Origin of the sequence: Delftia sp. UME58, from assembly GCF_014170385.1 — a bacterium.
Classification (GTDB): Bacteria; Pseudomonadota; Gammaproteobacteria; order Burkholderiales; family Burkholderiaceae_C; genus Comamonas; species Comamonas acidovorans.
In genome coordinates, this window is record NZ_LZZV01000054.1 from 1 (window position 1) to 106,013 (window position 106,013).

Consider the following 106,013-nt stretch of genomic DNA (forward strand, 5'->3'; position numbering starts at 1 on the left):
CATCGTCGTGCTCGATGCCCTGCCTTTGACGGCCAACGGCAAGGTGGACCGCAGGGCGCTGCCCGAGCCGGAGATGGCGAGTGCGCAGGAATACGAGGCGCCGCAAGGCGAGCTGGAGGAGACGCTGGCGAAGATCTGGGCCGAGGTGCTGGGCGTGGAGCGCGTGGGCCGGCAGGACGGCTTCTTCGAGCTGGGCGGGCATTCGCTGCTGGCCCTGGGCCTGCTGGAGCGCGTGCGCGCCCAGGGCCTGTGCGTGCAGGTGCGCACGCTGTTCCAGCATCCGAGGCTGGCGGAGTTTGCGCAGGCGGTGGAGCAGGGTCAGGGCCAGACCAATGGCGAGATCGACGTGCCGCCCAACCTGATCCCCGAAGGCTGCGCGGAGATCACACCGCAGATGCTGACCCTGGTGGAGCTGGATGCCCGGGAGATTGCGCGCATCACGGCCGGGGTGCCCGGCGGTGCAGCCAACATCCAGGACATCTACCCGCTGGCACCGCTGCAGGAGGGCATGCTGTTCCACCACATGCTGGACACGCAGCACGATGCCTACGTGACCTCGCACGAGCTGCTGTTCGACAGCCGCGAGCGGCTGGAGCACTTTGCGGCCAGCTTCAATACCGTGATTGCGCGGCACGACATTCTGCGCACGGCGGTGCTGTGGGAGGGGTTGCGCGAGCCGGTGCAGGTGGTATGGCGGCAAGCGGTGCTGCAGCTGCGGTGGCTGGAGGGCGTGCATGCGCTGCCCCAGGCGCATCGCATCGATGTGCGCCAGGCGCCCATGATCGACGGCTTTGCTGCACCCGACGGGCAGCGCTGGCGGCTGCGCCTGTACACCCACCACATGGTGGACGACAACACCACGCTGAAGCTGGCTGTCAGGGAGATAGGGCTGGTGCAGCAGGGCCTGCAGGCCCAGCTGCCCGAGCCGGTGGCGTTCAGGCGCTTTGTGGCGCAGGCGCGGCTGGGAGGCAGCAGGGCCGGGCACGAGGCGTTCTTCAGGCAGATGCTGGCAGATGTGCAGGAGCCGACGGCGCCGTACGGGTTGCTGGATGTGCGCGGGGATGGCTCCGAAGTGCAGGAGGCGCGGTTGGAGCTGGATGCGGGGCTTGCGCGGCGCATCCGGGAGCAGGCGCGCAGCCATGGGGTGAGCGCGGCGGCGCTGTTCCATCTGGCCTGGGCGCTGGTGGTGGGCAGGACCACGGGGCGGGAGGATGTGGTGTTCGGCACGGTGCTGTTCGGGCGCATGCAGGGGCAGCGGGATGCGGGCCGGGCGCTGGGGATGTTCATCAACACCTTGCCGATCCGCATCCGGCTGGGTGTGCAGGGGGTGGTGCAGGCCTTGAGGCAGGCGCATGCGGCGCTGACGCAGTTGCTGGAGCACGAGCATGCCAGCCTGTCGCTGGCCCAGCGCTGCAGCGGGCTGGAGGCGGGGGTGCCGCTGTTCACGGCCCTGCTCAACTACAGGCATGGTGCCTCTGCATCCGATGACACGGCCAAGTCCTGGGAAGGCATGGAAATTCTGGGCACGCGGGAGCGTACCAACTATCCGTTCGGTCTCTATGTGAATGACAGGGACGGTGGCTTCGAGCTGGTGGCACATATTGCGCAGCAGGTAGGAGCGCAGCGCGTAGCGGATGCCGTGAGGCAGACCCTAGAAAGCCTGGTCCAGGCGCTGGCCGCAAGGCCATCGATGGCCGCCGTGGACATGGCGGTGTTGGATGGCCGGGAGCTAGCGTCCTTGCGGCAAAGGGGCACCTTTCTCAAGGCGGGGCAGCATGCGCAGCCGCTCCATCGCCTTGTGGCGCAGCAGGCCGGCAGCCATCCTGGTGCCATTGCCTTGCGCTGCGGGGCGCATACGCTGACCTATGCCGAACTCGACGCCCGGGCCAACCGCCTGGCCCACCGCCTGATCGCCCTGGGCGTGCGCCCGGAGACGCGCGTGGGCATTGCCATGCAGCGTTCGCTGGAGATGGTGGTGGGCCTGCTGGCCATTCTCAAGGCCGGCGGCGCCTATGTGCCGCTGGACCCGGACTACCCTGCCGATCGCCTGGCGCACATGGTCGCTGACAGCGGGATCGGCTTGGTGCTAACGCAGGCGGCAGTGCGTGAGCGCATTCCCGGTGCTGCTGCGCTGCAGGTGCTGGAGATCGACACGCTGGACCTGTCGGGCGAGCCGGGCACCGACCCGCAGGTCGAGGTGAGCCCGGACAGCCTGGCCTATGTGATCTACACCTCGGGCTCCACGGGCCGCCCCAAGGGCGCGCAGCTGAGCCACCGCAACGTGGCGCGTCTGCTCGATGCCACCGATGCCTGGTTCGGCTTCGGCCCTGGCGATACCTGGACGCTGTTCCACTCCTACGCCTTCGACTTCTCGGTCTGGGAGATCTTTGGCGCGCTGTGCACGGGCGGGCGGCTGGTGGTGGTGCCGTACTGGGTCAGCCGCTCGCCCCAGGACTTCCTGGCCTTGCTGCGTGCCGAGCGCGTAACGGTTCTCAATCAGACACCTTCGGCCTTCGGGCAACTGGTGCATGCGGTGGAGCAGGACGAGGAGGGTGGTTCCGGCCTGTCGCTGCGCCAGGTGGTCTTCGGCGGCGAGGCGCTGGAGCCCGAGAGCCTGAGGCCGTGGTTCGACCGCTTTGGCGACCAGGGCCCCAGGCTCATCAACATGTACGGCATCACCGAGACCACGGTGCATGTGACGTACCGGCAGATCACCAAGGCGGATTTGGACGGTGGCCGCAGCCCGGTGGGCGTGGCGATTCCGGACCTGGGCCTGTACGTGCTCGATGGCAGCCTGAACCTGCTGCCGCAGGGCGTGGCCGGGGAGCTGTTCGTGGCGGGCGAGGGGCTGGCACGTGGCTATCTCAACCGTGCAGGACTCAGTGCCGAGCGCTTCATCGCCAATCCGTTCAGCGAAGCAGGCGAGCGCCTGTACCGCACAGGCGACCTGGTGCGCTGGAGCGCCCAGGGCGAGCTTGAATACCTGGGCCGGGCGGACCAGCAGGTCAAGATCCGGGGCTTTCGCATCGAGCTGGGCGAGGTGCAGTCGCAGCTGCTGGCCCAGCCCGAGGTGCGCGAGGCGGCAGTGCTGGCCAGGCAAGGTCCGGGCGGGTCAAGGCTGGTGGCCTATGTGTCGCTGCATAGCGCTGTCGAAGACAGCGTGCTCAGGCAGCGCCTGGGCCAGGTGCTGCCCGAGTACATGGTGCCCTCGGTCATCGTCGTGCTCGATGCCCTGCCTTTGACGGCCAACGGCAAGGTGGACCGCAGGGCGCTGCCCGAGCCGGAGATGGCGAGTGCGCAGGAATACGAGGCGCCGCAAGGCGAGCTGGAGGAGACGCTGGCGAAGATCTGGGCCGAGGTGCTGGGCGTGGAGCGCGTGGGCCGGCAGGACGGCTTCTTCGAGCTGGGCGGAGATTCCATCCTCGCGCTGAAGCTGGTGGAGCGGGCCCGCAAGGCGGCGCTGCGTCTACTGCCCAGGCAGGTCTTCGAGCAACAGTCGCTGGCTGCCATGGCCCGGGTCGCGCAGCCTGCCTGCGAGGGGGGCGATGGCGTGCCGGCCATTCCCAGGCTGGCCCCCGCACTGCATGCACAACCGCTGCAGCCTTCGTACGCCCAACTGCGCCAATGGTTTCTATGGCAACTGGATCCCACCAGCTCGGCTTACCACATTGCAGGAGCATTGCGCCTGTTCGGCGCACTGGAGATGGATGCGGTGTGCACATGCTTCACGCAGTTGCTGCAGCGCCATGAGGCATTGCGAACGGTGTTCCCTCTGTCGAGCAGCGGGCAGCCGCAGCAGGTGGTTCTAGAGCACATGGCACTTGATATTGCTTTGCAGGACTTGCAGGGGCCGAATGCACAGGCCCGGCTTGATGAAACCATCCGACATGTCAGCGCCACGCCTTTCGATCTGGCCCAGGGGCCGTTGCTGCGCGTGGCCGTGCTGCGGCTGGCCGAGGCGGAGCATGTGCTTGTCGTCGCCATGCACCACATCGTGTCCGATGGCTGGTCGCTGGACGTGATCATCCGTGAGTTTGTTGCGCTGTACCGTGCCCACGTGCTGGGGCTGCCTTGCAGCTTGCCCGAACTGCCGGTTCGATATGCCGACTACGCAGCCTGGCAACGGTCATGGATGAACTCCGCAGAGAAGGTGCGGCAACTCGCCTACTGGACGCAGCAACTGGGCGACGAGCACCCCATCCTCGAATTGCCGCTGGACCATGCGCGGCAGGTCGGCGCGCAGTACCGCCTGGAAAACCATGGGCTCGAACTGGAGCCGGCTCTGGCACAGCGACTGAAGACCGTCGCGCACCAGCGGGGCGCCACACTGTTCATGCTGCTGCTTGCAGGCCTGCAGGTACAACTGAGCCGCTATGGAGGGCAGTCCGATATACGTGTGGGAGTGCCCATCGCCAACCGGCACCGGCGTGGGACGGGCAGCACGGTAGGCATGTTCGTCAACACGCAGGTGCTGCGCTCGCACATCGACGGACATGCGAGTCTGGAGCAGATCATCGCCCAGGTCCGGCAGGCGGTGCTGGAGGCGCAGTCCCACCAGGACCTGCCCTTCGACCAACTGGTGGAGGCGCTGCAACCCGAGAGAAACATGGGTATCAACCCCCTGTTCCAGGTCATGCACAACCACCAGCGCGTGGACACTCGCCCGCTGGAACAGTTGCCGGGTCTCAGCCTGCAGGAGATGCGCATTGGCGGCAGAACGGCCCAGCTCGAACTGACGCTCAACACCACGGAATGCGCCGATGGCCGCATCCTGGTGAACTGGGCCTATGCCGGGGAGCTGTTCGACGCACAGACGATCAAGCGCATGGCAGGGCACTATCTGGTCATCCTGCAAGCCATGGCACAGAGGCCGCAGCAGGCCGTCAGGGGCCTGGAGCTGGTGGATGCCACCGAGCGCACGTCTCTGCACGAATGGGGCGTCAACGATCAGGGGGCACCGTATGCGGAGCCGGTGCACCGCATTTTCGAGCAAAGAGTGCGTGAGAACCCCGGGGCGACTGCCCTGGTTTTCGAGAAGCAGGCACTGAGCTATGCCGAACTCAATGCGCGGGCGAATCGCCTGGCACACCGCCTCATTGCCCTGGGCGTGGGGCCAGAGGCGCGCGTGGGCGTCGCCGCGCACCGATCGGTGGAAATGGTGGTTGCACTGCTGGCGGTGCTGAAGGCCGGCGGCGCCTATGTGCCGCTGGATCCCGAGTATCCCGACGACCGCCTGGCCTGGATTGCCGAGGACAGCCGCATGCAACTGCTGCTCACGCAAGGCAATCTTGGCAAATGCATTCCCGGCACGGAGCGGCTGCATCGACTGGAGCTTGACCTCTTGGACTTGGACAGCGGACCGGACCAGGACCCGGCTGTACCGGTGCATGGCGAGAACCTGGCCTATGTGATCTATACGTCAGGCTCCACCGGGCGGCCCAAGGGCGCGGCCAACCGGCATTCCTCTCTGGCCAGTTGCATGCGCTGGATGCAGCGCACCTATGTCATCAGCGGCGCCGATGCCGTGCTCCACAAGGCACCTTTCGGTTTCGACGTATCGGTGTGGGAGATTTTCTGGCCGCTGACGGCGGGCTCACGCCTGGTGGTCTCCCGGCCTGGCGATCACCGCGATCCCGAGAGAATCATCGCGCTGATTCTTCAGCACGGGATCACCACGCTGAACTTCGTTCCATCGATGCTGCAGGCCTTCCTGGCCCATGAGGGGATCGATGAGCGGGCACGCCTGCGCCATGTCATCTGCGGCGGCGAAGCCATGCCTGCGGATACGCAGCGCGAGGCCCTGAGGAGGCTGCCGGGCGTAAGTCTGCAGAACCTCTACGGTCCCACGGAGACCACCATCCACGTCACGCGCTGGACCTGCCGAGATGAGGGCGATGCCATCGTTCCCAATGTTCCCATCGGCCGGCCCATCGACGGGGTCCGGACCTATGTGCTGGATGCCGACCTGAACCTTGTAGCGCCGGGTGTCGCCGGTGAGCTGTACCTGGGAGGGGGCGGACTGGGTCGAGGCTATGTCAACCGTGCAGGCCTGACATCGGAACGGTTTGTCGCCAACCCCGTGGATGGAGGTGGGACGCTGCTCTACCGCACCGGCGATCTGGTCCGATGGAATCCAGAGGCACAGATCGAGTACCTGGGCCGCATTGACCATCAGGTCAAGATCCGGGGCCTGCGTATCGAGCTGGGGGAGATCGAGGCACGGCTGTTGGCGCAGCCCGAGGTTCGTGAGGCGGTGGTGGTGGCCTGCGAAGGACCCAACGGCCCGTTGCTGGCCGGCTACGTTGCGATGCGGAAGGCCGTGGAGCCCGTCGATCTGCGGCAGCGCCTGGCGCGGGATCTGCCCGACTACATGGTGCCCACCGGCATCGTCGTGCTGGAAGCCCTGCCGCTGAATGCCAATGGCAAGGTGGACAGAAAGGCATTGCCGGCCTTCGTCCCAGCGTCTGCAGCCGGCTACGAGCCACCCCAGGGAGAGACCGAGGCCTTGCTGGCCAGCCTCTGGTCCGAGCTGCTGGGGGTGCCGCGCGTGGGCCGCAACGACCACTTCTTCGAGCTGGGCGGCAACTCCATGGCCGTGATCCGGCTGCAACTGCGCGTGCACCAGGCCTGTGGTGCCAGCGTCGGCCTGAGGACCTATTTCGAAAAGCCCGTGCTCGGCCACCTGGCGGCGCACATCGATGACTACATCCGTGGGTCGCAAGCCGGCAAGGCCGCCGATCTCGACCTGATCGGCTCCATTCTGGACAAGGTAGAGGGATAAATGAAGAACACCTATCGCAGTTACGCGGAGCGCTTTGCGCTGCTTGCCGAAGACAAGAAGAGCCAGGTACTCAGGATGCTCCAGGAGCAGGGCATCGACTTTTCCATGCTGGACATCGTTCCCAGAGACCCGCGCCGGGGGACGCCGCCATCGTTTGCACAGACCCGGCAGTGGTTCCTGTGGGAGTTCGACCGCGCCAGCACGGCCTACCACGTGCCGGGAGCCCTGCGGATACGGGGCCGGCTGGACCTTGATGCGCTGCGTCTCAGCCTGGACTGCCTGGTCGCGCGGCATGAGTCGCTGCGGGCCGTCTTCAGCATCGATGCACGAGGACAGGTCGGGCAAAGGATTCAGGAGCCCATGGCCTTGCAGGTGCCGCTGTTCGATCTTTCGGCACTGGCGCCAGCGGCGCAGGAATCGGCGCTCAGGAGCGAAACACTGAAGCTCAGTGAAGCTGCTTTCGACCTCTCGCAGGGACCGCTGCTGCGGGCGGGCGTCATCAGGCTGCAGAGCCAGGAGCAGGGCCAGGGCGAAGAGCATGTTTTCGTGCTCGCCATGCACCACATTGCCTCCGATGCCTGGTCGATGGACATCATCCTGCAGGAGTTCGGCCAGCACTATATGGCCTTGATGCAGAGCGGCCAGCCGGCCAGCCTGGATCCCTTGCCCATCCAGTACGCCGACTACGCCGCATGGCAAAAGGACTGGCTCAACTGCGGCGAGAGGGAACGCCAGCTCGACTACTGGACGCGGCAGCTGGGCGGAGAACAGCCGGTGCTGCAGTTGCCGACAGACCATGCGCGCCGTGCTGATGGCCGCTACCAGGCGTTCACCCATACGGTGCAATTGCCGGCCGATCTGGCAACGCGGCTGCGCAAGAGCGCACGGGCCCAGGACGCCACGCTGTTCATGGTCCTGCTGGCGGCATTCCAACTGTTGCTCAGCCGGTACACCGGACAGCAGGATATCCGGGTGGGCGTGCCCATGGCCAACCGGCGCAGGCTGGAGACCCAGGGCGTGGTCGGTTTCTTCGTCAATACCCAGGTGCTGCGCAGCCAGATCGACGAACGGCAAAGCTTGGCCGTGCTGCTGGCCCAGGTGAGAAGCCGTGCGCTGGAGGCCCAGGATCACCAGGATCTTCCCTTCGAGCAACTGGTCGAGGCCCTGAAGCCCGACAGGAGCCTCGGCGCAAGCCCGCTGTTTCAGGTCATGTACAACCACCTCCAGTCCGGTGTGCGGGCCACCGGGCTGCAACTGCCGGGACTGCACGTGCAGCCCTATGCACTGGGCGACATGGAGGCGAAATACGAACTGATGCTCAGCACCAGCGAAGATGCCGCCGGGCAGATCAGCGCGAGCCTGCAGTACGCGGGCGGGCTTTTCGATGCGCACACCATCGAGGCAATGGCAGAGCACTATCTGTCACTTCTGGGCGCTTTGGCTGACCATCCGGAACTGCGCATGTGCGAACTGGAGTTTCCGGACTCCCCCGAGCGGCATGTCTTGCTGGCAAGAGGTCTTGCACAGGTGTCTGCAGATGAGCTCCAGCCCCTGCACCAGCGGATGCAGCATTGGGCCCGGCGCTGCCCTGATGCCCCGGCGCTGGCATTCGGGCAGCAATCCCTGACCTATGCCGAACTCGACGCCCGGGCCAACCGCCTGGCCCACCGCCTGATCGCCCTGGGCGTGCGCCCGGAGACGCGTGTGGGCATTGCCATGCAGCGTTCGGTGGAGATGGTGGTGGGCCTGCTGGCCATCCTCAAGGCCGGCGGCGCCTATGTGCCGCTGGACCCGGACTACCCTGCCGATCGCCTGGCGCACATGGTCGCTGACAGCGGGATCGGCTTGGTGCTAACGCAGGCGGCAGTGCGTGAGCGTATTCCCGGTGCTGCTGCGCTGCAGGTGCTGGAGATCGACACGCTGGACCTGTCGGGCGAGCCGGACACCGACCCGCAGGTCGAGGTGAGCCCGGACAGCCTGGCCTATGTGATCTACACCTCGGGCTCCACGGGCCGCCCCAAGGGCGCGCAGCTGAGCCACCGCAACGTGGCGCGTCTGCTCGATGCCACCGATGCCTGGTTCGGCTTCGGCCCTGGCGATACCTGGACGCTGTTCCACTCCTACGCCTTCGACTTCTCGGTCTGGGAGATCTTTGGCGCGCTGTGCACGGGCGGGCGGCTGGTGGTGGTGCCGTACTGGGTCAGCCGCTCGCCCCAGGACTTCCTGGCCTTGCTGCGTGCCGAGCGCGTAACGGTTCTCAATCAGACACCTTCGGCCTTCGGGCAACTGGTGCATGCGGTGGAGCAGGACGAGGAGGGTGGTTCCGGCCTGTCGCTGCGCCAGGTGGTCTTCGGCGGCGAGGCGCTGGAGCCCGAGAGCCTGAGGCCGTGGTTCGACCGCTTTGGCGACCAGGGCCCCAGGCTCATCAACATGTACGGCATCACCGAGACCACGGTGCATGTGACGTACCGGCAGATCACCAAGGCGGATTTGGACGGTGGCCGCAGCCCGGTGGGCGTGGCGATTCCGGACCTGGGCCTGTACGTGCTCGATGGCAGCCTGAACCTGCTGCCGCAGGGCGTGGCCGGGGAGCTGTTCGTGGCAGGCGAGGGGCTGGCACGTGGCTATCTCAACCGTGCAGGACTCAGTGCCGAGCGCTTCATTGCCAATCCGTTCAGCGAAGCGGGCGAGCGCCTGTACCGCACAGGCGACCTGGTGCGCTGGAGCGCCCAGGGCGAACTCGAATACCTGGGCCGGGCGGACCAGCAGGTCAAGATCCGGGGCTTTCGCATCGAGCTGGGCGAGGTGCAGTCGCAGCTGTTGGCCCAGCCCGAGGTGCGCGAGGCGGTGGTGCTGGCCAGGCAAGGTCCGGGCGGGTCAAGGCTGGTGGCCTATGTGTCGCTGCATAGCGCTGTCGAAGACAGCGTGCTCAGGCAGCGCCTGGGCCAGGTGCTGCCCGAGTACATGGTGCCCTCGGTCATCGTCGTGCTCGATGCCCTGCCTTTGACGGCCAACGGCAAGGTGGACCGCAGGGCGCTGCCCGAGCCGGAGATGGCGAGTGCGCAGGAATACGAGGCGCCGCAAGGCGAGCTGGAGGAGACGCTGGCGAAGATCTGGGCCGAGGTGCTGGGCGTGGAGCGCGTGGGCCGGCAGGACGGCTTCTTCGAGCTGGGCGGGCATTCGCTGCTGGCCCTGGGCCTGCTGGAGCGCGTGCGCGCCCAGGGCCTGTGCGTGCAGGTGCGCACGCTGTTCCAGCATCCGAGGCTGGCGGAGTTTGCGCAGGCGGTGGAGCAGGGTCAGGGCCAGACCAATGGCGAGATCGACGTGCCGCCCAACCTGATCCCCGAAGGCTGCGCGGAGATCACACCGCAGATGCTGACCCTGGTGGAGCTGGATGCCCGGGAGATTGCGCGCATCACGGCCGGGGTGCCCGGCGGTGCAGCCAACATCCAGGACATCTACCCGCTGGCACCGCTGCAGGAGGGCATGCTGTTCCACCACATGCTGGACACGCAGCACGATGCCTACGTGACCTCGCACGAGCTGCTGTTCGACAGCCGCGAGCGGCTGGAGCACTTTGCGGCCAGCTTCAATACCGTGATTGCGCGGCACGACATTCTGCGCACGGCGGTGCTGTGGGAGGGGTTGCGCGAGCCGGTGCAGGTGGTATGGCGGCAAGCGGTGCTGCAGCTGCGGTGGCTGGAGGGCGTGCATGCGCTGCCCCAGGCGCATCGCATCGATGTGCGCCAGGCGCCCATGATCGACGGCTTTGCTGCACCCGACGGGCAGCGCTGGCGGCTGCGCCTGTACACCCACCACATGGTGGACGACAACACCACGCTGAAGCTGGCTGTCAGGGAGATAGGGCTGGTGCAGCAGGGCCTGCAGGCCCAGCTGCCCGAGCCGGTGGCGTTCAGGCGCTTTGTGGCGCAGGCGCGGCTGGGAGGCAGCAGGGCCGGGCACGAGGCGTTCTTCAGGCAGATGCTGGCAGATGTGCAGGAGCCGACGGCGCCGTACGGGTTGCTGGATGTGCGCGGGGATGGCTCCGAAGTGCAGGAGGCGCGGTTGGAGCTGGATGCGGGGCTTGCGCGGCGCATCCGGGAGCAGGCGCGCAGCCATGGGGTGAGCGCGGCGGCGCTGTTCCATCTGGCCTGGGCGCTGGTGGTGGGCAGGACCACGGGGCGGGAGGATGTGGTGTTCGGCACGGTGCTGTTCGGGCGCATGCAGGGGCAGCGGGATGCGGGTCGGGCGCTGGGGATGTTCATCAACACCTTGCCGATCCGCATCCGGCTGGGTGTGCAGGGGGTGGTGCAGGCCTTGAGGCAGGCGCATGCGGCGCTGACGCAGTTGCTGGAGCACGAGCATGCCAGTCTGTCGCTGGCCCAGCGTTGCAGCGGGCTGGAGGCGGGGGTGCCGCTGTTCACGGCCCTGCTCAACTACCGGCACGGTGCCGGGCAGTCCGAAGATGTTCAAACCGAAGCGCTGCAGTGGGAGGGGGTTGAAATGGTGGGTGGGGTAGAGCGCACCAACTATCCCTTCGGCCTGTTCGTGAATGACATGGGTAGCGATTTTTCGCTGGTGGTCCAGGTGGCGCAGGGCATTGATGCGTCTACCGTCGGTGGCTATGTGATCGAGGCCGTAGAAGGCTTGGCCCAGGCTCTGGGGGCGCCCTCGCCCGGGCGGCTGTCGGAGATCGGTGTGCTGCAGGGGCAAGAGCGTGCGCGTTTGCTGGAGTGGAGCGTGGATGAGCATGCCCACCCGTGGCAGGTTCCCGTGCACCGCCTGTTCGAGCAACGAGTACACGAACGCCCCGAGGCGCCTGCCCTGTCGTTCGGGCAGCGGACGCTGAGCTATGGGGAACTCAATGTCCTTGCCAACCGCCTGGCCCATCGCCTGATCGCCCTGGGCGTGCGCCCCGAGACGCGCGTGGGCATTGCAGCGCAGCGCTCGCTGGAGATGGTGGTCGGCCTGCTGGCCATTCTCAAGGCCGGTGGCGCCTATGTGCCGCTGGATCCGGACTATCCGGCGGATCGGCTGGCGCACATGGTTGAAGACAGCGGCCTTGGCTTGGTGCTGGTGCAGGACGCGCTGCGCATGGGCCTGCCCGATCTGCAGGGCCTGCCGGTGGTGGATCTCGATCTGCGGGACGTGGACAGCGAACCGGCCCACGACCCGGAAGTCGAGCTGCATGGCGAGAACCTGGCCTATGTCATCTTCACCTCGGGCTCGACCGGGAGGCCCAAGGGTGCCGCCAACCGCCACGGTGCGCTGCACAACCGACTGGCCTGGATGCAGCAGGCCTATGCGCTGACGGCGACGGACGCGGTGCTGCAGAAGACTCCTTTCAGCTTCGACGTGTCGGTATGGGAGTTCTTCTGGCCGCTGATGACAGGAGCCAGGCTGGTGGTGGCAGGCCCCGGCGACCACCGCGATCCGGCCCGGCTGGTATCGCTGATCCGGCAGCATGGCATCACCACCCTCCACTTTGTACCTTCGATGCTCCAGGCCTTTCTCGGTTACGAGGGTATCGAGGCCTGCACCAGCCTGGTGCGCATCGTATGCAGCGGCGAAGCGCTGCATGCCGATGCGCAGGCCCAGGTCCGCCGGCGGCTGCCGGGCGCCGTGCTCCATAACCTGTATGGCCCCACGGAGGCGGCCATCGACGTGACGCACTGGACCTGCCGCGACGATGGGCGGGCCAGTGTGCCGATTGGCCGTCCCATCAGTGGCCTGCGCACGTATGTGCTGGACGCCCGGCTGAATCTGACGGTGCCGGGCGTGCCGGGCGAGCTGTATCTGGGGGGGCCGGGCCTGGCCCGCGGCTACCAGCGACGCGCGGGGCTGAGCGCGGACCGATTTGTCGCGGACCCGCTTGACGATGCCGGTGGCAGGCTTTACCGCACGGGTGATCTGGTGCGTTGGTGTGCCGACGGGCAGTTGGAGTACCTGGGCCGCATCGACCACCAGGTCAAGATCCGTGGCCTGCGCATCGAACTGGGCGAGGTGGAAGCGCAATTGCTTTTGCAACCGCAGGTGCGCGAAGCCGTTGTCATGGCGCGGCAGGGGGCAGGGGGCACCCGCCTGGTGGCCTATGTGACGCCCGCGTCGGCAGGGTCGCAGGCCGCCATCGACACCGATGTGCTGCGGGCCCAGTTGGGCCGGGTCCTGCCCGACTACATGGTGCCCAGTGCCGTCATGGTGCTGGACTCCCTGCCTTTGAATACCAATGGCAAGGTGGACAGAAAGGCGTTGCCTGAGGTGCAGGCGCCTGCCGCCAGCGCATGCGAGGCGCCGCTGCCGGGCGTGGAGACGCTGCTGGCGGCGGTCTGGTCGCAGGTGCTGAAGGTGCCGTCCTTGGGCCGGCATGACAACTTCTTCGCGCTGGGTGGTGATTCCATCCTCAGCCTTCAGATAGTCACGCGGCTGCAGCAGCGCGGCTGGCACATCACGCCCCGGCAGATGTTCGAATGCCAGACCATTGCCGCGCTGGGCGCTGTGGCCGAGGAGGCCGACGCAGGGGCATCGCAGGACCGCGCGCCACGACGCCGGTCGGGCCTGAGCGACTACCCGGAGGCAGACCCTGCGTGGTTCCCGATGCTGGACGTGGACAACATCGAAGACATCTATCCCCTTGCCCCCACGCAGGCTGGCATGCTGTTGCATGCCATCGAGGCTCCGGGCTCGGGCTTGTACGTCAACCAGCTGAATCTGGAGGTCGGCAATCTGGATGCGGCTCGGCTGGCACGGGCCTGGCAGATCATGGTCGAGCGCCACGAGATGCTGCGTACCGGATTCCTCTGGCATGGCGCCATGGTGCGCCCGCTGCAGGTCGTGCTTCGCAGGGTGCAGGCGCAGGTGTCGCTGCTTGACTGGTCCGGCGTGGAGGCCGAGGAGGCCGAGCGCCGCGCGTCCTTGCTGGCGCAGCAACTGCTCGTTCGAGACATCGACTGGTTGAAGCCGCCGCTGTCACAGGTCACCGTGATCGATCTTGGAGCCGACCATCCGCGCTACAGGCACCGTCTGATCTGGACGCATCACCACGTGCTTTCGGATGGATGGTCCGATTCGCGCCTCATGGGCGAATGGCTGCGCGCCTATGCCGACGAGCCTTTGCCGGCAAGGCCAGAGCCCTATGGTGACTACATCGATTGGCTGCAACGCCAGGACGTGCCGCAGGCCGAGCAATTTTGGCGTGGCGAACTGGCCGGCTGCGATGGCCCCTGCCTGCTGGCGCAAGCCACGGCAAACCGCCATCACGGCCAGGGTTTCGGCAAGCTGTATACGAAGCTGGACCGCCACGAGACAGGCCTGCTCCAGGCATTCGCACAGCGCGAGCATGTCACGCTCAACACCCTGGTGCAGGCCGCCTGGGCTTTGCTGCTGCAGCAGCACACGGGCAAGGCGCGCGTGCTGTTCGGCTCCACGGTGGCCGGCCGTCCCGCACAGATTCCGGGTGTGGAGGAGATGATGGGTTTGTTCATCAATACCATCCCGGTTCCCGTCGCTGCCCCGGGCGGGCAAAGCGTGGGCGACTATCTGCGTGAGGTGCAGCAGACCAATATGCGAGTGCGCGAATACGAGCATGTGGCGCTCGCCGATATCCAGCGCTGGAGCGGGTCGGCCGGGCGGCCGCTGTTCGACAGCATCATCGTTTTCGAGAATCTTCCCATGGACGAGACGTTGCGCAGCCTCGAGCGCTTCGGCCTGCAGTTCGGACCCATGCAGGGCGGTGGCCTGACCGGGTATGCCATGGACCTGCAGGTTGTCGTGGGCGACTGCCTGGAAATCGAATACTGCTACGACCGTCGCGAATTCGACGAAGACCAGGTCGCCGCGCTGCGCTCGCAGATGGAGCATGTGATGCGGCGCATGGCCTGCGATGCGGGCTGTGCGGTGGGTGAGCTGGGGTGGCTCGACGATTGTGCGCGTGCCGACCTGGTGGCCCTGGGGCGCAATGGCGCGCCTGCGCGCGCCGGCCATGGCGCCGTACACCATCTCATTGAACGGCAGGCTGCCCAGCGCGGCGATGCCATCGCCTTGCTGATGGGCGACGAAGAACTGAGCTACGCCCAGCTCAATGCCAGGGCCAACCGGCTGGCGCATTGCCTGCGCGACCGGGGCGTGGGGCCTGACGTGCTGGTGGGGGTGGCGCTGCAGCGTTCGCTGGACAGCATCATCAGCCTGCTGGCCGTGCTCAAGGCCGGCGGTGCCTATCTGCCCATCGACTCCGGCTATCCGGCCGAGCGCCTGAAATACATGATCGAGGACAGCGGCATTGCCTTGCTGCTGGCCCACCGAACTGTGGCGGCCCGGCTGCCGGACTGTGAAGGGGTCGAGGTGCTGGAACTGGAGGCGATCGATCTGCCCGGTGACCAGGAGAGCGCATGCAACCTGCAGGTGGCGCTGCAGGCCGACCATCTGGCCTACGTCATCTACACATCGGGATCGACCGGGCGGCCCAAAGGCGTCACTGTGGCCCATGGTCCCCTGGCCATGCATTGTCTTGCGACAGCAGAAATCTATGGCATCGGACCTCAGTCACGTGAGCTGCACTTCATGTCTTTCTCGTTCGATGGAGCGCATGAGCGCTGGCTTGCACCCCTGTGCGTGGGAGCCGGGTTGGCCTTGCGCGAAGAGGAGCTTTGGACGGCAGAGCAGGCCTACGAGGCCCTGCGCCGCTATGGCGTGACGAATGCCGCCTTCCCCCCGGCCTACCTGGGACAGATCGCCGATTGGGCGCATCAGCGCGAGGATGTCCCGCCTGTGGAGCTGTATGTCTTCGGTGGCGAGGCAATGCCCAAGATGGCCTATGAAAAGGTCAGAAACAGCCTGCGGCCGCGCTTGCTCATCAACGGCTACGGTCCTACGGAGACCGTGGTGACGCCGCTGATCTGGAAGACCACGGCCGACCGCAGCTTCGATTGCGCCTATGCACCCATTGGCCGACCCGTGGGCGAGCGCAGCGCCTATGTGCTGGATGCCGGACTGCAGCTGGTACCACGGGGCATGGTGGGGGAACTGTATATCGGCGGCTACGGTCTGGCGCGCGGTTACCTGGGGCGCAGTGCGTTGACGGCTGAACGCTTCGTTGCCAGCCCCTTTGACATGGACGGTGGACGCCTGTATCGCACCGGCGACCTGGTGCGCTGGATGGAGGACGGCAATATCGAGTACATCGGGCGCGCCGACCACCAGGTCAAGGTTCGCGGATTTCGTATTGAGCTGGGCGAGGTCGAGGCCCGCGTGCGTGAAGTCGAGGGGGTGGCCGACGCTGCCGTGGTCGCCCACCAGGGCGCCACGGGCATGCAACTGATCGCCTATGCCGTTCCGCGGGAAGGGCTGTCCGCCGAGGTCCTGGTGGCTCGCATACAGCAGCAACTGCCACAGCGCTTGCCGGAGTACATGCTGCCCTCGCGTGTCCTGGGCCTGGCTTCCTTGCCTCGGCTTATCAGCGGCAAACTGGATCGTGCCGCGCTGCCGGCTCCCGTTGCCGAGGCGCAAAGCACATTCAAGGCACCCGTCAGCCATGCACAGGCCGAAATGGCCAGGATCTGGCAGCAGGTGCTTGGCGTGGAGCAGGTGGGCATCCACGACAACTTCTTCGAGCTGGGCGGTGATTCCATCATGAGCCTGCAGGTGATCTCGCGCGTGAAGAACGCCAGGCTTGGATTCACCCTCCGCCTGCGGGACCTGATGCGCCACCAGACCGTCGAGGCGCTGGTCACCGCCTGTGCGGAGCAACCCGGCGCTGCGCAGCCAGTGCAGGTCGAGGCGGCGGCACAGGGTGCAGTTCCGCTGGGGCCCATACAGCAGTGGTTCTTCTGTGAAGACATCCCGTCGCGCCACCATTTCAACCAGTCGGTACTGCTGCGTGCGACACGGCCGCTGCATGGCCGCCACCTGGATGAAGCCGTCCGCCTGCTGCAGGCCCGGCATGAGGCTTTCCGTATCCGCTTCCACCGGGACGAGGCCGGGGTCTGGTCGCAAGCCTATGCGCCGGCGAACGGCGCCGCCGCATTTCGCACGCTGGAGAAAGTGGCGGTTGACGATATCTCCCGCGCCTGCGAATCCGTGCAGGGCAGCCTGGACCTGGAGAACGGGCCCTTGTGGCGCGTGGCGCACCTGCGCATTGCCGATGGCAGCGAGAGATTGCTGATCGTGGTCCACCACCTCATCGTGGACGGCGTTTCATGGCGCGTGCTCCTGGAGGACCTGCAAGGTCTGTACCAGCAACTCTGTGATGGTGCGGTGCTGCAGGAAGTTGCTGGGTCCGCGCCCTACCAGGCCTGGACGCAGCACCTGCACGATCCCGCCACGATGCGGCAGCGCATGTCCGAACTTCCCTTCTGGCTGGACCAGCTCGAAGGTGCCCGTGACCTGCCGCGTGACAATGTCCAGGCCAGGGCCGTTGTCAAGGACAGGGCCGTCGCATCCCTGCAGCTGGACGAGGTGCAGACCCATGCGCTGCTGCGCGAGGCGCCTGCGGCACTGGGCGTTTCCACAGAGGACCTGCTGCTGGCTGCCCTGGTGCGCGCCACTGCCCAATGGACGGGGCAGGATGCTTTGCTGCTCACCCTTGAAGGCCACGGCCGCGAGGCCGACGATGCGGGAATTGACCTGAGCCGTACTGTGGGCTGGTTCACCAGCGCCTATCCTGTGCGCCTGAGCGGAGGGCTGCTGGCAGCGCGGCAGACCTTGCGGCAGGTCAGGGCCCGCCTGCAGGCAGTACCGGGCAAGGGCATAGGCTTTGGGGCCTTGCGCTATCTGCACCCTGATGAAAAGGTGCGCGGCGCGCTTGCCTCCGTGCAGCCACGGATCACCTTCAACTACCTGGGCCAGTTCGACCAGACCTTCGATGGCGAGGCCAGTTTCGTGCCCGCCAGCGAATCTCCCGGGGCCGAACGCCATCCCGAGGCGCCGCTTGCGAACTGGCTGGAGATCATTGGTCGCACCTATGGCTCAAGACTGTCCATGGGGTGGAACTACAGCGCTGCCATGTTCGAGAGAAGCACCATGGAACAGCTTGTGCGCGCTTACCACGCGGAGTTGGTGGCACTGCTGTCGCAAGCCGCGACAGAGGCGAAGGAGTGCCTTGTGGTCGAAGCCGGCAGCGCGTGACGGCTGCAGCGGTGCTGGATAGGCTTGCACCGCCTCAACCGACTGGCGAAGGCCGCATTCCAATGAAAAAGAGCGCCACGGCGCTCTTTTTTGCTGGAGGAGATGAGAGGGCCGGTGCCGCCTGTCGCCCTCATCCACTCACCAACGGTAGGTGGCCGTGGCAATGGCCTTGCGTGGTTCGCCATAGAAGCAGCCCGTAGTGCAGCTGCCGACATAGGTCTTGTCAAAGAGATTCGTGACGTTCAGTGCCAGGCGCCAGGGGCCCGTGGTGTAGCTGACCATGGCGTCGAACAGCGTGAAGGACGGCACATCGAAATTGCCCGCATTGGGCTTGGTCTCGCCCTGGTAGCGCATGCCGGCGCCCACCTTGAGGTTGGGCATTCCGAAACGGCCAAAGTTGTAGTCACCCCAAATGGAGAACTGGTGGTAGGGAATGCCGGGTGACCGCATGCCGACCTGGGACGGCTGCAGAGGGCTGGCCTGCGTCGTGCGTGCATCGGTATAGGCATAGGCCGCGATCAGGTTTGCGTTGCGGCCCACGCTGGTACGGGCCTCCAGCTCGAAGCCTCTGGAGCGCACTTCGCCGATCTGGGCCGAATAGGTGGGATCAACGGGATCGGTCACCGAAACGTTCTGCCGGGTCAGCTGGTACAGCGATGCGGAAATCAGCGTGCTCGAACCCGGAGGCTGGTAGCGGGTGCCGATTTCGTACTGCGTGCCCGTCGAGGGGTCGAATCGCGATCCCAGGCGGTCCCGACCCGAAGTGGGCTCGAAGGACTGACTGAAACTCAGGAAGGGGGCCAGGCCGTTGTCCGCCAAGTACACCAAGCCTGCGCGGCCCGTGAACGCCTTGTTCTTCTCGTTGTCTATGGATTTTTCGCCTGTGAACAGGTTGCTCTGGTTGTCCCGCGCGTAGTCGTAGCGGCCACCGACCAGGGCCACCCACTTGTCGGCGATCTTCATCTGATCCTGGACATACAGGCCCACCTGTCGCGTGTCGGCGTTGTAGGACCACCAGTTGTCACGCGTCGGCTCGCCCAGGGCGCCCCCATAGATCGGGTTGTAGTAGTCGATGTTGCCGGCCGTCCTGTCGTAGCGCTCGGACTGGTTCTTGGGCCGGGTGTAGTCGAACCCAACCAGCACCGTGTGCTCGATGTTGCCGTGCTTGGCCTGGTATTGCAGCGAGGTATCGGCGACCAGCGAGGAGGATCGCTCCCAGCGCAGCGTGCCGCCGCGAAAGGCGGACGTGCGCTGGTCCGCGGCGAGTCCGGAGACCCAGACCTGTGGGAAGTCGCTGTTGGCATGGAAGTAGCGCAGGCTGTTGCGCAACTTGAGCTTGTCGTTGAACGCATGCTCGAACAGGTAGCCGATCGAATAGCGCTCCACATCAAATTTGCTGTAGCCGGGCTCGCCGGTGAAGCGATTGCGCGGGATCTTTCCGTAGATGGTGGGGAAAATGGTGCCCTGCGCAGGCAGCCAGTAAACGTAGTTGGTCTTGTCCTTCTGGTAGTCGGCCAGCAGCGTCAACGATGTCGATGCGTTGGGCTGCCACTTCAGTGCCGGGGCAATGAAGGTACGGTCATCGCGCACATGGTCGACGAAGGTGTTGCTGTCGCGTTGCAGGAAGGTCATCCGGTAGGACCAGTCGCCATCCTTGTCCAGTGGCCCGCCGAAGTCCCCGGAGATCTGCTTTCGGCCGAAGCTGCCCAGCTCGAGGTTGAGTTCGTGTAGAGGGGTTGACGTGGGCCGCTTGCTGACCATGTTGATGATGCCGCCCGGGCCGGCAGAGCCGTACAGCACCGAAGCCGCGCCCTTGAGCACCTCGATGCGTTCCAGGCCGTAGATTTCCTGCTTTCCGTTGAAGGCGTTGACCGTGTACTTCGTTCCGTCGCGATAGACGCTGCCCGTGGCGGCCTGCGCCTGAAAGCCGCGTATGTAGATGGTGTCCTGCACCCGCGACAGGCCTTCGAAGCGGCTGACGCCAGCCACATAGCCAAGCGCATCCTGGATGCTCTGCGACTTCATCGTGTCGATCTCTTCGGCACCCACAACGGAGATGGACTGGGGCGTCTCGATGAGAGGCGTATCAGTCTTGGTGCCCGTCGCGCTGCGGCTGGCGACATAGCCCTGTATGGGGCCGGTGGCGGATTCGCGCAAGGCGTCTTCCCGTACCAGCACGGTGGGAAGTGTCGCGCCCTGGGCGGAGGGGGACGGGCTGCGGCGTATGGAGAATCCGCCGCTGGCCGTGCGCACCGCTTCCAGGGAGGTGTCCGACAGCATCTGGTGCAGGGCCTGCTCCGGAGTCAGCCTCGCTGTCACGGCACGTGATTGCAGGCCGCTCAACAGTTCGCCGGAGGCAAAGACGGGCAAGCCTGTCTGGCGTGAAAGCTCGTTGAGTGCACCTGCCAGCGGCTGGGCCGGCACGTCGATGTCAAAGACCTGGGCTGTCGCTTGTGCCTGTGGCTGGGCGCTGGCGAGGGGACTATGAAGCATCAGGGTGGAGCCGAAGGCCGTGGCAAGGGCGGTACTGAGCAGATGGTGACGAGGCAGAGAACGCATGATTGGGAGGTTCCGGGTGCATTGAATGAGAGCTATTCCTGACGAGGCGCGGACTCCCGTTCTGTCCCGGTCACCACACGCCGCACTGCCAAGACGTATGGGCCACGAAAATGGAGACAGTCTGTTGCAAGAATGAAGAAAATTCGGGCCCACCGGAAGCCGCTGCGCTTGCCTCTGCCCGCAGGGGGCTCAGAGCATCTGCAGCAGCACGCCGCCACCGGCCTGCGGCAGCACCTTGAGCGGCAGGATGGACGGCAGCACGGCCAGCAGGCCGGCCGAGTCATTGGCGCGAAAGCGCCCGGTCAGGCGCAGCGCGGCCACACGCGCATCGGCAGCTTCGATGGGCTGGGTGCGGTAGGCGTTGACCGTGGCCAGGGCCTCGGCCAGCGGGGTGTTCTCGAAGACCAGCCAGCCCTCGCGCCAGGCTGACAGGGCCGAGGCATCGGCCTGGCGCACGGCCTCGGGCTGGCCGTTGCGGATGTCCAGGATCTGGCCGGGCAGCAGGTCCAGCGCAGCTGCCGATTCGGCCGCCGGATCCTGCGCATTGCGGCCCAGAACGCGGACCCTGACATGGCCGTGTTCCACGCCCACGGTGACGGGGCCGCCGCGGTCGCGCACGGTGAAGACCGTGCCCACGACCTCGATGCGGGCCTCGCGCGTAATGACCTCGAACGGGCGGTGGGGGTCCGAGGCCACCTCGAACCGTACTTCCCCTTGCGACATGGACACGCTGCGGCGCTGGCGGTAGAGCGTCACGGCAATGGCGCTCCGGGGCGCCAGCTCGACGCGGCTGGCCTGCAGCGGGGGCTTGCCGTCGGCCAGCGTGACCTTGAGCATCTGCGCGTTGCGCGTGGCATAGGCCGAGGTGTGGATGGGCTGCTGCCAGTACCAGTAGGCACCCCGGCCCGCCAGCGCGCCCGTGCCCAGCAGCCCGGCAAAGGACAGCAGCAGCTTGCGGCGCTGCACGGTCTTGGTGGAGCGCGAGGCGGTGTTGGCCAGCAGGGCGGTTTCCTGGAACTGCTCGCGCAGGCCGCCGGACATGCCGCCCAGCAGGTTCCAGCGCAGGTGGGCCTCGCGCGCGGCGGCATCGTGCCGGGCTGATTTCCCGCGCCATTCGCCCAGGGTCAGGCGGGCCTGGTCGGCCACCGGGTCGGGAGCGATTTCGCTTTGAACGATCAGCGTCAGCGCATGCTCGACCATGCGCTCGCTAGGTGCACTTGCCATGGAAAGGGGAGGGGTCAGGATGCGTCGTCGGTCAGTGTACTGTGGTCGAAATCCATGGCGCTGCCCAGCGCATGGTCCTCGATCAGTTCGGAGCGCAGCTGGGCCAGCACGCGCGAGCAGTCCAGCGTGGCGCGCACCATGTGCTTGGCCACGGCCATCTCGGTGATGTTGAGCTGCTCGGAAATTTCTGCACGCGTGTAGCCGTGGGCACGAAAGAGGATGAAGACTTCGCGCCGGCGCGGGGGTAGTCCCTCCAGAGCCTCGACGACGCGCTTCAGGATCTGGCGCTGGGCAGCCAGGGTTTCGCTGGAGGGTACGCTGTGCTGCACCGCCATTTGCTGGCGCGTCCAGTCCTGGGCGGTCTTGCGCTTGCGCGCATCGTCTATGCACAGATTGCGTGCCACGCGAAACAGCAGGGCGCGCGGGGATTCGATGCCGGCGTCGGGCAGGGTTTCGGCCTTCTTGCCGCTGCGCAGGCCCAGGGCGTGCACATAGACCCGCTCGAAGCTCGATTGCGCGATGTCGGCTGCATAGTGCGGATCCCTGAGATCGCGCGTGAGCTGGCGGCGCAGATCGCCATAGTGAGCCACGAGTTCCTGGATCAGGTCACGCATCCGGATACCTGCCTTTCCGCAAGGGCGATGGGTTGGAACCCCTGGGTCCGTACAGAGAAGGGCCTGCCGGATGCTGCAACCCCGGCCAGGGCCGGGGCGGTGCAGCAGCGGGCATGGGATTCAGCGGCGCAGGCGATTCGAATTCAAATGCAAATGGTTTGCATTCAAATTATGGCATGGGAGATCTCTGCGCCATCATGCCGCCCTGCGATCTTTCAATCCTGCAGCGCCAGCTGTTCTGTGCGCGCAACATCGGGTCTTTGGGCTTGTGCTGCCAGCAGGGCTTCGCCGATTTCTCCGGTGCGCACCGAGGTGACGGACAGCAGGGTGTCGCTGAGGCCGTGCGAGTCCTCACAGGCGCCCTGCAGGAAGATGGCAGGGCGAAAGTCCGGCGTGGTGTGCACCTGGTAGTCGCGGCTCACGGAAAAGTCTCCCAGGTACGGAGCCAGCGGCTCCAGCAGGGTCTTGTGGTGCTCGCGCGCATAGCCGGTGGCCAGCACCACCACGTCGTAGCGCGATGCATGGTCGATGCCGCTGTTGAGGTCGCGCAGCCCCAGGTGGATGCCGTCGCCGGCCGCCCGCACGTCGTGCACTTCATGGCGGCGCAGGAAGCGGTGGCGCGTGTCGCCGACGACTTTCTGCTCGTAGAACACCTTGAAGATGCTCTCGATCAGCTCCAGGTCGGGGCAGGCGTAGTTGGTGTGCCAGAACTCGCGCAGCAGGGCGCCGCGCTCGTCGTGCGGGCGGCTGTAGACATGGTCCACGAAGTCGGGGTTGAAGATTTCGTTGACGAAGGGGCTGTCATCGGACGGGCGGATGGAGCGGGCGCGCATGACCAGGTCGATCTCGGCCGTGGCGTAGCGGCCGTGCAGGTCCATGAAGATTTCCGCTGCGCTTTGGCCCGCACCGACCACGGCGATGCGCAGCGGCCTGGCATGCTCGGCAATGCTGCGCAGATAGGCGCTGGAGTGGAAGACGCGCGCATCGCCGCGCAGGGACTTGAACTGCTCGGGAATGCTGGGCGTGCCGCCAATGCTCATGACCAGGCTCTGGCCCAGGCGCTCATGCATGTTGCCGGCCGCATCGCGCGAGCGCACGCGCAGCAGCTCGACCTTGCCATCGCGTTTTTCGGGCAGCACCTCGATGACTTCCTGGCCGTAGACGCAGCGGTCCTCGAACTTGGCGGCGGCCCAGGCCAGGTAGTCGTTGAACTCGTGGCGGCTGGGGAAGAAGGTCTTGAGGTTGATGAAGTCCTGCAGCCGGCCCTTCTCGTGCAGGTAGTTGATGAAGGTGAAGCGGCTGGTGGGATTGCGCAGCGTGGCCAGGTCCTTGAGGAAGGACACCTGCATGTGGGCCTGCTCCAGCAGCATGTCCCGGTGCCAGGCGAAGCGCGGCTGCTTTTCGATGAAGACGGGGTGCATGGCCCGCGCGGTGGTTTCGCGCTCCTTGAGGGCGATGGCCAGGGCAATGTTGGAGGGGCCGAAGCCGATGCCGATCAGCGGGTGGGTTTGCATGGAAGGTCCTTTCATTGGGTCGATGCGTCCAGTGCGTCCGGCGCGACTGCGTCGGTCTGCGGTATCCACAAGGCGTCTGCGAAAAAGCGTTCCCTGAGCAGGACTCCCAGCACGGCGCGCTTGTGCGGGAAGTCGAATTCCTTGACCAGCGCATAGCCGCAGCGCGGCAGGCTGTTGCGCATCTTGCGGTTGTCGGCGCGCGGCTCCACGACGATGCGCTGGGTGCGGCAGTCGTCCAGAAAGAGGTAGTGCGACAGCGAGGGCAGCCAGGCCGTCAGGTAGGGCCGGCCGCGATAGGGCGCCTCGCCCACCAGCGCGTGCCAGCCCCGGTCGTGGTCGCCAGCGTCATAAAAGGGGGCGATGCGGTCTTCCTTGGCCCAATAGGCCTCGAAGTAGCCAAAGGGCTGGCCGTCAAAACAGCCGATGAGTCCGGTCACATGCGGGTCGGCGGCAAGGCGCTGCAGGTAGTTGCGGTGGTGGGCAAGGTTGCCGCCTTCCTCCCAGAAATGCGCGACGACCGGGTCGTTCATCCAGCGGTGGATGAGGGGCAGGTCGGCCTCGGGCTCCACGGTGCGAAAGCTCAGAGTGCGGCCCAGCCAGGGGATGAAGCGGCGGTAGACCTCGCCGCGCGGCTTGTGCAGGCGCACGGGGTGGCGGCGACCTTCGCTGATCGTGTAGTGCAGCGCATAGGGTGGGCGCGGGCGGGGCAGCCACAGGGGCTGCTGCCACAGCACGCTTCTTGCCACGCGCGGGGCCTGGCCCGGCTGCAGGCTGACAAGGCTGTCGCGCAGGCCGGGCGGCAGCCGGGGCAGGGACAGCTCGATGGCTTGCGCATCGGGATGCAGGCCAAAGCCGGCCTGCAGCGCGGCGAGCAGTTCATCCGCTTCGGGCATGCCCGAGCAGGGGCCCAGCCATTGCAGCTGCATCAGGCCTGGCGCGGCCGTGGGCGACAGGTTCCAGAGACTGGGCCTGCCGGGCCTGCCGGCATCCACGGCCTGCGAACGTTCCAGGCGCAGCCGTTGTCCTTCGCTGAAGACGGTGATCGTCTCGGCGCCCGCATGGGCGAGGTAGCTGGCGCCGCAGGCGTCTGGTGGCGATGGAGCGGTGGCTTCGGCTGGACGCACGTGGACTCTTTCAGATGGGGCGCCCCGCACGCGGCGCATGGGGAAGGGCACGGACTCGAACAAGGACACAAAGAGGGAGACAAAGCGGCCTCATGACCGGGATGACGCGCAGACGCGGCAAATGTTCACGCCAGGGCCGGGCTGCGGGTGGCCTGGAAGGCACGGGCCAGCGCCTTGCAGAGCCGGCCGCGCAGCACCTCGGCCTCTTCGGTGATGGCGCACAGCCGCGCAAAGTCGTGGACCATGCCGGCGTAGATCTGCAGGTCCATCTCGACGCCGGCGGCCTGCAGCCGTTCGGCATAGCGCCTGCCTTCGTCGATCAGCGGGTCGTACTCGGCCAGCACCATCAGCGTGGGGGCCAGCCGGCCCAGGTCGGATGCCTGCAGGGGGGCAAAGCGCCAGTCCTGCCGGTCCGCATCGCTGCGCAGGTATTGGCCGAACATCCAGGCCAGGGTGTCACCTTCCAGCAGATGGCCGGTGGCCAGGCGCGCATGCGAGTCACTGTCCTGCCGTGCTGCCGTGCAGGGGTAGAGCAGCAACTGCAGCAAGGGCTGGGGCATGCCCGCGTCGCGCGCGGCGATGCACAGGGCCGTGGCCAGCGTGCCCCCGACGCTATCGCCGCCAATGGCCAGCCGCTGCGCGTCCAGGCCATGGCGGCGGCCGTGCTCCAGCAGCCATGCCAGGGCGTCCTCTGCGTCGAGGAAGGCTGTGGGAAAGCGGTGCTCTGGCGCCAGCCGGTAGTCGATGGCCAGCACGCTGCAGGGCGTGCCCAGCGCCAGGCTGCGGCACAGGCTGTCATGCGAGTCGAGCCCGCCCAGCACATAGCCGCCGCCGTGAAAGAACAGCAGGCAGGGCGCGGGTGTGCCCGGCGGCCCGCCCCGGTAGAGCCGGGCGCGGATGCGTGCGCCGTCGCGCGTGGGCAGATCCAGGTCTTCCATGGGCAGGTCATCGCCCGGCAGGTCCAGCGCCAGCGTGGCGTGGTCGTAGGCGGTGCGCGCCTGCACGGCCGTCATCTGGCTCATGCGCGGCCGCCGGGACGCCTGGGCGTTGGCGAGTTCGAGAAAGTCTTGCAGATCGGGGTGGAGAGCCATGGCGTCCTTGAAAGGCAATGGGCAGAAGTGCGGCACGGAAAAGACCGGCGGGCAAAAGGCGCAGGCATGACGCCATGCATCAGCCTTTCATCGAGATGACGCGTGGCGCGCGGATTTGTTCATGGCCGGGGGGTGAACATTTCCGGCGCCCGTACGTCTTGCAGGAAGGAGATGCGGTGCGCAATGCAGCGCCTCCACGCACGCCGGGGCAGGCCGGCATCAAGAGTTCACGCGCTCCAAGGTGCGCAAGAGGAATCCCGTTATGCAAAAAGCCAGCCAACCGCCTTCCGAGGTATTGCGCCTGCTCCAACCGTTCCTGCCATGGATCGCCCTGTCCGTGATGGCGGGCATCTGCGCCGGCGGTGCCACGGTGGCGCTGCTGGCCACCATCAACCAGGTACTCAATCGACCGGGCGGACTGGCGGGTGGCCTGTTGCTGATCTTTGTGGGCCTTTGCGTGACCGCGCTGGTGGGCCGTGCAATCTCAGATGTCTCCACCAACCTGGTGGGGCAGCGTCTGGTCGCCCAGGTGCGCAAGAGCCTGGCCGAGAAGATTCTGGCTGCGCCCATCGACGCCCTGGAGCGCTACCGCACGCATCGCCTCATGCCCGTGCTCACGCAGGATGTGGACATGATCAGTGACGTGGCCTTCGTGCTGGCCTCAGCCCTGATCGCCGTCGCCATTGCGCTGGGCTGCCTGGCCTATCTGGCTCTTTTGTCGCCGCTGCTGTTCGGCATGCTGGTGGTAGCCCTGTCGATCGGAGTCACCATCCAGGTGGCGGCCCAATCGCGCGGCGTAGCGGGTTTCTGGAAGGCCCGTGACCAGGAGGAGACGCTGCACAAGGCCTATCGCAGCATCAGCGAAGGTGCCAAGGAACTGCGCATGCACCGCTCCCGCCGCAGCCGGATTTTTCGCGAGCAGATCGAGCGTACGGTGAATGTGATCCAGAGTGTGAACCACCGCGCCATCAATACCTATGTCATGGCGACTGCTTTCGGCTCGGCGCTGTTCTTTCTGTTGATTGCATTGATCCTGGGTTGGGCCTCCATCCGCACGATGGAGCCCGTGGTGCTCAGCGGCTTCGTGCTGGTGCTGCTGTTCCTCAAGGGGCCCATGGACCAGATCGCGGGTGCCTTGCCGAACGTGGGCCGTGCCAAAGTGGCGCTGCAGCGCATAGCCGACCTGTCGGCGCGCTTTGCCAGCCCCGAGCCGCACCTGCATCTGGACAGCCCGCCCGGCGAGGTCCGCCTGGACCGCGACCTGGAGCTGCGCGGCGTGCGCTATGCCTTCGATGCGCCCGAAGGCGGCAAGGCCTTCGAGATCGGCCCCATCGACCTGAAGCTGGACAAGGGGGAGCTGGTCTTTGTGGTGGGCGACAACGGCTCGGGCAAGACCACGCTGATCAAGCTGCTGTTGGGCCTGTACGCGCCGCAGCAGGGCGAGATCCTGCACGACGGCCAGCCCGTCACGGCGCAGACGCGCGACGACTACCGCCAGCTGTTCACCACGGTGTTCTCGGACTTCTACCTGTTCGAGGACCTGGTGGCTGGCGGCGAAGAGGGCCAGGCCGCCGCGCTGCCCGAGGCCGCGCTGCCCTACCTGCAGCGGCTGGAGATCGCCCACAAGGTCAGCGTGCGCAACGGCAGCTTCAGCACCATCGACCTGTCCACCGGCCAGCGCAAGCGGCTGGCCCTGGTCCATGCCTATCTGGAGGGCCGGCCCGTGCTGGTGTTCGACGAATGGGCGGCCGACCAGGACCCGAGCTTCCGCCACCTGTTCTACACGGAGCTGCTGCCCGAGCTGCGCGCCAAGGGCCATCTGCTGGTGGTGATCTCCCACGACGACCGTTACTTCCACCTGGCGGACCGCATCGTGCGCATGGAGGCCGGCCGCATCGTGCCGCCGCACGAGGGCCAGGAAGATCAAGACCGCCAGGAACACAAAGAGCCCACGGCGGCCCGCCCAACCCGCGACGGCGCGCTGGCCGCCACCTGATTCACGCTGAACTCACGAACATGGCAAAGACAAAACTCGTCTACATCTGGTCCTTGAGAAATGCGGCCGCCGACCGGGCCGGCCAGCACATCGCCTACAAGGGCGCAACGCGCTACATGAAGTCGCCACTGGAATACCTGGGCGAGTTGCTGGACAGCAGCCCGCTGGGCGATATCTACAGCCTGGAAGCCGTGATCCACGACGATGACGAGGCCTCATCGCGCGACCGGGAGAAGATCGGCGACTACGGCTTCAGCTACCAGCCGGGCGGGCGCTGGTTCTATCCGCCGGACCTGCGCATCCAGGGGCGCAGGGTCAATGACCTGCTCATGGCCGTGCCGTCCTCCTACCGGCGCCTGCCGCTGAACGATCCGCAGCGCGCCGTGGGCAAACAGATGTTCGAGGCGCAGCTGCAGGACAGGCTGGTGCAACTGGGTGCCGAGCTGGTGGTGCTGGACGGCCTGCTCGTCATCCTGGATCGGCTGGTGCGGCCCGGCGCCCTGTTTCATCGCAGGATCGCCAACATCCATCCCGGCATCACGCGGCTGGAGTCACCGTACGAACGCCGGGGCGCCTGCGCCACGCTGGATGCGCTGCATGGCGCACAGGGCCGCAGGATCGTGGACTGGAACACCATGGAACAGCGCCCGGTCCAGCCCCTGTTCAAGACCGGCGCATCCTTTCACTACGTGGACAACGGCATAGACTCCGGCGAAGTCATCGCCGACGTGCTGGGCACCGACATCGACCCCGCTGACACCATCCTCGAACTGCGCTGGAACAACTTCCAGCACAGCCTGTTCCCTGCATTGCGCAAGGGGCTGGAGATGATGGCCAGAGCGCCTGCAGACACGCCTGCAGACACCACGGTGTGACAACGCGCGGATCTCAAAAACCGGCACGGCCCGAAGCGAGGGACACCGAGCAAGGGCCTATGCCGGCCGCGCCGCCCCGCCCCGCCGCGAGGGTGTCGTCCCCCTCCCTCGCGAAGCGAGTAGAGAGGGGGAAGCGGCGCAGCTGCTCAGGGGGTGCTTCACCTCGGTGCCAGGCGGATCGCCCCATCGAGCCGGATCACCTCGCCATTGAGCATGTCGTTGTCCAGGATGTGGCGCACCAGCTTGGCATAGTCCTGGGGCGTGCCCAGGCGGCTGGGGAAGGGCACGCCTGCGGCCAGCGCGTCCTGCACTTCCTGCGGCATGCCGAACAGCATGGGCGTGCCGAAGATGCCGGGAGCAATCGTCATGTTGCGGATGCCGTTGCGCGCCAGGTCGCGCGCAATGGGCAGCGTCATGCCGACCACGCCGCCCTTGGACGCCGCATAGGCTGCCTGGCCGATCTGGCCGTCGTAGGCCGCCACGCTGGCCGTGGAGATCAGCACGCCGCGCTCGCCCGTGCTCTCGGGCTCGTTGGCCGACATGGCGGTGGCGGCCAGGCGGATCATGTTGAAGCTGCCGATCAGGTTGACCGTGATGGTCTTGGAGAACAGCGCCAGGTTGTGCGCGCCGTTCTTGCCCACGGTCTTCTCGGCGGGTGCAATGCCCGCGCAGTTGACCAGGCCCGCCAGCTTGCCCAGGCTCACGGCCTTGTCCACCACGGCCTGGCCATCGGCTTCCTGGCTCACGTCGCATTTGACGAAGACGCCACCGATCTCGCGCGCCACGGCCTCGCCCTTGTCCGCCTGCATGTCGGCAATCACCACCTTGCCGCCCTCGGCCGCCAGCATGCGCGCCGTGCCTTCGCCCAGCCCGGAGGCGCCGCCCGTGACGATGAATACCCGGTCCTTGATCTGCATGGAATGTCTCCTTGGTTATCTGACGTTGACGTAAACGTAACTCTCAAATTATGCATGCAGCCCCGGCCGCAGCCATGTCGCGCCCAAGAAAAAGCCCGGCAGTGCCGGGCTGGTGATGGGCGCGATGGGGATTACTGGAACCCGGCACGGTCCAGCATTTGCTGGACCTTGGTCATGTTCTTGCCGACAGCCGTGATCGGGATGGTCTCGCTCTTGAAGGGCTTGCCGCCGGTCATTTCCTTGAGTGCGGGGTTGTCCAGTTCCACGCCCTTGGCTGCGGGCCACTCGTTGTTGCCGTTGGCAAAGTAGTTCTGGGCCGCGGGGCTGGCCAGGTACTCCAGGAACTTGACGGCGTTGTCCTTGTTCTTGGCGTGGCGAGCCACGGCACCGCCCGCGATGTTCAGGTGCGTGCCCCAGCTGGACTGGTTGGGAAAGACCACGCCGATCTTGCCGACCACGGCCTGGTCCTCAGGCTTGCCCGAGCGCATCATGCGCGCGAGGTAGTAGCTGTTGGTCACGCCGATGGTGCATTCGCCCGAAGCCACGGCCTTGATCTGGTCAGTGTCGCCACCCTTGGGCGGGCGGGCCAGGTTGGCCTTCATGCCCTGGATCCAGCCTTCGGCCTTCTGGTCGCCCATGTGCTCGACCACGGTGCCGAACAGGCTCAGGTTGTAGGGGTGAGAGCCAGAGCGGATGCACAGCTGGCCCTTGAACTTGGGGTCGGCCAGCGATTCGTAGTTCTGCACGTCGGCAGGCTGGACCTTGGCCTTGTTGTAGACGATGACGCGGGCACGCGTGGACAGGCCGAACCAGCTGATGCCGTCCGCCGTGGGCTGGGCGCGCAGGTTGGCGGGAATGGCGTCTTCCAGCAGCTTGGAGTGGATGGGCTGGAACAGGCCATCGACCTCGCCGCGGTACAGGCGTGCGGCATCGACCAGCAGGATCACGTCGGCCGGCGAGGCCTGGCCCTCGGCCTTCAGGCGCGCAATGATGCCGGCGTCATCGCCGTCCACGCGGTTGATCTTGATGCCGGTGGCCTTGGTGAAGCCGTTGTACAGCTCCTCGTCCGTGGAGTAATGGCGCGCGGAGTAGAGGTTGACGACCTGGGAGTCGGCAATGGCTGTGCCGGCAGCCACCAGGGCGCAAGCGGCAAACAGGGCTTTCAGGGATTTCGACATGAAGACAGGCCTCTCTTTGTTGGCAAAGCGCGATGATAGGTCAAACGCGAATTGTTCTTAATAAAGGGTGGGGCCTGTCTAAGGGCTTGTATGAGGCGCTCCCTGGTGGGCCGCGAGCCAAGGCGCGCGAAAAAGCGCACGAAAAAAAACCCAGTCCAAAGACTGGGTTTGAAAGGATCCAGAAACGGGGGTTTCAAGAGGATCCAAGGAGACAACTGGTCAGGTCTTTCGACCCGGGATGCGTGCAATTATGCGGGTAATCACTGATTCTTGCACGCAGCCCTGTTGTAAGACGGCGTGATCAACGCTTGCGGGTCTGGGCCGACTGGACGGCTTCGTTGGCGGTGTTGGTCACGGCCGTGAAGTTGGCTTCCGCCAGGTCCGAAGCCTGCTTGACGGCCTTTTGCACCGACTCGAAGGCATTGTTGGCAGCCGACACGGCGCTCTTCATCACGGCCACGGCGGTTTCGGAGCCGGCGGGTGCGTTCTTGGCGGTGGTATCCACCAGGGCGCTGAAGTTCTTTTGCAGGTCGGAAGCCTGGCTTTCGAAGGTCTTGGCCAGCTCGGCGCCGGTGCCGCTGGCGATGTCGTACAGGTGACGGCTGTAGGCAGCGGTCTTCTCGGCCAGGGGCTGGAACAGGTTGGCCTGCAGCGACAGCAGTTCCTGTGCGTCCTTGACGCTCAGGACAGCCTGGGTGTGCTGGGCGGCTTCGGTCAGTGCGGCGCGCGAGGCGGTCACATTCAGTTCCACCAGCTTTTCAACGCCTTCGAAGGCCTTGCTCGTCAGGCCGAACAGGGTTTCCAGGTTGGCTTTTTGTGCGCTCAGGATTTGGTCAGGGGTCAAGCTCATGTCAGTCTCCAGAAAAACGGACCACAGGGTCTCGGGTTACGGGGAATCGCCTGCGCTGACTTGACCGAAGTGTCATGTTGCAGTGCAGCATGGGTCTTATTGTAGGGATTGCAAAAAAGGAATCAAGTACCTGATGCTGCGGTGCAGCAAAAAAATTCGGAAAGCTGTGGGTTTTTTGTAAGTCTTTGATTTTGAATTGGTTTTATGTCGGTTTGACGACATTTTTCAGTTGGCATGCTTACTCGCTTGGCGAGTGATTGGCAGCAGTGCGCGTCGTGATGGCGACAGTGGCCGGGGACAGGGCGCATTCGGCCGGCGGCACAATGGCCGCCATGAATGAATCGCCCCCGAGCCGCCCCGCGCCGCAGCCCCGTTCGGCCTATGCGGCATTCCGACGCATCAGCACGCGCTGGTCGGACAACGATGTCTACGGGCACGTCAACAACGTCGTCTACTACAGCTGGTTCGATACGGCGGTGAATGCCCATCTGATAGAGCAGGGCGCGCTGGACATTCATGCGGGCGAGACGATAGGACTGGTCATAGAGACCCAATGCAATTACTTCGCCCCGCTGGCCTTTCCGCAGGAGGTGGAGGCCGGCATCCGCGTGGCCCGCATCGGCGGCTCCAGCGTGCGCTACGAGGTGGGGCTGTTTGCGCAGGGCGAGCCGCTGTCGGCCGCAGCCGGGCATTTCGTGCATGTCTATGTGGACCGGCAGACGCGCCGGCCTGCCCAGATTCCGCAGGCGCTGCGCCGGGTGCTGGAGCCGCTGCTGCGCGGTTGATGGCGTGCGGGGCGCATGCAAGGCGCCCGCTCGCATCGCGGCGGCGTGTGGATGGCCTACACTCGAAAGCTGTCTGCCATCTGACCGCTTGGGCGCTTACCGCCCGGCTCTGTCCATGATCATCACCAGCCTGCTCGATACCGACCTGTACAAATTCACGATGATGCAGGTGGTGCTGCACCAGTTTCCCGGGGCACAGGTCGAGTACCGTTTCAAGTGCCGCAATCCCGGCGTGCAGCTTGCGCCCTATGTGAACGAGATTCGGGCCGAGATCCGCTCGCTGTGCAGCCTGCGGTTCCAGGATGCAGAGCTGGCCTACCTGAGCTCGCTGCGCTTCATCAAGAGCGATTTCGTCGATTTCCTGAGCCTGTTCCACCTCAACGAGAAGTGCGTCACGGTGCAGGCGCTGCCCAGCGGCGAGATCGACATCACCATCCGCGGGCCCTGGCTGCACACCATCTTGTTCGAGATTCCCGTGCTGGCCATCGTCAACGAGGTGTACTTCCGCAACACCCAGCCGGTGCCCGATTTTCCCGAGGGCCGGCGCCGGCTGGATGCCAAGATCGCGCTGCTGCAGCAGCCGGGCCTGGAGCAGCTCAAGATTGCCGACTACGGCACGCGCCGCCGTTTTTCGCGGGCCTGGCATGAAGAGGTGCTGCGCGTGCTGTGCGCACGCCTGGGCCGGCCCGGCGCATCCGCGGAGTCCGAGGGACAGTTCGCGGGCACCAGCAACGTGCTGTATGCCATGAAGCTGGGCGTGCGGCCCCTGGGCACGCTGGCCCATGAATACCTGCAGGCCTGCCAGTCGCTGGGCCCGCGCCTGCGCGACAGCCAGATCTTCGGCTTCGAGTCCTGGGCGCGCGAGTACCGCGGCGACCTGGGCATTGCGCTGTCGGATGTCTACGGCATGTCGGCGTTCCTGCGCGATTTCGACCTGTACTTCTGCAAGCTCTTCGATGGCGCGCGCCATGACAGCGGCGATCCGTTCGAGTGGGGTGAGCGGCTGCTGGCCCACTACCGCGCCAACCGCATCGACCCGCTGACCAAGACGCTGATCTTCAGCGACGGCCTGACGGTGCCGCGCACCATCGAGCTGTTCCAGCGCTTCCACGGGCGCTGCCAGCTGGCCTTTGGCATCGGCACCAACCTGACCAATGACCTGGGCGACGCGCCCGACCATGTGCCGCTGCAGATCGTCATCAAGATGACGCGCTGCAACGGCCAGCCCGTGGCCAAGCTCTCGGACACGCCGGGCAAGAGCATGTGCGATGACGAAAAGTACCTGGCCTATCTGCGCCAGGTGTTCGAGATCGCGGCGCCTGCGGCACAGACTTGATCGCTGCACGGCCCGCTGCCAGGAGGGGACAGTGAATACAGAACAAAGAGGAGACGGGACCATGAAGGCCTTGCGTGGATTGTTGGTGCTTCTTGTCGCCTGCGTGCCCTCCTGGGCCCTGGCGGCCGAAATCGATGGCGGCCAGCTGTCGGTGCTCTGGGGCGTGCCCTTTGCGGGCATGCTGCTGTCGATTGCCCTGGTGCCGCTGGCGGCGCCCCATTTCTGGCACCGGCATTTCGGCAAGTTGACGGCGGCCTGGGCGCTGGCCTTCCTGCTGCCCTTTGCTGCGGTGTTCGGCGCGGGCGCGGCCCTGGCCAACCTGGTGCATGCGCTGCTGGCCGAGTACCTGCCCTTCGTGATCCTGCTGACGGCGCTGTACACGGTGTCGGGCGGTATCTATGTGCGCGGCAATCTCAAGGGATCGCCGGGGCTGAACACGGCCATCCTGGCCATCGGCGCCGTGCTGGCCAGCTTCATGGGGACCACGGGCGCATCGATGCTGCTGATCCGGCCGCTGCTGCGTGCCAACGACAACCGCAGGCACCAGGTGCATGTGGTGGTGTTCTTCATCTTCATCGTCTCCAATGCAGGGGGCTCGCTGACGCCGCTGGGCGACCCGCCGCTGTTCCTGGGCTTTCTCAAGGGCGTGGACTTCTTCTGGACGGTGCGCCACATCTTCACCGAGACCTTGTTCCTGGTCGGCGTGCTGCTGGCGCTGTTCTACGCGATCGATACCTGGCTGCTGCGCAAGTCCGGCGAGGCGGACCTGCCCGATCCCACGCCCAGCATCGACGCCTCGGGCCGTGCCAGCCGCCTGGGCTTCGATGGCAGCGTGAACTTCGCGCTGCTGCTGGCCGTGGTGGCCCTGGTGCTGATGAGCGGCCTGTGGCGCACCGATGCAGGGCTGGTGCTGGCCGGCACGCATGTGGGCCTGCCGGGGCTGGTGCGCGATGCGGGCCTGATCGTGGTGGCGCTGCTGTCGCTGCGGCTCACGCCGCGCAGCGTGCACCAGGCCAACGAATTCGGCTGGGGGCCGATGCAGGAGGTGGCCAAGCTGTTCGCGGGCATCTTCCTGACCATCATCCCCGTGATCGCCATGCTCAAGGCGGGCACGGGCGGGCCGTTCGGCGCCATCGTGGGCGCCGTCACGCGCGCCGACGGCACGCCCGATCCGCTGATGTACTTCTGGGCCACGGGCCTGCTGTCCTCCTTCCTCGACAACGCGCCGACCTACCTGGTGTTCTTCAACACCGCAGGGGGCGACGCCGCGCAGCTGATGACCACGATGGCCTCCACGCTGGCGGCCATCTCCGCGGGCGCGGTGTTCATGGGTGCCAACACCTATATCGGCAACGCGCCCAACCTGATGGTCAAGGCCATTGCCGAGGAGCGCGGCGTGAAGATGCCCAGCTTCTTCGGCTACATGGCCTGGTCGCTGGGCATTCTGGTGCCGCTGTTCGTATTGATGAGCTTCATCTGGTTCCGCTGAAGAACCGCCTCCCGCCAAGACAAGGAAAGAGACAGACATGGCAAGCAAACCCCGCATCCTGATCGCCCGCGCCATCCCGCCCGAGGTGGTGCGCAAGCTGGAGCAGCACTTCGAGGTCGAGTCCAACCAGGACGACGTGGTCTGGAGTCCGCAGGAGCTGGCCGCGCATCTGCAGGACAAGGACGGCGTGCTGACCACAGGCTCGCAGACCATCGATGCGGCACTGCTGGCGGCCTGCCCGCGGCTGAAGGTCGTGGCCAACATGGCCGTGGGCTACAACAACTTCGACGTGCCCGCGATGACGGCAGCGGGCGTGCAGGGCACGAACGCGCCCGACGTGCTGACCGAGACCACGGCGGACTTCGGCTTCGCCCTGCTCATGGCCACGGCCCGCCGCGTGACCGAGAGCGAGCACTACCTGCGCGCAGGAAAGTGGAACTCCTGGCGCTACGACCTGTTTGCCGGCTCGGAAGTGCACGGCAGCACGCTGGGCATCATCGGCATGGGCCGCATCGGCCAGGGCATTGCCAAACGCGGGGCGCATGGCTTCGGCATGAAGGTGGTCTATCACAACCGCTCGCGGCTGTCGCCCGAACTGGAAGCCGAATGCAAGGCCGGCTACGTGGGCAAGGATGAACTGCTGGCCATGGCCGACCATGTGGTACTGGTGCTGCCCTACACCAAGGAAAACCACCACACCATAGGCGCGGCCGAGATCGCCAGGATGAAGCCCACGGCCACGCTGATCAACATCGCGCGCGGCGGCATCGTCGATGACGCGGCGCTGGCCAGGGCGCTGCGCGACAGGACCATTGCCGCCGCCGGCCTGGACGTGTTCGAGGGCGAGCCCTCGGTCCATCCCGACCTGCTGACTGTGCCCAATGTCGTGCTGACCCCGCACATCGCCAGCGCCACCATGGGCACGCGCAGCGCCATGGCCGAACTGGCGGCCGACAACCTGATCGACTTTCTGAGCGGCAAGGGCCCGCGCACGCCCGTGAACCAGCCCGAAGCGGCGGCCGCCGGCGCGCGCGCCAAGGCCTGAGTGCCGTATTCCGACAATCGCGGGGAGGCAGGCCATGGCCGCTTCCCGCTGCATGGAGCTGAAGCAAGATCTTGACCCAGATATCCGGAGTATGGTGGGCGGCATGGGCCGTGCTGCTGTTGGGGCAGGCGGCCGTGATCTGGCTGCTGTGCAGGCGCTCGGCGCAGCGCGATGACGGGGTGGCGCCGCAGCAGTTGCTGCAGGCGTTGCAGATGCTGGACGTGCGGCTGCAGCAGCTCGAGCGCGGCGCCCAGGCCACGCAGATGGCCGTGGCCAAGAGTGACGGCGGGCTGGACCGCGTGTCGCAGCAGCTGCAGGCCCATCTGGCCCAGGCCCAGCTCGATGCCCAGGCCGCGCGGCGCGAGCAGGGCGAGGCACTGGCGGCCTTTCGCATGGAGCTGGGCCGGCTCACGGTGCGCCTGGCCGCCGACAGCGCCCAGGCCCGCGAGGTCCAGGGCGAAAGCACGCAGCGCTTCAACGCCCATGTGCAGGAGCGTTTCGAGGCGCTGGCGCAGACCACGCGCAGCACGCTGGACTCCCTCAAGAACGACATCCAGCAGCAGCTGGGCGGGCTGGCGCAGTCCAGCCAGGTCCATGCCGAACAGCTGCGCGGCACGCTCAACGAGCGCCTGGCCACCATCCAGTCGGACAATGCGGCGCGCCTGGAGGAGATGCGGCGCACGGTGGACGAGAAGCTGCATGCCACGCTGGAGCAGCGCCTGGGCGAATCGTTCAAGCTGGTCAGCGACCGGCTGGAGCAGGTGCACAAGGGCCTGGGAGAGATGCAGACGCTGGCCGGCAGTGTGGGCGACCTCAAGCGCGTGATGACCAATGTGAAGACGCGCGGCACCTGGGGCGAGCTGCAGCTGGGCGCCATCATCGAGAACGTGCTCACGCCCGAGCAGTACGCGCGCAACGTCAAGACCGTGCCCGGCAGCGACGACATGGTGGAGTTCGCCATCCGCCTGCCGGGGCGCAGCGACGAGACGCCGGTCTGGCTGCCCATCGATGCCAAATACCCGGTCGAGCAGTACCAGCGCCTGCTCGACGCCCAGGATGCGGCCGACAAGGCGGCAATTGCCTCGGCCGGCAATGCCTTCGAGGCATCGATCAAGTTCGAGGCCCGCAAGATCCATGGCAAGTATGTGAGCCCGCCCCACACCACGGACTTTGCCGTGCTCTACCTGCCCACGGAAGGCCTGTTTGCCGAGGTCATGCGCCGCCCCGGCCTGGTCGAGGCCGTGCAGAACGGCTGCCGCGTGATGGTCACCGGCCCGGCCAATCTGGCCGCCATGCTCAGCAGCCTGCAGATGGGCTTCAAGACGCTGGCCATCGAAAAGCGCTCCTCCGAGGTCTGGGCCGTGCTGGGCCAGGTCAAGACCGAGTTCGCCAAGTTCGGCGAAGTGGTGGATGCCACGCGCAAATCCATTGATGCCGCCGCCAAGCGCTTCGAGCAGGTGGGCGTGCGCACGCGCGCCATCCAGCGCCAGCTGCGCGATGTGCAGGAGCTGCCCGCGCCGGCCTCCGGCGCAGCGCTGCCCGGTCTGCCGGACGACAAAGGCACGGCGGCGGGCATGGAGCCGGGATCGGGGCAGGATTGAGATGAATCTGGCGCTGTTCAAAGTCATCATGGCCCAGGTCAGCGTGCATGCCACCATGGCAGGCATGCGGCTGGCAGCGCCCTTGCTGGCGCTGCAGCAGGGCTATAGCGCGGCGGCCGTGGGCATTTTGCTGGCGCTGTTTGCACTGACCCAGGTGTTCCTGGCGCTGCCGGCCGGGCGCTTCGCGGACAAGCACGGCTTTCGCAAGCCATTTTTCCTATCCATGCTGGCGGCCAGTGGCGGCTGCGCGCTGGCGCTGGCGTTTCCGGTCTATCCCGTGCTGTGCCTGGTGGCGCTGCTGACGGGCGGTGCCAGCGGCGCGGTGGTGATTGCCGTGCAGCGCCATGCGGGGCGGGTCACCCACGATGCGTTGGCGCTCAAGAAGGTGTTCAGCTGGCTGGCCATAGGGCCGGCCATCTCCAACTTCATCGGGCCCTTCAGCACGGGGCTGCTGATCGATCACGCGAATTTTGGCGGCGAGGGCAGCACCATGGGCTACCGCGTCGCCTTCGGCCTGCTGGCCCTGGTGCCCGTGCTGGCCTGGAGCTGGGTGCGCCACACGCAGGAGCTGCCGCCCGTGCGTGCGCCCATAGGAGGCCCCAAGCAGCATGCCTGGGACCTGCTGCGCGACCGCAACTTCCGCAACCTGCTGCTGGTCAATTGGCTGCAGTCGGCGTGCTGGGACGTGCATACCTTCGTGCTGCCGCTGCTGGGCCACGAGAAGGGCCTGAGCGCCTCGGTCATCGGCACGCTGCTGGGCATTTTTGCCGTGGCGGCCGCCGCCATCCGCCTGGCCATGCCGCTGGTGGCCGAGCGCCTGCGTGAAGGCGCCGTGATCTCCGGGGCCATGGCCATCACCGCCTTCGTCTTTGCGCTGTACCCCTTCATGGACTCGGCACTGACCATGGGCGTGTGCTCGGTGATGCTGGGCTTTTCGCTGGGCTCGGTGCAGCCCATGGTCATGAGCATGCTGCACCAGATCACGCCCGAGCACCGCCATGGCGAGGCGCTGGGCCTGCGGCTCATGGCCATCAATGCCTCCAGCGTGGCCATGCCCGTGCTGTTCGGCTCGGCGGGGGCGTTGATCGGCGTGTCTGCGCTGTTCTGGGTGGTGGGCGCGGCCGTGGCCTCGGGCATCCGCACGGCCTGGTTCATGGGGCTGTCGCCGCGCAAGCCGGAATGAAAAAAAGCGACCTGCGCCTTGGTGCGCAGATCGCCTTGCGATGCGGTGGCGGCCTGCCGGCCGCTGCGGCTTACCAGCCGCCAGCGTGGAACTGCTTGATCAGCGCCCAGGCCTCCACCGGATCATCGGTGTAGCGGAACAGCTGCAGGTCCTTGGGCGAGATCGTGCCTTCCTCGATCATCAGGTCGATGTTGAGCAGCCGCTTCCAGAACTCGGTGCCGAACAGGATCACGGGCACGGAATGCGTCTTGCCGGTCTGCATCAGGGTCAGCACCTCGAACAGCTCGTCCAGCGTTCCGAAGCCGCCGGGGAAGGCCACCAGGGCCTTGGCGCGCATCATGAAATGCATCTTGCGCAGGGCGAAGTAGTGGAACTTGAAGCTCAGATCGGGTGAGATGAAGCGGTTGCCGTTTTGCTCGTGCGGCAGCTCGATGTTCAGGCCGATGCTGGGTGCCCCCACGTCATGGGCGCCCCGGTTGGCCGCTTCCATGATGCCGGGGCCGCCTCCCGTGCAGATATAGAGGCGCTCCTCGGGCGGCTGGTTCAGGCTGTCGGCGGCCACGATGCGCGTGAAGGCGCGGGCCTGTTCATAGCGGTGGGCATTGCGCACGGCGCGCTCGGCCACGGCAATGCGCTGGGGATCGTCGCTGGCCTGTGCGTCGGCCAGTTGCTGCTCGGCCTGCTCCAGGTCCACGAAGCGTGCGCTGCCATAGACCACGACGGTGTTTTCTATGCCGCGTTCGATCTGCGCCAGGTCGGGCTTGAGCAGTTCCAGCTGCATGCGGATGCCGCGGGTTTCGCGGCGGAACATGAATTCCGGGTCCGCGAAGGCGAGGCGATTGGAGTTCTGCTGCAATGCCATGCCGTTGTGCGCCTGGTTGTGAAGGGCCGACCAGCCGTTGGCCAGATCGGTATCGGTCAGGGGGGAAGAGATTTGCATGAACCCTCGTACACAGAAAAACCCAGGGCGGCCACGCCTGTGGCCGTTCCATCAAATACGTTGCCAGCGCAGATGATGACTGCACTATACGCTCACAAACTCATAGCCGCAGGGCCCGCATATCCGGTGCTTTGCGCATTGACGCGGCCATGGATGCATTCGTATGCTCAGCGGTTGAGGACAGGGCTTTTGCCCGCCCGCCCGCATCGGCGGGGATTTCAGGCCCGGTTGCGCTTCAGACGTCCGGGTGTTCGACCGGCTCGTTGCGCACGACGCTGCTCAGCGGCGGCGGCACGTCCTGGCCTGCGCGGCGTGCCCGGAACAGGGCTGCACGCATCAGGAAGATGGTGGTGATGGGCACGGTCACCGAAATGAAGACCGCAATCAGCAGCGCATGCACGGCCAGGCTCTGGCCGCTGACGGAAAAGTAGATCCAGGTGGCATGCATGATCAGCCAGCAGCCCATGGTGGCGATGATGGAAGGCGCATGCACGCGCTCGAAATAGCTGCCCAGACGCCACAGTCCCATGGAGCCGAGGAAGGCGATGATGGCGCCGCCCAGCGCCAGCGCGGCCACCAGGATCTGGCACCACAGCGGCAGCGTGGTGGTTTCCGGCATCATTCGATCACCTCGCCGCGCAGCAGGAACTTGGCCATGGCCGTGGAGCCCACGCAGCCGAACAGCGCGACCAGCAAGGCCGCCTCGAAATAGCTGGTGCTGTCGTAGATGATGCCCATCAGCAGCATGGCCAGCATGCCGTTCAGGTACATGCAGTCCAGCGCCAGCACGCGGTCCTGGGCGTGCGGACCCTTGAGCAGGCGCAGCACGGCGCAGCCCATGGCGGCGACCAGCAGGCCCAGCGCGAACATCAAAGTCCAGTGGAACCAGGGCATCATTCGAAAATCTCCATCAGGGGGCGCTCGTAGGAGCGCTTGACGTGCTGGACGATCTCTTCGGGATCATCGACCTCCAGCACATGCAGCATGAGCTGGGAGCGGTCGCGCGAGATCTCGGCCCAGGCCGTGCCGGGCGTGATGCACACGATCATGGCGAGCACGGCCAGGCCGTTGGGATCGCGCAGTTCCAGAGGGATGCGCACGAAGTTGGCCGGGTGCTTGCGCATGCCCGGAAACAGCATGAACCGCACGACATTGAAGTTGGACACGGAGGTGTCCCAGACCACGCGCAGCCCCAGGCGCACGATGGTCAGCGGATGGCGCACGCGCACGGGCAAGGGACGCAGGCCGCGCAGCAGCAGCGGCAGCAACAGGCCCAGCAAGGCGCCCAGCAGGATCTGGCCGCTGCTGAACGAGCGGTTGAGCAGAAGCCACAGCAGGAACAGCGCCACCGACAGCAGCGGCGCGGGCAGCAGGGTTTTCATCATCGGGACTCCTCCTTGCCGGCGGTTGCTCCTGCATCGCCTATGCCAGCGGGTATGGGCGCGCCGCTGGCCTGGGCTGCTGCGCGCGCTGCGCCTTCGGGGCCGGCTTGCAGCCGGGCCTTCTTTTCTGCCGGGCTGGGCTCCGGCTGCGTGCCCATGACGGAGCGCACATAGACATCGGGCGCCAGCAGCGCATCGGCCGCACGCTGCGTGTAGCCCATCAGCTCGCCACCGCGCACGGTGAGTGCCACGCAGCAGGCCAGCAGCACGGCGATGGGCAGGCCTTCGGTCACGCGCAACGAGGGCGAGTTCTGCTCCTCGCTCGCCCAGAAGTGGCGTATGCCGGCGCGCACCAGCGACAGCAGGGCCAGCAGCCCGGTGATGATCATCAGCGCCACCAGCAACCAACCGGCCCAGCCGGCCTGGAAGCCGCTGGAGTTGCCCAGGCCCAGCGGGTTGAGCAGGGCAGACAGCATGGCGAACTTGCCCACGAAGCCCGACAGCGGGGGCAGGCCGGTGACCACCAGCGTGGCCAGCATGAAGCTCAGGCCGATGAAGGCGGCCGCGGCGGGAATGGCACGGCCGATCAGCACCTCTTCGGATTCGTCGAGGTTGAACCCCTCGGTGGGAAGCAGCTCGGCATTGAGGAAGGGCGCCTCATCGTCCTCATAGGGCTCGCCTGCGTCGTCGTCCACGCGCCAGCGGTCCACCACGTCGGCAATCAGGAAGAGCGCGCTCACGGCCAGGGTGGAGCTGGGCAGGTAGTACAGCAGCCCCGCCGTCAGCGCGTTCTGGCCAAAGCCCGACGCGGCCAACAGCGTGCCCGACGAGAGGATGGCCGCAAAACCCGCGATATGCGTCAGCCGCTGCGAGCCCAGCATGCCCAGGCCCCCGAAGGCCATGGTCAGCATGCCGCCGACGATCAGCCAGGTGCTGCCGAACAGGGCGGAGGCACCGGCCTCGGAGCTGAACAGCAGCGTCCACAGCCGCAGCACCACGTAGACGCCCACCTTGGTCATGAGGGCGAACACTGCGCCCACGGGAGCGGTGGCTGCGCTGTAGGCCGGCACCAGCCAGAAGTTCAGCGGCCACATGGCCGCCTTGGTCAGGAAGGCAATGCCCAGGATGGCAGCGGCCGAATGCAGCAGCCCGCGGTCGGCGCTGCTGACCTGGGGGATGGCACGTGCCAGGTCGGCCATGTTCAGCGTGCCGGTCAGGCCGTAGAGCATGGACACGCCGATGAGAAACAGCGACGAGGCCGCAAGATTGATGGCGATGTAGTGCAGGCCCGCCTGGATGCGCGCCCGGCCGGAACCATGCAGCACCAGTCCGTAGGAGGCCGCGAGCATGATCTCGAAGAATACGAACAGGTTGAACAGGTCCGCCGTGAGGAAGGCACCGCTCAGGCCCATCAGCTGGAACTGGAACAGCGAGTGAAAGTGCATCCCCGCGCGGTGCCAGCGGGCGCTGGAGAAGACCAGCGAGGCCAGGGCCACCGTGTAGGTCAGCACCAGCATCATGCCGGTCAGGCGGTCCAGCGCCAGCGAAATACCGAAGGGCATGGGCCAGTTGCCCGGCATGTAGACGCCCAGGTTGACGGGTGCGCCGGCCTGGTCGGTCCACAGCATCAGCATCACGGCCACGCCCAGGCCCAGCAGGGTGGAGACCAGTCCAAGAGCGAATTTGAGGCGCTGGCGCTCTTCGCGCAGCAGCAGCATCAGCGCTGCCGAGAGCATGGGCAGAACGATGGGCGCCAGCATCAGGTGCGGCATGAGACGGGCGGTCAGCTCGTTCATGGCATCTCCTGCTCGGTGCGGGAATGGGCTCCGTCCACATGGTCGGTGGCCGTGGTGCCGCGCGAGGCCAGCAGCACCACCAGGAACAGCGCCGTCATGGCAAAGCCGATCACGATGGCCGTGAGCACCAGCGCCTGGGGCATGGGGTCGGCATAGTGCGCAAGATCCTGCGGCACGCCGGCGCGCAGCACGGGCTCCTTGTCTATGGCCAGGCCCTGGCGGCCCATGCTGAAGATGAAAAGGTTGACTGCATACGACAGCAGGGCCAGGCCCATGATGACCTGGTAGGTCCGTGGGCGCAGCAGCAGCCACACGCCCGAGCCGGTCAGTACGCCGATGGCAATGGCAAGCACGACTTCCATCAGAAACCTCCTCGTGCAAGCGCTGCAGCGGTGGCCTGCTGCACGGCGGCTTCGGCCTCTTCGGCCTGTTGTTGCTGCTCCTCCAGCAGGCGGGCGTGGTAGCGGTGGCTGCGCACCGATTGGTGGGCGATGGCCGTCAGAATGAGCATGGTCGCGCCGACCACCAGCGAGAACACGCCGATGTCGAAGAACAGGGCGCTGGCGAGATGCACGTCGCCGACGACTGGCAGGGTCATATGGAAGGTGTGGCTGGTGAGGAAGGGATAGCCGGCCACGATGGAGCCCATGCCGGTACCCAGTGCGAACAGCAGGCCGACACCGATCCATCGGCGCGGGAAGATCGGCAGGTGGGCCTCGACCCACTGCGTGCCGGAGATGATGTATTGCATCAGCAAGGCGACGGAGAACACCAGGCCGGCCACGAAGCCGCCGCCGGGCTCGTTGTGGCCGCGCATGAAGATGTAGACCGAGACCAGGGCCGCAAAAGGCAGCAGCAGGCGCACCAGCACGGCGGGCACCATCAGGTAGCCCACGGCCGTATCGCCGGCATTGCGCGGATTGAACAGATCGGTCTGCAGGTCACCAGGCATGTAGCGTTGCTGCTCGGGCAGGTCCAGCGTCTCGCGCGCCGGGCGAAAGCGCCGCAGCAGCGCATAGACGACCAGGGCCACGATGCCCAGAACCACGATTTCGCCGAAGGTGTCGAAGCCCCGGAAATCCACCAGCATCACGTTGACCACATTGGTGCCGCCGCCATCGCTGAGCGCATGTTCCAGGAAGAAGGTGGAGGCGCCGTCATAGAAGGGGCGGCTCATCATGGCGAAGGCCAGCCAGGCCATGCCGCCCCCGGCCACCAGCGACAGCAGCAGGTCGCGCATGCGGCGCGAGCGGGCGCGCAGCTCGGCGGACAGCACGGGAATGTGAAGGCTCTTGTCCCGCTTGGGCATCCAGCGCAGGCCCAGCAGCATCAGCACCGTGGTGGCGACCTCGACGACCAGTTGGGTCAGCGCCAGATCGGGTGCCGAGAACCACAGGAAGGTCAGGCAGGTGCACAGGCCCGCGCCGCCCAGCATGATCAGCGCCGTCAGCCGGTGGTACTTGGCTTTCCATGCCGTGCCCAGGGCGCAGAGAATGCCCACGGCCCACAGCATCACGAAGGCGGGCGACAGCGGCAGCATGCCCCGGTCGCCCAGCTTGATGCCTTGCAGCCACAGCGGCAGAGCGCCGGCCAGCACGGCGGTGCAGACCAGCCACAGCATCTGCCACTGCAGACGCATGGTGGACAGGCGCCGGCGCGACCAGCGGCCCAGCAGCGACAGGCGGGCCAGCAGGTTCTCGAAAACACGCTGTCCGCTGATCGTGCCCACCAGCGGCGCGGTATCCATATGGCCGGCCTGGCGCTGCCAGCGCAGCAGCATGTACAGCAGGATGCCGCCGATCAGCGCCACAAGGCTCATGATCAAGGGCATGTTCCAGCCGTGCCAGATGGCCAGGCTGTACTCGGGCAGATCGCCGCCTACCACGGGCGTGGCGGCTGCTGCGAGGAAGCTGCCCACGGCCCACGCCGGCAGCATGCCGACGACCAGGCAGGCCAGCACCAGCAGCTCGACGGGCACGCGCATCCAGTGCGGCGGCTCGTGCGGTTCGTGCGGCAGGTCGGTTGCCTTGGGGCCGAAGAAGACGTCGATGGTGAAGCGCAGCGAATAGGCCACGCTGAACATGCCCGCCACCGTGGCGGCCACGGGCAGGGCAGTGCGCACCCAGGGGGCGGCGTCCAGGTAGACGGTCTCGGCGAAGAACATTTCCTTGGACAGGAAGCCGTTGAGCAGCGGCACGCCCGCCATGGCCGCACTGGCCACGCAGGCCAGCGTGGCCGTGATGGGCATCATGTGCCGCAGGCCCGAGAGCCGGCGGATGTCGCGCGTACCGCTTTCATGGTCGACGATGCCTGCGGCCATGAACAGCGAGGCCTTGAAGGTCGCATGGTTCATGATGTGGAACACCGCAGCCACGGCGGCCAGCTTGCTGTTGAGGCCCAGCAGCAGCGTGATCAGGCCCAGGTGGGAAATCGTCGAATAGGCCAGCAATCCCTTGAGATCGTGCTGGAACATGGCCAGATAGCCGCCGATGAGCAGCGTTGCCGCGCCGGCTCCGCCCACCAGCCAGAACCAGGCATCGGTATCGCCCAGCACGGGCCACATGCGCGCCAGCAGGAAGACGCCGGCCTTGACCATGGTGGCGGAGTGCAGATATGCCGACACCGGCGTGGGTGCGGCCATGGCGTGCGGCAGCCAGAAGTGGAAGGGGAATTGCGCGCTCTTGGTCAGTGCGCCCAACAGGATCAGCACCAGGGCGACCAGGTACAGCTGGTGGTCACGTACCTGCTGGCCCGCCACGAGCACGTTGTCCAGGTCATAGCTGCCCACGATGTGGCCCAGCACCAGCATGCCCGCCAGCATGGCCAGGCCGCCCGTTCCCGTCACCGTCAGCGCCATGCGCGCGCCCCGGCGCGCGTCCTTGCGATGGTGCCAGTAGCCGATCAGAAGAAAGGAGAAAAGGCTGGTCAGCTCCCAGAAGAACGCAATCTGGATGATGTTGCCCGACAGCACCACGCCAGCCATTGCGCCCATGAAGGCCAGAAAGAACGAGAAAAAGCGCGGCACGGGATCGGCCGGCGACATGTAGTAGCGCGCATAAAGCACCACCAGCGAACCGATGCCCAGCACCAGCATGCAGAACATCCAGGCAAAGCCGTCCATGCGGATCACCAGGTTCAGTCCCAGGGCCGGCAGCCACTCGATCTCCTGGCGCAACACCTCTCCATCGGCGATCTGGGGGAACAGCAATGCAGTCTGGATGGCGCAGCCGAGGGCGATGACGCCGGCCAGCGTTGACTCCGTATTGCGCGCATTGGCGGGCAGCATTGCGGCAATCAGGCTGCCGATGAAGGGTAGGAGGATGAGGGTGATCAGGGGCATGGGCGGTTCATTTTACGGGCAAGGTTTTTTGCTTCGCTATGAAAACCTGAGCATGTTTCAGGCTATGGCCGCGCATACCCCGAGGGTAGTACGCATGAAAAACCCGCCGAAGCGGGTTGGATAGAGACAGTTGGCGTACTCAGGAGGCCGCGCCGGCCTTGGCTGGCGTGGCCGGTTTGGTGGCCTGGTCCTTGGTCGGCTTGGCGCCCTTGGCTGTCGTGTCCTTGGCATCGGGCTTGGCGACCTTGCCCTTGTAGCTGCTGCCGTTGACCGTCAGGCCGTCACCCGAGAGCTTTGCGGCGGTCGGTTCGCCCACGCCTTTGACCCGGGCAATGAAATCGGGCCAGTCCTTGAAGGCGGAGGATTTGCGCTCTTCGAGAATGCGTGCCGACATGGCCGGGCCAATGCCCTTGATGGACGTCAGTTCGGCTTCATTCGCCTTGTTGACTTCCACCGCAGCCAAGGCCATCACGGACCACAGCAGTGCAATGAAGCCAGTCATCAGTTTTCTGAACATACAAACCTCCTGATCCCAAAATGTTGAGGGCCGCAACATTGCGACCCAGAGGCATCTTATGCAGGGCCTTGGCGTGCGGCTAGGCGGTGAAGGAGGCCAGCAGGCCCGAGCAGGCAGGGCCGAAAGTGTCCAAAGCCAATGGCCATGCGCCTGCCAAGGCGGTTTCTAGGAATACTCTGAAAATACACCGTCCATGCCGTGTTTGCCAATGGGGGTGACGCGATGCAGGGGATGCGGCTGCTTTCCGCCGCTGCCCCGGATCACAGTTCCTCGACGCGCCGGGCCGGATAGCTGTCCCAGCTCTGGCAGCCGGGGCAATGCCAGAAATGCTGGCGCGCCTCGAAGCCGCAGGCCGCGCAGCGGTAGCGGGTCAGTGGCTTGGCTGCGTGGTCCAGCGCGCGTTGCACGGCCGGGTGGTATTGCTCCTCGGCCAGCTTCTCGCCGGCCAGCCACTGCGCGGCGGCCACCAGGGAGGGCTCCCTGTCCAGATGCTGGACCAGGCGTGCGCGTCCGGGTGCCCTGGTTTCACGATCGTTGCCGTGTGCTTCAATTTGAGCGTCCAGCGCGACCAGCGCCTGCAGCAGATCCAGCGAGGGTGCCTGCTCGTACTGCTGGCTGAGCAGTTGATGGATGTGCTGGCGCTGGCCCGTGGCGGCTGCAATGTCCACCAGCAGCTGGGCTGCCAGCGGCAGCGAGGCGGGAGATTGCTCGGCCAGGCTCTCCAGCGTATGCAAGGCCTGGGCCGATTGCCCCATGCGGTGCAGCAACTGGGCATGCTCCAGGCGCGGGCGTGCGGCCTGGGGTGCGGTGGCGATGGCTTGCTGCAGCCGCTGCAGCGCCTCGGACTGCTGGCCCTGGGCCAGCAAGGACTGGGCGTCTTCGCACAGGTAGTGGGCCAGCCGGCCACTGAAGTCCCCCTGGCTGGCATCCTGCATGCGGCGAGCAATGGCGGCTGCCTGTGTCCAGTCGCGCGAGCGTTCGTAGATGGCCAGCAGTGCCAGGCGGGCCTCGGCCTCGAAGGCCGTACCTTCCAGGCGGCGCAGCGCGTCCTCGGCACGATCGAGCAGCCCTGCCTTCAGAAAGTCCTGGGCCAGCGCATGCTGGGCACGGTCGCGGTCCACGCGGCTGAGGTCGCCGCGCGACAGCAGGTGCTCGTGCACGCGCACGGCGCGGTTGTATTCGCCACGGCGGCGGAAGAGGTTGCCCAGGGCGAAATGCAGCTCCGAGGTGTCGGGGTCGTTCTGCACTGCTTCGATGAAGGCGTCGATGGCCTTGTCCTGCTGCTCGTTGAGCAGGAAGTTCAGGCCCTTGAAATAGGCCTTGGGTGCCTGGCGGTTTTCGGCGCGAATCTGCCGCAGGTCCCAGCGCGAGGCCAGCCAGCCCAGCACGAAGGCCACGGGCAGGCCCAGCAATATCCAGCTCAGATCAAATTCCATGCACGTCGCCCGGCAGGATGGGGGATGGGGCGGTCTTGGGCGCCGTGGCCGCTGCCGGTGCCTCGGTCGTGGCAGGCACCGCAGCCTGGGTCGAGCGTGCGGCGTTGCGGTGCTTGAGCCAGCGCGGCACCATGCCCAGAACGCCCACGATCAGGCCCAGCGCGAAGGCGGCCAGCACCACCAGTACCAGTGGCGCAGTCCAGGAGGTGCCGAAGAAGAAGTGCACCGTCGCGTCCTGCTGGTTGTTCAGCGCGAAAGCGAACAGCGTAAAAAAAATGGCCGCCTTGAGCAGCCACAGGAAGTACTTCATGTGTTCCCTTGTGTGACGGGAACGATTCTAGAGCCTGGCGGAGAGGGCGGCTGCGGCGCGCGCAGCCGGTCAGCCGACTTTCAGGCGGCAGGGCCGGTGCCTGTGCCGGAGCCTGTGTTGTCTGTATCGATGACTGCGCCGGGGCGCAGGTCCACGGCTTCGCGCAGGGCCTTGCCGGGCTTGAAGTGCGGCACGCGCTTGGACGGAATGTGGACGGCCTCGCCACTGCGGGGATTGCGGCCCATGCGGGGCGGGCGATGGTTGACCGAGAAACTGCCAAAGCCGCGGATTTCGATGCGATGGCCGCGCACCAGGGCATCGCTGACGGCGTCAAGAATCGTCTTGACGGCCTGCTCGGCATCGCGCTGGCTCAGTTGGCCAAAGCGGGCTGCGAGTTCTTCGACGAGATCGGATCGGGTCATCAAGGATAGGAATCAGGGGTTGAAATGGCGACGGGCGCCCGGAGGCACCCGTCGCATCCGACCTTCAGCGGTCAGCAGGCTGGCTGCTGATTACTTGTCGGAGTTGTCCAGCTTGGCGCGCAGCAGGGCGCCCAGGCTGGTCGTGCCGGCGTTTTCCTTGGCCGACTGGGCGGACAGGGAAGCCATGGCTTCTTGCTGGTCAACCTGGTCCTTGGCCTTGATCGACAGCTGGATGTTGCGGGTCTTGCGATCCACATTGACCACCACGGCGGTGATCTCGTCGCCTTCCTTCAGCACCGAGCGGGCATCTTCCACGCGGTCCACGGCGATTTCCGAAGCACGCAGGTAACCGATGATGTCTTCGCCCAGGTCGATTTCAGCACCACGTGCGTCCACCGTCTTGACCTTGCCCGACACGATCTGGCCCTTGTCGTTCACGGTCACGAACGTTGTGAAGGGGTCGCTGTCCAGCTGCTTGATGCCCAGGGAGATGCGCTCGCGCTCGACGTCCACGGCCAGCACGATGGCTTCGACTTCCTGGCCCTTCTTGTAGTTGCGCACGGCGGCTTCGCCGGGCTCGTTCCAGGACAGGTCGGACAGGTGCACCAGGCCGTCGATACCGGCAGCCAGGCCCACGAACACGCCGAAGTCGGTGATCGACTTGATCGGGCCCTTGACGCGGTCGCCGCGCTTGGTGTTTTGCGCGAACTCTTGCCATGGGTTGGCCTTGCACTGCTTCATGCCCAGCGAGATGCGACGCTTGTCTTCGTCGATCTCCAGCACCATGACTTCGACTTCGTCACCCAGGGTCACGAGCTTGGTCGGAGCAATGTTCTTGTTGGTCCAGTCCATTTCGGAGACGTGCACCAGGCCTTCGATGCCGGGTTCCAGCTCGACGAACGCGCCGTAGTCGGCAATGTTCGTGACCTTGCCGAACAGGCGGGTGCTCGAGGGGTAGCGGCGCGAAACGCCCATCCACGGGTCGTCGCCCATTTGCTTCAGGCCCAGCGAGACACGGTTCTTCTCGGTGTCGAACTTGAGGATCTTGGCGGTGATTTCCTGGCCAGCCTGCACGACTTCCGAGGGATGACGCACGCGGCGCCATGCCATGTCGGTGATGTGCAGCAGGCCGTCGATGCCGCCCAGGTCCACGAACGCACCGTATTCGGTGATGTTCTTGACCACGCCTTGAACGATGGCGCCTTCCTTCAGCGTCTCCATCAGCTTGGCGCGCTCTTCGCCCATCGAGGCTTCGACCACGGCGCGGCGGCTCAGCACCACGTTGTTGCGCTTGCGGTCCAGCTTGATGACCTTGAACTCCATCGTCTTGTTTTCGTACGGAGTCAGGTCCTTGATCGGACGGGTGTCGATCAGCGAGCCGGGCAGGAAGGCACGGATGCCGTTGACCAGCACCGTCAGGCCGCCCTTGACCTTGCCGGAGGTCGTGCCGGTCACGAATTCGCCCGATTCCAGGGCCTTTTCCAGAGCCAGCCACGAGGCCAAGCGCTTGGCGGTGTCGCGCGACAGGATGGTGTCGCCGTAGCCGTTTTCGATCGAGCCGATGGCGACCGACACAAAGTCGCCCACCTGGACTTCGATTTCTCCCTGGTCGTTCTTGAATTCGTCGATTGGCACGTAGGCTTCCGACTTCAGGCCAGCGTTCACGACGACGAAGTTGTGCTCGACGCGCACGACTTCAGCGGTGATGACCTCGCCAGGACGCATTTCCGTGCGTTGCAGCGATTCTTCAAACAGGGAGGCAAAAGATTCAGACATGTATTTCCTTGCCCGCAAACAGGTTTCCGCCGGCACTATTGCCAGGCGTTTCTAGGACTGCTTGCGGAGGTGTTGTGGGTTCAACCACGGTGTTGGAGTCTATGAACCTCGGGCCGTACACGGGGCGGTGCCGCCATGTCTGGGCCCGGAGGGCGGGTTGCCGGCCGTGCGGCGCAACTGGCAATCAGTCGCGGCCGAACGGCTGGCGTTCCTGCCACCACGAAAGCACCTGCTCTGCCACCTCTTCGATGGAGAGCTCGGAGCTGTCAAGCAGCATGGAATCCTGGGCGGGCTTGAGCGGTGCAACGCTGCGGTTCATGTCCCGCGCATCGCGTGCTTCAAGGTCAGCCCGAAGGGCGCTTATGTTAGCGGCAATTCCTTTGGAAATCAACTGCTTATGCCGGCGCTCAGCGCGACAGGCGGCGGAGGCCGACAAATAGACCTTGAGGGGAGCATGGGGAAAGATCACTGTGCCCATGTCGCGGCCGTCGGCAACCAGCCCCGGAAGCTGCTGGAAGGACAGCTGCAGGTCCACCAGTGCGTCGCGCACGGCAGGCAGGGCCGAGACGCGCGAGGCGTTCATGCCCGACTCCTCGCTGCGCAGGATGAGGGTGACATCCTCGTCGCCCAGCCAGATGCGCTGCTCTGCGTCAAAGCGCACGGGCAGCTCGCGCGCCAGCACGGCGATCTGCTGGGCATGCGGTTCGTCAAGCACCATGCCGGCGCGCGATGCGGCCAGCCCCGTGAGCCGGTACAGCGCGCCCGAGTCCAGCAGGTGGTAGCCCAGGGCCTGGGCGACCTCGGCGGCAATCGTGCCCTTGCCCGAGGCCGTGGGGCCATCGATGCAGATCACGGGAATGCGCGCGCGGGCCGTCTCGCAGACCGAGAACAGGGCCTCGAAGTAGTCGGGGAAGGTCTTGGCGACGCACTTGGGGTCTTCGATGCGCACGGGCAGGGCGGCCGGGTTGAAGGCCGCCAGCGAGAAGCACATGGCCACGCGGTGGTCGTCGTAGGTGTGGATGCTGGCCGCACGCCATGCGGCGGTGGACGCGGGCGGCGTGATGCGGATGAAGTCCGCGCCCTCCTCGACATCGGCGCCCAGCTTGCGCAGCTCCTTGGTCATGGCCGCGATGCGGTCGGTTTCCTTGACACGCCAGCTTGCGATATTGCGCAGCGTGGTCGTGCCATCGGCATACAGGGCCATGACGGCCAGCGTCATGGCGGCATCGGGGATGTGGTTGCAGTCCAGGTCGATGGCCTTGAGCGGCCATGCGCCACGGCGGATGCGCAGCCAGTTGGGGCCGCCTTCCACCTCGGCGCCCATGGCGCGCGCGGCCTCGACAAAGCGGATATCGCCCTGGATGGAGTCCAGCCCTACGCCGAGGATGCGGATGCCTTCGGCGCTGTCCGAGGCGATGGCGCCCAGTGCGATGAAGTAGCTGGCCGACGAGGCGTCTGCCTCGACATGGATCTCGCCAGGCGAGCGGTAGCGGCTGCCGGCCGGGATGGTGAAGCGCTGCCAGCTCTCGTTGTGCACGGCAATGCCGAAACGGGCCAGCAATTCCAGCGTGATGTGGATGTAGGGCTTGGAGATCAGCTCGCCCACGACTTCGATGGTGATGTCGCGCGTGCTGGCCAGCAGCGGCAGCGCCATCAGCAGCGAGGTCAGGAACTGGCTGGAGACATCGCCACGCACCTGGATGGGGCTGTGCGGCAGCTGCGAGAAATCGGGCTGGCGGATGTGCAGCGGGGGAAAGCCCTCGTTGCCCAGGTAGTCGATACGGCAGCCGAGCTGGCGCAGCGCATCGACCAGATCGCCGATGGGGCGCTCATGCATGCGCGGCACGCCGCTGAGCTTGAAGTCGCCGCCCAGCACGGACAGGGCTGCAGTCAGCGGCCGCATGGCCGTGCCGGCGTTGCCCATGAACAGTTCGGCGCTGGTGCCAGGGGGCAGGATGCCGCCCAGGCCGGTGATGCGCACGGGCTGGCCGAGGGTGATGGTCGCGGGCTCCACCGTGCAGCCCAGCTGCTGCAGGGCCCGGAGCATGACGCGCGTGTCGTCCGAGTCGAGCAGGTCGTGGACCACGGTCGTGCCCTGGCTCAGCGCCGCGAGCAGCAGCACGCGGTTCGAGATGCTCTTGGAGCCCGGCAGGCTCACCGTGCCCTGCGCGCGGGAGAGGGGTGGGAGATCGAGGAAGGCGGTACTGAACATGGCAATTCGGAGGCAAACAGGCTGTCGGGAGGCATTGCGGCCGCGCCGGCCGCAATGCACAGGAGCGCTTTGGGTGCGCCGGGCTTGCGTCTGGCGCTTGCCCTGCATTGCGCGTCAGCGGCGCGGGGCGCCCAGGCGCCAGTGGGCGCGCGCGGCGCTGGCCAGGGTCAGGCGGTCTTCCAGACCTTGTCCGTCACCGGCCTGGATCAGGGATTCGAGTTGCTGCAGCGCCTGCTGGAACTGGCGCGACTGTGCCAGAACCTGCTCGCTGTTGGCCAGCAGCACATCACGCCACATCTTGGGATCGCCTGCGGCAATGCGCGTGAAGTCGCGGAAGCCGGGGCCGGCCAGGGACAGCACGTCGTCGGAGTCGGGCTGGGTGATCACGCTTTGCATCATGGCGAAGGCCAGCAGATGCGGCAGGTGGCTGACCGTGGCAAAGGCGCTGTCGTGGGCTTCGGGCGACATGGCGCGCACGCGGCAGCCCAGCAGCTCCCACAGGGAGCGGGCCTTTTGCAGGTGGTCGGTCAGCGTGCGTTCGGTGGGCGTCAGGATGACCTGTGCGCCCTTGTACAGCTGGGGGTCGGAGTGCTCGACGCCCGAGACTTCCTTGCCTGCAATGGGGTGGGCCGGCACGAAGGAGCCGAGCTGGTCGCGCAGGGCCGAGCGGGCGGCATGCACCACATCGACCTTGGTGGAGCCCACGTCCATGATCATCATCTCGGGCGTGACCAGGTGCTTGATGGACTTGAGCGTGGCCTCGGTGGCTGCCACGGGCACGGCCAGCAGCACCAGGTCGGCACCGGCAGCGGCCAGCAGGGCAGAGGGGGCCTCCACATCGATGACGCCCATCTGGCGAGCGCGTTCGGTCGTCGAAGGCGACTTGCTGTAGCCCACGACGCGCTTGACCAGCCCTGCCTGCTTGAGCGCCAGGGCGAACGAGCCGCCCATGAGGCCGCAGCCGATCAGCCCCAGTTGTTCAAAGGGCTGCATCACTTGGATACCGGGTAGGTGCCCAGCACCTTGTAGAAGGCGCACAGGCCGCGCAGCTCTTCCAGCGCGCTGGCCACGTTGGGCTGGGCCGGGTGGCCTTCGAGGTCGATGTAGAAGTAGTACTCCCACTGGCCGGTGCGCGCGGGGCGCGACTCGAAGCGCGTCATCGACACGCCGTGCCTCTTCAGCGGCACCAGCAGGTCATGCACGGCGCCTGGGCGGTTGGGCACGGAGATGATGATGCTGGTGCAATCCTGGCCGCTGGGCGAGGGCGTGGCCAGCGTGTGCGGCAGGCAGATGACGGCGAAGCGCGTGCGGTTGTAGGCATCGTCCTGGATGGCATGCGCCACCACGTGCAGGCCGAATTGCTGGGCCGCGCGTTCGCTGGCCAGGCCGGCGATGTTGGGGTGCAGCGCCGCCAGGCGGGCGCCTTCGGCATTACTGGACACCGGGCGGCGCTCGGCATGCGGCAGGTGCTTGGCCAGCCAGCCCTGGCACTGTGCCAGGGCCTGGGGGTGAGCCGCCACGACCTCGATGCCCTCGGTCGTGTTGCTGCTGCGAAGCAGGTTGTGGCGCACCAGCAGGCTGACCTCGCCCACCACGTGGCAGGGCGTGTGCAGGAACATGTCCAGCGAGCGCGTGACCACGCCTTCGTTGGAGTTCTCCACGCCCACCACGCCGTACTGCGCGCTGCCGGCGGCCGTGGCGTGGAACACCTCGTCGAAGCTGTTGCAGTACATCAGATCGGCCGCGCCGCCGAAGTACTGGATGGCGGCTTCCTCGCAGAACGTGCCCGCCGGGCCCAGCACGGCCACGCGCTGGGGCGACTCCAGCGCCAGGCAGGCCGACATGATCTCGCGCCAGATGGCCGAGACATGGCCGTTCTTGAGCGGGCCGGGGTTGGCAGACTCGATCTTCTGGATGACCTGGGCCACGCGGTCCGGGCGGAAGAAGGGCGTGCCTTCACGCTTCTTGACCTCGCCAACTTGCTCTGCCACGCGGGCACGTCGGTTCAGCAGATCCAGCAGTTGCTGGTCGATATCGTCGATCTGCACGCGCAGATGCGCCAGATCGGGAGAGGCTTGGGGTGTGGTGCTCATGGGCGGGAGTGTGGGTCGGTCAGGCGTTGCGCTGTTCGAATTCGCGCATGTACTCCACCAGCGCCTGCACGCCAGCGATGGGCATGGCGTTGTAGATGCTGGCACGCATGCCGCCGACGGACTTGTGGCCCTTGAGCTGCAGCAGGCCGCGTTCCCGGGCTCCGGCCAGGAAGGCGTCATTGCGCGATTCGTCGCGCAGGAAGAAGGGGATGTTCATGCGCGAGCGGCAATTGGCAGCGACCTTGTTCACGTAGAACGAGGACTGGTCCACGTACTGGTAGAACAGGTCGGCCTTGGCGATGTTGCGCGCCTCCAGGGCGGCCACGCCGGTCAGGCCGCCTTCGGTCTGGCGCTTGATCCATTGGAATGTGAGGCCTGCGATGTAGATGCCCCAGGTCGGAGGCGTGTTGTACATCGACTGGTTGTCGGCCACGGTCTTGTAGTCGAAGGCCGAAGGGCAGGCCGGCAGGGCGTGGCCCAGCAGATCCTCGCGCACGATGACCAGGGTCAGGCCGGCCGGGCCCAGGTTCTTCTGCGCGCCGCCGAACGCCAGGCCCACGCGGCTCCAATCGACGGGGCGCGAGGCCACGTGCGAGGAAAAATCCACCACCAGCGGAGCATCGCAGCCCAGCGCCTTCAGGTCGGGCAGCTCCTGGAACTCCACGCCATGGATGGTTTCGTTGCTGCAGATGTGCACGTAGCTGGCGCCGCGGCTCAGTTGCCAGCTCTCGGGGGCGGGCAGGGCGGTGAACTTGCCGTCCTCGCCGCTGGCAGCGATGTGCGCATCGGCCACGTACTTGCGTGCTTCCTTGGCCGACTTCTGGCTCCAGCTGCCGCTGAGCACGAAGTCCACCGTGCCTGCACGCGACAGGTTCAGGGGAACGATGGCGTTCTCGGCCAGGCCGCCACCTTGCATGAACAGGATCTTGAACTCGGGCGGCACGGCCAGCAGCTCGCGCAGGTCGGCCTCGGCCTGTTCATAGATGGAGATGAACTCCTTGCCGCGGTGGCTCATCTCCATCACGCTCATGCCGGACCCGTGCCAGTCGAGCATTTCGGCGGCTGCCTGCTGCAGCACTTCGGCGGGAATGGCGGCGGGGCCGGCGGAGAAGTTGTAAGGGCGGTTCATGGAGTTCACTGTCAAGTCACGCGCAGGCGCCAGTTCGGGCGGTGCCTGCAACTGTCAAAAATCTGGGCCGCCGCTGGGGCTGCGCCCCGGTGCGGGAGGCAGCCCCAGCGGCGGCTGGGTCATCAGGCGGGCTCGCCCGTGCCTTCGGCAGCGGCTTCGTCGCCGCCTGCGGCCTCCTCGCCCGTGGCCTCGTCCTCGACTTCATTGGCATCGTTTTCAACGATGCGCTGCAGGCCGCCGAGCTTGGCGCCTTCGTCCAGGGAGATCAGCGTCACGCCCTGGGTGGCGCGGCCCAGTTCCCGGATTTCCGAGACCCGGGTGCGCACCAGCACGCCAGTGTCTGTGATCAGCATGATTTCGTCATCGGCATGCACCAGGGTCGCGGCGACGACCTTGCCGTTGCGCTCGGACTGCTGGATGGCAATCATGCCCTTGGTGCCGCGGCCGTGGCGCGTGTACTCGACGATGGAGGTGCGCTTGCCGTAGCCGTTCTCGGTGGCCGTGAGCACGCTTTGCGACTCGTCCTCGGCCACCAGCATGGCGATCACGCTCTGGCCTTCCTCCAGGTTCATGCCCTTGACGCCACGCGCGTTGCGGCCCATGGGGCGCACGTCGTTTTCGTCGAAGCGCACGGCCTTGCCGCCGTCGCTGAACAGCATCACGTCATGCTTGCCGTCGGTCAGCGCTGCGCCGATCAGGAAGTCGCCCTCGTCCAGGCCCACGGCGATGATGCCGGCCTTGCGCGGGTTGGAGAACTCGTCCAGCGCCGTCTTCTTCACGGTGCCCATGCTGGTGGACATGAACACATAGTGGTCGGCCGGGAAGCTGCGGTACTCGCCAGTCAGCGGCAGCACCACGTTGATCTTCTCGCCATCCTGCAGCGGGAACATGTTGACGATGGGGCGTCCGCGCGAGCCGCGCGAACCTGCGGGCACTTCCCAGACCTTGAGCCAGTACAGGCGGCCGCGGTTGGAGAAGCACAGCAGGTAGTCGTGCGTGTTGGCGATGAACAGCTGGTCGATCCAGTCGTCTTCCTTGGTGGCCGTGGCCTGCTTGCCGCGTCCGCCGCGCTTTTGCGAGCGGTACTCGGACAGCGGCTGGCTCTTGATGTAGCCCGTGTGGCTGAGCGTGACCACCATGTCGGTGGGCGTGATCAGGTCCTCGGTGGACAGGTCCTGCGCGCTGTACTCCACCGTGCTGCGACGGGCGCCGACCTTGCTCTGGCCGAACTCGGCCTTGATCTGCTTGAGCTCGTCGCCAATGATGGCCGACACGCGCTCGGGCTTGGACAGGATGTCCAGCAGGTCCTCGATGACGGACATCACGTCCTTGTACTCGGCGACGATCTTGTCCTGCTCCAGGCCGGTCAGGCGCTGCAGGCGCATCTGCAGGATTTCCTGGGCCTGGGTTTCGGACAGGCGGTACAGGCCATCGGCCTGCATGCCGAATTCGCGCTCCAGGCCGTCGGGGCGGTAGTCGTCGGCGTTGACCACGCCGCCATCGGTGCGGGTGCGCGTGAGCATCTCGCGCACCAGCTTGCTGTCCCAGTTGCGCGTCATCAGCTCGGCCTTGGCCACGGGCGGAGTCGGCGCGTTGCGGATGATGGCGATGAAGTCGTCGATATTGGCCAGCGCGACCGCCAGGCCTTCCAGCACATGGCCGCGCTCGCGCGCCTTGCGCAGCTCATACACCGTGCGGCGCGTGACCACTTCGCGTCGGTGCTGCAGGAAGACCTCGACCAAGTCCTTCAGGTTGCACAGCTTGGGCTGGCCATCGACCAGCGCCACCATGTTCATGCCGAAGGTGTCTTGCAACTGGGTCAGCTTGTACAGGTTGTTGAGCACGACCTCGGGCACTTCGCCGCGCTTGAGCTCGATCACCAGGCGCATGCCCGACTTGTCGGACTCGTCCTGGATGTGGCTGATGCCTTCGATCTTCTTCTCGTGCACCAGCTCGGCCATGCGCTCCTGCAGCGTCTTCTTGTTGACCTGGTAGGGCAGCTCGTCAACGATGATGGCCTGGCGCTGGCCGCGATCGATGTCCTCGAAGTGGCACTTGGCGCGCATCACCACGCGTCCGCGACCCGTGCGGTAGCCTTCCTTGACACCGTTGATGCCATAGATGATGCCGGCCGTGGGGAAGTCAGGCGCGGGAATGATCTCCATCAGCTCGTCGATGGTGGCCTGAGGCGTCTGCAGCAGATGCAGGCAGGCATCCACCACCTCGTTGAGGTTGTGCGGAGGAATATTCGTGGCCATGCCCACGGCAATGCCCGAGGAACCATTGACCAGCAGGTTGGGCAGCCGCGCGGGCAGCACCAGCGGCTCGCGCTCGCTGCCGTCGTAGTTCGGGCCGTAGTCCACCGTCTCCTTGTCGATGTCGCCCAGCATCTCGTGGGAGATCTTGGACAGGCGGATTTCGGTGTAACGCATCGCCGCCGCGCTGTCCCCGTCCACCGAACCGAAGTTGCCCTGCCCGTCGACCAGCATGTGGCGCAGCGAAAAATCCTGTGCCATGCGCACGATGGTGTCGTACACCGCGCTGTCGCCGTGCGGGTGGTACTTGCCGATCACGTCGCCGACGATACGCGCCGACTTCTTGTACGGCCGGTTCCAGTCGTTGTTGAGCTCGTGCATGGCGAACAGCACGCGCCGATGCACAGGCTTGAGGCCATCTCGCGCATCGGGCAGCGCCCGGCCCACGATCACGCTCATTGCGTAATCGAGATAGCTGCGACGCATCTCCTCTTCGAGGCTGATGGGCAGGGTTTCTTTAGCAAACTGGGTCATGTGTGGCGATACTCTGACGGCGGGAAAAGGCCCATTTTAGGTCGAATGACGTGTAGCAGCCGAGCAACATAACCCTGGAATTCCGCCGCTGTCCTACTTGTTGGCGCCCGCTTGGCGGTCCGTCTGCTTGTGACGTATGGCACAATCAATTCAACGTTTTTGGTGATGGTCACTGATGACGTCCACAGATTCGCAGCCCTGCTGCGGCTTTTTCCCCAAGAGGAGAACCATGAAGAAACTGAACAAAGTGGCGATGTTGTTTGCCTCTGCCGCCCTCGCAACGGCCGCTGGCGCACAAGTGAAGGCTGCTGACGGTGGCAAGACCATCGACAACTGGCAAAACGGCACCAGCGAACTGGTGTGGAAGAACGGCACGAACGAACTGTGCTGGCGCGATGCCAACTGGACGCCCGCCACTGCCGCAGCTGACTGCGACGGTGCTCTGAAGCCTGTGGCAGCCGCTGTGGCTCCCGCTGTGACGCCCGCTCCGGCAGCTCCCGCTCCGGCACCGGCTCCCGCTCCGGCCGTGGCTTCCAAGGTGACCTTCTCTGCTGACGCTTTCTTCGACTTCGACAAGTCGGTTCTGAAGCCCGAAGGCAAGGCCAAGCTGGATGACCTGGCCTCCAAGGTCAAGGGCATCAACCTGGAAGTGGTCATCGCCGTCGGTCACACCGACTCCGTTGGCTCTGACGCCTACAACCAGAAGCTGTCGGTTCGCCGCGCTGAAGCTGTGAAGGCTTACCTGGTGTCCAAGGGCATCGAAAAGAACCGCGTCTACACTGAAGGCAAGGGCGAAAAGCAGCCCATCGCCGACAACAAGACCAAGGAAGGCCGCGCAAAGAACCGTCGCGTGGAAATCGAAGTGGTCGGCACCCGCGCCGCTCAGTAATCTTTCGATTGCTTCCCGCAAAAGCCCCGGCAACGGGGCTTTTTTTATGGCCGAACGGTCGTCGCAATCACCGACAATCGAGCCATGAGCAACGCAATCAACGTCAATGCCGACCCGGCGGAGCTGGAGAAATTCTCCAGCCTGGCCCATCGCTGGTGGGACCCGGAAAGTGAGTTCAAACCTCTGCATCAGATCAATCCGCTGCGCCTGGACTGGATTGATGCGCAAGCTCCATTGAAGGGCCTCAGGGTGCTTGATGTCGGCTGCGGCGGCGGCATCCTCGCCGATTCCATGGCCCGCAAGGGGGCGAGAGAGGTGGTAGGCATCGACCTGGCCACCAAGGCATTGCGTGTGGCCCAGTTGCATGCTCTGGAAACGGGTACGCCGAACATCCACTACCACGAAGTCAGCGTGGAGCGTCTGGCCCAGGAACAGCCGGGCTCCTTTGACGTGGTGACCTGCATGGAGATGCTGGAGCATGTGCCCGATCCCGCTTCCGTGGTCGCGGCCTGCGCCGAGCTGGTCAAGCCCGGAGGCTGGGTGTTCTTCTCCACGATCAACCGCAGTGCCAAGGCCTTTGGCCTGGCCATTGTGGCGGCTGAGTACCTGCTCAAGATGATTCCCAAGGGGACGCATGAGTACGCCAAGCTGATCCAGCCCAGCGAACTCGCCATGTTTGCCCGTCAGGCCGGCCTTGACCTGCAGGCCAGCAAGGGCCTGCAGCACAACCCCATCACCGGGCGCTACTGGCTCAGCGCGGACACGTCGGTGAACTACATGCTGGCAACGCGCCGGGCAGAAGGGTAGGCCGCATGTGGCAAGAAGTCCGAGCTGTTCTGTTCGACCTGGACGGCACCTTGATCGACAGTGCGCCCGACCTGGGTGCGGCCGCAGACAGGATGCGCATTGACCGTGGCCTGCAGTCGCTTCCTTATGAGCGGTATCGGCCCATGGCGGGCGCCGGGGCGCGGGGGATGCTGGGAGTGGGCTTCGGGCTCACGCCCGACTCGCCGGAGTTTCCGGAGATGCGCGAGGAGTTCTTCCGCAACTACGAGCAGTGCATGACCGAACGCACCTATGCGTTCGATGGTGTCCCGGAACTGATCGCACAGCTCCGGGCGGCATCCATGCCCTGGGGTGTGGTCACCAACAAATCCATGCGTTTCACCGACCCGCTGACGCAGCAGATGCCGCTTTTCGCGAGTGCGGGGGCTATCGTCAGCGGTGACACCACGCCTCACGCAAAGCCCCATCCAGCACCGTTGCTGGAAGCTGCCGCGCGTATCGGCCTGCCTCCCCGGTGTTTTGTCTATGTGGGTGATGATGAGCGCGACATCGTTGCAGGCAAGGCTGCGGGCATGAAGACCGTGGCTGCATGCTATGGCTACCTTGGTGCGGCCAGCGACACCTTGCACTGGCAGGCGGATGCGCAAATCAATTCTCCGCTGGAGCTCTTGAAACTGCTGGAAAGAGGCTAAGATAGGAGCCTTGGGGCTGTCCTGGTTTCGACGTGGGTTCGGGACCGGTGTGGTGCATGTCGAGCTTGAGTGACGCTCGTAAATCTCCATTCAAAAAAACTAACTGCAAACGACGAACGTTTCGCACTCGCCGCTTAAATCCGGTGAGCCTTGCAACAGCACGCTGATGGGCTGGGCAAGGGGGTAGCAATACCTCCCGGCTGCAAGGGAATTCACATCAGCTGGCTGCGTGCTGGGCTTCTTAGTACGTGGCAAGATCCAAGGAAGCTGGCATCCCAGGTAGCGTGCGCCTGCGCGACTTGGGAGGCGAGACTCAAAACAGAACGCTAAACATGTAGATCTGCCCGGCGAAGGCTTGCGGACGCGGGTTCAATTCCCGCCAGCTCCACCATCCAAGACAACGCCACACAACGGAGAACCCGATGTGTGGCGTTTTTTCTTGCCTTGAAGTGTCCTGCGGTGTCGTCAGAATCGCACGGATTTCACAGGGACTGCGGGAGCAGGCCCGGCAAGGAGGTGGGTCCAGGATTGATTCAGTTGGCGCCCATGCCGGGCATGGGCTGTTGCGACAGTTCCTGGATCAGCGTGAGGCGGAAATGCGCCAGGGCCTTGGCTCCTTGCTGTATGTGGTGCAGGTCTGCCACCCCCCCGATGCCCGAGACCAGCAGCTCTGGTTTGGTGGACAGGATGACTTCGATGAAGTGATCAGCCAGTTCTGCTGCCAAAAGGGTGTCTGTGCTCTGTTTGCTCATGTGCGTTTCCTCCTTGTGGTGGAAATCGCATGGTATGGCATCGCGGCGGAATAGGGGGTGCCGACTGGAGCCATGGCCGGCGCCCGGTGTCGATCCTCAGATGGCGAGGCTTGCGCGGTCCTTGCCTTCTATCCACTTGGGCGGTTTTCCGCGGCCTGTCCAGGTGGCGCCGGTTTCTGGGTTGCGGAATTTGGGCTCTCCCACGCTGCGCTTGCCGGCCTTGTTGGGTTTGCTCTTGGCGGAGGGGAAGACGTCTTCTTTCGTCAGGCCATATTGCTGCACCATCGCCTTCGCCTCAGTGATCGCATCGGTTTTCGCATGCTTGATGAGTGCGTCGATTTTTTTCTCAAGCTCGGCTTTTTGTTGCAACAGGGCCTTGTAGTCGGATGTCATGGCGATGATGATTTGCAGTGGGAGATGCGCTTGTATATCACGGCCATGAATATTTTGTAAGTTATGAGTAAGAAAAAGAGTGTGCGAATGCAGGAAAAGTCACCAGCGACGTAGCGCCTTCAAGACAGTCGATGGGGATGGTTGGGGCGACGAGATGCGCCCAAGAAAAAGGCCAGCGGCTTGCGCTGGCCTGGGAAGAAAGAGCCGGTGCTTTTTGAAAGCTTCCTGGGGGAATGAGAGGGAGGGAGGAGGAAATGCCCCAGACCCGGCAATGAAACGGTGCAGAAACTGAAGGCGATGATGCCTGGCGTGCGCAGGTCCGCCGATGGGTGGGAGGCGAGTCTGCACGTAGGACGGAGGAGCATCTGCCGAGTCACAGGCTGGTCATCTCCATGCGCGATAAACCGGGAGTTGCGCAACCATGGGGGGGAGCGCATTGCTTTTTTATTGCGCATCCATGTCTATTGCTGCCACGCTGATTCCATTTGTTTTCAACCCGGCCAATCCGGTGAGTGCGCCATTGCAGCGCCATCGTTGGCGTCTGTATGGCGCGGGGCTGCTTCTTTCGGCATCTGCCGGGGTATGGGCGCAGGTTCCCTTCAACGGCACCTACACGCAGAATTTCGACACCCTGGCAGATTCCGGGGTGGGGCTGGCATGGGCCAATAACAGCACCTTGCCGGGATGGTTTCTCTTCAACAAGAACCTGGCATCCATTACCTCTTATGTGGCTGGCAATGGTGCCTCCAACACCGGCAGCTTCTACAGCCTGGGGCTGGGCGCGGACCGTGCCTTGGGGGGCGTGGCATCAGGCGGGGCCTACTTTGGCAGCCCGGCCCAGGGCGCTGTAGCGGGCTGGATTGCGCTGGCGGTGCGAAATGACACGGGTGGCTCGGTCGACGGCATCACCTTGCGATTCAACGGCGAGCAATGGCGCAACGGTGGCAATACGGAACCGCAGCCCATGGTGCTGGAGTACGGCATGGGAGCCACCTTTGCCGACGTGCCCGAATGGCTGCCTGCCGGCGCGAACTTCAACTGGCAATCGCCGGTTGCCACCGGCAATGCTGCCGCCGTGGACGGCAACGTGGCCGGGCGGGTGAGCAATGTGGGCGGGGATCTGCGCGGCCTGGGCTGGGCGCCAGGTGCCACGCTGTGGCTGCGTTGGATTGAGCTCAATGATGTGGGCAACGACCACGGCCTGGCCATTGATGATGTCTCCATCACCCTGGCGCTGCCCGACACCACGGCGCCCATGTTGCAGGCAAGCATTCCCGCGATGGCGGCAACCGGGGTGGCGCTGAATCCCGAAATCAAGCTGAGTTTCGATGAGGCGGTGAAACCCGGTAGCGGCAGTTTCGAACTGCGCCAGGGCGGCACGGTGGTGGCAACGCTGCAGGCTGGCGATGCGGCACAGGTCAAATTCAGTGGCTCGACCATCACGCTCAACGCGGGTGTGCGGCTGGCGGTCAATACTCCCTATACCCTGGTTTCCGTGGGCGAGCCGGTGCTGGATACCTCGGGCAATGTGTGGACCGGCACGACGCTGGGCTTCACGACAGGAGACGAGCCGCCGGTCACCAGGATTTCTGCGGTCCAGGGCTCTGGCGATCAGTCTCCTCTGGTGGGGCAGAAGGTGACGGTGAGTGCCGTGGTGACGGCCTATATGCCTGGACTGAGCGGCTTCTTCGTGCAGGAAGAGGCGGCAGACTCCGATGGCGACGCTGCTACCTCGGAGGGCATCTTTGTCTACTACGGCAACGCCAATCCTGGCGTGGATGAGAGCATGGTGGGCAAGCTGGTGCAGATTTCCGCCTCGGTGAGCGAGTTCCGCAATCAGACCCAGCTCAGCGCCATCACGGACTTCGTTGTGCGCGGCGCGGCGGCCTTGCCGGAGCCGGTGCGTATCGCACTGCCTGTCAGCGACATGGGGCAATGGGAGCGCCTGGAAGGTATGCGTGTGGAGGTGGCATCCGCCACCGCAGGCGGCAAGCTGGTGGTGAGCGACAACCGTACGCTGGGCCGCTACGGCAATGTCACGCTGTCCGCCGATACGCCGTTGGCGCAGTACACCGAAGTCAACGCCCCCAGCGTGGCGGGCTATGCAGCCTACGTGCAGACGCTGCAGCGCAGCCAGATCATTCTCGATGATCGCTCGGGAGCCCAGAATCCCGAGTTCGTGCCGGGTCGTGGCGGCTTGCCGCTGTCGGCGTCCAACACGCTGCGCGCTGGCGATGGCGTGGACCGCGTCATCGGCGTGCTCGACCAGTTCTTTGATGCTGCCGCCAGCCAGCCCTATCTGACCAGCTACCGCGTGCAGCCCACGCAGACTCCGCAGTTCACGGGAGCCGCGCGACCTTCTGCTGTTGAATTGCAGCAGGCCGTGGGAGCGGCCACGCTCAGGATCGCGTCTGCCAACGTTCTCAATTTCTTCAACCTGACGGGGGCCACAAGCGGCTCTTCCCAGGTGATGTTCAACACGCCGCTGGGCAACCAGCAGGGCATTCGCGGTGCCAACAGCGTTGCCGAGCTGGACAGGCAGCGCGCCAAGATCGTGGCCAATCTGCTGGGGCTGGGCGCCGATGTGTACGGCCTGATGGAGGTGCAGAACAATGGCTTTGGCCCGGGCAGCGCCATCCAGGATCTGGCCGACGCCTTGAATGCGAGTGCGGACAAGCCTGCCGGCGCCGTGTATGCGGTGGTCAAGGCACCCTTCAGTGAGGCTGCAGGCACGGTGCCAGGCGCGGGCACGGATGCCATTACCGTGGCCATCCTCTATCGCAGCGACCGCGTCACGCCGGTGGGCAGCGCAGCGGCACCCAATGTCTCCACCTACGATGCCTTCAACGGAAGCATCGGCGGAGCCCGCGTGCCGATTGCGCAGACCTTTGCCGTGGGCGGCAGCACGGAGCAGTTCACCCTGGTGGTGAACCATTTCAAATCCAAGGGCAGCGTGCTCGGCGGCGCGGGCAATGCGGACGTGCTAGACGGCCAGGGCGCCAACAACGCGGCACGCGTGAAGACGGCCCGGCAACTGAGCAACTGGCTGGCAACCCGGCCCACAGGCGCGACCAGCCCCCACGTGGTGCTGGTGGGCGACTTCAACGCCTATGCGAAGGAAGATCCCATCACCACGCTGGAGACCGGCGGCTATGTCAAGGTCTCCCAGGGGCTGTCCTACGCATTCGACGGAATGTGGGGTTCGCTGGACCATGTGCTGGTGAGCACCAGCCTGCAGCCCAGCGTGGGGCGTGCAGTCAAGTGGGCCATCAATGCGGAGGAGCCCGAGGTGCTCGACTACAACGTCGAGTTCAAGTCGCTGGATCAGCAGGCCAGCTTCTATGCACCCACTGCCTATCGTTCCAGTGACCACAACCCCATCCTCCTGGGCCTGAATTTCGGTGGCCAGGCGCCATCGTTCAGCGGCGTGCCTGCCAATGCACAGGCCGTGGTGGTGGGCCAGGCGGCCGATCTGGCGGATGTGGTGGTGGCCGATGCCGACAGCCCCGTCGTCACACTGTCCATCGTCGCCAGCGGCGGACAGGTGCTGGGCCTGGAGGATGCCGATGCCGCACAGCCCGGCATACAGCTGCGCGGCAGCCCCGAACAGGTGTCGCGGCAATTGAGCGCCGCCATGTACATGGCTTCGGTGACCGGCCCAGCCAGTTTGCAACTGAGCGTGAGCGATGGTGTCCATGCGGCTGTGACTGCCAGCTATCCGCTGCTGGCGACCGCAGCGGGCGCGGTGGACCCTGCCAATCGATTCAATATCAGCGGAGCAAGCCAGATTGCAGTTGCGGGCGAGGTCGTGGGCGGTGGCGCCAGCTGCCGCCTGGCCGAGCCGCCGCAGGTCATGGCGGCACCGGGTGCTCCACGTCCTGGGGCGGTGGTGCCACATGGGCTGTTGAAGCTCAATACCGATGGCTGTGATGCGGGTGCGCTCGTGACGGTCAGGCTGACCTATCCGAACGATCTGCCCAGTGGTGCTGAATACTGGAAGTGGGGTCGCACGGCTGATAACACCGCGCAGCACTGGTACCGCATACCTGCAACGCTGCAGGGGCGCGTCGTCTCCTTCGTGCTGCGCGATGGCGGCCTGGGCGATGACGATCTGCTGGCCAATGGCCGTGTGGAAGACCCTTCGGCCCTGGTGCTGCCTGCCGCGGTCGGTGGCGGTACGCCGGCGGCGATTCCGTCACTGAGCGAGTGGGCGGTCGCGCTGCTGAGCCTGATGATGGGTGGACTGGCCATCCGTCTGCGCCGCCGCAACCCTTGATGCTTCCGTGAAAAGGCCCGGTCCGCACCATGTGCAGGCCGGGCTTTCTGCATTGGGGCAGGGGAAGCTGCGGACAGGTATTTGCCTGACTGAGTGCAAGAGGGATAGGAGGGGGAGGATCTTGGTGCGCAACCGCAGGCCGATGCTCGATGATGGCCGGGTTGGGGGCAAAAGCGGCGCGTCTGCTGCTGCGGGCGCCGTCTCGAAGGGGGTGCGCGAGATATCCAGAAACGATCGTGCTTGAAAAAGAGCCTGGCTAACCGGCATACCGCTGGCTGGCAAAAACGACTGCAGGCTGAACTGGCCTGACGAGTCGCCCCACGATGAAACTGAACTGCTGCAACACCATGAATGCTGCAGCATGGGTTGAATGATATACGCAAACAAGAATCATTCTCAAATAAACCCATAACTTTCTCTGGAATTAGAAAAAAGCTTGTGTTTTGCGGTTTTCGCCTGCCGGACCGGTGCCTGACCTGCTGTTGCTCAAGAAAAAACGCCCCGGCTGCGGAGGCGGCCGGGGCGCTGAATGGAGCGTTCCATGCGATCAATCCAGGAAGGACACATGCTAGGGGTTTTGAATGAGAGCGCCTGCGTCTGCGTCTCCGGTCCTTCCTGGTTGTCAAGTGTAAATTGAAACAAGGTGCTTGATGGGGTCAAAGCAGCGGAAGTTGCATGCATCTGAGTCGTAAAGCTGTTTTTTTTGTACTCCGATGCGACCGCCTCAAGCCAAATGCGTCGTGCAATGCAAAAAGCCCGCTGTGGAGCGGGCTTTTTTTCTGGGAATGTGGACGATGGCTCTTACGCGACCATCGTTTTACGGCAGAACGTCTCTGCGGCTGTCACCGTTGTTTTTTTCGTCGTAGTGCACGACGCGCCGGCGTGAGATACAGCATTGCCTGCGCAGACAACCACGGGATTATAGCAGAGTCAGAATTTGCCGCTGGAGCCATGGGCCTGTGTTGCCGCAGAAGGGGTTTGAAGATGAATGAAATGACGCAAAGGCTTGAGGGCCTGCTCGCATCCGGCAAGGACTCGGCACTGCTGCGCTGTACCTTGGGCAAGACCTATCTTGAAAACGAGGCGCCTGGGGTGGCTCATTCACACCTAGAGCGGGCCACTGAACTCGATCCCGGCTATTCGGTGGCGTGGAAGCTGCTGGGCCGGGCATTGCTGGCGCTGGGCGACGCTGCTGGAGCGCGGCGGGCGTGGAATACGGGATTGGCCTGCGCGCAGGAGAAGGGGGATGCCCAGGTCGTGAAGGAGATTGGCGTGTTCCTCAAGCGCCTGGACAGACAGCAGGCGGCATGAACCGAGACTTTGCGAAAGGGTGTGGGTGTGGGTGTGGGTGCGGTGCGGGATTCACGCCTGCAAAAGAGCTTCCCTGGCCAGTGCGTCGGCCTCGGTGTTGCGGTGACGGGGTATCCAGCGCAGTTGCACATGCTCGAACCTGGCCAACATGGTGCGGGCCTCATCAAAGAGGTCTGCCAGGCGCGCGATGGGCTTGATGGGGCGTGGCGATGGAGTCAACTGCTCCACCAGGATGCTGCTGTCCGTGAAGATGGTCAGGCGGCGCGCCTGCAGGGTTTGCAGGGCCTGCAGCGCGGCCATCAGGGCGCGCAGTTCGGCTTCATTGTTGCAGCCTCGCTCGGCACAGGGCTCGCACAGCAGGTGGCGGCGTCCGTCGGGTGCGATGATGACGGCGCCCATGGCCATGCGTCCGGGGTTGGGTACGGCGCTTGCATCGATGTAGGCAGTCCAGAGGTCGGCATCTGGGGGCGCTGGGCCGCAGGCGCTTGGGCGTGATGAGGGCATTTCCAGAGGCATGCCTGCATCATGCGGCAGCGGTGGGGGTTCGGTCGCATTTCTTGTCGGATGGCGCGGACAATGCAGGCCTGCAAAACACCGAAATGGAGGAAGGCCGCGAGTGATCAGGATTCTGGGCAAGTCATCGTCCATCAATGTGCGCAAGGTGCTGTGGCTTTGCGTGGAGTTGGGAATTTCTTTCGATCAGGAGGAATGGGGCTCAGGCCATCGATCGACGCAGGAGCCGGGATTTCTGGGGCTCAACCCGAATGCGATGGTTCCCGTGCTGCTTGATGGACCACTGGTGCTGTGGGAGTCCAATACCATCTGCCGTTACCTGGCGGCCCGCCATGACCGGCAGGACCTGTTGCCGGCCGCACCTGCCGAGCGCGCGCTTGTCGAGCAGTGGATGGATTGGCAGGCAACGGAGCTGAACAATGCCTGGCGCTATGCCTTCATGGGATTGGTGAGGCGCAGCCCCGAGCACCAGGACCCCGTGCAACTGGCTGGCAGCATCGCGAACTGGCATCGCCACATGCGCATTCTGGAAGACCAGTTGTCGCGCACTGGCGCCTTTGCTGCTGGCGCGCAATTGAGCCTGGCCGATATCGTGCTGGGTCTGTCCACGCACCGCTGGATGTCGGCGCCCATGGAGCGCCCTGAATTGCCTGCAGTCCGCGCCTACTACGAACGGCTTTGCGAGCGGCCGGGCTTTCGCCTGCATGGCGCCAACGGCATGCCTTGATGGCCGTCTGGCGCCATGCGTGACAAAGCCCCCCATGTTCCCGCAGGCTTTGATTGTTGAGGGCGGCGTCAGAGGGGCAGTCAGGGGGCAACGCGCACCAGCACCATGTCGGCCTTGGAGCCTGCACCCTGGGTCAGGACCGGGTGGACGGTGTCATTGATGAAGATGAGTTGGTTGCCCTGGGTAATGCGTGAGGTGACCGTGTATTGCGTGGCAGGATTCAGGCGGCTGGGCTCGACGGGCAGCTTGAAGCTGTAGGGTGGCTTGAGGCCTTCGATCCTCATGGACTGCTGGGATATCACCGGGGCGGGAGCATCGGCGCGCGAGGTGTCCTGCAGTTCGACGACCAGCACGGCATCGGGCGCAAGCGGAGCGGCCTCCCTCAGGTCAACCGTTCCCATGACCGCAGTGACAGGCGCATTGGGCGCTGGCTGGGTCTGGGCGCATGCACCCAGCAGTGCTGCGGACATCACGAGGGCCAGGGCTGTGCGGCACTGAAGGCTGTTGGAATTCATTGGAGCTCCTTCTTGATTTGGGAGCCCTAGTCTGGCCTGGCGCGGCTTGCGAGGCTGTAGGAGCAGGCTCAACGCAAGCTGCTGCCATTTCCCAAAGTCGCATGGGCCGATTTGCTGGCTGGGTGCCAGTCTTGGATGCAAGGGTGTGAAAGGTTTGTGGCCATGCTGGGGATGCTGCGCTGGCGACGCTCCGTTGAAAACGTGCGAATTGGGCAGACAAAAGCCCCTGGTTCTTTCGAACCAGGGGCTTGAATCATTTGGTCGGAGCGGCGGGATTCGAACTCGCGACCCTCTGCTCCCAAAGCAGATGCGCTACCAGGCTGCGCTACGCTCCGACTAAAACGCTATTGTAGCGTCAAAAAAATGGGTATTTTCGCAATGGGCGAATTTTTTGCTCAACGCGAGCCAGGTCCAGGGCCGCGGTTGGCCAGGTGGCGGAAGGTGATGCGGCCCTTGGTCAGGTCGTAGGGCGACATCTCCAGCGATACCTTGTCGCCAGCCAGGATGCGGATGTGGTGCTTGCGCATCTTGCCGCCGGTGTAGGCGATCAGCTGGTGTCCGTTTTCCAGCGTCACACGAAAGCGAGAGTCAGGCAGGACTTCCGTGACGGAACCCTGCATTTCAATCAGTTCTTCTTTGGCCATGTGTTCAATCTCTCAGGTCTGGGTCGGTTGCGGCACTCACTTGTCGGAACCACGAAGGCCTTGCCTGGCCCACAGAACATGGGGTACGTGGGCCGAGGCTGAAAAAGCAGTGGATGTTCTGCGCAAGAGGCGCAGACCGAACGGAAGGCCAGGTCACAATGGTGTCGCAAAGGCAAAGCCCGGCAACAGCCAAACCTCCCAATTCTACAGCGTTGCATTCCCGCGCGTGCGCAGCCCAATGCGGCCGTCGCACGCAAAACACAGGTTGGATTTTTGCCGCGAGGGTGCGGCCTTTGTCACCTGCTTTTCATCCGTGGCCTCCGGAAATCGCGCGCTCGGCTTCGAGGCAGGCCTGGCAAGTGCTGAAAGCAGCGGCAGGAGTTGAGGGCGAGGGGTGCGGGTTGGCTAGAATCCGCCCACAACTTCTATTACTTTTATAGCAAAACCTCGATGTCTGATCGACTTGCCGTTCTCTCCCAGTATCTTTTGCCCAAGCAGGCGCTGACTGCCGTCATGGGGCGCCTGGCCCAGGCGCGTGCTGGCGACCTGACCACGGCAGTCATCCGGCGCTTCATTGCCCGCTATGGCGTGGACATGTCGGAGGCGGCCGATTCCGATCCTGCGGCCTACGCCAGCTTCAACGAGTTCTTCACGCGGGCGCTCAAGCCCGGTGTGCGGCCGCTGGCTTCGGCTGACTGGGTCTGTCCGGTGGATGGCGCCATCAGCCAGATCGGTGCCATCGAGGGCGAGCAGATCTTCCAGGCCAAGGGGCACAGCTACAGCGCCACGGCACTGGTCGGCGGCGATGCGCAGTTGGCGCGCCAGTTCGACAACGGGCATTTCGCCACCATTTACCTGAGCCCGCGCGACTACCACCGCATTCACATGCCCTGTGCGGGCCGGCTGCGGCGCATGATTTATGTGCCGGGTGAACTGTTCTCGGTCAACCCGGTCACGGCGCGCGGCGTGCCGGGCCTGTTTGCGCGCAACGAGCGCGTGGTCTGCGTTTTCGATACCGACCATGGTCCCATGGTGCTGGTGCTGGTTGGCGCCACCATCGTGGGCAGCATGGGCACGGTGTGGCACGGCATCGTCAACCCTCCCCGTCCCGGACGCATCCAGGACTGGCGCTATGACGACCAGTCCATCGTCCTGGGCCAGGGCGAGGAAATGGGGCGCTTCCAGCTGGGTTCCACTGTGGTCATGCTGTTCCCTGCATCGGCAGGGCTTCGCTTCAACGGGCAGTGGACGCATGCCGCGCCCGTGCGCCTGGGCCAGAAGATGGCCGGGCGCAACGAGGCCTGAGCCTGGGTGGATGGTCGATGAAACCGGGCCCAGGCCCGGTTTCTGTCACAGAATCCAGCTCAGGGCTTCAGGGCGCCGCTGTGTGGTGAACATCGAGGGCGTGATGCTCAGCCGTTCAGGCCTGACCGGGTCCTCATGGCCGACCAGGTAGACCATCAGTTCGCGGCGACGCAGTATCACGTGGCTGACCTTCTCGGCCTTGCCGTTTTGCGTGACATTCGTGCCGGGGCGAAACAGCGGCATCTGGAAGGTGAAGCTGCGCGGATCGGCCGGTGGCGCGATGGCGGTGTTGGGAGGGGCTTCTAGTGTGGCAACCATAGGCTTGATGTGCATGAGTGGACGCTGCCAACTCTATCGACACTGCCGCGCCAAACTGTAGGGCCGCCGGGGTGCGGCCAAGAGGAATCATGCCTCCGGGTGGGAAACGCCAAGGATGGCGTGCAGCCGTGCGCTGGTCGTCGTGTACTGCAGCAGCGGTTTTTCGCCCTGCAGATACTCGGCGGCGGCAAAGGCCGCCATGGTGGCTTCATGGAAGCCGCACAGGATCAGCTTGTGCTTGCCCGGGTAGCTGACGATGTCGCCAATCGCATAGATGCCGGGCGCATCGGTGGCCTGGGTTGCAGGGTTCACCAGCAGCTGCTTGCGTTCCATGGCCAGGCCCCATTCGGCGACCGGGCCCAGGCGGGGGGAGATGCCCAGGCAGACGACCAGTTGCTGCGCCGCCAGTTCGTGCTCCTGGCCTTCGCCATCCATCCATTGAACGGCGCGCAGTTGGCCTGCATCGGCATGCAGTTGCGTGATCTGGCCGATCACCACGCGGATGGCGCCGCTGTCGCGCAGCTCCTGTAGGCGCTCCAGCAGTGCGACCGAAGCCTGGAAGGCGTCGCGGCGGTAGAGCAGATAGGTGGCCTGGGCCCTGTCAGCGCAGGCAATGGCCGCGGCCACGGCCTCTTCGTCGCCACCGTGGACGATGGCGGTCCGGCCGCGCACCATGTCCAGATCGGCAGGATGGTAGTGGAGCTGGCCTGCAGCCAGCTGCTCCACGCCGGGCACCTTCAAGGCCTTGGGCACAAAGGCGCCCACGCCTGCCGCAATGAAGACGCTGCGCGCGTGCAGTTCAAGGCCTTGCGAGGTCTGCGCCAGCCAGCGGCCATCGTCCATGCGCTGCAGCCGGGCGACCTGCTGGGAAAGGTGCAGTTGCGCGTCCATGGGGGCGATCTGCCGCTGCAGCAGCTGGACCAGTTCATGGCCCGTGCATACCGGAATGCCGGGAATGTCGTAGATGGGCTTGTCGCCGTACAGCTGCGCGCACTGCCCGCCCACATGGGGCAGGGCATCGACGACATGGCAGCGGATGCCTTGCAGGCCCAGCTGGAACACCTGGAACAGGCCCGCCGGGCCTGCGCCTATGACGAGGGCATCGGTCTGGATCGGTTGCGTGCCGGAGGTGTCTTGCATGGGCTGCGCGGCTTCAGCGCTCGAGTTGATCGATCTTGCCGGGCTTGCCGTTCCAGTCGTCGGCGTCGGGCAGCGAGGCCTTGCGCTTGGTGATGCTCTTCCAGCCCTTTTCCAGCGACAGCTCGGCATTGAGCTTGATGAAGGCCAGTTGGTCGGCGGGGACGTCTTCTTCGGCAAAGATGGCATTGGCCGGGCATTCGGGAATGCACACGGCGCAATCGATGCACTCGTCAGGGTCGATCACGAGGAAGTTGGGGCCTTCGCGGAAGCAGTCCACGGGGCAGACATCCACACAATCTGTGTATTTGCACTTGATGCAGTTTTCGGTGACGACGTGAGTCATGGGAGTCTTTTATGGCAGTGTGAATGTCGGTATCAACCCGGGATTCTAAAATTTTTCAGGAGCCAGTCCCGCACATGGCAAGGATTCTGGCGCGGACTGCTGCGGTTTTCCGAAAGCCCACGAGCCGGCATGTGCCGGCTCGCGAAGCGGGACTGCCCAGTTGCTCAATCCAGCAGTGCAGCGCCTGCGGTGGCGTGGCTGGCCGTGTCCACAAGGATCAGCGCACCCAACTGGCGGGCCTGGGCGAAGGGCGCTGCGGGAATGCTTTCCTGCAGCAGCAGCTCCACGCGGCCGATGGCGTTGGGCTCCAGTTGCGTGGCCTCTTCCTGGGCCAGCGTGTGGATGTTCAGGCGGTGCACCACGCGGCGGGCCTTGGCCTTGATCCAGCGGTGGCCATGCAGCGCCAGGTAGGTGCGGCCGGGGACCAGCGGCTGCTCGTCCATCCAGGCCACGGTGGCGGTCAACTCGCGCTTGCTGGGCCATGCGGGCTGCGTTTGCGGGGCGTCGAAGTCGTCATCGGCCGCGGCCGCTGCAGCTGTTGGGGCTGCGACGAGCCAGTCGCCGCGCGAGACATCGACCTCTCGGTCCAGCGTGATGCCGGCCGACAGGCCTGCATCGATGGGGCCGGGAACGCGGGCATGGTCGAGCACCTGGGCAATCACGGCCTGCTGGCCGCTGGGCAGGATCTGCACGGCGTCGCCCACGCGTGCGCGGCCTGCTGCCACGCGGCCCCAGAATACGCGTCGGCCCTGGCTGGTATCGGCCGAGGACGAGAATTTCTCCACCCACTGCACGGGGAAGGCCAGCGCCAGGCCGGTGTCGGTCGGCGTGTTGGGCAACTGCTCCAGCAGTTGCAGCAGGCTGGGGCCTTCGTAGCCGGCCCAGCCGGGCTCGGCGTTGACCACATTGAAGCCCTTGAGGGCCGAGACGGGCACGGTGGCGGCCGAGGCAATGCCGGCCTCGGCCGTGAAGCGCTCCAGCGCGCCGCGAATGTGGACGAAGGCCAGTTGCGGGTCTTCGATGGCGTCGAGCTTGTTGACGGCAAACACCAGCGAATGCACGCGCAGCAGGTGGGCCAGCAGGCTGTGGCGGCGCGTCTGCGGCAGCAGGGTGAGTTGCGGGTTCTTCCAGTCGAGCTTGGTGGCATCGACCAGCACCACGGCGGCGTCGGCGCTGCTGGCGGCGGTGACCATGTTGCGCGTGTACTGCTCATGGCCCGGCGCGTCGCCGATGATGAACTTGCGGCCTTCGGTGGCGAAGTAGCGGTAGGCCACGTCGATGGTGATGCCCTGCTCGCGCTCGGCCGAGAGGCCGTCGGTCAGCAGCGCCAGGTCGGTCTCGCCGCTCTTGGTGACGCCGGCCAGCTGGTCCTGCAGCACGGCGCGCGTGTCCACCAGAAGGCGGCCGATCAGCGTGCTCTTGCCGTCATCGACGGAGCCGCAGGTGATGAAGCGCAAGGCCGAGGCGTTGGCGGCGGTCTGCTGTGTGGCCTGGCTGGCCTGGGTGGCCGTGGAATCCGCGACGGCTGCGTCGGCGGCAATGCTTGCGGTGGTCATCAGAAATATCCGTCCTTCTTGCGCTTTTCCATGGAGGCGTCGCTGGTCTTGTCGTCCATGCGCGTGGCGCCGCGTTCGCTGACTTCGGCGGCCAGGGTTTCGAGCACGATGTCGGCTGCCGTGGCGGCTTCGCTTTCCACGGGGCAGGTGCAGGTGATGTCGCCCACGGTGCGAAAGCGCACGTCGCGCACCACGACTTCCTCGCCGTCGCGCGGGGGCGTGAGTTCGGTCACGGGCACCAGCAGGCCGCGGCGCTCCACCACTTCGCGCTTGTGCGTGTAGTAGATGCTGGGCAGGGCGATCTGCTCGCGCTCGATGTACTGCCACACGTCGAGTTCGGTCCAGTTGCTGATGGGGAACACGCGGAAGTGCTCGCCGGGGGCCAGACGCGTGTTGAACAGCGTCCACAGTTCGGGGCGCTGGGCCTTGGGCTGCCATTGGCCGAAGCTGTCGCGGTGGCTGAAGATGCGTTCCTTGGCGCGGGCCTTTTCCTCGTCGCGGCGCGCGCCGCCGATCAGGGCGTCGAAGCGGAATTCATCGATGGCCTCCAGCAGCGTTACCGACTGGTGGACGTTGCGGCTTTCGCCCGGATGGGCCAGGCGCACGGTGCCGCGTGCCATGGAGTCCTCGACGCTGCGCACGATGAGTTCGGCGCCGAGCTCCTTGGCACGCAGGTCGCGGAAATCGGTCACTTCCGGGAAGTTGTGGCCGGTGTCGATCATCAGCAGCGGATAGGGGATGCGGCCCTTGCCGAAGGCCTTTTCGGCGCAGCGCAGCATGACCAGCGAGTCCTTGCCGCCCGAAAACAGCAGGGTGGGGCGCTCGAAGGCGGCGGCCACTTCGCGCAGCACGAAGATGGTTTCCTCTTCGAGGGCGTCGAGGTGGCGGTTGCTGAGATGGCTCAGCACGGAGGTGTCCACACGGGCGTTCATTTCTTGGTTTCCAATCAAATCGGTGTCAAACCCTGCAGGCTTCACTTCTTGGCGTGCAGGCCGCATTCCTTGGCCGCTTCGTCCTCCCACCACCAGCGGCCGGCGCGGAAGTCCTCGCCAAGGCTGACGGCGCGCGTGCAGGGTGCGCAGCCGATGCTGGGATAGAACTGGTCGTGCAGCGGGTTGTAGTCCACGCCGTGGCTGGCGATGTAGTGCCAGACATCGCCCTGGGTCCAGTCTGTCAGCGGGTTGAACTTGGTCAGGCCCTTGGACTCGACCTCGCTGCGGTCCACGGCGGGCACGTCGGCGCGGGCGTTGGACTGCTCGCGGCGCAGGCCCGTGATCCAGGCGCTCTTGCCGGCCAGCGCGCGCGCCAGCGGCTCCATCTTGCGCACGCCGCAGCAGGCCTTGCGCAGCTCGATGCTGCGGTACATGGCGTCCTGGCCGTTGTCGCGGATGAAGTGGATCACCGATTCGAGCTGCGGCCGGTAGACCTTGACGCTCAGGCCGGGCAGCGACTGGGTGCGCTCCAGCAGGGCCAGGGTCTCGGTGTGCAGCGCACCGGTGTCCAGCACGAAGACGGGGATGTCCAGGCCCAGGCGGTGGATGATGTCGGTGATCACCACATCCTCGGCGCCCAGGCTGGAGGCCTGGGTCACGGCCTCGGCACCCAGCGCCGCGGCCTCGCGCAGCAGGGCCTCGGTGGCGGCCAGCTTGTCGGCAAAGCCGCTGCTGGCACGGCCGTTGACCTCGGTGGCCTTGGCCGATGCCTGTCGCGACAGAAAGCTTTGCGCACCCATGTCAGGCCGCCTTGACGAAGTGGGGCTCGGGATGCACGGCATCACCCTGGTAGAAGCCGTGGAAGCGGTCCAGTTGGCGCTGGGCATCGGCGATGTCCACGCCTTCGCGCAGCACGGCCACGTCGAAGCCGCAGCGCTGCATCTGCACCAGCTGGTCGATCAGCACGTCGCCGGTGGCGCGGATCTCGCCCACAAAGCCCAGGCGCTTGCGCAGCAGGCGCGCCTGGCTGAAGGCGCGGCCATCGGTGAACTTGGGAAAGTGCAGGTCGATGCGCTGCACGCCGGTCAGATCCAGCGTGAAGGGATCGGCGTCATTGGCCGGGGCAATGATGGTCTGCTGGCCTTCGGCCGGGCTTTGGTGCTCGTGTGCGGCGATGATTTTCATGGGGATCTCCTGCGGCTCTCACCTGGGTCAGGCGGCCGCTTCCTCGGTGTGCTTGGCGGGGTGGCGGGCGGCATTGCCGGCGGCCTTGAACGGGTCGATGCCCACGCGGCGCACGGTGGCGATGAAGGTCTCGAAACGGCCGCCTTCGCTTTGGCGCTGCTCGCGGTAGGTGGCCAGCAGGGCCTCGATCACGCCGGGCACTTCGGCGGCGCTGAAGGAGGGGCCGATGATCTTGCCGGGCGTGGCCGGGCCGGACAGGTGGGAGCCGTCGGCGCCGCCCAGCGTGATCTGGTACCACTCCTTGCCGTCCTTGTCCACGCCCAGGATGCCGATGTGGCCGCTGTGGTGGTGGCCGCAGCTGTTGATGCAGCCGCTGATGTGCAGGTCGATCTCGCCCAGGTCCCACAGCTCGTCCAGGTCCTGGTAGCGCTCGGTGATGGCCTCGGCAATGGGCAGGGAGCGTGCATTGGCCAGCGAGCAGAAGTCGCCGCCCGGGCAGGCGATCATGTCGGTCAGCAGGCCGATGTTGGGCTTGGCCAGGCCCAGGGCCTTGGCCGCCTTGTACAGCTGGGGCAACTGGTCGCGGCGCACCCAGGGCAGCAGCAGGTTCTGCTCGTGGGTGACGCGCATCTCGCCGGCCGAGAACTGGTCGGCCAGCTCGGCGGCGGCATCCATCTGGTCGGCCGTGGCGTCGCCGGGCGCGTAGCCCAGGCGCTTGAACGACAGCAGCACGGCGCGCAACTGCGGGTGGCGGTGCGGGCGCACGTTGCTGATCAGCCAGCGGCCGAAGTCCTTGTCTTCCTCGGCGGCCGTGCGCAGCAGGGCCAGGGTCTCGGCCTCGGCATTGGCGGGCGACAGGTCCAGCTCGGGCTCGCGGAAATTGGCGGCCACGCGGTCGTACTCGGCTTGCGTGATGGTGTGGGGACCACCCTCGACCTCGACGATCTGGCGGAATTCCTCATCGACCTGGTCGATGAAGTTCTGGCCCTCGGACTTCACGAGGATCTTGATGCGCGCCTTCCAGGCGTTGTCGCGGCGGCCGTAGCGGTTGTAGACGCGGATCACGGCTTCCAGGTAGTTCATCAGCTGGTTCCAGGGCAGGAACTCGCGCAGCACCGGGCTGATGGTGGGCGTGCGGCCCATGCCGCCGCCCACGCGCACCTTGAAGCCCAGCTCGCCGGCCTCGTTCTTGAGCAACTGCAGGCCCACGTCGTACCAGCCCAGCGCGGCGCGGTCTTCCTCGGCACCGCTGATGGAGACCTTGAACTTGCGCGGCAGGAAGCTGAACTCGGGGTGCAGCGTGCTCCACTGGCGCAGGATTTCGGTGAAGGGGCGGGGGTCGGCGATCTCGTCGATGGCGATGCCCGCCAGCGCGTCGCTGTTGATGTTGCGGATGCAGTTGCCGCTGGTCTGGATGCCGTGCAGGCTGACGCTGGCCAGCAGGTCCATCACGTCGGCGGCCTTTGACAGCGGAATCCAGTTGTACTGGACGTTGGTGCGCGTGGTGAAGTGGCCGTAGCCGAACTTCAGGTCGGAGCCGATGCGGCGGCCGTCGTGCAGCGGGATGTCGCCCAGCCGGTCCTGGGTGGCGCGGGCCTCGGCCAGCAGGGCGGCGTCGGGCTGGTCGTACTCGCGGGCCACGCGGGCCAGCACGCGCAACTGGGCGCTGGACAGTTCGCCGTAGGGCACGGCCACGCGCAGCATGGGCGCGTAGCGCTGCACATACCAGCCGTTTTGCAGGCGCAGGGGCTTGAACTCATCCTCCGAGAGCTTGCCGGCCTGCCAGCGTTCGAGCTGGTCACGGAACTGCTCGGCGCGCAGGCGGATGAACTGTTTGTCGAATTCGGTGTATTGGTACATGGCGCTTCGGATGTGGGGTCTTCGACTGCCGCCGGTGGCGGCGGTGCAGGGGTTCATTGCGTGGCACCGAGGCACTTGCGGGAAACGCGCGCAGAACCCTGCATGGACGGGAATGTAAGCAATGGCCTTATAGAAGCAAACGATTGTTTTGTCCTGCAAGTATGTGGATATGGATATAAGTCAAAGGCAGCAGGCTTTGTGAGGCTGACCCGGCCGACGCATGACGACCCGATATGCTCTGCCCGACAGAGGGAGGATTTCAAAATGCGAAACCGTTGTGCCGCCATCGGGCTGGCCCTGGCGTTGACCGCTGCTGTCCAGGCGCAGGTCCGGAGCCCGGCCCAGCCGCCGTCTCCGTTGTCCGCAACTCACACCGCCGAGACGACTGAACCCGACAAATCCGCACAGGAATCAGCCTGGGATGCGTATCTGCATCGCGTGGCGGCGCAGTTGGCCCGTTCCGGCAGCGGGCGCGATCTGGCCTTTGCGGCCATCCTGATCAATCTGTCGCCCCGCGACAAAAGCGCTGTCAGCCAGGCCGAGGGCTGGCGCCAGGACGCGCTGGAGCGGGCGGGGCAGGATGCGCTGGCCTATCAACTGCTGGCCTCCAAGGCCCCTGAGGACGAAGGCGAAGTGCGCGCCGAGGCTGCGCGCCGCTGGCTGGCGCTGGAGCCCAGCAATTTCTCTGCGCTGATGCAGCAGGCGCTGGGACCGCAGGAACTGCTGGTTGCAGCGCGCGAAAGCCGCTATGCGGACATGCACATGTATGACGGCGTGCGCTGGATGCAGTCCGCTTTGCTGCGCCATCCGCCCACGGCACAGGAGCTGCAGGCGCTGGGAGGCAGTCCGAACTACCGGCTCGAGGAAGGCGCGGTGATCACTGCAATAGGGATCTGGACAGCCTTTCCCTTGACGGGCTACAAGACGCTGCTGGATGCCTGCAAGCCCGAAGCGATGGGCAAGACCACGGCACGCGAGGCCGACTGCCTGCATGTGGCCCGCCTGCTGACGCAGCGCTCATCGACCGTGCTGGATGAGGGCTTTGGGCTGGCGATTCAACGCCGGCTGGCCAAAACCCCGGCCGAGCGCGCCGCGGCCCAGGCCCGGCGCCGCCAGTTGGAGTGGCTGATGCAAGCGTCCGCCCCGCTCGGCATGCAGGACGGAGGAACCCGGTTTGCCCGGCTGCTGGCCGATCCGTCCATCCACAGCGAGCAGCAATTGCTGGAGCGCTTGCTCAAGGATGCAGGCCGGCCCTTGACGCCGCCGCCGTGCTGGAAGTGGCGCCCGCCCAGACCTTAGGGATTGCCGGCAGCCGCGTCGCCACCGCCGCCTCGCTCACACCATAGAGCACTGCCAGCGCGGCAGGCGTGGCCACCTGCGCCGCCGCACCGCAGGCCTGGAGGCCGCCGCGGCCCAGCAGGGCGATGCGGTCGGCCACCTGCAGCGCATGCTCGGGCTGGTGGGTGGACAGCAGCACGGCCATGCCGCGTGCACGCAGCGCGGCAATCTGGTCCAGCACGCGGATCTGGTTGCCGAAGTCCAGGCTGGCCGTGGGCTCGTCCATGACCAGCAGCGCGGGCTCCTGGGCCAGGGCGCGTGCGATCAGCACCAGCTGGCGCTCGCCGCCGCTCAGCTCGGTATAGGGGCGCGGAGCCAGGTGGCCTATGCCCAGTTGCTCCATGCAGCCCAGCGCCATGGCCCGGTCTGCTTCCGAGGGCCGGGCCAGCGCAGGCAGGCGTGCGGCACGGCCCATGAGCACCATGTCCAGCGCCTCGAAGCCGAAGACGCCGGCCTGCGCCTGGGGCACATAGCCCACGCGCCGCGCAAACTCGGCACGCGGCCAGCTGTGCACGGGCTGGCCCTGCACGCGCACCTCCCCGGCCAGCGGCGCCAGCAGGCCCAGCACGGTACGGAACAGCGTGGTCTTGCCGCAGCCGTTGGGGCCCAGCAGGCACAGCACCTCGCCTGCGGCAATGGCCAGGTCCAGCCCCTGGCTGACGCGCCGCCGTCCATGGCCCGTGGCCAGGGCCAGCGTCTGCAGCACGGGTGGGGCCTGCACCTCAGTCATTGCGCCCCGTGCGCGACAGCAGGTAGAGAAAGAAGGGCGCGCCGACCAGGGCCGTGAGAATGCCCAGCGGCAGCTCGATGCGTGCCGCACTGCGCGCCAGGGTGTCGGCCGCAACCACGAAGCCCGCGCCCAGCAGCGCCGAGGCCGGCAGCAGGCGCACGAAATTGGGGCCGACCAGCAGGCGCGCCACATGCGGCACCACCAGCCCCACCCAGCCGACGATGCCGGCCAGCGACACGGCGGCCGCCGTGCCCAGCGTGGCACAGGCCACCAGCAGCAGGCGCAGGCGTGCCACGGGCACGCCCAGGGCCAGCGCCTCTTCGTCGGGCAGACCCAGCAGGTTGATGCGCCAGCGCAGCAGCAGCAGGGGCAGCAGGGCGCACAGCATCACGGGCGCTGTGGCACCCAGCTCGGGCAGGGTGACGGCGCTCAGGCCGCCCATGAGCCAGAAGGTGATGGATGGCAGCTGCGTATTGGGGTCGGCCAGCGTCTTGACCAGGGCGATGCCCGCACCCAACAGCGCGCCCAGCGCAATGCCGGCCAGCACCAGAACCAGCACCGGGTCATGGCGGCGCACGCTGGCGCTGATGGCCACCACCACGGCCACGGCGGCCAGCCCGCCGCCAAAGGCCAGGGCCTGCACGGCCGCCATGGACCAGCCCAGGAAGATGCCCAGCACCGCGCCCAGGCCGGCACCGGCCGAGACGCCCAGGATGTCGGGCGAGACCAGCGGGTTGCGGAACATGCCCTGGTAGGCCGCGCCCGCCGCCGCCAGCGTGGCGCCCACGGCCAGGCCTGCGGCGATGCGTGGCAGGCGGATGTTCCAGAGCACGGTCTCGGCGCTGGCGGACAAGGGGGACGCCGTGCCCGTGGCGCGCGCCAGCAGCGACTGCCACAGCTGCTGCGGCGCGATGGAGAACTGACCCGCCGCCAGCGCCCACAGCAGCACGGCGGCCAGCAAGGCCAGTGCGAGCACCCACCCCAGGCGGCGGCCTGTGGCAGGCATCAACGCGCAGTCTCCATCAGCCTGCCCAGCGCTGCGGGCGACAGGTCGGTGCCGTAGAACAGGCGGTAGAAGTCGCGCACCTCGCGTTCCAACGGCGGCAGTCCCTGCAGGGCCTGCGCCTGCGGGTGGAGTTTTTCCAGCAGCCAGCGCACGCCGATGAGCCGGTTGACGCCGGGCGGCCCGTCCAGCCAGCCGAAGGGCCAGACCGGCGCGCAGTGCACGCGGCCCGAGCGAACGGCGGCCACGCCGCGCCACAGCGGGTCCTGGCGCATGCGCTCGGCAAGGCCGGGTTCCTGCGTGACGATGACCTGCGGGTCCCAGGCCAGGATCTGCTCCATGGACACGCGCGTGAGCCCGCCACGCCCTGCATCGGCCGCCACATTGCGCCCGCCCGCGTACTCGACGGCTTCCACATTGATGGAGCCCGCCAGCCCCGTTTCCAGGCCGTTGGCGCTGCGCGCGAAGTACACGCGCGGGCGCTCGGCCGGTGCCAGGCCCTTGGTGGCACGCTGCGCCAGCGCCGCCACGGCATCGGCATGGCGGGCCAGGGTTTCGCCGCGCGCGGCCTCGCCCAGCAGGGCGCCGACCTCGCGCAACTGGCCTGCGTGGTCGGCCAGCGACCCCTGGATCAGCACGCAGGGCAGGCCGGTCTGGCGCGCCAGCCGCTCGGTGGCCGAGATATAGGTGGCATCGGCCGTGCCGGCGTCCAGCACCAGGTCGGGCTGCAGCTTCAGTAGCGACTCCAGCGGCATGGTGCTGCCGCGCCCGGACAGGCGGCCCAGGTGAGGCAGGGCCTGCAGCGTGGGGCCCAGGTAGGAGCGCGAGACATCGTCCAGCTGCTGGGGCCAGCCCAGCAGCTTGTGCGGTGCCAGCGTGGCCACCAGCACGCCTGCGGGGGGGCCGGCAGCAAACACCCGGCGCAGTTTGGTCGCGTCCGGTATCTGGCCTATGCGCGCGGCAATGGTCGTGGTCTGGGCATGGCCGGGGACAAGAGCCGATGAGGCCAGCGCCGCCATGGCCTGGCCCAGCCAGCGGCGGCGGGTGAACAGAAGATCGGTCATGAAAGTCAGGGGATGGGGCTGGCGCAGCCACGGCGCTCAAGCTGTGCCCGGCACCATTGCTCGATCTGCACCTCATCGGCTGCCAGCTCGGCATGCAGGCTGCCGGTGTACCTGCGCCAGTCTTCAAGATGGCGGGCCGCGACGGCCGTGAGCACAGGCGTGCCGGCCTCGACAAAGGCCGCGAATTCTGCGGCAAAGCCCTGGCCCGAGGCCTCGACGATGCCGAAGCGGTTGATCACCACCAGATCCACGCCATCGACCAGCGCCTGGCGCAGCACGGCGCTGGCCTGGGCCAGGGCCTGGGGGTTGAGGCTGCAGGCGCGCGAGGCGCAGCCCAGGTCCTGGGACAGCTCGAATTGGCGGTCACTGCGCAGGTCGAACAGCTGCATGCGCTTGTTGCCGTTGGCATAGCGGTCCTGGCGATGCACCAGGCCGCCTACGCGCCAGCCCGCGCCTTGCAGGCGGCGTGCCACGCGTTCGAGCAGCAGCTCCATTGCATGCTCGTCGTCGGGATGGACCAGAGCGGCCAGGGGCAGGGCGGCAGGTGAGTTCATGGCATGCAGTGCTTGTGGGATCCAGTCAGGTTTTTACTCCTGGCCGCCGCCGGTGTCGTTGACCAGGGGCATGCTGTCACGCCCGAAGATCCAGGGACCTCCGGCTGCCACATTGGCCAGTGCCAGTTCCTGCTGGCCCGGTGCGGACAGCAGATGCTCGGCCAGCCGTTGCGCGTCGCGGCGCTGGCGGGCGTCGGCCGGATGGCGCGGGCCGGGCGTGAGCAGCACATAGGGCCGGCGCATCAGCGGGTCGCCGTGCAGCAGCAGCTCGATGCCGGGCGCGCCCATCTTGCCGAAATGCAGCGGGATATGGCCGACCACGGCATAGGCCTGCAGCTCGGCCGCCAGCTGCAGCACCGCCTGGGGGCGCGGCCCGGTGTCGGCGCGCAGCCAGCGGGCGTCGGGCCGTATGCCGGCGCGGCGCCACAGCCGCTGGACCACGGTATAGCTGCCGGGGTCGCGCAGCGCGATGAAGGGCGAGCCGCTGGCCACGATGCGGCGCATGGCCTGCACCCCATCGGCCGCACTGCGCACCCCGGCCGGATCATGCGCTGGGCCGGCGAACACATGCTCGTTCCAGCCCCACACGCGCGCAGCCGATGCCAGGCCGGCAGCCTCCAGCGACATGGCTTCGTCGCTGGCGTGGATGAGCAGCAGCTGGGCGCGGCCCTGGGCCATGGCGGGTATCACGCCCTCCTTGGGCGCGGCAACGGCGGTGCGCACGGACAGGCCCAGGCTGCGACCCGCCGCGTCGGCCAGGTGCGGCCACACACCGCACAGCGACAGGCCGCCGACCACGGCCACGTTCACGCTGGCAGGTTCGGCCGGCTGGGCGGCGCAGCCGCTCAGGGCTGCCAGCGCGGGCAGGGCGCCCAGCAGGCGGCGGCGATCGGGGCAGAGCGGTTCCATGGATTCAGGGCCAGTCCGTGCTTCAGAAGCGATAGCCCAGGTTGACATACCAGCTGCGGCCAGGCATGGGCAGGCCGTCATCGAACTGGTACCACTTGTCGCCGATATTGGCCACGCCGAAGTCCACGGTGATGTCGCTGCGCGGCTTGTAGCGCGCGCGCAGGTTGGCAATGCCGTAGCCGGGCAGCTTGAGCGTCTGCAGCTGGCCGCTGCCCGACAGCGGCACGTAGCGGCCCTTCTCGGTCTCGACCTCGGCATTGAATTCCCACTGCGCCAGCGGACGCCACTGGATGCCGGCCAGCAGGCGGTGGCGCGGCGTGTTGGTCAGCGTGATGCTGGAGTCGCTGGTGTTGCGGCGGTTCAGGTAGGTGTAGCCGGCGTTCACGCTCCATTGTGCCGACAGCTGTTGGGCCAGCGACAGCTCCATGCCGATGTTGCGCGTGCGCCCCACGTTCTGCGCCTGGTTGCAGGTGGTGCCGCCGCATTCGGCCGAGGCCACGACCACGGTCTGGATCTGGTTGCGCACGCGGCTGTAGAACAGCGCGGCCTGGCCCTGGCCGCCTTGCCAGGGCGAGCCGCTGACGCCCAGTTCCAGGTGGTTGGCGGTCTCGGGCTGCAGGTCGGGGTTGGCCAGGGCCGTGCCCATGCGTGCCGAGTAGCGGTCCTTGATGGTGGGAAAGCGCGTCTTGTGCGAGGCGATGAAATAGGCCTCGCCGCCACCGCCCAGCGCATAGCCGAGCTTGGCCACGCCATTGGTGGCGCTGGCGGAGCCCGTGGGCCACTGGTAGACCTCGCGCGCATCGCGCTGGTCGTGGCTGAGCGCCAGGTTCAGGCTCCAGCGTTCGGCCAGGGCCATCGTGTCCTCGATCACCAGGGAGCGCGTCACGTCGCGGTAGTGCTTGCTGGGGTCCTTGGCCGAGGCGGCATCGGTGTGCTCGTCGATCTTGTAGTGCGCGCCCAGGCGCAGCGCATGGCCCTTGAAGCTGTAGTTGGCCCACTCGATGCTGGCGCCCTGGCTCACGTCCTTGTAGCTGCTGGTGGGGTCATGGCGCGTGTAGCTCGCGTCCGTGTACATGTCCAGGCCGTTCTTGTAGGTGTCGTGGTAGATGCGGGTCTTGAGCAGGTTGTCGGCATTGATGCGCGTGGTGCTCAGGAAATACACGCTGTCCTTGTCCCAGTAGGGCCAGCGCCAGTAGCGGGTGACGTTCTTGCCCGTGGCGCTGCCCGTATACACGGGGTTGCCTTTCTCGCCCTCCTGGCGCACATAGCCCAGCGCGTATTCGTCCGTGGCATTTGGAGTGAGGCCCAGCTTGAACGACAGGCGCTTGTCCTTGCGGTAGGCGTTGTCGCGGTAGTTGCCCGTGTCGGTGGGCTGCTTCTTGAAGTCCTTGAAGCCCTTGGGCAGCGGAAAACTGTCCGCGTCCAGGTAGGAGGCGCCAAGCTGGTAGTACCAGGTGCCCAGGTTGCCGCCCAGATTGACGGCGGCCTTGCGTTCACCACCCGCACCGGCACCGACGCGCGCATCGCCCTCGAAGGATTTGACGGGCTTGCGCGTGACCAGGTTGATGGCGCCGCCCAGCGTATTGGGGCCATACATCAGCGATGCGCCGGCCTTGGCCACGCGGATCTCGGACAGGTCGAAGGTGGTGAAGCGGCCGAAGTCCACATAGCCGTCATAGGGCACGTACAGCGGCACGCCGTCCACGAAGACCGGCACCTGGCGCGGATCGAAACCGCGCAGGTAAATCATTTCCTCGTTGCGATTGTTGCGCGACAGCGTGGCGCCCGGCAGCAGGCGCACGGCGTCGGCCACGGTGTCGGCATTGCGCTGGCGCATCTCGGCAGCGCCCAGTCGCTGTTCATCGCCGGATATGGCCTCTGCCTCATCGCGCGTATCGCGCACATCGACCGTGCCCAGCTGGAAGGTCTGCGAAGCCTGTGCTGCAGGCGTGCCCGATTGGACCTCGACCTGGGCCTGCGCCTGCGTGCTGGCGGCCAGGCCTGCAAGCAGCAGGGCGTGTGTCAGCGCGGAGCGAAGGCGGAACGCGGGGGAGGAGAGGGCGGGTGCGGATGCGGGAGCGCAGGAGCGGGGCTGGAGGGTCACGGTTTCAGGTTCTTGTGTGGTTGGACACGGAGCGGCTATTTGTTTCCTTTTGAAAACAGGTTTCGGATTCTATCGATATGTACTCATGAACATAACGAGTGACGAAAAACCGTCTGCGGGAAGACTCGGGTTTTCTTTCAGGCCGTTGTGTGAATGCCCGGCCGTTCAGCGGGCGGGCGGTTCAACGGTTCAGCGCCTGCGGCCCAGGCGCTCGCTGGCCAGGGCAGCCGCCAGCCTGGCATCCAGGGGCAGCGGTTCGTCGTGCAGGCGTGCTGCCAGCAGCTCGCCGCACAGCAGCGACAGCGTGAGCCCGCGCGAGCCCATGGCCGTCAGCGCCCACAGGCCGGGAGCCTGATCGGACACCGGTCCGACCACGGGCAGCCGGTCTGGCGAGGCCACGCGCACGGCGCCCCAGGTGGCGCGCGGTGGCGCGTCGAAGAAGCCTTGCAGGCCCTGGTAGGCACCTGGCAGCAATTGCGCCAGCTTGGCGCCATTGGCTGCATGGGCGGCGGCCTGGTCTTCGGGGCTGGGCGGCAGCGCGGTCTGGTCGCGCTCGAAGGTCGATCCCATGACCCAGCCTGGCCCGGCTGCATCGCCGGGCAGCGGCATGGCGGGCACCAGGTTGCCATGGCCGTTGACGGGAAAGGGCGGCATGGCCTGCGCGCTGGCCGGGGTGTGCGCATCCCAGCTGACCTGGCCGCGTATGGGCTGCAGCGGCCAGCCGGCCTGCGCACCCAGGCTGTGCTCCAGCAGCGCATTGGTTGCGGGGCCGAGTGCGAGCACGACCAGTTCGGCCTCGGCCAGCAGTGCGCCCTGTGCATCCAGGGCCTGCCAGGTGGGTACGCCATCGCCCGTGCCGGTGCGTGCAAGGCGCGCCACGCAGGCACTGCCCTGCCAGCGCACGCCCGGCAGTGCCAGCTGCGCCTGCACCAGCCGCGCCGGGCGTACCCAGCCGGCCTGTACATGCCAGCAGGCCGGGGCGTCGGCGGGCAGGCCGGCCGCCGAGAGTTGATCGGCGCTGGCGGGCCTGCTCCAGTGGTCGCCCGGGCCGGGGGATTGCCAGTCGCGCGGCAGCCGCGGGGCGGCTTCCACGCCGTGCTCCAGCACGCCGGTATCGCACCAGTCCGTGCCCGGCTGCAGCAGGCCCTGGCCGGAGAGCATTTGCAGCTGCGCCAGGGTCAGGCGAGCGCCGTCGCGGCTCAGGCGGGACAGCAGGCTGTCATCGGGCGAGACATGGGGGCAGAACAGGCCTGCGGGCAGGGCGGAGGCGCCCGCTGCAGGCGCCTCGGCAGCATCCAGCACGGTGACCTGCCAGCCACGGCGCGACAGGCTGGCGGCGGCGGCCGCACCGGCAATGCCTGCACCCAGCACCATGCAGCGCCGTGGGGTGATGGCTTCCTGCGGCTGTGCACGCGGCCCACGCGGCCCGCGCGGTTGCCAGGCCGGGTCGTAGACGGCATGCAGGTTGTGACGCTTGGGGCGCACGCCATCCACCTTGCGGACCTGAAAGCCGTGCTGGGCCAGGGCATCGCGCACCGTGCGCGCCACGCACCAGGTGGACAGCTGCGTGCCGCGCCGGCAATGGCGCGCCAGCGCGCGCAGGGTGTCGGCGCTCCAGAGGTCGGGGTTGAGTTCCGGCGTGAAGCCGTCCAGGTAGATGCTGTCGGCCGTGATCTGCTGGCGCCGCAGCATGGCCTGGGCATCGCCGATGTACAGCGTCAGCAGCACGCGGCCCTGCTCGAAGGCGAGGCGGTGCACGCCGGGCAGCAGGCCCTGGAACCGGGTGGCCAGCTCTTCGGCCAGCAGGCGCAATCCTGGCTCGCGCGGCATGGCCTGGCGCATGGCGTCGGCGCTGACGGGAAAGGCTTCGGCCGAGACGAAATGCAGCAGCCTCGGGCGCCGGGGATCGGCTTTCCAGGCTTCCCAGGCCACGAGGAAATTCAGCCCGAACCCGAAACCGGTCTCCAGGATGCGCCATTGCGGCGCATCGGCCCAGGCCGCCGGCAGGCCGCAGCCGCCCAGAAAGACGTGGCGGGCCTGGTCCAGGCCGCCGAGTTCGCTGTGGTAGCGGTCGCCGAAGCGCGGGCTGTATGGCGTGCCATCGGGCAGCCAGTCAATGGGTTCGGACATAGGCAAGGGGCAGAACTACTCCTCCCAGCGCTGCTGGTAGGAGAACACGGGCAGGCGCCACTTGAAGCGGATGGCGGCCAGGCGCAGCGTAAGGCCGCCGGCAAAGCAGACGACGGTGCTGAGGTTGGAGCCCACCTCCAGCGTGCGCAGGCCCAGGAAGAGCAGGCACACGGCCAGCGATACGCTGGCATACAGCTCGCGCCGGAAGACGACCGGCACCTGGTTGCACAGCACGTCGCGCAGAATGCCGCCGCTGATGCCGGTCAGCATGCCCGACATCACCACCACCACGGGCGGGTAGCCCAGCTCCAGTGCCACGTTGCAGCCGATCAGCGAGAAGGCGATCAGCCCCATGGCGTCCAGCAGCAGAAAGACCTGCTTGAGATGGTGCATGTGGCGCGCCACGACGATGGTCAGCAGCCCGGCCGAGATGACCAGGTAGACATATTCAGGGTGCTGCGTCCAGCCGATGGGGTAGTGGCCCAGCACCATGTCGCGGATGGTGCCGCCGCCCAGCGCAGTGACGAAGGCGATCACGGCCACGCCGAAGATGTCCATGTTGCGCCGGCCCGCCGCCAGCGCGCCCGACATGGCTTCGGCCGTGATGGCCACGAGGTAGATCACCAGCATGACGGTGAACTGCGATGCCTGGAACGATTCCAGCAGGGAGACGGATGGAAGCACGGAAAACCTCGGGTGAAGACCGGCCCGCGCCGCAGGGTGTGCGGCCACTGCGCCGTCCAGCGCAAGAAGGCGGGCATTGTAGGCGGTCTCTGGGCGGCGGCCGTTTGCGGCACCGCAAATGAAACCGCCCCCGGCGCGGTGCGACGGGGGCGGTGAAAGGGCACGAAGCGGCTCAGGCCGAAGGAGGCACGTAGCCGGCCGCAGCATCGGCGCCGCCGCCGAAGAAGTGGTTTTCCATCTGGCGGGCCAGGTACTGGCGGGCGCGTGCGTCGGCCAGGTTCAGGCGGTTTTCGTTGACCAGCATCGTCTGGTGCTTGAGCCAGTCGGCCCAGGCCTGCTTGCTCACGCCTTCAAAAATGCGCTTGCCCAGCTCGCCGGGGTAGGGCGGGAAGTCCAGGCCTTCAGCGTCAACGCCAAGCTTGATGCAGTGAACGGTACGTGCCATGGGGAATTGAGTCCTTGTCTTGTGGAGATTCAGATGTTTTGGGAATAACAAACTGAAATCTTATTGGTTTGAGTTTTAAGAGTTGGCTTTGAGAATGCTTTCAACGGCACCAGACCGTCGTCTCCACTCTCTACCGACACTCCAATGAAAATTCGCCGCCACTTTATCAAGTTTCCTGTCGCCGCCGGCCTGATCGCGGGCTTGACCCTGTCGGCTCTGCCGGCGTTGGCCCAGTCGGTGCAACTGCTCAATGTCTCCTACGATCCGACGCGCGAGCTGTACGTGGAGTACAACCAGGCCTTCGCCAAGCACTGGAAGGCCAAGAGCGGCCAGGACGTGAGCGTCAAGCAGTCGCATGGCGGCTCGGGCAAGCAGGCGCGTTCCATCATCGACGGCATCGACGCCGACGTGGCCACGCTGGCGCTGGCCGGCGACATCGACGCCCTGGTCAAGAACGGCAACCTGCTCAAGGCCGACTGGCAAAAGCGCCTGCCGCACAACTCGGCGCCCTACAGCTCCACCATCGTCTTCCTGGTGAAGAAGGGCAATCCCAAGAACCTCAAGGACTGGGACGACCTGGTCAAGCCCGGCGTGCAGGTGATCACGCCCAACCCCAAGACCAGCGGCGGTGCGCGCTGGAACTACCTGGCCGCCTGGGAATTCGCCAAGCGCAAGTACGGCGGCGACGCACAGGCCAAGGACTTCATCGGCAAGCTGTTCAAGAACGTGCCCGTGCTGGACACGGGCGCGCGCGGCGCCACCATCACCTTCGTGCAGCGTGGCGTGGGCGACGTGCTGCTGGCCTGGGAGAACGAGGCCTTCCTGGCACTCAAGGAGTTCGGTCCCGACAAGTTCCAGATCGTCGTGCCTTCGCTGTCTATCCTGGCCGAGCCTTCGGTGGCCGTGGTCGACAAGGTCGTGGACAAGAAGGGCACGCGCGCCGTGGCCGAGGAGTACCTGAAGTACCTGTACTCCGAGGAAGGCCAGCGCATCGCCGGCCGCAACTACTACCGTCCCACGGATGCCAAGGTCAAGGCCGAGTTCGCGGACAAGTTCCCCAAGCTGGAGCTGGTCACCATCGACCAGGCCTTCGGCGGCTGGGCCAAGGCCGACAAGGACCACTTTGCCGATGGCGGCAGCTTCGACCAGATCTACACCAAGAAGTGAGTGCGGCGCGCCGGCCCGGCCGGCGCCCACCGCCTGCCTCCCCCCTCAACCACCACGATCCGCCATGTCCATCTTCCTGACCTCCCGCCACTCTTTGCAGGCCCCGCGCCGCACGGCGCAGGCAGGCGTGCGGATGCACAAGGCCGGCGTGATGGCATCCAGCCCTTTTCCTCGCTTCGAGACCATGGCCTTCGCCAGCCGGCGATGTAGCACCTGACGACTCCGTGCGGTGCGCCTGCAGGCCTGGCCCTGCAGGCGGCCGCCCCTTGCTCCGCCTTCCCTTTTTTGTTTTCTGGCTGCATGCCGCGCGCATGCATGGGCAGCGCTTTGCCTGCGCCACGCACCACGCACCACGCACCACGCACCACTCTTCCAAGGATGTCCGTCATGGTCTCGTTTGATTCTTTCCCCCGACACACCGCCAACTGGCGCCGACGCCAACTGTTGGGCGCGGGCCTTGCCGCAGCAGTCGCCACGGTGGGCGGCCCGGCCCTGGCCCAGGACAAGGCGGGTGACCGCGTGCTGCGCGTGGGCCACCAAAAGGGCTGGCTGTCCATCCTGAAGAGCCGGGGCACGCTGGAAAAGCGGCTGGCGCCGTTGGGCGTGTCGGTGCGCTGGATCGAGTTCAACGCCGGCCCCGTGCAGTTGGAGGCGCTGAACGTGGGCTCCATCGACTTCGGCGATGTGGGCGAGGCCCCGCCCATCTTTGCGCAGGCCGCAGGCGCACCCCTGGTCTATGCGGGCGCCACCGTGCCGCGCCCCGGGCTGGAGGCGGTGATCGTGCCCAAGGACTCGCCCATCCGCAGCGTGCAGGACCTCAAGGGCAAGCGCGTGGCCTACAACAAGGGCTCGAACGTGCAGTACTTCCTGGTCAAGCTGCTGGAAAAGCATGGCTTGAAGTACGGCGATGTGCAGTCCGTCTTCCTGGCGCCGGCCGATGCGCGCGCCGCCTTCGAGCGCGGCTCCGTCGATGCCTGGCTGATCTGGGACCCCTTCCTGGCTGCCGCGCAAAAGACGCTGGACGCCCGCCTGCTGGCCGATGCCACGGGCGTGGTCAACAACCGCGCCTACTACTTCACCTCGCGCGATTTCGCCACGCGCAATGCCGATGTGCTGCGCATTGCCATCGAAGAGGTCGATGGGATTGACCGCTGGGCCTCGAAGAACCAGACGGCGGCGGCCGCCGAGCTGTCCAGCATCCTGGGCCTGGACAAGTCCATCACCGAGCTGTACCTGAGCCGTGCCCGCTTCGGCACCTCGTCCGTGACGCGCGAGATCCTGGCCGAGCAGCAGCAGATCGCCGACACCTTCTTCGAGCTCAAGCTCATCCCCCGCAAGCTCAACCTGCTGCATGCCGCGCCGGTGGACCTGATCGCGTCGCGCCCCTGAGCCCACTGCAAGGAGTCCGCACCATGAATGCCAATTCCAAGAAGCCCCGCCTGGACCGCGTGCGCCGCCAGGCCCTGCAACTGCTGGGCACCACCGCCTTCAGCTGGAGCCTGGCCGGCCAGTACGCACGCGCCGAGACGCCGGCCGCCGTGGCCGGGCCGGAGCAGTTGCGCATCGGCTACCAGAAGTCGGCCGTCAACCTGGTCATCCTCAAGCAGCAGGGCGTGCTGGAAAAGCGCTTTGCGGGCACCAAGGTCAGCTGGCTGGAGTTTCCGGCCGGCCCCCAACTGCTGGAGGCCCTGGCCGCAGGCAGTCTGGATTTCGGCCTGACCGGCGATTCACCCCCGGTCTTTGCCCAGGCCGCGGGCCGCGACCTGCTGTACGTGGGCGCCGAGCCGCCCAAGCCCGAAAGCTCGGCCATCCTCGTGCCGTCGGACTCGCCGCTGCGCGCCCTGGCCGATCTCAAGGGCCGGCGCGTGGCGCTGCAAAAAGGCTCCAGCGCCCATTACCTGCTGGTGCGTGCGCTGGACAAGGCGGGCCTGGCCTGGAACGAGATCCAGCCCGTGTACCTGGCCCCGGCCGATGCGCGCGCCGCCTTCGAGCGCAAGAGCGTGGACGCCTGGGCCATCTGGGACCCGTTCTACGCGGCCACCGAACTGGCGATTCGCCCGCGCGTGCTGGCCAATGGCGAAGGCTTGTCGGGCAACGCCTCGTTCTACCTGGCCGCGCGCGGACTGGTGGAGCGCCATCCGCAGGTGCTGCGCGCGCTGTTCGACGAGCTCACGCGCGCCGATCGCCTGGCCCAGAGCGCGCGCCAGGAGGCCGTGGCCCTGGTGGCCGGCTTCAGCGGTCTGGATGCGGCGGTGGTCAGCCGCTTCATTGCGCGCCGGCCCAGCTCCCCCGTGGGCCTGCTGGCTGCGCAGACCGTGGTGGACCAGCAGCGCGTGGCCGATGCGTTTTTTCGGCTGGGCCTGATTCCGCGCCAGGTACAGGTGGCCGACATCGTCTGGCGGCCCTCGGCGGCCGAGTACGCGCGGCTGGCCGAGCCGGCGGCGGCACGCCCCTCTTCCGCCCTTTGATTTCCTTCCTCGATTCCGTCCCCTGACTGGAGCAGCGCATGCAGGTTTTCTGGTTCATTCCCACCCACGGCGACAGCCGCTACCTCGGCACGGCCGAGGGCGCCCGCCCGCTCAGCCACGACTATGTCAAGCAGGTCGCCATCGCGGCCGACAGCCTGGGCTACGAGGGCGTGCTGATTCCCACGGGCCGCTCCTGCGAGGACCCCTGGGTCGTCGCCTCCAGCCTGATTCCGGTCACCAAGCGCCTGAAGTTCCTGGTCGCCGTGCGGCCCGGCCTGCACCAGCCCAGCCTGGCGGCGCGCATGGCGGCCTCGTTCGACCGCCTGTCGGGCGGGCGGCTGCTGATCAACCTGGTCACGGGCGGCGACCGCGCCGAGCTGGAGGGAGACGGCGTCTTCCTCGACCATGCCGAGCGCTACGAGCAATCGGCCGAGTTCATCCGCATCTGGCGCGAGATCCTTGAGCGCAGCCATGAGGGCGGCACGCTCGACTACGAAGGTGAACACCTCTCGGTCAAGGGCGCCAAGCTGTTGTTCCCGCCGCTGCAAAAGCCGTATCCGCCCGTGTACTTCGGCGGTTCGTCCGAGGCCGCGCACGACCTGGCTGCCGAGCAGGTCGATGCCTACCTGACCTGGGGCGAGCCCCCGGCCGAGGTGGCCAGGAAGATTGCCGATGTGCGCGAGAAGGCGGCGCGCCATGGCCGCAGCGTGAAGTTCGGCATCCGCCTGCACGTCATCGTGCGCGAGACCGAGGACGAGGCCTGGGCCGATGCCGATCGCCTGATCAGCCGCCTCAAGGACGAGACCGTGGTCCAGGCCCAGGCCGCCTTCGCGCGCATGGACTCGGAAGGCCAGCGCCGCATGGCCGCCCTGCATGCCGGCGGCAGCCGCCGCACGCGGGCCGAGCTGGAGATCAGCCCCAACCTCTGGGCCGGCGTGGGCCTGGTGCGCGGCGGCGCGGGCACGGCCCTGGTGGGCGATGCGCAGACCGTGGCCGACCGCATCAAGGAGTACGCGGACCTGGGCATAGACACCTTCGTGCTGTCCGGCTATCCGCACCTGGAAGAGGCCTACCGCTTTGCCGAACTGGTCTTCCCGCTGCTGCCGCTGTCCGTGCGCGACAGGCTGGCTGGCGGCGTGGGCGGGCCCCTGGGCGAGACCGTTGCCAACCTGTACTCGCCGCGCGCGTCGCAAAGCTGAGGGAGTCACGCATGTCCGATGCACGTACCGTTACTGCGCTGCCGGCCTCTTCGGCCCCCCCGGCCGGCGATTCCTGGTCGCCGCTGCTGCGCTTTGCGGCCGGCGTGGGCCGCCGCCTGGTGCCCTGGCTGGTGCCGCTGGCGCTGATCGCCGTCTGGCAGGCCGCCTCGGCGTGGGGATGGCTGTCCACGCGGGTGCTGCCCGCTCCGCTGGATGTGCTGCGCGCCGCGCAGGCGCTGGCCGAGTCGGGAGAGCTGCTCAAGCATGTGCAGGTGAGCGCGGGCCGCGCGCTGGGTGGCCTGGCCATCGGCGGCGGGCTGGGGCTGGCGCTGGGCCTGCTCACGGGCTCGCTGCGCTGGGCGGAGACGCTGCTGGACTCCACCATCCAGATGGTGCGCAACATCCCCGCGCTGGCGCTGATTCCGCTGGTCATCCTGTGGTTCGGCATCGACGAGAGCGCCAAGCTGTTCCTGATCAGCGTCTCGGTGTTCTTTCCCATCTACCTGAACACCTTCCACGGCATACGCAATGTGGACCCCGCGCTGATCGAGATGGGGCGCAGCTACGGCCTCACGCGCTGGCAGCTGTACCGCGAGGTCATCCTGCCGGGCGCGCTGTCTTCCATCCTCGTCGGCCTGCGTTTTTCGCTGGGCCTGATGTGGGTGATCCTGATCGTGGCCGAGACCATTTCGGCGCAGTCGGGCATCGGCTACCTGACCATGAATGCCCGCGAGTTCCTGCAGACCGACGTGGTGCTGGTCGGCATCCTGCTGTACGCCCTGCTGGGCAAGCTGGCCGACTGGTTTGCGCGTGCGCTGGAGCACTGGTGGCTGCGCTGGCATCCGGGCTACCAGCCCAAGTGACACAAGGAGCACGACATGAGCCGATGGAACCGCATGAAGACCACGCTGGCGCAGGCCGTGGAGCTGAACACCACCGCGCCGGCGATGGCCTGGGAGGCCTCGTTCGATGCCGATGGCCTGGACGTCAGCGACCGCCTGGCCCAGAACGACGATGCGCCGCAGTCCGCATCCCCCCAATCCGCGCCGCGCCGCGGCGTGCGCCTGCAGGCCGGCGGGCTCACCAAGCGCTACGGCCCGCGCGAGGTGCTGCACGAAGTGCAGCTGCAGGTGGAGCCTGGCGAGTTTGTCGCCATCGTGGGCCGCAGCGGCTGCGGCAAGAGCACCTTGCTGCGCCTGGTGGCGGGGCTGGAGCAGGCCACGGCCGGCACCTTGCTGCTGGACGGCGAGCCCGCCCGCGCCGTGCAGGGCGCGCAGGGCGGCACGCGCATCATGTTCCAGGACGCGCGCCTGCTGCCCTGGCGGCGTGTGCTGGCCAATGTGACGCTGGGCCTGCCCGCCTCGGCCCAGGAGCGGGGCCGCGAGGTGCTGGCCCAGGTCGGCCTGGCAGATCGCGAGGGCGAATGGCCGGCGCGCCTGTCCGGCGGCCAGCGCCAGCGCGTGGCCCTGGCGCGCGCCCTGGTGCACCGCCCGCAACTGCTGCTGCTGGACGAGCCGCTGGGCGCGCTCGATGCGCTCACCCGCATAGAGATGCACCGCCTGATCGAAGGCCTGTGGCAGCGCCACGGCTTCACGGCGCTGCTGGTCACGCATGACGTGCAGGAGGCCGTGGCCCTGGCCGACCGCGTGGTGCTGATCGAGGACGGCCGCATTGCGCTGGACGAACGCATCGCCCTGCCACGGCCGCGCGTGCACGGCAGCGTGGCGCTGGCGGCCATCGAGCAGCGCATTCTCGACCGCGTGCTGCAAAAGCCCGCCGCCGAGCCCGAATCCAATCCGCTGACCGACACCACGGCCTGGCCCGGCGTACCGGCCCATGGCCTGCGCTGGGCGGTCTGACTTTTCGTTTTCCCCAACCTTCCTTTGATTCCTTTTGATCCCCAGGAGAAAAACATGTCCATTCAAGCCATCAACGTGCGCAACCAGTTCAAGGGCCAGGTGCGCGAAATCATCCGTGGTGACGTTGTCTCCGAAGTCGATGTGCAAACGCCCTGGGGCGTGGTCACTTCGGTGATCACCACGCGCTCGGTGGACGAGCTGGGCCTGGTCGTGGGCTCCGATGTGGTGGCCCTGGTCAAGTCCACCGAAGTGTCCATTGCCAAGCTCTGAGGCCAAGCTCTGAGGCCAAGCTCTGAGGCCAGGCACTGAAGGTGATGCCGATGCTCAACCGCCCCAGAGCATCGGCTTGTTGACCATGAGGTAGTAGGTCACGGCCATGGCGATGAAGGCCGGATAGCCCAGCGCCTCCCAGCGCCGGGCGTAGACGGCATACAGCGCGGGCAGGGCGGCCTGCGCTGCGTGCGCGCCGCGCGCCATGGCGGCCATGCGCACCTGCAGCCAGACCACGGGCAGCCAGCAGGCGCCGGCCAGCAGGTACAGGCCCAGCGACAGTGCCAGCCACGGCGTGGTCAACGGCCAGCCCGCCATGTGGGCCAGGGCAATGCCGCTCACAGGCTGTATGACCACGCAGGGCGTGGTGAACCACCAGTCCGCACGCACCACCAGGCGGCTGACCACGGCCTGGGCAGCGACGCTGCCGCTGCGGTTGGCGAAGAACATGTAGAAGGCCGAACCCAGGCCGGTGCCGACCAGCAGCACGCTGGACGCGATATGCAGCGTCTTGAGCAACAGGTAGAGATTCATGCGGACTCCTTGGACGTGACGGGCGCCGACATCAGGTGCAGCAGCATGGCTGCGATCGGCAGGTTCTTGAGCAGTGGACCCAGCGGATGCAGCCACAGCGTGGGCTGCAGCGCCGTGGCCAGCACGGTCATGGCGGCCATCAGCAGCAGGGCCGCCAGATAGCTCTTGCGGCCGGGCTGCAGCCACAGCGCCAGGCCCATGGCCAGGTCGGCGAGCAGGCCGCTCCAGATCAGGAATGTCTGCCAGCGCGCATCGTGGACGCCGGCATTGGCCAGCACCTGCACGCTCAGGCCCCGGTGGTCGATGGCACTGACCAGGGCCGTGCCCAGCCAGACGGCGATCAGGCTCAAGTGCATGGTGCGCAGCGGCGCTGGAACGGTGCGGGAGCGGCGCTCATCCATGGCGCAAGGTGGACAGCAGTTGGGAGGGCGCAATGCCGGGCCGGCCCAGCAGGCCTTGCAGGCCAGCCGGATCGGTGACGTTGTCGCTGGCCAGCAGTGCCAATGTCTCGCTGCACCAGGGTGAGGCGCTGACCCAGTCGCCAGCGCGTGCGCTGGCGCGGGTGATCCAGCCGGGCAGCGTGCCCACGCGGGCCGGCGCGCGGCCCATTTGCGCGCGCAGGCTGGCAATCAGCGCGGCCAGCGGCAAGGGCAGGGGGCCGCCGATCTCGATCATGCCCACGGGCTCGGGGCGCGTCACCAGGCCGGCCACGGCCTCGGCCAGCTCGCGCACGGCCACCGGCTGCACGCGGGCCTGCAGCACGGGGCGCGGCAGCAGCAGCGCCGGCAGGCGCGCCATGGACAGGAACATCTCGCTGCTGGCGCCGCCGGCGCCGAACACCACGCTGGGCCGCACCACGCAGCCTTGCAGATGGCCGGCTGCCGTGAGTGCCAGCAGGTGCTCGTCAGCGGTGCGCTTGGTGGTGGCGTAGCGCGTGGCACTGCCCTCTATGCCCAGGGCCGATATCTGCACCACGCGCCGCACGCCGGCCGCCGCGCAGGCATCGAACAGGGCAATGGGGGCCAGGGCATGCATGGCATCGATGGGCCGGGAGGCGCTGTCGCGCAGCACGCCCACGGCGTTGACCACGGCATCCACGCCCGCCAGGTGCGGCAGCCAGGCGTCGGGCGTGGTGGCCTTGGCGTAGTCGAGCGCAGGCAGGGAATGGCGGCTGCGCGCCACGGGATCATGGCCGGCCAGGGCCAGCAGGTTGACGATATGGCGGCCGATGAAGCCCGTGCCGCCGCAGACCAGGATGCGCATGGTGATCTCCAGTTTCTCTTGTGACGGAAATTTCAGGCTCGGCGTCCGCGCTTGACGCGGGTGTCAGCGGCCTCGGAGCGCACGAAGCGCTGCACGCTGGCGCCCAGGCGCAGCAGCTTGTCCAGCGTGGAGGGCGACAGCCGCAGCATTTCATCGGTCCAGATGCCCAGTGACTCCATGAGGCGCAGCGTCTCGTGTACGCGGTCCTGGGTGTCGGGGGATTCGGCGTCGAAGCCAGGCTCGGCGATCAGCTCGCGCAGCATCTCCGAGGTCGGGTCGAACTCGCGCTGCTTGCGCTCTCGCACGATGGTGCGCAGCAGCTCCCAGACATCGGACGAGGTCTCGAAGTAGTCGCGGCGGTCGCCGGGCTTGCGGCTGGTGCGGATCAGCTCCCAGCCTTGCAGTTCCTTGAGGCTGTTGCTCACGTTGGAGCGAGCGGCGCCCAGCGTGTCGGCAATCTCTTCCGCGTTGAGCGGGCGGCCATGGAAAAACAGCAGGGCGTGGATCTGGGCGACCGTGCGGTTCACTCCCCAGGAGCTGCCCATGTCGCCCCAATGGTGGATGAAACGGTGTGCGATGGGACTCAGTTGCATGGCCTCAGTGTCTGCAGGCCTGAAATTTCTGTCAAGAGAGAAATTTGAGAAAGCTGAAAAATCAAAACCGGCTGCAGCGCGGAGGCGGCACCTGGCGGGGCGCGGCATGTGCTGCTCCATAATGCTGGGCAGCCTGGCCTGCCACCCAGTACATACACAGGCGGGCCGCCGTTTTGAGGGGAACACCATGACTGCTGTGCAAAACCTGCGTGCCATCACCGTGCTGGCCGCCTGCGCGCTGGCGCAGGCCGCGTCTGCTGCCTGCTATTCCGTCTACACGCCCGAGCAGGAACTGATCTACCGCTCCAACCGCCCGCCGGTGGACCTGACCTTGCCGCTGCACCAGACCGTGGACAAGATCGAGCGCGGTGCCACCATGGTGTTCACGCTGGACGAATTCAACTGCATCACCGAAATCAACCTGCTGGCCGAACGCGAGCAACTGGCCCGGGCGCGTCAGGAGCGGCAGCGGGACCTGGGCCGCAGCAGCACTCCGCGGTCCTGAGAGGCAAAAGCGAGTTGGGGCTTTTTTGGGGAGCCGCCAACAGGGCAAGGGGAGAGCCTGAGACAATCGTGCCCCATGAGTGAACCCCGCGACAACAAGATCCCCGACAACCTGCCCGAAGCCGACATCGACGCCCCTGCACTGCCCGAAGGCTGGCTGCAGGTGCTGTCCATGGATATGGACGCCCAGGGCGTGGCCCGCAAGAGCGATGGCAAGGTGGTATTCATCGACGGCGCCCTGCCGACCGAACTGGTCAGCGCCAACACCCATCGCAAGAAAAACAACTGGGAAGCCGCCAGCCTGACGGCCATCCACCGCGAATCTTCCCAGCGCGTGCGCCCCGGCTGCCCGAATTTCGGTCTGCACGCCGGTGCCTGCGGCGGCTGCAAGATGCAGCATCTGCACGTGGGCGCCCAGGTGGCCATCAAGCAGCGCGTGCTGGAAGACAATCTCTGGCATCTGGCCAAGGTCAAGCCCGAGACGCTGCTGCGCCCCATCGAAGGTCCGTCCTGGGCCTACCGTTTCCGCTCGCGCCTGTCGGTGCGCTATGTGGCCAAGAAGGGCAAGGTGCTGGTAGGCTTTCACGAGCGCAAGAGCCGCTACATCGCCGACATGGAGACCTGCAAGATCCTGCCGCCCCATGTGGACGCCATGCTGCTGCCCATGCGCGCGCTGATCGCCTCCATGGATGCGCGCGAAACCTGCCCGCAGATCGAGGTCGCCTGCGGCGACTCCGTCACGGCCCTGGTGCTGCGCCATCTGGAGCCGCTGTCCGAGGACGACCAGGCCAGGCTGCGGGCCTTCGCAGTCGAGCACAACGTTCAGTGGTGGCTGCAGCCCAAGGGCCCGGACACCGTGCACCTCATGGAGCAGGGAGGCGCCCAGCTCGACTATGGCCTGCCTGATTTCGGCATCACCATGCCGTTCAAGCCCACGGACTTCACCCAGGTCAATCCGCACATCAACCGCGTGCTGGTCACGCGCGCGCTGCGCCTGTTGGATGTCAAGAAGGACGAGCGCGTGATCGACTGGTTCTGCGGTCTGGGCAACTTCACCCTTCCCCTGGCCACGCAGGCGCGCGAGGTGCTGGGCATCGAGGGCAGCGATACCCTGGTCAAGCGCTCCCATGAAAACTACGCGGCCAACAACGCACAGCGCGCAGAGGGCGACAAGCTCGCGCCCACGCGCTTTGTGGCGCGCAACCTGTTCGAGATGACGCCCGAGATGCTGTTTGCCGACGGCGTGGCCGGCAAGTGGCTGGTCGATCCGCCGCGTGAAGGCGCGTTTGCGCTGTCCAAGGCCCTGGCCGACATCCACCAGGCGCGCATCGGTGCAGAAGGCGCCGAGCCCCTGCCGGCGGGGCATGAGGCCTGGCGCTTTCCAGAGCGCATCGTCTATGTCAGCTGCAATCCCGCAACGCTGGCGCGCGATGCCGGACTTCTGGTGCATCTGGCCGGCTATCGCTGTGTGTCGGCAGGCGTGGTCAATATGTTCCCGCACACGGCCCACGTGGAGAGCATGGCGGTGTTCGAGCGCTGCGCAGACTGACGACCTGGCTGCCCGTGCCATGAAAAAAGCCGTGGAGCCCTCGGGCGGCCACGGCTTTTTAATGGGCGAACCCAGATCTCAGATCTCAGATCCGGATCCCAAAAGGGGTCAGCTGCGATTGCGGCCTGAGGTCGGCTCGGCAGGCGCCTCGTCCTTGTCGCTGCGGCGGCGGTCGCTCTGGCCCAGGACCGAAGGCGTGCCCTCCATCTTGTTGGCGCGCATGTACTCGTCCATATCCTTCCAGCCTGCAAACACCAGGGCCTTGGACGATTTGGGGTTGAGCGTGTAGCAATCCTCCAGCCCGCGCAGGGCATGGCGGCACGCCCCGCCGATGGCCTTGGCCTCAGCCTCCTTGGCGACGGTGCGGGGGTCCGGTCCCAGGCCCGGAATATCATCCAGCTTGCAGCCGGCGAGCAGCGTGGGCAGCAGCAGGATGGCGAAGGTGCGGGGAAGATTAGGCATGGTCATCTTGACGAGATTATCGGCAGGCGCTGGAAGAAGTTGAGTCCGCTTTGCACAAATGATGATCCCGGACATGCAAAAGGCCTCCCGAAGAAGGCCTTTGGTGTGCAGCAGGGAAGGCGAAGCCTTCCGCATGCGGCATCAGTCGCGTTCGCCGCCCATGATGCCCAGCAGGGCCAGCAGGCTCTGGAACACGTTGAACAGGTCCAGGTAAAGGGCCAGCGTGGCGCTGATGTAGTTGGTCTCGCCGCCGTCCATGATCTGCTTGAGGTCATAGAGCATGTAGGCGCTGAAGATGCCGATGGCCGCCACCGAGATCGCCATCATGCCGGCCGTGGAGCCGATGAAGACGTTGATGATGGAGCCCACGAACAGCACCAGCACGCCGACGAACAGGAACTTGCCCATGCCCGACAGGTCGCGCTTGATCACCGTGGCCAGCGAGGCCATGACCAGGAACACGCCGGCCGTGCCTGCAAAGGCGGTCATGATCAGCTCGGAGCCGTTCTTGAAACCCAGGATCATGCCGATCATGCGCGACAGCATCAGGCCCATGAAGAACGTGAAGCCCAGGAGCACGGGAATGCCGGCTGCCGAGTGCTTTGTCTTCTCGATGGCGAACATGAAGCCGAAGGCGCCGCCCAGGAAGACGATCAGCCCCAATCCGCCGCTCAGCGAGCGCGTGATGCCCGTGGCCACGCCCAGCCAAGCGCCCAGCACGGTGGGGAGAAGACTCAGGGCCAGCAGCCAGTAGGTGTTGCGCAATACGCGATTGCGCTCTTGCTGCGAGACACCGTAGCCCGCAGAGCCCAGTGTGGTGACTTGATCATTCATGTGGCCAGTCCTCCGAAGGAGTGTTGTTGCGACTTGCCCATTCTAGGTGGCGGCTTGCGCGCGACTTGCAATACCCCGAGCCGCCGCCATGGTTTGGTTTCGAATGTTTTGTTCTGCGCATGCATTGTCAGTCCTCACATGATTGCTATGCTTATAGGACATTTGTGATGGAATGGATAATTGGAATCTTATGAAGACCAAGCATGAACTCGAACTGGCCGACGTGAAGGCCATTGCCGCCGCCGCAGAAGCCGAGGCGCTGAAGAACAATTGGGCCGTGACCATTGCCATCGTCGATGACGGCGGCCACCTGCTGTGGCTGCAGCGCCTGGATGGCGCCGCCGCCGTGTCGGCCCACATCGCTCCGTCCAAGGCCCGCTCGGCGGCCCTGGGCCGCCGCGATACCAAGGGCTATGAAGACATGATCAACAACGGCCGCACGGCCTTCCTGAGCGCGCCTACGCTGGACGGCCTGCTCGAAGGTGGCGTGGCCATCATGAAGGACGGCCAATGCCTGGGCGCCGTGGGCGTCAGCGGCGTCAAGGCCAGCGAGGATGCGCAGGTCGCCAGCGCCGGCATTGCTGCTCTGGGCCTGTAGTAGCTGCGATAGCCCCTGGTGCACCCATGCTGCATGAATCGGTCCCTGGGGACTGATCCATGGAGCCAAGAAAAAGCCCCTGTGCCGATGCCCAGGGGCTTTTTCTTTGGTCAATCTGCGCTGCAGCGCGAGGAAAAAAAGCTTGGCTACGCAAAATCCGGAAATTTTGTTGGCTGGCTAATCGACCTCTGAGACTGGAAGTCCCAAGGTCGCCCCACGATGAAACGAAGAAGCCGTCGGTCGGGCATTGGCCGACCGGCGGCCGGAATCTTGCTTACTTGGTCAGGATGAGCTTGCCCAGCTTGGTGGCCTGCAGGCGGTAGGGGGTGCCGTTGTGCACGATGGTCACAGCCTTTTGTCCATTGAGCAGCAAGGTGCTGTCGAGTCCGCTGGCGGCCCCGGTCAGGGCTGCAGATGCTGCGGCCTGCAGCGCTGCAAAGGCCTGGGCGTTGGAGTTGCCGGACAGATGCGAGGTGGCGGCGGAAGTGGCAGACATGCAGGGAATTCCTCAAAAATTGGAAAGTTTTGTGAATGATAACAATTCTCAATTGAAAAGCAAGTGAGACTTACTCGCATTGTGGTTTCTGGGACCGGTCCTATCCCTGCAACTTGGCGCACTGCCTGTGCCCGGAAATGGAAAACGGCCCCGAAGGGCCGTTGTCGTTGATCGCCAGGCAAGGAGGGCCTCCTGCCACGGCCTACTTGGCCGGGTCCGTCACGAAGCCGATCTTGCGCACGCCTGCACGCTGTGCGGCGGCCATGGCCTGGGCCACGCGCTCGTAGCGCACTTCCTTGTCACCCTGAATGTGCAGGTCAGGTTGCGGCTCCTTGGCCGCCTCGGCCTTGAGGTTCTCCTCGAACTGCATATCGCTGACGGCAACGCCATTCCAGTGGTACTGGCCATCGGCGGAGACAGCCAGGCGCACGGTGGCGGGTTTGACGTCCTCGGGCTGGTTGGTGGCGCGGGGCAGGTCCACGTTCACCGAATGCTTCATCACCGGCACGGTGATGATGAAGATGATCAGGAGCACCAGCATGACGTCGACCAGCGGCGTCATGTTGATCTCGTTCATCACCTCTTCGCCGTCATCGTCCATTGTTCCGAATGCCATGGCTTACGCGCCTTTCTTCAGCGGCAGCACATTGCCGGCTTCCTTGCCGTCGATGGACACGCGGGCGCCGGTCACGAAGTAGGCGTGCATGTCGTGGGCAAAGCTGTTGAGGGCGTTGAGGATGGACTTGTTGCCACGCACCACGGCGTTGTAGCCGAGCACGGCTGGAATCGCCACGGCCAGACCCAGAGCGGTCATGATCAGCGCTTCACCGATGGGGCCCGCAACCTTGTCGATCGAGGACTGGCCGGACAGGCCGATGGCGACCAGCGCGTGGTAGATGCCCCAGACGGTGCCGAACAGGCCGATGAAGGGAGCGGTCGAGCCCACGGAAGCCAGGATGGCCAGGCCCGATTGCAGGCGGGCCGTGAATTCGCTGATGCCGTTGCGCATGCAGCGGGTCACCCAGTCGCTGATGTCCAGCGTGTCATGCAGGTGGGCGCTGGTCTTGCGGTGGTGGGCGGTGGCTTCGCGGCCTTCGAGCACCAGGTAGCGGAAGGGGTTGGAGCGGTCATCGCCCAGCTTTTCCAGGCCGCTGGCCAGGTCGGGGCTGTGCCAGAAGTCCTGGGCGTTGCGCGCCAGCTTCTTGAATTTCACGATGTCCAGGGCCTTGATGATCATCACGAGCCAAGAGGCCACCGACATGGCCAGCAGGATGATGGCGACGGCACGGGTGACGAAGTCTCCCTGCGTCCAGACGTGGGCAATGCCGAATTGGGAATCCATGGATACTCCTGAGAATCAATTGAGGGTGAATTTGACCGGGACGGTGACCCACATGGGGGTTGGCGTGCCGTTGCTCTTGCCGGGGACGAATTTCCAGTTCTTGACGCCGTCCACGGCCTGCTGGTCCAGACGGTCGTAGCCGCTGGATTTGCTGACCTCGATCTTTTGAGGCAGGCCTTGCGCGTCCACGAAGATGCGCAGCGTGACCGTTCCCTGTTCCCCCATGCGCCTGCTGATGGCGGGGTAGTTGGGGGCCGGGTTGTTGAGGTAGGCCGCATTGTTGGACGGCAATTCGATCTTGGGCGGAGCCGGTGGTGCCGGGGGAGCGGGAGGCGCTGGCGGCGCAGGAGGGGCG

87 protein-coding genes, 1 tRNA gene and 1 other RNA gene are annotated in these 106,013 nt (G+C 66.1%); 30 read left to right on the plus strand and 59 right to left on the minus strand.

All coding sequences use genetic code 11. The features are described 5' to 3' along the window. Both A9976_RS15105 and A9976_RS15110 read left to right on the plus strand, forming a co-directional pair. A partial coding sequence (locus A9976_RS15105) for a non-ribosomal peptide synthetase (RefSeq protein ID WP_183019710.1) occupies nt 1–6,781 on the plus strand: 6,781 nt, incomplete at its 5' end. Further along, on the plus strand, nt 6,782–17,899 hold the full coding sequence (locus A9976_RS15110; RefSeq protein WP_183019711.1) for a non-ribosomal peptide synthetase: 11,118 nt from the start codon (nt 6,782–6,784) through the stop codon (nt 17,897–17,899). A gap of 138 nt (nt 17,900–18,037) precedes the next feature. Here the strand turns inward: A9976_RS15110 and A9976_RS15115 are convergent, their stop codons facing one another. The 6 genes from A9976_RS15115 to A9976_RS15140 form a co-directional block, all read right to left on the minus strand. Next, nucleotides 18,038–20,458 (minus strand): TonB-dependent siderophore receptor, encoded by a 2,421-nt coding sequence (locus tag A9976_RS15115; protein ID WP_183019712.1) that lies wholly within the window; start codon nt 20,456–20,458, stop codon nt 18,038–18,040. A 189-nt stretch (nt 20,459–20,647) separates the two neighbouring features. Next, nucleotides 20,648–21,682, minus strand: coding sequence for a FecR family protein (locus tag A9976_RS15120; RefSeq protein WP_183019713.1), 1,035 nt, complete (start codon nt 21,680–21,682; stop codon nt 20,648–20,650). A 14-nt stretch (nt 21,683–21,696) separates the two neighbouring features. Continuing rightward, nucleotides 21,697–22,296: an RNA polymerase sigma factor gene (locus A9976_RS15125; RefSeq protein ID WP_183019714.1), complete on the minus strand. Its 600-nt coding sequence runs from the start codon at nt 22,294–22,296 to the stop codon at nt 21,697–21,699. A 215-nt stretch (nt 22,297–22,511) separates the two neighbouring features. After that, nucleotides 22,512–23,810: a lysine N(6)-hydroxylase/L-ornithine N(5)-oxygenase family protein gene (locus A9976_RS15130; RefSeq protein WP_183019715.1), complete on the minus strand. Its 1,299-nt coding sequence runs from the start codon at nt 23,808–23,810 to the stop codon at nt 22,512–22,514. A gap of 11 nt (nt 23,811–23,821) precedes the next feature. Beyond that, nucleotides 23,822–24,934 carry a GNAT family N-acetyltransferase gene (locus A9976_RS15135; protein WP_183019716.1) on the minus strand — a complete coding sequence of 371 codons (1,113 nt, stop codon included), beginning with the start codon at nt 24,932–24,934 and terminating at the stop codon, nt 23,822–23,824. A 125-nt stretch (nt 24,935–25,059) separates the two neighbouring features. Continuing rightward, complete coding sequence (locus A9976_RS15140; protein WP_183019717.1) at nt 25,060–26,025, minus strand: alpha/beta hydrolase; 966 nt, start codon at nt 26,023–26,025, stop codon at nt 25,060–25,062. 262 nt (nt 26,026–26,287) lie between these two features. Here A9976_RS15140 and A9976_RS15145 point away from each other — a divergent pair, with 262 nt between their 5' ends. Continuing rightward, nucleotides 26,288–28,021, plus strand: coding sequence for a cyclic peptide export ABC transporter (locus A9976_RS15145; RefSeq protein WP_183019718.1), 1,734 nt, complete (start codon nt 26,288–26,290; stop codon nt 28,019–28,021). Between the two features lie 20 nt (nt 28,022–28,041). Continuing rightward, nucleotides 28,042–28,896 carry a N(5)-hydroxyornithine transformylase PvdF gene (locus A9976_RS15150; protein ID WP_183019719.1) on the plus strand — a complete coding sequence of 285 codons (855 nt, stop codon included), beginning with the start codon at nt 28,042–28,044 and terminating at the stop codon, nt 28,894–28,896. A 158-nt stretch (nt 28,897–29,054) separates the two neighbouring features. On the opposite strand, the gene A9976_RS15155 is transcribed toward A9976_RS15150, so the two are convergent. The 3 genes from A9976_RS15155 to A9976_RS15165 all read right to left on the minus strand — a co-directional run bounded on the left by A9976_RS15155 (nt 29,055) and on the right by A9976_RS15165 (nt 31,841). After that, nucleotides 29,055–29,813: a 3-hydroxyacyl-CoA dehydrogenase gene (locus A9976_RS15155; RefSeq protein ID WP_034394989.1), complete on the minus strand. Its 759-nt coding sequence runs from the start codon at nt 29,811–29,813 to the stop codon at nt 29,055–29,057. A 131-nt stretch (nt 29,814–29,944) separates the two neighbouring features. Next, a complete protein-coding gene (locus tag A9976_RS15160; RefSeq protein ID WP_183019720.1) occupies nt 29,945–30,991 on the minus strand; it encodes an extracellular solute-binding protein in 1,047 nt (348 codons plus the stop codon). Between the two features lie 301 nt (nt 30,992–31,292). Next, a complete protein-coding gene (locus tag A9976_RS15165; protein ID WP_013801612.1) occupies nt 31,293–31,841 on the minus strand; it encodes a phasin family protein in 549 nt (182 codons plus the stop codon). Between the two features lie 323 nt (nt 31,842–32,164). On the opposite strand from A9976_RS15165, the gene A9976_RS15170 reads away from it, so the two are divergent. The 6 genes from A9976_RS15170 to A9976_RS15195 all read left to right on the plus strand — a co-directional run bounded on the left by A9976_RS15170 (nt 32,165) and on the right by A9976_RS15195 (nt 39,280). Continuing rightward, entirely contained in the window at nt 32,165–32,626 is a 462-nt protein-coding gene (locus A9976_RS15170; RefSeq protein ID WP_034394994.1) for a thioesterase family protein, read from the plus strand. A gap of 115 nt (nt 32,627–32,741) precedes the next feature. Next, complete coding sequence (gene pncB, locus A9976_RS15175) at nt 32,742–33,962, plus strand: nicotinate phosphoribosyltransferase (RefSeq protein ID WP_013801614.1); 1,221 nt, start codon at nt 32,742–32,744, stop codon at nt 33,960–33,962. 61 nt (nt 33,963–34,023) lie between these two features. Beyond that, complete coding sequence (locus A9976_RS15180) at nt 34,024–35,451, plus strand: sodium:proton antiporter (protein ID WP_183019721.1); 1,428 nt, start codon at nt 34,024–34,026, stop codon at nt 35,449–35,451. A 37-nt stretch (nt 35,452–35,488) separates the two neighbouring features. After that, a complete protein-coding gene (locus A9976_RS15185; protein ID WP_012206537.1) occupies nt 35,489–36,496 on the plus strand; it encodes a D-glycerate dehydrogenase in 1,008 nt (335 codons plus the stop codon). A gap of 110 nt (nt 36,497–36,606) precedes the next feature. Beyond that, entirely contained in the window at nt 36,607–38,097 is a 1,491-nt protein-coding gene (locus A9976_RS15190; RefSeq protein ID WP_183019764.1) for a DNA recombination protein RmuC, read from the plus strand. A gap of 1 nt (nt 38,098) precedes the next feature. Continuing rightward, the gene (locus A9976_RS15195; protein ID WP_183019722.1) at nt 38,099–39,280 is read left to right on the plus strand and encodes an MFS transporter; all 1,182 of its coding nucleotides are present in this window, start codon (nt 38,099–38,101) and stop codon (nt 39,278–39,280) included. 70 nt (nt 39,281–39,350) lie between these two features. Here the strand turns inward: A9976_RS15195 and A9976_RS15200 are convergent, their stop codons facing one another. From A9976_RS15200 to gyrA, 17 genes are all read right to left on the minus strand, one after another. Next, on the minus strand, nt 39,351–40,220 hold the full coding sequence (locus tag A9976_RS15200; RefSeq protein ID WP_183019723.1) for an LOG family protein: 870 nt from the start codon (nt 40,218–40,220) through the stop codon (nt 39,351–39,353). Nucleotides 40,221–40,455: 235 nt separating this feature from the next. Continuing rightward, on the minus strand, nt 40,456–40,842 hold the full coding sequence (locus A9976_RS15205; RefSeq protein ID WP_183019724.1) for a monovalent cation/H(+) antiporter subunit G: 387 nt from the start codon (nt 40,840–40,842) through the stop codon (nt 40,456–40,458). Further along, on the minus strand, nt 40,839–41,117 hold the full coding sequence (locus A9976_RS15210) for a K+/H+ antiporter subunit F (protein ID WP_012206532.1): 279 nt from the start codon (nt 41,115–41,117) through the stop codon (nt 40,839–40,841). Before A9976_RS15210 ends, A9976_RS15205 begins: the two co-directional genes overlap by 4 nt. Beyond that, nucleotides 41,114–41,605 carry a Na+/H+ antiporter subunit E gene (locus tag A9976_RS15215; protein ID WP_016450497.1) on the minus strand — a complete coding sequence of 164 codons (492 nt, stop codon included), beginning with the start codon at nt 41,603–41,605 and terminating at the stop codon, nt 41,114–41,116. Before A9976_RS15215 ends, A9976_RS15210 begins: the two co-directional genes overlap by 4 nt. After that, nucleotides 41,602–43,398, minus strand: a complete 1,797-nt coding sequence (locus A9976_RS15220; RefSeq protein ID WP_183019725.1) for a monovalent cation/H+ antiporter subunit D — start codon at nt 43,396–43,398, stop codon at nt 41,602–41,604. The genes A9976_RS15215 and A9976_RS15220 overlap by 4 nt, the downstream gene beginning before the upstream one ends. Next, nucleotides 43,395–43,760: a Na+/H+ antiporter subunit C gene (locus A9976_RS15225; RefSeq protein WP_012206529.1), complete on the minus strand. Its 366-nt coding sequence runs from the start codon at nt 43,758–43,760 to the stop codon at nt 43,395–43,397. The genes A9976_RS15220 and A9976_RS15225 overlap by 4 nt, the downstream gene beginning before the upstream one ends. Then, complete coding sequence (locus A9976_RS15230; protein ID WP_183019726.1) at nt 43,760–46,738, minus strand: monovalent cation/H+ antiporter subunit A; 2,979 nt, start codon at nt 46,736–46,738, stop codon at nt 43,760–43,762. Before A9976_RS15230 ends, A9976_RS15225 begins: the two co-directional genes overlap by 1 nt. Before the next feature lie 139 nt (nt 46,739–46,877). Further along, complete coding sequence (locus tag A9976_RS15235) at nt 46,878–47,255, minus strand: helix-hairpin-helix domain-containing protein (RefSeq protein WP_183019727.1); 378 nt, start codon at nt 47,253–47,255, stop codon at nt 46,878–46,880. A 260-nt stretch (nt 47,256–47,515) separates the two neighbouring features. Then, complete coding sequence (lapB, locus tag A9976_RS15240; RefSeq protein ID WP_183019728.1) at nt 47,516–48,691, minus strand: lipopolysaccharide assembly protein LapB; 1,176 nt, start codon at nt 48,689–48,691, stop codon at nt 47,516–47,518. Beyond that, nucleotides 48,681–49,001, minus strand: coding sequence for a lipopolysaccharide assembly LapA domain-containing protein (locus A9976_RS15245; protein WP_183019729.1), 321 nt, complete (start codon nt 48,999–49,001; stop codon nt 48,681–48,683). The genes lapB and A9976_RS15245 overlap by 11 nt, the downstream gene beginning before the upstream one ends. A gap of 80 nt (nt 49,002–49,081) precedes the next feature. Further along, nucleotides 49,082–49,423, minus strand: coding sequence for an integration host factor subunit beta (locus A9976_RS15250; protein ID WP_063325833.1), 342 nt, complete (start codon nt 49,421–49,423; stop codon nt 49,082–49,084). A 90-nt stretch (nt 49,424–49,513) separates the two neighbouring features. Next, on the minus strand, nt 49,514–51,217 hold the full coding sequence (gene rpsA / locus A9976_RS15255; protein ID WP_288124655.1) for a 30S ribosomal protein S1: 1,704 nt from the start codon (nt 51,215–51,217) through the stop codon (nt 49,514–49,516). 166 nt (nt 51,218–51,383) lie between these two features. Next, on the minus strand, nt 51,384–53,411 hold the full coding sequence (locus A9976_RS15260) for a bifunctional 3-phosphoshikimate 1-carboxyvinyltransferase/cytidylate kinase (protein WP_183019730.1): 2,028 nt from the start codon (nt 53,409–53,411) through the stop codon (nt 51,384–51,386). A 114-nt stretch (nt 53,412–53,525) separates the two neighbouring features. Next, nucleotides 53,526–54,404, minus strand: coding sequence for a prephenate dehydrogenase/arogenate dehydrogenase family protein (locus A9976_RS15265; protein WP_183019731.1), 879 nt, complete (start codon nt 54,402–54,404; stop codon nt 53,526–53,528). Beyond that, nucleotides 54,404–55,504, minus strand: a complete 1,101-nt coding sequence (gene pheA, locus A9976_RS15270; protein WP_013801628.1) for a prephenate dehydratase — start codon at nt 55,502–55,504, stop codon at nt 54,404–54,406. Before pheA ends, A9976_RS15265 begins: the two co-directional genes overlap by 1 nt. 19 nt (nt 55,505–55,523) lie before the next feature. Beyond that, nucleotides 55,524–56,633, minus strand: a complete 1,110-nt coding sequence (serC, locus tag A9976_RS15275; RefSeq protein ID WP_012206519.1) for a 3-phosphoserine/phosphohydroxythreonine transaminase — start codon at nt 56,631–56,633, stop codon at nt 55,524–55,526. 122 nt (nt 56,634–56,755) lie between these two features. After that, entirely contained in the window at nt 56,756–59,422 is a 2,667-nt protein-coding gene (gene gyrA / locus A9976_RS15280; protein WP_013801630.1) for a DNA gyrase subunit A, read from the minus strand. A 229-nt stretch (nt 59,423–59,651) separates the two neighbouring features. On the opposite strand from gyrA, the gene ompA reads away from it, so the two are divergent. The 4 genes from ompA (at nt 59,652) to ssrA (ending at nt 62,180) form a co-directional block, all read left to right on the plus strand. After that, nucleotides 59,652–60,311 (plus strand): outer membrane protein OmpA, encoded by a 660-nt coding sequence (gene ompA / locus A9976_RS15285; RefSeq protein WP_183019732.1) that lies wholly within the window; start codon nt 59,652–59,654, stop codon nt 60,309–60,311. A gap of 84 nt (nt 60,312–60,395) precedes the next feature. Further along, complete coding sequence (gene ubiG / locus A9976_RS15290; RefSeq protein ID WP_183019733.1) at nt 60,396–61,118, plus strand: bifunctional 2-polyprenyl-6-hydroxyphenol methylase/3-demethylubiquinol 3-O-methyltransferase UbiG; 723 nt, start codon at nt 60,396–60,398, stop codon at nt 61,116–61,118. A gap of 5 nt (nt 61,119–61,123) precedes the next feature. Beyond that, a complete protein-coding gene (locus A9976_RS15295; protein WP_183019734.1) occupies nt 61,124–61,789 on the plus strand; it encodes an HAD family hydrolase in 666 nt (221 codons plus the stop codon). Between the two features lie 12 nt (nt 61,790–61,801). After that, nucleotides 61,802–62,180: a transfer-messenger RNA gene (ssrA, locus tag A9976_RS15300) on the plus strand. A 142-nt stretch (nt 62,181–62,322) separates the two neighbouring features. Here the strand turns inward: ssrA and A9976_RS15305 are convergent. Both A9976_RS15305 and A9976_RS15310 read right to left on the minus strand, forming a co-directional pair. After that, nucleotides 62,323–62,541, minus strand: coding sequence for a hypothetical protein (locus A9976_RS15305; protein WP_183019735.1), 219 nt, complete (start codon nt 62,539–62,541; stop codon nt 62,323–62,325). 96 nt (nt 62,542–62,637) lie between these two features. Next, the gene (locus tag A9976_RS15310) at nt 62,638–62,934 is read right to left on the minus strand and encodes an H-NS histone family protein (protein WP_183019736.1); all 297 of its coding nucleotides are present in this window, start codon (nt 62,932–62,934) and stop codon (nt 62,638–62,640) included. Nucleotides 62,935–63,391: 457 nt separating this feature from the next. Between A9976_RS15310 and A9976_RS15315 the strand changes: the two genes are divergently transcribed. After that, nucleotides 63,392–67,210, plus strand: a complete 3,819-nt coding sequence (locus A9976_RS15315; protein ID WP_183019737.1) for an ExeM/NucH family extracellular endonuclease — start codon at nt 63,392–63,394, stop codon at nt 67,208–67,210. 984 nt (nt 67,211–68,194) lie between these two features. Beyond that, nucleotides 68,195–68,521: a tetratricopeptide repeat protein gene (locus A9976_RS15320; protein ID WP_183019738.1), complete on the plus strand. Its 327-nt coding sequence runs from the start codon at nt 68,195–68,197 to the stop codon at nt 68,519–68,521. A gap of 51 nt (nt 68,522–68,572) precedes the next feature. Here A9976_RS15320 and A9976_RS15325 read toward each other — a convergent pair whose 3' ends face one another. After that, complete coding sequence (locus tag A9976_RS15325; protein WP_183019739.1) at nt 68,573–69,037, minus strand: ribonuclease HI family protein; 465 nt, start codon at nt 69,035–69,037, stop codon at nt 68,573–68,575. A gap of 100 nt (nt 69,038–69,137) precedes the next feature. On the opposite strand from A9976_RS15325, the gene A9976_RS15330 reads away from it, so the two are divergent. Then, on the plus strand, nt 69,138–69,761 hold the full coding sequence (locus tag A9976_RS15330) for a glutathione S-transferase family protein (RefSeq protein ID WP_183019740.1): 624 nt from the start codon (nt 69,138–69,140) through the stop codon (nt 69,759–69,761). An 80-nt stretch (nt 69,762–69,841) separates the two neighbouring features. Here A9976_RS15330 and A9976_RS15335 read toward each other — a convergent pair whose 3' ends face one another. From A9976_RS15335 to infA, 3 genes are all read right to left on the minus strand, one after another. Next, nucleotides 69,842–70,276, minus strand: a complete 435-nt coding sequence (locus tag A9976_RS15335) for a YbaY family lipoprotein (RefSeq protein WP_183019741.1) — start codon at nt 70,274–70,276, stop codon at nt 69,842–69,844. Between the two features lie 258 nt (nt 70,277–70,534). Then, nucleotides 70,535–70,611, minus strand: a tRNA-Pro gene (locus tag A9976_RS15340). A gap of 60 nt (nt 70,612–70,671) precedes the next feature. Next, nucleotides 70,672–70,920 carry a translation initiation factor IF-1 gene (gene infA / locus A9976_RS15345; RefSeq protein WP_012206460.1) on the minus strand — a complete coding sequence of 83 codons (249 nt, stop codon included), beginning with the start codon at nt 70,918–70,920 and terminating at the stop codon, nt 70,672–70,674. 450 nt (nt 70,921–71,370) lie between these two features. Between infA and asd the strand changes: the two genes are divergently transcribed. Then, complete coding sequence (gene asd, locus A9976_RS15350; RefSeq protein WP_012206459.1) at nt 71,371–72,225, plus strand: archaetidylserine decarboxylase; 855 nt, start codon at nt 71,371–71,373, stop codon at nt 72,223–72,225. Between the two features lie 45 nt (nt 72,226–72,270). Here asd and A9976_RS15355 read toward each other — a convergent pair whose 3' ends face one another. The 8 genes from A9976_RS15355 to A9976_RS15390 all read right to left on the minus strand — a co-directional run bounded on the left by A9976_RS15355 (nt 72,271) and on the right by A9976_RS15390 (nt 79,559). Then, the gene (locus tag A9976_RS15355; protein ID WP_232245749.1) at nt 72,271–72,543 is read right to left on the minus strand and encodes a hypothetical protein; all 273 of its coding nucleotides are present in this window, start codon (nt 72,541–72,543) and stop codon (nt 72,271–72,273) included. 87 nt (nt 72,544–72,630) lie between these two features. Continuing rightward, on the minus strand, nt 72,631–73,683 hold the full coding sequence (locus A9976_RS15360; protein ID WP_183019743.1) for an NAD(P)/FAD-dependent oxidoreductase: 1,053 nt from the start codon (nt 73,681–73,683) through the stop codon (nt 72,631–72,633). A gap of 13 nt (nt 73,684–73,696) precedes the next feature. Next, entirely contained in the window at nt 73,697–74,026 is a 330-nt protein-coding gene (gene fdxA, locus A9976_RS15365; protein ID WP_013801644.1) for a ferredoxin FdxA, read from the minus strand. A gap of 164 nt (nt 74,027–74,190) precedes the next feature. After that, on the minus strand, nt 74,191–75,582 hold the full coding sequence (locus A9976_RS15370; RefSeq protein ID WP_183019744.1) for a sulfate adenylyltransferase subunit 1: 1,392 nt from the start codon (nt 75,580–75,582) through the stop codon (nt 74,191–74,193). Beyond that, nucleotides 75,582–76,514, minus strand: a complete 933-nt coding sequence (cysD, locus tag A9976_RS15375) for a sulfate adenylyltransferase subunit CysD (protein ID WP_013801646.1) — start codon at nt 76,512–76,514, stop codon at nt 75,582–75,584. Before cysD ends, A9976_RS15370 begins: the two co-directional genes overlap by 1 nt. Nucleotides 76,515–76,555: 41 nt before the next feature. Beyond that, the gene (locus tag A9976_RS15380; protein ID WP_183019745.1) at nt 76,556–77,314 is read right to left on the minus strand and encodes a phosphoadenylyl-sulfate reductase; all 759 of its coding nucleotides are present in this window, start codon (nt 77,312–77,314) and stop codon (nt 76,556–76,558) included. Between the two features lies 1 nt (nt 77,315). Beyond that, nucleotides 77,316–77,699, minus strand: coding sequence for a DUF934 domain-containing protein (locus A9976_RS15385; RefSeq protein WP_183019746.1), 384 nt, complete (start codon nt 77,697–77,699; stop codon nt 77,316–77,318). A 27-nt stretch (nt 77,700–77,726) separates the two neighbouring features. Continuing rightward, nucleotides 77,727–79,559 (minus strand): nitrite/sulfite reductase, encoded by a 1,833-nt coding sequence (locus A9976_RS15390; RefSeq protein WP_183019747.1) that lies wholly within the window; start codon nt 79,557–79,559, stop codon nt 77,727–77,729. A 264-nt stretch (nt 79,560–79,823) separates the two neighbouring features. Between A9976_RS15390 and A9976_RS15395 the strand changes: the two genes are divergently transcribed. After that, on the plus strand, nt 79,824–80,858 hold the full coding sequence (locus A9976_RS15395) for a hypothetical protein (RefSeq protein ID WP_183019748.1): 1,035 nt from the start codon (nt 79,824–79,826) through the stop codon (nt 80,856–80,858). On the opposite strand, the gene A9976_RS15400 is transcribed toward A9976_RS15395, so the two are convergent. From A9976_RS15400 to A9976_RS15440, 9 genes are all read right to left on the minus strand, one after another. Further along, nucleotides 80,794–81,627: an ABC transporter ATP-binding protein gene (locus A9976_RS15400; RefSeq protein ID WP_183019749.1), complete on the minus strand. Its 834-nt coding sequence runs from the start codon at nt 81,625–81,627 to the stop codon at nt 80,794–80,796. The genes A9976_RS15395 and A9976_RS15400 overlap by 65 nt on opposite strands. Next, nucleotides 81,620–82,633 carry an iron ABC transporter permease gene (locus A9976_RS15405; protein ID WP_047218075.1) on the minus strand — a complete coding sequence of 338 codons (1,014 nt, stop codon included), beginning with the start codon at nt 82,631–82,633 and terminating at the stop codon, nt 81,620–81,622. The genes A9976_RS15400 and A9976_RS15405 overlap by 8 nt, the downstream gene beginning before the upstream one ends. Further along, complete coding sequence (locus A9976_RS15410; RefSeq protein ID WP_183019750.1) at nt 82,633–83,694, minus strand: iron ABC transporter substrate-binding protein; 1,062 nt, start codon at nt 83,692–83,694, stop codon at nt 82,633–82,635. The genes A9976_RS15405 and A9976_RS15410 overlap by 1 nt, the downstream gene beginning before the upstream one ends. 5 nt (nt 83,695–83,699) lie before the next feature. Then, nucleotides 83,700–84,248, minus strand: coding sequence for a DUF2478 domain-containing protein (locus A9976_RS15415; protein WP_183019751.1), 549 nt, complete (start codon nt 84,246–84,248; stop codon nt 83,700–83,702). A gap of 33 nt (nt 84,249–84,281) precedes the next feature. Then, on the minus strand, nt 84,282–85,157 hold the full coding sequence (locus A9976_RS15420; protein ID WP_183019752.1) for a tungsten ABC transporter permease: 876 nt from the start codon (nt 85,155–85,157) through the stop codon (nt 84,282–84,284). Between the two features lie 22 nt (nt 85,158–85,179). Beyond that, nucleotides 85,180–87,261 carry a TonB-dependent siderophore receptor gene (locus tag A9976_RS15425; protein ID WP_183019753.1) on the minus strand — a complete coding sequence of 694 codons (2,082 nt, stop codon included), beginning with the start codon at nt 87,259–87,261 and terminating at the stop codon, nt 85,180–85,182. A 189-nt stretch (nt 87,262–87,450) separates the two neighbouring features. Further along, nucleotides 87,451–89,391 (minus strand): FAD-dependent 5-carboxymethylaminomethyl-2-thiouridine(34) oxidoreductase MnmC, encoded by a 1,941-nt coding sequence (mnmC, locus tag A9976_RS15430; RefSeq protein WP_183019754.1) that lies wholly within the window; start codon nt 89,389–89,391, stop codon nt 87,451–87,453. 15 nt (nt 89,392–89,406) lie between these two features. Continuing rightward, on the minus strand, nt 89,407–90,075 hold the full coding sequence (locus A9976_RS15435; RefSeq protein WP_012206442.1) for a trimeric intracellular cation channel family protein: 669 nt from the start codon (nt 90,073–90,075) through the stop codon (nt 89,407–89,409). Nucleotides 90,076–90,247: 172 nt separating this feature from the next. Continuing rightward, entirely contained in the window at nt 90,248–90,520 is a 273-nt protein-coding gene (locus A9976_RS15440; protein WP_013801659.1) for an oxidative damage protection protein, read from the minus strand. 144 nt (nt 90,521–90,664) lie between these two features. Between A9976_RS15440 and A9976_RS15445 the strand changes: the two genes are divergently transcribed. From A9976_RS15445 to A9976_RS15480, 8 genes are all read left to right on the plus strand, one after another. Next, on the plus strand, nt 90,665–91,687 hold the full coding sequence (locus tag A9976_RS15445) for a sulfate ABC transporter substrate-binding protein (RefSeq protein ID WP_012206440.1): 1,023 nt from the start codon (nt 90,665–90,667) through the stop codon (nt 91,685–91,687). A gap of 64 nt (nt 91,688–91,751) precedes the next feature. Continuing rightward, on the plus strand, nt 91,752–91,904 hold the full coding sequence (locus A9976_RS15450) for a hypothetical protein (RefSeq protein WP_183019755.1): 153 nt from the start codon (nt 91,752–91,754) through the stop codon (nt 91,902–91,904). Between the two features lie 170 nt (nt 91,905–92,074). Next, nucleotides 92,075–93,076: a sulfonate ABC transporter substrate-binding protein gene (locus tag A9976_RS15455; protein WP_016448337.1), complete on the plus strand. Its 1,002-nt coding sequence runs from the start codon at nt 92,075–92,077 to the stop codon at nt 93,074–93,076. A 23-nt stretch (nt 93,077–93,099) separates the two neighbouring features. After that, entirely contained in the window at nt 93,100–94,155 is a 1,056-nt protein-coding gene (locus A9976_RS15460) for an aliphatic sulfonate ABC transporter substrate-binding protein (RefSeq protein ID WP_016448336.1), read from the plus strand. A 38-nt stretch (nt 94,156–94,193) separates the two neighbouring features. Next, a complete protein-coding gene (ssuD, locus tag A9976_RS15465) occupies nt 94,194–95,354 on the plus strand; it encodes an FMNH2-dependent alkanesulfonate monooxygenase (RefSeq protein ID WP_183019756.1) in 1,161 nt (386 codons plus the stop codon). Nucleotides 95,355–95,365: 11 nt separating this feature from the next. After that, nucleotides 95,366–96,217: an aliphatic sulfonate ABC transporter permease SsuC gene (ssuC, locus tag A9976_RS15470; protein WP_034395338.1), complete on the plus strand. Its 852-nt coding sequence runs from the start codon at nt 95,366–95,368 to the stop codon at nt 96,215–96,217. A 15-nt stretch (nt 96,218–96,232) separates the two neighbouring features. Then, nucleotides 96,233–97,213 (plus strand): ATP-binding cassette domain-containing protein, encoded by a 981-nt coding sequence (locus tag A9976_RS15475; RefSeq protein ID WP_183019757.1) that lies wholly within the window; start codon nt 96,233–96,235, stop codon nt 97,211–97,213. A 54-nt stretch (nt 97,214–97,267) separates the two neighbouring features. Continuing rightward, entirely contained in the window at nt 97,268–97,483 is a 216-nt protein-coding gene (locus A9976_RS15480; RefSeq protein ID WP_012206434.1) for a molybdopterin-binding protein, read from the plus strand. 54 nt (nt 97,484–97,537) lie between these two features. Here A9976_RS15480 and A9976_RS15485 read toward each other — a convergent pair whose 3' ends face one another. From A9976_RS15485 to A9976_RS15500, 4 genes are read right to left on the minus strand one after another with little or no spacing between them, the layout of a single operon-like run. Further along, nucleotides 97,538–98,017: a DUF2269 domain-containing protein gene (locus A9976_RS15485; protein WP_012206433.1), complete on the minus strand. Its 480-nt coding sequence runs from the start codon at nt 98,015–98,017 to the stop codon at nt 97,538–97,540. After that, nucleotides 98,014–98,418: a DoxX-like family protein gene (locus A9976_RS15490; protein ID WP_183019758.1), complete on the minus strand. Its 405-nt coding sequence runs from the start codon at nt 98,416–98,418 to the stop codon at nt 98,014–98,016. Before A9976_RS15490 ends, A9976_RS15485 begins: the two co-directional genes overlap by 4 nt. Next, nucleotides 98,411–99,280 (minus strand): NAD-dependent epimerase/dehydratase family protein, encoded by an 870-nt coding sequence (locus A9976_RS15495; RefSeq protein ID WP_183019759.1) that lies wholly within the window; start codon nt 99,278–99,280, stop codon nt 98,411–98,413. The genes A9976_RS15490 and A9976_RS15495 overlap by 8 nt, the downstream gene beginning before the upstream one ends. Before the next feature lie 32 nt (nt 99,281–99,312). Then, a complete protein-coding gene (locus A9976_RS15500; RefSeq protein WP_123695221.1) occupies nt 99,313–99,873 on the minus strand; it encodes a GbsR/MarR family transcriptional regulator in 561 nt (186 codons plus the stop codon). A 187-nt stretch (nt 99,874–100,060) separates the two neighbouring features. On the opposite strand from A9976_RS15500, the gene A9976_RS15505 reads away from it, so the two are divergent. Further along, nucleotides 100,061–100,378 (plus strand): hypothetical protein, encoded by a 318-nt coding sequence (locus A9976_RS15505; protein WP_013801667.1) that lies wholly within the window; start codon nt 100,061–100,063, stop codon nt 100,376–100,378. A 75-nt stretch (nt 100,379–100,453) separates the two neighbouring features. Continuing rightward, the gene (gene rlmD, locus A9976_RS15510; RefSeq protein WP_034395354.1) at nt 100,454–101,926 is read left to right on the plus strand and encodes a 23S rRNA (uracil(1939)-C(5))-methyltransferase RlmD; all 1,473 of its coding nucleotides are present in this window, start codon (nt 100,454–100,456) and stop codon (nt 101,924–101,926) included. A gap of 108 nt (nt 101,927–102,034) precedes the next feature. Here rlmD and A9976_RS15515 read toward each other — a convergent pair whose 3' ends face one another. Both A9976_RS15515 and A9976_RS15520 read right to left on the minus strand, forming a co-directional pair. Continuing rightward, nucleotides 102,035–102,463: a hypothetical protein gene (locus tag A9976_RS15515; RefSeq protein WP_183019760.1), complete on the minus strand. Its 429-nt coding sequence runs from the start codon at nt 102,461–102,463 to the stop codon at nt 102,035–102,037. A 66-nt stretch (nt 102,464–102,529) separates the two neighbouring features. Continuing rightward, nucleotides 102,530–103,222 carry a Bax inhibitor-1/YccA family protein gene (locus A9976_RS15520; protein ID WP_012206426.1) on the minus strand — a complete coding sequence of 231 codons (693 nt, stop codon included), beginning with the start codon at nt 103,220–103,222 and terminating at the stop codon, nt 102,530–102,532. 190 nt (nt 103,223–103,412) lie between these two features. On the opposite strand from A9976_RS15520, the gene A9976_RS15525 reads away from it, so the two are divergent. Next, nucleotides 103,413–103,820 carry a heme-binding protein gene (locus A9976_RS15525; RefSeq protein WP_183019761.1) on the plus strand — a complete coding sequence of 136 codons (408 nt, stop codon included), beginning with the start codon at nt 103,413–103,415 and terminating at the stop codon, nt 103,818–103,820. A gap of 274 nt (nt 103,821–104,094) precedes the next feature. On the opposite strand, the gene hemP is transcribed toward A9976_RS15525, so the two are convergent. From hemP to A9976_RS15545, 4 genes are all read right to left on the minus strand, one after another. After that, nucleotides 104,095–104,316, minus strand: a complete 222-nt coding sequence (gene hemP, locus A9976_RS15530; protein WP_012206424.1) for a hemin uptake protein HemP — start codon at nt 104,314–104,316, stop codon at nt 104,095–104,097. Nucleotides 104,317–104,518: 202 nt separating this feature from the next. Further along, nucleotides 104,519–104,932 (minus strand): biopolymer transporter ExbD, encoded by a 414-nt coding sequence (locus A9976_RS15535; protein ID WP_183019762.1) that lies wholly within the window; start codon nt 104,930–104,932, stop codon nt 104,519–104,521. Nucleotides 104,933–104,935: 3 nt separating this feature from the next. Then, on the minus strand, nt 104,936–105,658 hold the full coding sequence (locus tag A9976_RS15540; RefSeq protein WP_012206422.1) for a MotA/TolQ/ExbB proton channel family protein: 723 nt from the start codon (nt 105,656–105,658) through the stop codon (nt 104,936–104,938). A 15-nt stretch (nt 105,659–105,673) separates the two neighbouring features. After that, nucleotides 105,674–106,013 (minus strand): energy transducer TonB (locus A9976_RS15545; RefSeq protein ID WP_183019763.1); only part of this gene is annotated, 340 nt, incomplete at its 5' end.

Coding starts and splice junctions, on each gene's coding strand:
- A9976_RS15420 (WP_183019752.1), bottom strand. CDS start 85,157: ATGGAACCGCTCTGCCCCGATCGCCGCCGCCTGCTGGGCGCCCTGCCC.
- A9976_RS15380 (WP_183019745.1), bottom strand. CDS start 77,314: ATGGGTGCGCAAAGCTTTCTGTCGCGACAGGCATCGGCCAAGGCCACC.
- A9976_RS15150 (WP_183019719.1), top strand. CDS start 28,042: ATGGCAAAGACAAAACTCGTCTACATCTGGTCCTTGAGAAATGCGGCC.
- pheA (WP_013801628.1), bottom strand. CDS start 55,504: ATGAGCACCACACCCCAAGCCTCTCCCGATCTGGCGCATCTGCGCGTG.
- A9976_RS15495 (WP_183019759.1), bottom strand. CDS start 99,280: ATGCGCATCCTGGTCTGCGGCGGCACGGGCTTCATCGGCCGCCATATC.
- A9976_RS15220 (WP_183019725.1), bottom strand. CDS start 43,398: ATGAACGAGCTGACCGCCCGTCTCATGCCGCACCTGATGCTGGCGCCC.
- A9976_RS15490 (WP_183019758.1), bottom strand. CDS start 98,418: ATGGATGAGCGCCGCTCCCGCACCGTTCCAGCGCCGCTGCGCACCATG.
- A9976_RS15205 (WP_183019724.1), bottom strand. CDS start 40,842: ATGATGCCGGAAACCACCACGCTGCCGCTGTGGTGCCAGATCCTGGTG.
- pncB (WP_013801614.1), top strand. CDS start 32,742: ATGATCATCACCAGCCTGCTCGATACCGACCTGTACAAATTCACGATG.
- A9976_RS15195 (WP_183019722.1), top strand. CDS start 38,099: ATGAATCTGGCGCTGTTCAAAGTCATCATGGCCCAGGTCAGCGTGCAT.
- A9976_RS15245 (WP_183019729.1), bottom strand. CDS start 49,001: ATGAAGTACTTCCTGTGGCTGCTCAAGGCGGCCATTTTTTTTACGCTG.
- A9976_RS15370 (WP_183019744.1), bottom strand. CDS start 75,582: ATGACCACCGCAAGCATTGCCGCCGACGCAGCCGTCGCGGATTCCACG.
- A9976_RS15505 (WP_013801667.1), top strand. CDS start 100,061: ATGACTGCTGTGCAAAACCTGCGTGCCATCACCGTGCTGGCCGCCTGC.
- A9976_RS15185 (WP_012206537.1), top strand. CDS start 35,489: ATGGCAAGCAAACCCCGCATCCTGATCGCCCGCGCCATCCCGCCCGAG.
- A9976_RS15520 (WP_012206426.1), bottom strand. CDS start 103,222: ATGAATGATCAAGTCACCACACTGGGCTCTGCGGGCTACGGTGTCTCG.
- A9976_RS15295 (WP_183019734.1), top strand. CDS start 61,124: ATGTGGCAAGAAGTCCGAGCTGTTCTGTTCGACCTGGACGGCACCTTG.
- gyrA (WP_013801630.1), bottom strand. CDS start 59,422: ATGACCCAGTTTGCTAAAGAAACCCTGCCCATCAGCCTCGAAGAGGAG.
- A9976_RS15450 (WP_183019755.1), top strand. CDS start 91,752: ATGTCCATCTTCCTGACCTCCCGCCACTCTTTGCAGGCCCCGCGCCGC.
- ssuC (WP_034395338.1), top strand. CDS start 95,366: ATGTCCGATGCACGTACCGTTACTGCGCTGCCGGCCTCTTCGGCCCCC.
- rlmD (WP_034395354.1), top strand. CDS start 100,454: ATGAGTGAACCCCGCGACAACAAGATCCCCGACAACCTGCCCGAAGCC.
- A9976_RS15180 (WP_183019721.1), top strand. CDS start 34,024: ATGAAGGCCTTGCGTGGATTGTTGGTGCTTCTTGTCGCCTGCGTGCCC.
- A9976_RS15165 (WP_013801612.1), bottom strand. CDS start 31,841: ATGAGCTTGACCCCTGACCAAATCCTGAGCGCACAAAAAGCCAACCTG.
- infA (WP_012206460.1), bottom strand. CDS start 70,920: ATGGCCAAAGAAGAACTGATTGAAATGCAGGGTTCCGTCACGGAAGTC.
- A9976_RS15210 (WP_012206532.1), bottom strand. CDS start 41,117: ATGATGCCCTGGTTCCACTGGACTTTGATGTTCGCGCTGGGCCTGCTG.
- A9976_RS15125 (WP_183019714.1), bottom strand. CDS start 22,296: ATGCGTGACCTGATCCAGGAACTCGTGGCTCACTATGGCGATCTGCGC.
- A9976_RS15515 (WP_183019760.1), bottom strand. CDS start 102,463: ATGTCCGGGATCATCATTTGTGCAAAGCGGACTCAACTTCTTCCAGCG.
- A9976_RS15320 (WP_183019738.1), top strand. CDS start 68,195: ATGAATGAAATGACGCAAAGGCTTGAGGGCCTGCTCGCATCCGGCAAG.
- A9976_RS15120 (WP_183019713.1), bottom strand. CDS start 21,682: ATGGCAAGTGCACCTAGCGAGCGCATGGTCGAGCATGCGCTGACGCTG.
- A9976_RS15405 (WP_047218075.1), bottom strand. CDS start 82,633: ATGCCTGCCACAGGCCGCCGCCTGGGGTGGGTGCTCGCACTGGCCTTG.
- A9976_RS15250 (WP_063325833.1), bottom strand. CDS start 49,423: ATGACCCGATCCGATCTCGTCGAAGAACTCGCAGCCCGCTTTGGCCAA.
- A9976_RS15265 (WP_183019731.1), bottom strand. CDS start 54,404: ATGCAGCCCTTTGAACAACTGGGGCTGATCGGCTGCGGCCTCATGGGC.
- fdxA (WP_013801644.1), bottom strand. CDS start 74,026: ATGACTCACGTCGTCACCGAAAACTGCATCAAGTGCAAATACACAGAT.
- A9976_RS15390 (WP_183019747.1), bottom strand. CDS start 79,559: ATGTACCAATACACCGAATTCGACAAACAGTTCATCCGCCTGCGCGCC.
- ompA (WP_183019732.1), top strand. CDS start 59,652: ATGAAGAAACTGAACAAAGTGGCGATGTTGTTTGCCTCTGCCGCCCTC.
- A9976_RS15315 (WP_183019737.1), top strand. CDS start 63,392: ATGTCTATTGCTGCCACGCTGATTCCATTTGTTTTCAACCCGGCCAAT.
- A9976_RS15310 (WP_183019736.1), bottom strand. CDS start 62,934: ATGACATCCGACTACAAGGCCCTGTTGCAACAAAAAGCCGAGCTTGAG.
- A9976_RS15410 (WP_183019750.1), bottom strand. CDS start 83,694: ATGACCGATCTTCTGTTCACCCGCCGCCGCTGGCTGGGCCAGGCCATG.
- A9976_RS15260 (WP_183019730.1), bottom strand. CDS start 53,411: ATGTTCAGTACCGCCTTCCTCGATCTCCCACCCCTCTCCCGCGCGCAG.
- A9976_RS15305 (WP_183019735.1), bottom strand. CDS start 62,541: ATGAGCAAACAGAGCACAGACACCCTTTTGGCAGCAGAACTGGCTGAT.
- A9976_RS15215 (WP_016450497.1), bottom strand. CDS start 41,605: ATGATGAAAACCCTGCTGCCCGCGCCGCTGCTGTCGGTGGCGCTGTTC.
- A9976_RS15475 (WP_183019757.1), top strand. CDS start 96,233: ATGAGCCGATGGAACCGCATGAAGACCACGCTGGCGCAGGCCGTGGAG.
- asd (WP_012206459.1), top strand. CDS start 71,371: ATGTCTGATCGACTTGCCGTTCTCTCCCAGTATCTTTTGCCCAAGCAG.
- hemP (WP_012206424.1), bottom strand. CDS start 104,316: ATGTCTGCCACTTCCGCCGCCACCTCGCATCTGTCCGGCAACTCCAAC.
- A9976_RS15140 (WP_183019717.1), bottom strand. CDS start 26,025: ATGGCTCTCCACCCCGATCTGCAAGACTTTCTCGAACTCGCCAACGCC.
- A9976_RS15445 (WP_012206440.1), top strand. CDS start 90,665: ATGAAAATTCGCCGCCACTTTATCAAGTTTCCTGTCGCCGCCGGCCTG.
- A9976_RS15335 (WP_183019741.1), bottom strand. CDS start 70,276: ATGAATTCCAACAGCCTTCAGTGCCGCACAGCCCTGGCCCTCGTGATG.
- A9976_RS15225 (WP_012206529.1), bottom strand. CDS start 43,760: ATGGAAGTCGTGCTTGCCATTGCCATCGGCGTACTGACCGGCTCGGGC.
- A9976_RS15115 (WP_183019712.1), bottom strand. CDS start 20,458: ATGCGTTCTCTGCCTCGTCACCATCTGCTCAGTACCGCCCTTGCCACG.
- A9976_RS15535 (WP_183019762.1), bottom strand. CDS start 104,932: ATGGCATTCGGAACAATGGACGATGACGGCGAAGAGGTGATGAACGAG.
- A9976_RS15395 (WP_183019748.1), top strand. CDS start 79,824: ATGCGAAACCGTTGTGCCGCCATCGGGCTGGCCCTGGCGTTGACCGCT.
- A9976_RS15110 (WP_183019711.1), top strand. CDS start 6,782: ATGAAGAACACCTATCGCAGTTACGCGGAGCGCTTTGCGCTGCTTGCC.
- A9976_RS15200 (WP_183019723.1), bottom strand. CDS start 40,220: ATGCAAATCTCTTCCCCCCTGACCGATACCGATCTGGCCAACGGCTGG.
- A9976_RS15540 (WP_012206422.1), bottom strand. CDS start 105,658: ATGGATTCCCAATTCGGCATTGCCCACGTCTGGACGCAGGGAGACTTC.
- A9976_RS15230 (WP_183019726.1), bottom strand. CDS start 46,738: ATGCCCCTGATCACCCTCATCCTCCTACCCTTCATCGGCAGCCTGATT.
- mnmC (WP_183019754.1), bottom strand. CDS start 89,391: ATGTCCGAACCCATTGACTGGCTGCCCGATGGCACGCCATACAGCCCG.
- serC (WP_012206519.1), bottom strand. CDS start 56,633: ATGAACCGCCCTTACAACTTCTCCGCCGGCCCCGCCGCCATTCCCGCC.
- ubiG (WP_183019733.1), top strand. CDS start 60,396: ATGAGCAACGCAATCAACGTCAATGCCGACCCGGCGGAGCTGGAGAAA.
- A9976_RS15170 (WP_034394994.1), top strand. CDS start 32,165: ATGGCCGCCATGAATGAATCGCCCCCGAGCCGCCCCGCGCCGCAGCCC.
- lapB (WP_183019728.1), bottom strand. CDS start 48,691: ATGGAATTTGATCTGAGCTGGATATTGCTGGGCCTGCCCGTGGCCTTC.
- A9976_RS15480 (WP_012206434.1), top strand. CDS start 97,268: ATGTCCATTCAAGCCATCAACGTGCGCAACCAGTTCAAGGGCCAGGTG.
- A9976_RS15455 (WP_016448337.1), top strand. CDS start 92,075: ATGGTCTCGTTTGATTCTTTCCCCCGACACACCGCCAACTGGCGCCGA.
- ssuD (WP_183019756.1), top strand. CDS start 94,194: ATGCAGGTTTTCTGGTTCATTCCCACCCACGGCGACAGCCGCTACCTC.
- A9976_RS15500 (WP_123695221.1), bottom strand. CDS start 99,873: ATGCAACTGAGTCCCATCGCACACCGTTTCATCCACCATTGGGGCGAC.
- A9976_RS15460 (WP_016448336.1), top strand. CDS start 93,100: ATGAATGCCAATTCCAAGAAGCCCCGCCTGGACCGCGTGCGCCGCCAG.
- A9976_RS15440 (WP_013801659.1), bottom strand. CDS start 90,520: ATGGCACGTACCGTTCACTGCATCAAGCTTGGCGTTGACGCTGAAGGC.
- A9976_RS15325 (WP_183019739.1), bottom strand. CDS start 69,037: ATGCCTCTGGAAATGCCCTCATCACGCCCAAGCGCCTGCGGCCCAGCG.
- A9976_RS15415 (WP_183019751.1), bottom strand. CDS start 84,248: ATGAACTCACCTGCCGCCCTGCCCCTGGCCGCTCTGGTCCATCCCGAC.
- A9976_RS15385 (WP_183019746.1), bottom strand. CDS start 77,699: ATGAAAATCATCGCCGCACACGAGCACCAAAGCCCGGCCGAAGGCCAG.
- A9976_RS15485 (WP_012206433.1), bottom strand. CDS start 98,017: ATGAATCTCTACCTGTTGCTCAAGACGCTGCATATCGCGTCCAGCGTG.
- cysD (WP_013801646.1), bottom strand. CDS start 76,514: ATGAACGCCCGTGTGGACACCTCCGTGCTGAGCCATCTCAGCAACCGC.
- A9976_RS15130 (WP_183019715.1), bottom strand. CDS start 23,810: ATGCAAACCCACCCGCTGATCGGCATCGGCTTCGGCCCCTCCAACATT.
- A9976_RS15235 (WP_183019727.1), bottom strand. CDS start 47,255: ATGTTCAGAAAACTGATGACTGGCTTCATTGCACTGCTGTGGTCCGTG.
- A9976_RS15155 (WP_034394989.1), bottom strand. CDS start 29,813: ATGCAGATCAAGGACCGGGTATTCATCGTCACGGGCGGCGCCTCCGGG.
- A9976_RS15400 (WP_183019749.1), bottom strand. CDS start 81,627: ATGACTGAGGTGCAGGCCCCACCCGTGCTGCAGACGCTGGCCCTGGCC.
- A9976_RS15145 (WP_183019718.1), top strand. CDS start 26,288: ATGCAAAAAGCCAGCCAACCGCCTTCCGAGGTATTGCGCCTGCTCCAA.
- A9976_RS15360 (WP_183019743.1), bottom strand. CDS start 73,683: ATGCAAGACACCTCCGGCACGCAACCGATCCAGACCGATGCCCTCGTC.
- A9976_RS15355 (WP_232245749.1), bottom strand. CDS start 72,543: ATGGTTGCCACACTAGAAGCCCCTCCCAACACCGCCATCGCGCCACCG.
- A9976_RS15525 (WP_183019761.1), top strand. CDS start 103,413: ATGAAGACCAAGCATGAACTCGAACTGGCCGACGTGAAGGCCATTGCC.
- A9976_RS15160 (WP_183019720.1), bottom strand. CDS start 30,991: ATGTCGAAATCCCTGAAAGCCCTGTTTGCCGCTTGCGCCCTGGTGGCT.